Source organism: Flavobacterium sp. MFBS3-15 (assembly GCF_026107645.2).
In the GTDB taxonomy this organism is placed as follows: domain Bacteria; phylum Bacteroidota; class Bacteroidia; order Flavobacteriales; family Flavobacteriaceae; genus Flavobacterium.
The window spans coordinates 1-115343 of record NZ_JAPCHV010000010.1 but is presented as its reverse complement, the minus strand read 5'-3'; the positions used below and the strand labels follow the sequence as shown (position 1 = coordinate 115343).

Annotated in this window: 105 protein-coding genes and 4 tRNA genes (1 of these 109 running past the window's edge); 45 read left to right on the top strand and 64 right to left on the bottom strand. The window is 46.7% G+C overall.

The genetic code is table 11. The features are described from left to right. The 4 genes from OGH69_RS10590 to OGH69_RS10575 all read right to left on the bottom strand — a co-directional run. On the bottom strand, positions 1 to 657 hold the 5' portion of the coding sequence (locus tag OGH69_RS10590; RefSeq protein ID WP_265174438.1) for an energy transducer TonB. The gene continues 171 nt to the left of window position 1, outside the view; the window shows 657 of its 828 coding nt (coding positions 1-657); it begins with the start codon at positions 655 to 657; the stop codon falls past the left edge of the window. A gap of 25 nt (positions 658 to 682) precedes the next feature. Then, positions 683 to 1249, bottom strand: a complete 567-nt coding sequence (locus tag OGH69_RS10585; RefSeq protein ID WP_265174437.1) for an ExbD/TolR family protein — start codon at positions 1247 to 1249, stop codon at positions 683 to 685. Positions 1250 to 1271: 22 nt separating this feature from the next. Continuing rightward, positions 1272 to 1931, bottom strand: a complete 660-nt coding sequence (locus tag OGH69_RS10580) for an ExbD/TolR family protein (protein ID WP_265174436.1) — start codon at positions 1929 to 1931, stop codon at positions 1272 to 1274. A gap of 81 nt (positions 1932 to 2012) precedes the next feature. Then, positions 2013 to 2852, bottom strand: a complete 840-nt coding sequence (locus OGH69_RS10575) for a MotA/TolQ/ExbB proton channel family protein (RefSeq protein WP_265174435.1) — start codon at positions 2850 to 2852, stop codon at positions 2013 to 2015. Between the two features lie 432 nt (positions 2853 to 3284). Here OGH69_RS10575 and OGH69_RS10570 point away from each other — a divergent pair, with 432 nt between their 5' ends. Further along, complete coding sequence (locus tag OGH69_RS10570) at positions 3285 to 3653, top strand: DMT family protein (protein WP_265174434.1); 369 nt, start codon at positions 3285 to 3287, stop codon at positions 3651 to 3653. A 75-nt stretch (positions 3654 to 3728) separates the two neighbouring features. On the opposite strand, the gene OGH69_RS10565 is transcribed toward OGH69_RS10570, so the two are convergent. Continuing rightward, a complete protein-coding gene (locus OGH69_RS10565; RefSeq protein ID WP_265174433.1) occupies positions 3729 to 5072 on the bottom strand; it encodes an FAD-dependent oxidoreductase in 1344 nt (447 codons plus the stop codon). Positions 5073 to 5267: 195 nt separating this feature from the next. Here OGH69_RS10565 and OGH69_RS10560 point away from each other — a divergent pair, with 195 nt between their 5' ends. Beyond that, on the top strand, positions 5268 to 5426 hold the full coding sequence (locus OGH69_RS10560) for a lmo0937 family membrane protein (RefSeq protein ID WP_265174432.1): 159 nt from the start codon (positions 5268 to 5270) through the stop codon (positions 5424 to 5426). Between the two features lie 107 nt (positions 5427 to 5533). Here the strand turns inward: OGH69_RS10560 and OGH69_RS10555 are convergent, their stop codons facing one another. The 6 genes from OGH69_RS10555 to OGH69_RS10530 form a co-directional block, all read right to left on the bottom strand. Continuing rightward, positions 5534 to 6307 (bottom strand): phosphatase PAP2 family protein, encoded by a 774-nt coding sequence (locus OGH69_RS10555; protein WP_265174431.1) that lies wholly within the window; start codon positions 6305 to 6307, stop codon positions 5534 to 5536. A gap of 99 nt (positions 6308 to 6406) precedes the next feature. Beyond that, positions 6407 to 8020 carry a sensor histidine kinase gene (locus OGH69_RS10550; RefSeq protein WP_265174430.1) on the bottom strand — a complete coding sequence of 538 codons (1614 nt, stop codon included), beginning with the start codon at positions 8018 to 8020 and terminating at the stop codon, positions 6407 to 6409. Then, positions 8017 to 9030 (bottom strand): SpoIIE family protein phosphatase, encoded by a 1014-nt coding sequence (locus OGH69_RS10545; RefSeq protein WP_265174429.1) that lies wholly within the window; start codon positions 9028 to 9030, stop codon positions 8017 to 8019. The genes OGH69_RS10550 and OGH69_RS10545 overlap by 4 nt, the downstream gene beginning before the upstream one ends. Further along, positions 9023 to 9448 carry an anti-sigma regulatory factor gene (locus OGH69_RS10540; RefSeq protein ID WP_265174428.1) on the bottom strand — a complete coding sequence of 142 codons (426 nt, stop codon included), beginning with the start codon at positions 9446 to 9448 and terminating at the stop codon, positions 9023 to 9025. Before OGH69_RS10540 ends, OGH69_RS10545 begins: the two co-directional genes overlap by 8 nt. Beyond that, entirely contained in the window at positions 9417 to 9815 is a 399-nt protein-coding gene (locus OGH69_RS10535) for an STAS domain-containing protein (protein ID WP_265174427.1), read from the bottom strand. Before OGH69_RS10535 ends, OGH69_RS10540 begins: the two co-directional genes overlap by 32 nt. A gap of 4 nt (positions 9816 to 9819) precedes the next feature. After that, positions 9820 to 10647: an STAS domain-containing protein gene (locus OGH69_RS10530; protein WP_265174426.1), complete on the bottom strand. Its 828-nt coding sequence runs from the start codon at positions 10645 to 10647 to the stop codon at positions 9820 to 9822. Positions 10648 to 10997: 350 nt separating this feature from the next. Between OGH69_RS10530 and OGH69_RS10525 the strand changes: the two genes are divergently transcribed. Next, complete coding sequence (locus OGH69_RS10525) at positions 10998 to 12488, top strand: glycosyltransferase family 2 protein (protein ID WP_372339336.1); 1491 nt, start codon at positions 10998 to 11000, stop codon at positions 12486 to 12488. Between the two features lie 67 nt (positions 12489 to 12555). On the opposite strand, the gene OGH69_RS10520 is transcribed toward OGH69_RS10525, so the two are convergent. The 4 genes from OGH69_RS10520 to OGH69_RS10505 form a co-directional block, all read right to left on the bottom strand. Continuing rightward, on the bottom strand, positions 12556 to 13839 hold the full coding sequence (locus tag OGH69_RS10520; RefSeq protein WP_265174425.1) for a flavin monoamine oxidase family protein: 1284 nt from the start codon (positions 13837 to 13839) through the stop codon (positions 12556 to 12558). An 87-nt stretch (positions 13840 to 13926) separates the two neighbouring features. Then, complete coding sequence (locus OGH69_RS10515; protein ID WP_265174424.1) at positions 13927 to 15591, bottom strand: T9SS-dependent choice-of-anchor J family protein; 1665 nt, start codon at positions 15589 to 15591, stop codon at positions 13927 to 13929. Positions 15592 to 15742: 151 nt separating this feature from the next. Then, positions 15743 to 15814 (bottom strand) — tRNA-Arg (locus tag OGH69_RS10510). Positions 15815 to 15887: 73 nt separating this feature from the next. Next, positions 15888 to 16337 (bottom strand): GatB/YqeY domain-containing protein, encoded by a 450-nt coding sequence (locus OGH69_RS10505; RefSeq protein WP_265174423.1) that lies wholly within the window; start codon positions 16335 to 16337, stop codon positions 15888 to 15890. A gap of 317 nt (positions 16338 to 16654) precedes the next feature. Here OGH69_RS10505 and OGH69_RS10500 point away from each other — a divergent pair, with 317 nt between their 5' ends. Further along, complete coding sequence (locus OGH69_RS10500) at positions 16655 to 17086, top strand: hypothetical protein (protein WP_265174422.1); 432 nt, start codon at positions 16655 to 16657, stop codon at positions 17084 to 17086. 61 nt (positions 17087 to 17147) lie between these two features. Here OGH69_RS10500 and ftsZ read toward each other — a convergent pair whose 3' ends face one another. The 13 genes from ftsZ to mraZ all read right to left on the bottom strand — a co-directional run bounded on the left by ftsZ (position 17148) and on the right by mraZ (position 33480). Further along, on the bottom strand, positions 17148 to 19121 hold the full coding sequence (ftsZ, locus tag OGH69_RS10495; RefSeq protein WP_265174421.1) for a cell division protein FtsZ: 1974 nt from the start codon (positions 19119 to 19121) through the stop codon (positions 17148 to 17150). A gap of 13 nt (positions 19122 to 19134) precedes the next feature. After that, positions 19135 to 20538, bottom strand: a complete 1404-nt coding sequence (gene ftsA, locus OGH69_RS10490) for a cell division protein FtsA (protein WP_265174420.1) — start codon at positions 20536 to 20538, stop codon at positions 19135 to 19137. A gap of 3 nt (positions 20539 to 20541) precedes the next feature. Further along, positions 20542 to 21264, bottom strand: a complete 723-nt coding sequence (locus OGH69_RS10485) for a cell division protein FtsQ/DivIB (protein ID WP_265174419.1) — start codon at positions 21262 to 21264, stop codon at positions 20542 to 20544. Next, complete coding sequence (gene murC / locus OGH69_RS10480; RefSeq protein WP_265174418.1) at positions 21251 to 22600, bottom strand: UDP-N-acetylmuramate--L-alanine ligase; 1350 nt, start codon at positions 22598 to 22600, stop codon at positions 21251 to 21253. The genes OGH69_RS10485 and murC overlap by 14 nt, the downstream gene beginning before the upstream one ends. Before the next feature lie 81 nt (positions 22601 to 22681). Then, positions 22682 to 23776 (bottom strand): undecaprenyldiphospho-muramoylpentapeptide beta-N-acetylglucosaminyltransferase, encoded by a 1095-nt coding sequence (murG, locus tag OGH69_RS10475; protein ID WP_265174417.1) that lies wholly within the window; start codon positions 23774 to 23776, stop codon positions 22682 to 22684. A gap of 252 nt (positions 23777 to 24028) precedes the next feature. Beyond that, positions 24029 to 25339: an FtsW/RodA/SpoVE family cell cycle protein gene (locus OGH69_RS10470; RefSeq protein ID WP_265174416.1), complete on the bottom strand. Its 1311-nt coding sequence runs from the start codon at positions 25337 to 25339 to the stop codon at positions 24029 to 24031. A gap of 197 nt (positions 25340 to 25536) precedes the next feature. Next, positions 25537 to 26871, bottom strand: a complete 1335-nt coding sequence (gene murD, locus OGH69_RS10465; RefSeq protein WP_265174415.1) for a UDP-N-acetylmuramoyl-L-alanine--D-glutamate ligase — start codon at positions 26869 to 26871, stop codon at positions 25537 to 25539. Between the two features lies 1 nt (position 26872). Beyond that, positions 26873 to 28108 (bottom strand): phospho-N-acetylmuramoyl-pentapeptide-transferase, encoded by a 1236-nt coding sequence (gene mraY, locus OGH69_RS10460; RefSeq protein WP_265174414.1) that lies wholly within the window; start codon positions 28106 to 28108, stop codon positions 26873 to 26875. Between the two features lie 6 nt (positions 28109 to 28114). Next, positions 28115 to 29578, bottom strand: coding sequence for a UDP-N-acetylmuramoyl-L-alanyl-D-glutamate--2,6-diaminopimelate ligase (locus OGH69_RS10455; RefSeq protein WP_265174413.1), 1464 nt, complete (start codon positions 29576 to 29578; stop codon positions 28115 to 28117). Further along, positions 29575 to 31575 (bottom strand): penicillin-binding protein, encoded by a 2001-nt coding sequence (locus OGH69_RS10450; RefSeq protein ID WP_265174412.1) that lies wholly within the window; start codon positions 31573 to 31575, stop codon positions 29575 to 29577. Before OGH69_RS10450 ends, OGH69_RS10455 begins: the two co-directional genes overlap by 4 nt. After that, positions 31566 to 31919 (bottom strand): FtsL-like putative cell division protein, encoded by a 354-nt coding sequence (locus OGH69_RS10445; protein ID WP_265174411.1) that lies wholly within the window; start codon positions 31917 to 31919, stop codon positions 31566 to 31568. The genes OGH69_RS10450 and OGH69_RS10445 overlap by 10 nt, the downstream gene beginning before the upstream one ends. Before the next feature lie 204 nt (positions 31920 to 32123). After that, positions 32124 to 33032 carry a 16S rRNA (cytosine(1402)-N(4))-methyltransferase RsmH gene (rsmH, locus tag OGH69_RS10440; protein WP_265174410.1) on the bottom strand — a complete coding sequence of 303 codons (909 nt, stop codon included), beginning with the start codon at positions 33030 to 33032 and terminating at the stop codon, positions 32124 to 32126. Beyond that, positions 33007 to 33480, bottom strand: coding sequence for a division/cell wall cluster transcriptional repressor MraZ (gene mraZ, locus OGH69_RS10435; protein ID WP_265174484.1), 474 nt, complete (start codon positions 33478 to 33480; stop codon positions 33007 to 33009). Before mraZ ends, rsmH begins: the two co-directional genes overlap by 26 nt. Positions 33481 to 33585: 105 nt before the next feature. Between mraZ and OGH69_RS10430 the strand changes: the two genes are divergently transcribed. The 4 genes from OGH69_RS10430 to yihA all read left to right on the top strand — a co-directional run bounded on the left by OGH69_RS10430 (position 33586) and on the right by yihA (position 36337). Next, the gene (locus tag OGH69_RS10430) at positions 33586 to 33849 is read left to right on the top strand and encodes a hypothetical protein (RefSeq protein ID WP_265174409.1); all 264 of its coding nucleotides are present in this window, start codon (positions 33586 to 33588) and stop codon (positions 33847 to 33849) included. A gap of 88 nt (positions 33850 to 33937) precedes the next feature. Next, a complete protein-coding gene (locus OGH69_RS10425) occupies positions 33938 to 34726 on the top strand; it encodes an alpha/beta fold hydrolase (protein WP_265174408.1) in 789 nt (262 codons plus the stop codon). Between the two features lie 51 nt (positions 34727 to 34777). Next, the gene (locus OGH69_RS10420) at positions 34778 to 35443 is read left to right on the top strand and encodes a hypothetical protein (protein WP_265174407.1); all 666 of its coding nucleotides are present in this window, start codon (positions 34778 to 34780) and stop codon (positions 35441 to 35443) included. A 273-nt stretch (positions 35444 to 35716) separates the two neighbouring features. Next, positions 35717 to 36337, top strand: coding sequence for a ribosome biogenesis GTP-binding protein YihA/YsxC (yihA, locus tag OGH69_RS10415; RefSeq protein WP_265174406.1), 621 nt, complete (start codon positions 35717 to 35719; stop codon positions 36335 to 36337). Between the two features lie 49 nt (positions 36338 to 36386). On the opposite strand, the gene gldC is transcribed toward yihA, so the two are convergent. Then, the gene (gldC, locus tag OGH69_RS10410; RefSeq protein WP_265174405.1) at positions 36387 to 36725 is read right to left on the bottom strand and encodes a gliding motility protein GldC; all 339 of its coding nucleotides are present in this window, start codon (positions 36723 to 36725) and stop codon (positions 36387 to 36389) included. Next, complete coding sequence (gldB, locus tag OGH69_RS10405; RefSeq protein WP_265174404.1) at positions 36715 to 37686, bottom strand: gliding motility lipoprotein GldB; 972 nt, start codon at positions 37684 to 37686, stop codon at positions 36715 to 36717. Before gldB ends, gldC begins: the two co-directional genes overlap by 11 nt. Before the next feature lie 86 nt (positions 37687 to 37772). Here gldB and nadE point away from each other — a divergent pair, with 86 nt between their 5' ends. Further along, positions 37773 to 38579: an NAD(+) synthase gene (nadE, locus tag OGH69_RS10400; RefSeq protein WP_265174403.1), complete on the top strand. Its 807-nt coding sequence runs from the start codon at positions 37773 to 37775 to the stop codon at positions 38577 to 38579. 143 nt (positions 38580 to 38722) lie between these two features. Then, positions 38723 to 39352 carry a LuxR C-terminal-related transcriptional regulator gene (locus tag OGH69_RS10395; protein WP_265174402.1) on the top strand — a complete coding sequence of 210 codons (630 nt, stop codon included), beginning with the start codon at positions 38723 to 38725 and terminating at the stop codon, positions 39350 to 39352. A 138-nt stretch (positions 39353 to 39490) separates the two neighbouring features. On the opposite strand, the gene dnaG is transcribed toward OGH69_RS10395, so the two are convergent. The 5 genes from dnaG to OGH69_RS10370 all read right to left on the bottom strand — a co-directional run bounded on the left by dnaG (position 39491) and on the right by OGH69_RS10370 (position 44872). Then, a complete protein-coding gene (gene dnaG / locus OGH69_RS10390) occupies positions 39491 to 41473 on the bottom strand; it encodes a DNA primase (protein WP_265174401.1) in 1983 nt (660 codons plus the stop codon). A 50-nt stretch (positions 41474 to 41523) separates the two neighbouring features. Next, positions 41524 to 42432, bottom strand: a complete 909-nt coding sequence (locus OGH69_RS10385) for a cation diffusion facilitator family transporter (protein WP_265174400.1) — start codon at positions 42430 to 42432, stop codon at positions 41524 to 41526. Positions 42433 to 42549: 117 nt separating this feature from the next. Then, the gene (locus OGH69_RS10380; RefSeq protein ID WP_265174399.1) at positions 42550 to 43569 is read right to left on the bottom strand and encodes a hypothetical protein; all 1020 of its coding nucleotides are present in this window, start codon (positions 43567 to 43569) and stop codon (positions 42550 to 42552) included. A 33-nt stretch (positions 43570 to 43602) separates the two neighbouring features. Then, positions 43603 to 44325: a hypothetical protein gene (locus OGH69_RS10375; protein WP_265174398.1), complete on the bottom strand. Its 723-nt coding sequence runs from the start codon at positions 44323 to 44325 to the stop codon at positions 43603 to 43605. Continuing rightward, on the bottom strand, positions 44312 to 44872 hold the full coding sequence (locus OGH69_RS10370) for an RNA polymerase sigma factor (protein ID WP_265174397.1): 561 nt from the start codon (positions 44870 to 44872) through the stop codon (positions 44312 to 44314). Before OGH69_RS10370 ends, OGH69_RS10375 begins: the two co-directional genes overlap by 14 nt. 280 nt (positions 44873 to 45152) lie before the next feature. Between OGH69_RS10370 and OGH69_RS10365 the strand changes: the two genes are divergently transcribed. The 5 genes from OGH69_RS10365 (at position 45153) to OGH69_RS10345 (ending at position 49985) form a co-directional block, all read left to right on the top strand. Further along, complete coding sequence (locus tag OGH69_RS10365; protein WP_265174396.1) at positions 45153 to 45656, top strand: DUF6702 family protein; 504 nt, start codon at positions 45153 to 45155, stop codon at positions 45654 to 45656. 9 nt (positions 45657 to 45665) lie between these two features. Continuing rightward, positions 45666 to 47924 carry a M1 family metallopeptidase gene (locus OGH69_RS10360; protein ID WP_265174395.1) on the top strand — a complete coding sequence of 753 codons (2259 nt, stop codon included), beginning with the start codon at positions 45666 to 45668 and terminating at the stop codon, positions 47922 to 47924. Positions 47925 to 48042: 118 nt separating this feature from the next. Then, the gene (locus OGH69_RS10355) at positions 48043 to 48978 is read left to right on the top strand and encodes a T9SS type A sorting domain-containing protein (protein WP_265174394.1); all 936 of its coding nucleotides are present in this window, start codon (positions 48043 to 48045) and stop codon (positions 48976 to 48978) included. 78 nt (positions 48979 to 49056) lie between these two features. Continuing rightward, a complete protein-coding gene (locus OGH69_RS10350; protein ID WP_265174393.1) occupies positions 49057 to 49374 on the top strand; it encodes a Sec-independent protein translocase subunit TatA/TatB in 318 nt (105 codons plus the stop codon). Further along, positions 49374 to 49985, top strand: a complete 612-nt coding sequence (locus OGH69_RS10345) for a phosphatase PAP2 family protein (RefSeq protein WP_265174392.1) — start codon at positions 49374 to 49376, stop codon at positions 49983 to 49985. The genes OGH69_RS10350 and OGH69_RS10345 overlap by 1 nt, the downstream gene beginning before the upstream one ends. Here OGH69_RS10345 and OGH69_RS10340 read toward each other — a convergent pair. After that, a complete protein-coding gene (locus OGH69_RS10340) occupies positions 49944 to 50585 on the bottom strand; it encodes an O-methyltransferase (RefSeq protein ID WP_265174391.1) in 642 nt (213 codons plus the stop codon). The two genes, OGH69_RS10345 and OGH69_RS10340, sit on opposite strands and share 42 nt — an antisense overlap. 114 nt (positions 50586 to 50699) lie before the next feature. Between OGH69_RS10340 and OGH69_RS10335 the strand changes: the two genes are divergently transcribed. From OGH69_RS10335 to OGH69_RS10325, 3 genes are all read left to right on the top strand, one after another. Further along, positions 50700 to 52964: a T9SS type A sorting domain-containing protein gene (locus tag OGH69_RS10335; RefSeq protein ID WP_265174390.1), complete on the top strand. Its 2265-nt coding sequence runs from the start codon at positions 50700 to 50702 to the stop codon at positions 52962 to 52964. Between the two features lie 149 nt (positions 52965 to 53113). Then, positions 53114 to 54169, top strand: coding sequence for a dual-specificity RNA methyltransferase RlmN (gene rlmN / locus OGH69_RS10330; RefSeq protein ID WP_265174389.1), 1056 nt, complete (start codon positions 53114 to 53116; stop codon positions 54167 to 54169). Positions 54170 to 54221: 52 nt separating this feature from the next. Further along, positions 54222 to 55199 (top strand): polyprenyl synthetase family protein, encoded by a 978-nt coding sequence (locus tag OGH69_RS10325; RefSeq protein ID WP_265174388.1) that lies wholly within the window; start codon positions 54222 to 54224, stop codon positions 55197 to 55199. Positions 55200 to 55229: 30 nt separating this feature from the next. On the opposite strand, the gene OGH69_RS10320 is transcribed toward OGH69_RS10325, so the two are convergent. Next, a complete protein-coding gene (locus OGH69_RS10320; protein WP_265174387.1) occupies positions 55230 to 56171 on the bottom strand; it encodes a hypothetical protein in 942 nt (313 codons plus the stop codon). Between the two features lie 353 nt (positions 56172 to 56524). Between OGH69_RS10320 and OGH69_RS10315 the strand changes: the two genes are divergently transcribed. Both OGH69_RS10315 and OGH69_RS10310 read left to right on the top strand, forming a co-directional pair. Further along, entirely contained in the window at positions 56525 to 57376 is an 852-nt protein-coding gene (locus OGH69_RS10315; RefSeq protein WP_265174386.1) for a T9SS type A sorting domain-containing protein, read from the top strand. Positions 57377 to 57486: 110 nt separating this feature from the next. After that, positions 57487 to 58689, top strand: a complete 1203-nt coding sequence (locus OGH69_RS10310) for an aspartyl protease family protein (RefSeq protein ID WP_265174385.1) — start codon at positions 57487 to 57489, stop codon at positions 58687 to 58689. A gap of 164 nt (positions 58690 to 58853) precedes the next feature. Here the strand turns inward: OGH69_RS10310 and OGH69_RS10305 are convergent, their stop codons facing one another. Genes OGH69_RS10305 through OGH69_RS10285 form a run of 5 tightly spaced genes read right to left on the bottom strand, consistent with a single transcriptional unit; the run spans position 58854 to position 62510 of the window. After that, positions 58854 to 59603, bottom strand: coding sequence for a carboxypeptidase-like regulatory domain-containing protein (locus tag OGH69_RS10305; protein WP_265174384.1), 750 nt, complete (start codon positions 59601 to 59603; stop codon positions 58854 to 58856). Continuing rightward, a complete protein-coding gene (locus OGH69_RS10300; RefSeq protein WP_265174383.1) occupies positions 59600 to 60346 on the bottom strand; it encodes a hypothetical protein in 747 nt (248 codons plus the stop codon). The genes OGH69_RS10305 and OGH69_RS10300 overlap by 4 nt, the downstream gene beginning before the upstream one ends. Continuing rightward, positions 60343 to 61092 (bottom strand): hypothetical protein, encoded by a 750-nt coding sequence (locus OGH69_RS10295; RefSeq protein ID WP_265174382.1) that lies wholly within the window; start codon positions 61090 to 61092, stop codon positions 60343 to 60345. Before OGH69_RS10295 ends, OGH69_RS10300 begins: the two co-directional genes overlap by 4 nt. Then, the gene (locus OGH69_RS10290; protein WP_265174381.1) at positions 61082 to 61792 is read right to left on the bottom strand and encodes a hypothetical protein; all 711 of its coding nucleotides are present in this window, start codon (positions 61790 to 61792) and stop codon (positions 61082 to 61084) included. Before OGH69_RS10290 ends, OGH69_RS10295 begins: the two co-directional genes overlap by 11 nt. Continuing rightward, a complete protein-coding gene (locus OGH69_RS10285; RefSeq protein ID WP_265174380.1) occupies positions 61782 to 62510 on the bottom strand; it encodes a hypothetical protein in 729 nt (242 codons plus the stop codon). The genes OGH69_RS10290 and OGH69_RS10285 overlap by 11 nt, the downstream gene beginning before the upstream one ends. A gap of 278 nt (positions 62511 to 62788) precedes the next feature. Between OGH69_RS10285 and pepE the strand changes: the two genes are divergently transcribed. From pepE to OGH69_RS10270, 3 genes are all read left to right on the top strand, one after another. Next, on the top strand, positions 62789 to 63496 hold the full coding sequence (pepE, locus tag OGH69_RS10280) for a dipeptidase PepE (RefSeq protein WP_265174379.1): 708 nt from the start codon (positions 62789 to 62791) through the stop codon (positions 63494 to 63496). A gap of 723 nt (positions 63497 to 64219) precedes the next feature. Then, positions 64220 to 64471 carry a hypothetical protein gene (locus OGH69_RS10275; protein ID WP_265174378.1) on the top strand — a complete coding sequence of 84 codons (252 nt, stop codon included), beginning with the start codon at positions 64220 to 64222 and terminating at the stop codon, positions 64469 to 64471. Continuing rightward, complete coding sequence (locus OGH69_RS10270; RefSeq protein ID WP_265174377.1) at positions 64471 to 64746, top strand: type II toxin-antitoxin system RelE/ParE family toxin; 276 nt, start codon at positions 64471 to 64473, stop codon at positions 64744 to 64746. The genes OGH69_RS10275 and OGH69_RS10270 overlap by 1 nt, the downstream gene beginning before the upstream one ends. Positions 64747 to 64769: 23 nt before the next feature. Here the strand turns inward: OGH69_RS10270 and OGH69_RS10265 are convergent, their stop codons facing one another. Both OGH69_RS10265 and OGH69_RS10260 read right to left on the bottom strand, forming a co-directional pair. Next, positions 64770 to 65348 carry a hypothetical protein gene (locus tag OGH69_RS10265; RefSeq protein WP_265174376.1) on the bottom strand — a complete coding sequence of 193 codons (579 nt, stop codon included), beginning with the start codon at positions 65346 to 65348 and terminating at the stop codon, positions 64770 to 64772. 57 nt (positions 65349 to 65405) lie between these two features. Further along, positions 65406 to 65478, bottom strand: a tRNA-Gly gene (locus OGH69_RS10260). A gap of 270 nt (positions 65479 to 65748) precedes the next feature. Here OGH69_RS10260 and OGH69_RS10255 point away from each other — a divergent pair. Further along, entirely contained in the window at positions 65749 to 67326 is a 1578-nt protein-coding gene (locus OGH69_RS10255) for a L,D-transpeptidase family protein (RefSeq protein WP_265174375.1), read from the top strand. Here OGH69_RS10255 and OGH69_RS10250 read toward each other — a convergent pair. Beyond that, a complete protein-coding gene (locus tag OGH69_RS10250; protein WP_265174374.1) occupies positions 67309 to 68016 on the bottom strand; it encodes a murein L,D-transpeptidase catalytic domain family protein in 708 nt (235 codons plus the stop codon). The two genes, OGH69_RS10255 and OGH69_RS10250, sit on opposite strands and share 18 nt — an antisense overlap. Before the next feature lie 339 nt (positions 68017 to 68355). Here OGH69_RS10250 and gpmI point away from each other — a divergent pair, with 339 nt between their 5' ends. Further along, a complete protein-coding gene (gene gpmI, locus OGH69_RS10245; RefSeq protein ID WP_265174373.1) occupies positions 68356 to 69876 on the top strand; it encodes a 2,3-bisphosphoglycerate-independent phosphoglycerate mutase in 1521 nt (506 codons plus the stop codon). A 578-nt stretch (positions 69877 to 70454) separates the two neighbouring features. Here the strand turns inward: gpmI and OGH69_RS10240 are convergent. The 4 genes from OGH69_RS10240 to OGH69_RS10225 form a co-directional block, all read right to left on the bottom strand. Further along, a complete protein-coding gene (locus OGH69_RS10240) occupies positions 70455 to 71222 on the bottom strand; it encodes a class I SAM-dependent methyltransferase (RefSeq protein WP_265174372.1) in 768 nt (255 codons plus the stop codon). 40 nt (positions 71223 to 71262) lie between these two features. Beyond that, positions 71263 to 71670, bottom strand: coding sequence for a GxxExxY protein (locus tag OGH69_RS10235; RefSeq protein WP_265174371.1), 408 nt, complete (start codon positions 71668 to 71670; stop codon positions 71263 to 71265). A gap of 116 nt (positions 71671 to 71786) precedes the next feature. After that, complete coding sequence (gene map / locus OGH69_RS10230; RefSeq protein WP_265174370.1) at positions 71787 to 72605, bottom strand: type I methionyl aminopeptidase; 819 nt, start codon at positions 72603 to 72605, stop codon at positions 71787 to 71789. A gap of 138 nt (positions 72606 to 72743) precedes the next feature. Continuing rightward, entirely contained in the window at positions 72744 to 75551 is a 2808-nt protein-coding gene (locus OGH69_RS10225; protein WP_265174369.1) for a M16 family metallopeptidase, read from the bottom strand. Positions 75552 to 75722: 171 nt separating this feature from the next. Here OGH69_RS10225 and OGH69_RS10220 point away from each other — a divergent pair, with 171 nt between their 5' ends. From OGH69_RS10220 to pruA, 3 genes are all read left to right on the top strand, one after another. Continuing rightward, positions 75723 to 76988, top strand: coding sequence for a type IX secretion system plug protein (locus OGH69_RS10220; protein ID WP_265174368.1), 1266 nt, complete (start codon positions 75723 to 75725; stop codon positions 76986 to 76988). Between the two features lie 106 nt (positions 76989 to 77094). Next, positions 77095 to 77481: a Co2+/Mg2+ efflux protein ApaG gene (gene apaG / locus OGH69_RS10215; protein WP_265174367.1), complete on the top strand. Its 387-nt coding sequence runs from the start codon at positions 77095 to 77097 to the stop codon at positions 77479 to 77481. A 110-nt stretch (positions 77482 to 77591) separates the two neighbouring features. After that, entirely contained in the window at positions 77592 to 79217 is a 1626-nt protein-coding gene (pruA, locus tag OGH69_RS10210; protein WP_265174366.1) for an L-glutamate gamma-semialdehyde dehydrogenase, read from the top strand. 153 nt (positions 79218 to 79370) lie between these two features. On the opposite strand, the gene OGH69_RS10205 is transcribed toward pruA, so the two are convergent. After that, on the bottom strand, positions 79371 to 81068 hold the full coding sequence (locus OGH69_RS10205; protein WP_265174365.1) for a DUF6029 family protein: 1698 nt from the start codon (positions 81066 to 81068) through the stop codon (positions 79371 to 79373). Positions 81069 to 81072: 4 nt separating this feature from the next. Beyond that, positions 81073 to 81549: a TlpA family protein disulfide reductase gene (locus tag OGH69_RS10200; RefSeq protein WP_265174364.1), complete on the bottom strand. Its 477-nt coding sequence runs from the start codon at positions 81547 to 81549 to the stop codon at positions 81073 to 81075. A gap of 288 nt (positions 81550 to 81837) precedes the next feature. On the opposite strand from OGH69_RS10200, the gene OGH69_RS10195 reads away from it, so the two are divergent. The 3 genes from OGH69_RS10195 (at position 81838) to OGH69_RS10185 (ending at position 85291) form a co-directional block, all read left to right on the top strand. Further along, positions 81838 to 83376, top strand: a complete 1539-nt coding sequence (locus OGH69_RS10195) for a T9SS type A sorting domain-containing protein (RefSeq protein WP_265174363.1) — start codon at positions 81838 to 81840, stop codon at positions 83374 to 83376. A 98-nt stretch (positions 83377 to 83474) separates the two neighbouring features. Next, a complete protein-coding gene (locus OGH69_RS10190; RefSeq protein WP_265174362.1) occupies positions 83475 to 84209 on the top strand; it encodes a T9SS type A sorting domain-containing protein in 735 nt (244 codons plus the stop codon). A gap of 32 nt (positions 84210 to 84241) precedes the next feature. Beyond that, the gene (locus OGH69_RS10185) at positions 84242 to 85291 is read left to right on the top strand and encodes an Omp28-related outer membrane protein (RefSeq protein WP_265174361.1); all 1050 of its coding nucleotides are present in this window, start codon (positions 84242 to 84244) and stop codon (positions 85289 to 85291) included. 56 nt (positions 85292 to 85347) lie between these two features. Here OGH69_RS10185 and rsmG read toward each other — a convergent pair whose 3' ends face one another. Beyond that, positions 85348 to 85977, bottom strand: coding sequence for a 16S rRNA (guanine(527)-N(7))-methyltransferase RsmG (rsmG, locus tag OGH69_RS10180; protein WP_265174360.1), 630 nt, complete (start codon positions 85975 to 85977; stop codon positions 85348 to 85350). A gap of 104 nt (positions 85978 to 86081) precedes the next feature. Here rsmG and OGH69_RS10175 point away from each other — a divergent pair, with 104 nt between their 5' ends. From OGH69_RS10175 to purT, 3 genes are read left to right on the top strand one after another with little or no spacing between them, the layout of a single operon-like run. After that, the gene (locus OGH69_RS10175; RefSeq protein ID WP_265174359.1) at positions 86082 to 87176 is read left to right on the top strand and encodes a fatty acid desaturase family protein; all 1095 of its coding nucleotides are present in this window, start codon (positions 86082 to 86084) and stop codon (positions 87174 to 87176) included. A gap of 27 nt (positions 87177 to 87203) precedes the next feature. Then, a complete protein-coding gene (locus OGH69_RS10170) occupies positions 87204 to 88388 on the top strand; it encodes a pyridoxal phosphate-dependent aminotransferase (protein WP_265174358.1) in 1185 nt (394 codons plus the stop codon). A 55-nt stretch (positions 88389 to 88443) separates the two neighbouring features. Beyond that, positions 88444 to 89610 (top strand): formate-dependent phosphoribosylglycinamide formyltransferase, encoded by a 1167-nt coding sequence (gene purT, locus OGH69_RS10165; RefSeq protein WP_265174357.1) that lies wholly within the window; start codon positions 88444 to 88446, stop codon positions 89608 to 89610. Between the two features lie 63 nt (positions 89611 to 89673). Here purT and OGH69_RS10160 read toward each other — a convergent pair whose 3' ends face one another. Further along, positions 89674 to 91302 carry a hypothetical protein gene (locus OGH69_RS10160; RefSeq protein WP_265174356.1) on the bottom strand — a complete coding sequence of 543 codons (1629 nt, stop codon included), beginning with the start codon at positions 91300 to 91302 and terminating at the stop codon, positions 89674 to 89676. A gap of 91 nt (positions 91303 to 91393) precedes the next feature. Between OGH69_RS10160 and fabD the strand changes: the two genes are divergently transcribed. Continuing rightward, complete coding sequence (fabD, locus tag OGH69_RS10155) at positions 91394 to 92269, top strand: ACP S-malonyltransferase (protein ID WP_265174355.1); 876 nt, start codon at positions 91394 to 91396, stop codon at positions 92267 to 92269. 145 nt (positions 92270 to 92414) lie between these two features. Then, positions 92415 to 93389, top strand: a complete 975-nt coding sequence (locus tag OGH69_RS10150) for a hypothetical protein (protein ID WP_265174354.1) — start codon at positions 92415 to 92417, stop codon at positions 93387 to 93389. Between the two features lie 154 nt (positions 93390 to 93543). On the opposite strand, the gene galE is transcribed toward OGH69_RS10150, so the two are convergent. Together galE and OGH69_RS10140 are read right to left on the bottom strand one after the other, a co-directional pair. Then, positions 93544 to 94560, bottom strand: a complete 1017-nt coding sequence (galE, locus tag OGH69_RS10145) for a UDP-glucose 4-epimerase GalE (protein WP_265174353.1) — start codon at positions 94558 to 94560, stop codon at positions 93544 to 93546. Positions 94561 to 94627: 67 nt separating this feature from the next. Beyond that, complete coding sequence (locus OGH69_RS10140; RefSeq protein ID WP_265174352.1) at positions 94628 to 95758, bottom strand: DegT/DnrJ/EryC1/StrS family aminotransferase; 1131 nt, start codon at positions 95756 to 95758, stop codon at positions 94628 to 94630. Positions 95759 to 95849: 91 nt separating this feature from the next. Between OGH69_RS10140 and OGH69_RS10135 the strand changes: the two genes are divergently transcribed. The 3 genes from OGH69_RS10135 (at position 95850) to mutS (ending at position 100364) form a co-directional block, all read left to right on the top strand. Beyond that, positions 95850 to 97085 (top strand): 3-deoxy-D-manno-octulosonic acid transferase, encoded by a 1236-nt coding sequence (locus OGH69_RS10135; RefSeq protein WP_265174351.1) that lies wholly within the window; start codon positions 95850 to 95852, stop codon positions 97083 to 97085. Beyond that, positions 97069 to 97515, top strand: coding sequence for a GNAT family N-acetyltransferase (locus OGH69_RS10130; protein ID WP_265174350.1), 447 nt, complete (start codon positions 97069 to 97071; stop codon positions 97513 to 97515). The genes OGH69_RS10135 and OGH69_RS10130 overlap by 17 nt, the downstream gene beginning before the upstream one ends. A gap of 281 nt (positions 97516 to 97796) precedes the next feature. Continuing rightward, positions 97797 to 100364, top strand: coding sequence for a DNA mismatch repair protein MutS (mutS, locus tag OGH69_RS10125; protein ID WP_265174483.1), 2568 nt, complete (start codon positions 97797 to 97799; stop codon positions 100362 to 100364). A 55-nt stretch (positions 100365 to 100419) separates the two neighbouring features. Here the strand turns inward: mutS and OGH69_RS10120 are convergent, their stop codons facing one another. From OGH69_RS10120 to OGH69_RS10090, 7 genes are all read right to left on the bottom strand, one after another. Beyond that, positions 100420 to 100854, bottom strand: a complete 435-nt coding sequence (locus OGH69_RS10120; protein ID WP_265174349.1) for a carboxymuconolactone decarboxylase family protein — start codon at positions 100852 to 100854, stop codon at positions 100420 to 100422. Positions 100855 to 100947: 93 nt separating this feature from the next. After that, positions 100948 to 101493, bottom strand: coding sequence for a Crp/Fnr family transcriptional regulator (locus OGH69_RS10115; RefSeq protein ID WP_265174348.1), 546 nt, complete (start codon positions 101491 to 101493; stop codon positions 100948 to 100950). Between the two features lie 120 nt (positions 101494 to 101613). Next, positions 101614 to 102534: a bestrophin family protein gene (locus OGH69_RS10110; RefSeq protein ID WP_265174347.1), complete on the bottom strand. Its 921-nt coding sequence runs from the start codon at positions 102532 to 102534 to the stop codon at positions 101614 to 101616. A 49-nt stretch (positions 102535 to 102583) separates the two neighbouring features. Beyond that, positions 102584 to 103303 carry an adenine nucleotide alpha hydrolase family protein gene (locus OGH69_RS10105; protein ID WP_265174346.1) on the bottom strand — a complete coding sequence of 240 codons (720 nt, stop codon included), beginning with the start codon at positions 103301 to 103303 and terminating at the stop codon, positions 102584 to 102586. Positions 103304 to 103381: 78 nt separating this feature from the next. Beyond that, positions 103382 to 104776 (bottom strand): sensor histidine kinase, encoded by a 1395-nt coding sequence (locus OGH69_RS10100; protein ID WP_265174345.1) that lies wholly within the window; start codon positions 104774 to 104776, stop codon positions 103382 to 103384. Between the two features lies 1 nt (position 104777). After that, on the bottom strand, positions 104778 to 105452 hold the full coding sequence (locus tag OGH69_RS10095) for a response regulator transcription factor (protein ID WP_265174344.1): 675 nt from the start codon (positions 105450 to 105452) through the stop codon (positions 104778 to 104780). Positions 105453 to 105719: 267 nt separating this feature from the next. Next, positions 105720 to 106304: a hypothetical protein gene (locus OGH69_RS10090; RefSeq protein ID WP_265174343.1), complete on the bottom strand. Its 585-nt coding sequence runs from the start codon at positions 106302 to 106304 to the stop codon at positions 105720 to 105722. A gap of 211 nt (positions 106305 to 106515) precedes the next feature. Here OGH69_RS10090 and OGH69_RS10085 point away from each other — a divergent pair, with 211 nt between their 5' ends. The 3 genes from OGH69_RS10085 to OGH69_RS10075 all read left to right on the top strand — a co-directional run bounded on the left by OGH69_RS10085 (position 106516) and on the right by OGH69_RS10075 (position 109919). Then, positions 106516 to 108672, top strand: a complete 2157-nt coding sequence (locus OGH69_RS10085) for a S46 family peptidase (protein ID WP_265174342.1) — start codon at positions 106516 to 106518, stop codon at positions 108670 to 108672. A 216-nt stretch (positions 108673 to 108888) separates the two neighbouring features. Then, complete coding sequence (locus tag OGH69_RS10080) at positions 108889 to 109107, top strand: hypothetical protein (RefSeq protein WP_265174341.1); 219 nt, start codon at positions 108889 to 108891, stop codon at positions 109105 to 109107. Between the two features lie 83 nt (positions 109108 to 109190). Further along, positions 109191 to 109919, top strand: coding sequence for a toxin-antitoxin system YwqK family antitoxin (locus tag OGH69_RS10075; protein ID WP_265174340.1), 729 nt, complete (start codon positions 109191 to 109193; stop codon positions 109917 to 109919). Positions 109920 to 109967: 48 nt separating this feature from the next. Here the strand turns inward: OGH69_RS10075 and OGH69_RS10070 are convergent. Continuing rightward, positions 109968 to 110053 (bottom strand) — tRNA-Leu (locus OGH69_RS10070). Positions 110054 to 110064: 11 nt separating this feature from the next. Continuing rightward, positions 110065 to 110137, bottom strand: a tRNA-Gly gene (locus OGH69_RS10065). Between the two features lie 264 nt (positions 110138 to 110401). Here OGH69_RS10065 and OGH69_RS10060 point away from each other — a divergent pair. From OGH69_RS10060 to OGH69_RS10050, 3 genes are all read left to right on the top strand, one after another. Continuing rightward, entirely contained in the window at positions 110402 to 110857 is a 456-nt protein-coding gene (locus OGH69_RS10060) for a hypothetical protein (RefSeq protein WP_265174339.1), read from the top strand. A 135-nt stretch (positions 110858 to 110992) separates the two neighbouring features. Further along, positions 110993 to 111535 carry an RNA methyltransferase gene (locus tag OGH69_RS10055; RefSeq protein ID WP_265174338.1) on the top strand — a complete coding sequence of 181 codons (543 nt, stop codon included), beginning with the start codon at positions 110993 to 110995 and terminating at the stop codon, positions 111533 to 111535. Between the two features lie 22 nt (positions 111536 to 111557). Then, entirely contained in the window at positions 111558 to 115142 is a 3585-nt protein-coding gene (locus OGH69_RS10050) for an Ig-like domain-containing protein (protein WP_265174337.1), read from the top strand. The last annotated feature ends 201 nt before the right edge of the window (positions 115143 to 115343 follow it).

Genomic DNA, 115343 nt, shown 5'->3' with positions numbered 1-115343 from the left:
TTTCTCGATAACAAAGTATACATATACTTTAATCGTTTTCATATTCTCAATTTCAGGCACCCTGAAGTTAGCTCCCACATATTTGTAGAATGCTTCCATTCCACCAGGGTAGCTTGGCTTCACCTGGAGGCCCTGAGAGTCATAAACCCCGGTATCCTCTACAGGCTCTACACCTTTCTTAAGGTCGCCCGACGGCTTGTCGATATTGATATCACCTTCCGGGCTGGCCTCTGCGTTCCTGTCGCTAGGGTCTGCCTCCTTAAAGTCTTTGGTATCCGGAATTTCGTCCGGCACCTCTTCCTTCTTGGCAGCTTCAAGCGGCCTTAGCTTTACCTCTTCCACTATCGATTTTGGCGCCTGCTGCTGCTGCACTACCGGCGGCGGCGGCGGAAGCACCTCAACCGGCGGTTCAGGAAGCTCGGTAAGCTCTACCAGCTTGATATCTTCTTTTTCTTCTTCTTTATTCCCCATCCCACCTATAAGGCCGGGAAGGTGGTACGAAAGGATAAGCCCTACAAACAGGACGATACCGATGCCCAGGGCTATCGAGGTCGTCACAGGGCTTTCGGACCTAAGTTTGTAAGCACCGTATTTTTTGTTACGGCCCTCAAAAACGATGTCGATCCATTCCTGTTTAAATAAACCTATTTTAGACATAATTTATTGTTTTTTGGTTGCAGGACTACTCTTTGTACACTCCCGTTTGTTTCATCAGGTCAAGCTCACCCGGCGTCATGTCCCCGATAGCAAAAAGCTGCGGCTTTGTGATCGCCATTTCGTCAAGGATATCTACAAGGTTCTTGTAGCTCGACTTGTCGCTGGCCTTGATATTCACTACAAGCCCCTGTTCAGGTTTTCCTTCCCTTTTTGCAAACTCCTTACCTATCTCAACATTCTTAAGCAGGTCTTTCCTGATGCCGTTCTTACCAAAAGCAGCTTCGGTAGGCGGCACGCTTGGGGCTTCAAATTTGCCCATGTACCACAATATCTTATTATCGCTGCCTATCAGTATGGTCATCATCCTTTCTTCAGGAATCTTGGTTTTATCATTTTGCGGATCTTTTACATCCTTATCCGGCATCGGAAGCGGCATCGCCTGTGGCTTTGAAAGCGTCGTGGTAAGCATGAAGAACGTGATAAGCAGGAACGCAAGGTCCACCATCGCGGTAAGGTCTACCCCGGGATTGGATTTCTTACTTCTTACTTTTTTGCCTTTGCCACCGTCGCCGCCGGTATTTAATTCTGCCATTTTATATTATCTTTTTATAAGATTAAAAATCTTCATTTCGCAAACCTGTCACCAGGAAGAACTTGTTCTTCTTTTGGTCCTGCAGGATGTCCATTACTCGCTTGATGGTAGGGTATTCCTCATTAGCATCGCCTTTAATGGCTATCTGGAGGTCACCCTTTACCTTAAATTCCTCGGCATCGATAGCACCTTCGTCAAACTTATCACTGTAAATTTGCCTTTGGGCTTCCCTCGCCTGCTTCACCCAGTCAAATAGCTGATTGTTGATCGAGTCGTACGGAATACCTTCCTGTACGCCTTCTTTCACCCTGTCGCCCGGCTTGAGCGAAAGGAACGAACCCAGCTTATTGATTGGCACGCCAAACCCTTCGAGGTTTTCGAACTCTTTGTACTGCTCTTCCGTAAAACTTACGTTACGTATATTAGCCATACGCTCCAGCGTACCCCTCCTGATTTCCCTAGGCATAAGGAAGAACACCTGCTTGCCGCCTACGGTTATCGTAGCCACGCCCTCATCCGGGAGCTTCTCGATTACTGTAGACTCAGGTGTGTCTACCGGCTTGGGCTCAGGCTGTTTGGCCGTAGCAGTCATAATAAAGAATGACAGCAAAAGGAATGCCACGTCGCACATTGCGGTCATGTCTATCCTGGTGCTTTTCTTTGATATTTTAACTTTACCCATTTTTTTTCTGTTAGCTTAATGAAGCACCCGGATGCTGGCACATGTCAGCATCCCGGGCACTGTATGTTTTACAATAGTTGATTAAGAGTTGTTTGCACGTGCCCTGAACCTCCTGTAGGTTTGGGTAATCGCAAAACCAGCCTCATCAATAGAGTAAGTAAGCTTGTCGATTTTAGATGTAAATGCGTTGTAAGCGATGATCGCGATTGTTGAAGTCGAGATACCTGTAGCCGTGTTGATAAGTGCTTCAGAGATACCGTTTGCAAGCTGCGATGAGTCAGGCGTAGAACCGGCACCAAGAGCCGAGAACGCCTTGATCATACCTGTTACCGTGCCAAGAAGACCCATTAGGGTACCGATAGATACAAGGGTAGAGATGATTACAAGGTTCTTTTCAAGCATTGGCATCTCAAGCGATGTAGCTTCTTCTATTTCCTGCTGGATAGCCGCTTCAGCCCTTTCGCTGTCAAAGCCTTCCCTCTTCACTTCTTCATATTTCAAAAGGCCCGCTTTTACAACGTTAGCCACAGTTCCCTGCTGCTTGTCACACTCAGCCATAGCCTCGTTGATGTTGCCTGCAGAAATCTGGCCCTGCACTTTCCTTACGAAAGCTTCAACATTACCTTTACCTGCTGCTTTTCCGATAACGAACAGACGCTCGATTGAGAAAACTACCGTCATAAGCAATAGGCCCATAAGTACAGGTACTACATACCCCCCTTTGTAAACCATCGCAAGGTAGTTACCGGCGATAGGCTCGCCTTCAGGATTTCCATCCTGGAAGTTTGAAGGTGCTCCCATTATAAATTTCCACACTAGAGCGCCAACTATTAAACATAGTACTATAGTTAATGCTGCGAATACATTAGATCCTTTCGAACCTCCATTTTTTTCAACCTTCTGAATAGATGCGTTTGCCATTTCTTTTAAAAATTTAGTTTTCTGATTTTTTAATAATAGTCTTTTGTTGTTAAAATTTAGCTGTATAAGACTGGCAAATTTATATCATTACATCATAAAAAAAAACAAATTGATTTTTTTTCTCAATTCTTAACAGTAATTTATTCTTACGACAATATAAACGAAACCGTTATTTGAAATTATTTGTTATACAATATCCAATTTAAACCCTTTAAATCTATTATTTGTTAATTTTTTAATTTAATTACGCGAATTACCTACTAATAACATAATTAACGGGTATTTATTGTGCAGGCATTGTATTTTTAATTTGCCGTATTGGTTTTAATAAGTAATTTCACCTCTAAAATGTACATACTGATACTATTTTATCGTAAAAATAGTACAATTAGTCATCCTAAACCGTTTTAGCCGGAACTAAATGTATAAAATATGAAAGGATTTTTTACCATCGGCCTGCTCGTACTATCCAATATATTCATGACACTGGCATGGTACGGCCACCTGAAATTCAAGGAGTTGAAGTGGTTCGAAAACCTTGGCCTGATTGCCGTAATATTGATCAGCTGGGGATTGGCGCTGTTCGAATACTTTTTCCAGGTACCGGCCAACAAAATAGGCTACAAGGAAAACGGTGGCCCCTTTACTTTACTTCAACTGAAGGTGATACAAGAGGTAATCACCTTAGTAGTATTCACCGTTTTCATGCTCCTCTTCTTTAAGGGAGAAACCTTCCGGTGGAACCACGCTGTGGGGTTCTTGTTTTTAATACTGGCGGTTTATTTTATTTTTAAGAAGTAAACAGTCCCAGTTTTCAGTCGCAGCCACATTGATTTCAGCCACTGGAAAACTGAAAACCGTGACTGCGACTGAAAACTACTTTTGAAGCAGCTCCAATATTTTATTATCCACTTCCGGCGAATCCCACTTACCGGACAGGCCGTCAATGAGCATTACTTCGTCCATAATGGCCTTTTGGCGGTCGCCCAGGGCAAGGGCTTCGGCATATGGGCGGTGGCTGAAGGTTACACGGCTGTATAGCGGCAGCCACCTGTCGGGGTATTTTTCAGAGAAGCGTTTTTCGATCTTTTTCCGGAGAATGAAAGAAGGGTCTGCTGTATCAGAACTCATTTCCATGAAGTTACGGTAAGAGAGTTCGGCAATGGCATCGGCATTGGGCTTGCGGCTTTCCTCATATTCTTTAAATATGGTCTTCCAGTCGTCGCCAAACTGCTGCATCAACTGATTGAGTATCGTAATATCCTCGAAACCGGCATTCATCCCATGCCCATAGAACGGCACAATGGCGTGGCAGGCATCACCTATCAGTGCAACCTTGTCTTCAAAGGTCCACGGGTAGCACTTCATGGTTACCAGCGTGCTGGTTGGGTTTTTAAAGAAATCTTCCACCAGGTCGGGCATTACATCGGTAGTAGAAGGGAAATATTTTAAAAAGAATGCCTCAAGAGTTTCCCTGTCTTTTAAAGCCTCAAAAGAGTTCTCTCCGGTAAACGGCATGAACAGGGTACAGGTAAAGGTTCCATCGAGGTTGGGCATGGCAATGAGCATAAACTCGCCCCTCGGCCATATATGGAAGGAATTCTTGTCGAGCTTATGCGTCCCGTCGGCATTGGCAGGGATGTGCAGTTCCTTATATCCGGTATTAAGGAATTCCTGCGAATAATTGAACATGTTTTGGCGCTGCATCCTGTGGCGCACCCTTGAGAAAGCCCCGTCGGCACCAAATACGATGTCATAGTTCCTTTCGTCCCATGCGCCCTGTTCCGTTTCACCAGTGTGCAGTGTTGCAGTAGCCATGGTTACGTCCCAAACCCGCGTATTGAAAAAGAACTCCGCCCCCGCCTCTTCAGCCAGGGTCACCATCTTGCGATTGAGTACACCGCGCGATAAGGAATAGATGCTCTCGCCTTCTTTGCCGTAGTACAGGTAGTTGAGCGGCTGCCCGACCGTATGTATGGCCCGCTTGTCCATCGGGATGGCAATTTCCCTTATTGCGTCACCAAGGCCCATATCATCGAGCGCGCGCCAGCCACGATTGGACATGGCAAGATTAATGGAACGCCCGGTAAAATTCACATTCCTGATATCCGGGCTACGGTCATAAACATGAACGGTGTGGCCTGCCTTTTTAAGGTAGATTGCCAGTAGCGAACCCACAAGGCCCGAGCCTACTATGGCTATTTTTAAGGGAGTTTGCATGCACAATATTCTAATACAGGGCAAAAGTAGGCAATTATACCACAGGCAAAATGATTTTGCGCATTTATTTACCGCCGCTCCTACAAACACCAGTCTGTTAAGAAAACTTTAGCAGCCAAAAGATTCTTAATTAATTAACTATACTGTAATGAATGCAGTAATTTTATCCTACTAACTATTTAAAATATTACCGTCATGAGAGATTTAATTTGGTTGATCGTTGTAATCCTTATCATAGGATGGCTTGTTGGATACTTTGGCTTTCAAGAATCAGTAGGTAGCCTTATCCACATTTTATTGGTGTTGGCAATCATAGGTATCCTTTACAGGCTCGCAGTGGGCAGGAGGCCGTAACTATAACAGTCAATAACCTAGAAGCAAAAAGTACTTTACAAAATCCCTCTTCCGGAGGGATTTTTGCTTTTATGCAAACCTAACATTGCGGAAGGAAAAAGGATTCGTCAAAACCGCACCGCAATAGTCAGCCCCACCTGTTCCCCATTATAAAAAGGCATGGCAAGTGCGCTGTATTTCTTGTCCTCTCCTGCCCCAAAAAGCTGTTTCTGCATCCAGGGGTGTATCCAGTAGGCCAGCTTTGTGCTCAATATGCCTATCCCCGCCCCGGCAGCCACATCGGTAAGCCAGTGGCGGTCGTTGTATATGCGCAGCAGGCCGGTTCCTGTAGCCACCACATAGCCGGCAACACCATACCATACAGAAACATCCTTATACTCCTGCCACAGGAATTCCGCACCCGCAAAAGCAGTGGCCGTATGACCGGACGGGAAGGAGTTATCGGTACTGCCGTCAGGCCTCTTTACCCCTGCCAGCTTCTTCATCCCCATAACCGATCCGCACATGATAAGGTGCGATGTTACCAGGATTACGGTACGGTCACGGAAATTGTGCTTCCCCTCTACCCCCATCAGGTTGAGGGCATATACGGTGGCCGCGGGGGCATACCTTGTATAGTCATCAATACTTGTACGCTGGCCTCTTTCTCCGTTTACGCTCACACGGACGTTTGAGTTGATATTCCTCAATTCATCGCTGCACAATCCCATAGCGCCATATCCGACAAGGACGGTTGGCACCAGAAGCTTTTTATAAACAGATGTTTTTCCTGAAATTTTAGTGCGGTTGACAAGCGTGTCGCTGCCAATGATAATCCTTTCCTGGGCATTCAGGCACAGCATCCCCGTTACGGAAAGCCATAGTGCGAGTTTCTTCTTCATTCAGTCCTTTTCATCATCAATAGGCAATACATAACGCAAGGTCTGTGCCCAAAGTATCAGAAAGACTGATTTTTAACATGTTAAAATTAAAAAACTACACTATACGGGAAGGTAAATTATAATGCTTGTACCCACATTTGGCGTACTCTGAATCTCAATGCTGCCGCCATGATTCTCTACAATTTTTTTGCATAAGGCAAGGCCGATTCCTGTCCCTTCATATTCGTTTTGGGCATGCAGCCTCCTGAATATAGTGAACAGCTTTGAAATATGCCTTGATTCGATGCCAATGCCATTATCGGATACGGTTATCCTGTGCAAACCCCTGCCTTTAGCGGTTTTATCCCCCGATATGGATTCGTAAGCTATAGTAACAACCGGGTTTTCGGTTACAAATTTCAGGGAGTTTCCTATCAGGTTGTAGAATAACTGGTTCAGCTGTACTGAAACACCATTTACCGCCGGTAATTTGTCAACAATGATTTCGGCATTCTTTTCCTGCACCTGGAATTCAAAATCGCTTACTACATCGCTCAGTATATAATTAAGATCGACTTCTTCAAACGCGGTTTCGGCACCCGAAACACGCGAATAATTAAGCACGTCTTTTATAAGCCTTGACATTCTCTCGGCCGAATTGTTGATCTTATGAAAATACAGCTTTTCCTTTTCCGCTTCGGTAAGGTTGCGTTGTGCAAGCGATGTAAAATTCATAATCTTGCGCAGAGGCTCCTGAAGATCGTGGCTTGCAATGTATGCAAATTGCTCCAGCTCCTTATTCTTTTGCGAAAGTTCCTCATTGGATGCCTTCAGGCTTTCCTGAGCATCACGTAATTCCTTATTGTCTTTCAGGGTTTCTTCCACAAGTTTTTGCGCATGGATGTTTACCATGGTCACAATCCAATCAGAAATATTACCCTGCTCATCCTTATTGGGAACTATAGATACAAGATGCCAAAGATATTCCTCACCTATTTTCACCCTTGACTGGAAAGAGCATGCGATATTCTTTCGGCGTGCGGTTTCCCAACATTCAGAAATCCCTCCAACATCTTCGCTTTTAAACCATCGCTGAAGGGTCGTAATTGAAAAATCATTGAAGGACGAACCCAACATTTCCTTCACGTTTTTATTTGCGAGCGTTACGGCCCCGTTTTTTGAGACTGAGAAAACTATAAGCGGCAGTGCGTCTGTGAGCTGCCTGTAACTGCTTTCGCTGTCACTTAATTTCTCTGTAAGTTCTATCAGCTGCATGTTCTTCTTACGAAGCTCGTCGTATGGCGATAACGGTGCTTCCCTTGAAAAATATTCAATGAAATATTCGATACGGCTGGACGAAATTACACCGGAATATGGTATCCTAAGGTTTAGCGTTACCTCATATACGCCATTATTATGCCTCGTTTCTATATTCCTGGCCAATCTGGACGCATAAGCAAATGCCTCAGGGTTGCATTCGCTAAGGTTCACTTTATCATAAATCACGGCCGATATTTCTTTTTTACCGCCGCTTAGCGAAACTATCCCCAATACTAGCCTTGAGTTTTCTCCTGAAGATATAGAGCATCTTGCGATTTCAGAAACAGCCGTAGCAAACCTGGTTTGTGCCGACATCATCAGTCCGCAAAGGTCGGCAAGCTTCATAGCGCGTTTGTGGGCCAGGATAAGGTCCATATCGTTATCGAGGCTTAAACGTATAATTTCTTTCATCATATATTGATTTTGGCGGCAAGCACAGACATATCGTCATTAAATCGTGCATTGTCTTTATAAAGTGCAGCTGCAATCACATTCGGGTCATGCTTTAATATACCGGGGAGGTTAGCCAGATTCCATCTTGACCTCAGGCCGTCAGAATGCATTATCAGTGTTTGATACTTTTCCAGATCCAGCACTGTATCAGTGAGTGTCCTGGGGATATTCATACCCACAATCCCATTATAAGGTGTGTGTGTCTTGCCATACAATCCGGTAAACAATACGGTCGAGATATTGCCAACACCGCACATGTGCCATTTTTTTGCCGTATAATCCAAATACGCAACAGTGGCTACAAGGCCTCTGGTTTTCTTTACGTTTTCATGGATATGCCGTATTACTGCGGTAGGGCTTACCTCGCGACAGCTTTTAAAAGCTTTTATTGCTGCCAGAGCGGCCTCATGGGCATTTATGCCATGCCCCAGCCCATCGCCCATCAGGAACTGCATGCCGTTTCCTATCTTTTTTGTACTGAAACCGTCACCGCAAACCGTTTCACCGGGGCAGCACACCTGCACCACACCTGTTTCAACTGTAGTTTGCCTTCGTTCCACAGTGTCATCAATATATATCCTGCTGTGCATTACAGTGCCCCAGCCCGGAAGTGTATATATGGATGACGAATGGCTAAGCCTTTTTATCGCCCCAAGCCCCTGTCCAAGGGTATCTGAGGAAGACATGCCGTCGAGCAGCATTTTCGAAAGGTCTTTTATTCCTTTACCGTTATCAAGGCAGAAAACCTCAAGAAAATCGCCTCCGTCATCATTTCCTAACCTGTAGAGCAATTCACCTTCATCGGCAAATTTGATAAGGTTTGAAGTCAGTTCAGAAATAACGATATCTACTTCGCCAACTTTCTTAGGACTAAACCCGATACCGGTTACCAGGTTATGAATTTCCCTTTTTATGTAGGAAACATAGCTTCTGTCGTCTATTTTATAATTAACAAATACGGCATCATCCATTCTTCCATTTTATTATTGTAACCGTTGTCCCAACGCCAACAGTTGAACGTATATCAAACTCATTCACAAGCCTTTTGCTGCCGGGCAGACCCAGCCCCAGGCTTTTACCGGTACTGTAACCATCTTTGAGGGCAAGAGCTACATCGGGTATACCGGGCCCTTTATCAGAAAATATCAGCCTGATGCCATCTTCCCTCCCATTGTTCACCTGCTCTATGCAGACTGTCCCGCCGCCTCCGTATTTCAAGAGGTTCCTCACGAGTTCGCTTGCGGCAGTAATGAGCTTGGTTTGGTTCAGCATGCCCATCCCTATCTTTACTGCAGCATCTTTCACCTTATTACGAAAAGGAACAACATCCTGCTCGCGGCTTATGGTAAATTCTTCTTTAATCCGTGTTGTACTCATGGCTGTTTTCATTTCCTTCATTTATAAAAATTCTGGAACGTAACAGGTCCATGCCCTTCTCAACATTGAGCGCGGTAGAAACTCCTGTGAGGGTCAGGCCAAGTTCAACCAGCGTTATGGCAACAGCAGGCTGCATACCTACAATAACAGACTCTGCACCCATTATTTTAGTCATGACACCTATATTACCCAAAATCCGGCCCATGAAAGAGTCTATGATGGAAACAGAAGATATATCGATAAGGACTCCTTTTGAATTGTGCTTTTTTACAGAATTCACAAGGTCGGTCTCAAGATTTTCGGCAAGTTGGTCATATAAGTCCACTTGTATGGTAACAAGCAGGAAATCGCCCATCTTTAAAATCGGGATTCTTTCCATAATATTAATTATTCGGGGTTATGCCCTTTTTCTTGTTTACCTCTAACTGCAGCATGTTAAATGCCGTTTGCAGGGCATTAGCCAGTGTAGATTTTGTGATAATGTTGGATAAGTCTATACCTAAATGCACTACTATTTGGGCGATTTCCGGCCTTATGCCACTGATGATGCATTCGGCACCAAGAAGCCTGGTCGCGCTTACTGTTTTTATAAGATGCTGCGCAACCAGGGTATCCATTGCAGGAACACCCGAAATGTCCAGAATAGCGATCGTGCTGCCCGTTTCTACAATCTGCACCAAAAGGTTCTCCATAATTACCTGTGTCCTTGAGCTGTCAAGTGTACCAATGATGGGCAGTGCCACAACACCGTCCCATACACGGATTACAGGTGTAGAAATTTCGGTTATTTCATCCGTTTGCCTCGCAATTACATCCTCACGTCCCTTAATATACCCTTCAAACGTGAGTATGGTCATGTTGTCTATTATTTTGCTCACTTTAAGACTGTCGGTGTAAAGCTTTTCAGGATCACCTATTCCCTCCGCAAGGGTTTCTAAAAGCGATTCCTTAAGCGAGAAAAGGTAAACCCCTGTTTCACGTGGCGAAAATCCCCTTTTTGCCCTGGAAACCGAAATACCCATAAGTATTTCGTATACTTTATCAAACTCGCGCGCGTTCCTGTCGTCGATGTTATGGTCGTCCAGCGCAGACAGGAAAGCATCAAGCAATTCCTCAGAATCCTGCTGCTGTTCATCTGCATTAAAATAATTGTCTTCCGCCTTCTGTTTATTTATCCAACGCTCAAGAATGAGCTCTTTTTTGTCTTTCAAGATTTGTATTGTTTTATCTCCCATTATTACTAGACCTTTTCTAAATTACTTACCTGGTTATTTTTTGCAGCTTCACGTTATTTAGGGCATGCGCATTCTTAACAAATATACTCTTTTAGTTAAGGCACAGGTTATTTAAGGGGTAAAAGTTTTTATACTTTAGAACATGGAGGCAAATAGTTTCCCAATATTCTTAACAAAATCATAATTATGTGGAATTTCATCTTTTTATGTAGAAAAATCCACACATACTGAATTTCAGCAAAAAACTTAAAACTCTATATTACAATACCATAGCATTATGGCACATGTGTTGCCTCACTCTCAGCAATAACCATAAATGTTGCACTATGAAAAGCGGAATAATTACCACCAACCAACCATATTCGCTCAAAAACCATGCAGGCCCGGCTACTGGCCCCATTACTAATTTTGTTTTAACCGGTAATGTAAACATCCCGAAAAAAAACATACAGCCCAAAGCAAATCAAACCATGCCGGACCATAAACCTGTAAGGGATAGAAGCGCATTGGGAAGTGTAGTGCTTATCAGTACCTTTATATTGATGGCCCTGTCGGCATACCTGATTTATGAGTTTGAGGCCGACTTCTCGCAGTTCAATGCCGACAGGATTAATTCTTCCTGGGGCTTCCCCTTCCTGATTGCTGCATCGGCCCTTTTGCTGTTCAAGCTGGGATTTTTTATCTATAACGTAATCCTTTACTTCCGTTATAAATCAATCCCTTCGGTTTCCGACGAATTGCTGCCAACTGTTACTGTAATAGTTCCGGCATATAACGAAGGAAGGCTGGTGTATGATACGCTCATGAGCCTTGCCGCCAGCAAATACCCTGAAGAAAAAATACAGCTGCTTGCCATAGATGACGGCAGCAAGGACAACACATGGGAATGGATGCAAAAGGCGAAATCAGAGCTGGGCGACAGGGTATCCATTTTCCAACAGCCACAAAATAAAGGCAAGCGACATGCACTGTACCGTGGCTTCAACCTTGGGAACGGAGAAGTATTCGTAACGGTAGACAGCGACTCCGTAGTGAAACCCGATACATTGCGCAACCTTGTAAGCCCGTTTGTAACCAACGAAAATTGCGGGGCGGTAGCCGGAAATGTGAAAGTACTGAACAGCGGCAATGCCATATTGCCAAAAATGCTCAATGTAAGTTTTGCCCTGAGCTTTGAGTTTGTGCGTTCTGCCGAAAGCATGCTGGGCACAGTAATGTGTACACCGGGCGCACTATCTGCTTATCGAAGGGATGCCGTATTCGCTTGCCTGGAGGAGTGGATCAACCAGACATTCATGGGGCAGCCGTCGGACATCGGTGAAGACCGTGCCATGACCAACATGATACTGAAACAGGGGTTCCATGTATTGTTCCAAAGAAATGCACACGTATTGACTAACGTACCGGAGAAATACAGCGGACTGTACAAAATGTTCATCCGCTGGGACCGAAGCAATGTGCGCGAAAACATCATGATGGGAAAATTCATTTTCAAAAACTTCAGGGACGGATCTAAAACAGGTGCAAGGCTTTTGTTCCTAAACCAGTCAATGAGGCTTATCATGACTTATCCGTTCCTGCTGTTCATGCTTTTCTTTATCGCCGTACATCCTATATTATTCCTTAGCTCAACAGTATTCAGCATATTGGTGTTCTCGAGCTTTCCGGTATTCTTTTACGCCAAAAGGCACAGCATCGCCGAGTCTGTCTGGGCTTACTCATACAGCATACTATACACTTTCGCACTGTTCTGGATCACGCCATATGCCATTGCCACCGCAAATAAAAGAGGCTGGCTGACCCGCGAACTCGCTTAAAATACAGGATTATTATTTTAAAAAGGTAGTGCTTTTAGATGCCGCATCTTAATGATGCGGTTTTTTTTTATTTGGAGCTCCCTGCAAGCAGTTTCATTGCCGAATCCCTCCCGCTTGTCAATGCCGCTTCCACGGTACCCATGGCAGGGCCGTCGTACAGATATTCCCCTGCAAAATAGAGTGTACCTTCAACAGGTTGCAATAAAATTTTCCGGGCTGCAGGGCTTTCAACTTTATCATAAGCATACGACCCCCGGGTAAAAGGCTCAGCGGTCCAGTTGGCTACCTGCCAGGCCACAAGCCTGCCGTGCAATTCCTCCCGCGTCCTTCCAAATATATTGGCTAATGAACCAAGCGCCATCTGTAATACAGCTCCTGCGGAAGCATCTTTTTGCGCATATGCCGGAGGGCCGCCCAGCCAGCCGGTCAATAACGGGCTGCGTAGGGGCGACTGTGTCCAGTAGGTAGGTATTTTCTCATCGCTGAACAGGAATCCCATGGACCCTGCAGCACCTTCCCAAAAAACAGCATCAAACTCCAGCAGTATCTTTATTACCGAACCGAAGCCTATATCCCTGAAGGCTTTTTCCTGCCTTTCGATCGATGGACTGAATTGTACGGCCCCTTTGCCCTGGGTGAACTGCAACACTCCCAACGGCAGGGCGATGATAATCTTATCAGCGCTATAAATGCTACCGTCTGCAGCAATGGCCTTCACGGCATTTTTTTCCCAGGCTATTTCACTTACAACAGTATTCAAATGGATTTGATTACCGGGGTTCCGCACACCCCTGGCGAGATAATCCATTAGTGCACCATAGCCTTCATTAATGCGGTGCTGGGCATCTTCGTCTTCATGGTTCCATTCGTTGCGAAGTGCAAAGGCGCCTGCATCATTTACATCGGCAGTATCATAACCGGACACATAATCCACAATCTGCCGTCGCATCACGACGTACTCCTCACCCGAAAATTCCTTTTCAATGAAATCAAGTATAGGCATGTCTTCTTCCAGTTGGTTCAGCTTTTCCAGAAAAGCATCCCAGCCTTCCACAAACTCATCACTCTGCTCCAGCATGCCGCCATGGTATTGCCACATTTCAAAGCCCACATCTTTATAAGCAATCCCGGCTTGCTTTAGCAGTCCCAGCGTAACCGGAAGGTTGCCGTGCACAAACTCGGCACCCAACTCAACCGGCATAGAGAAACCTTTACCGGTCATGGTGTGGATGCGCCCCCCTATGCGGTTACGGGCCTCGAGAACCGTAACTGTTTTTCCGGCCTTCGCCAAAGTATACGCAGCCATCAATCCGGATGCACCGGCACCGATGATAAGAATTTCAGATTTCATTGTTATTGATTCAGATACCCGAAGTTACAAAAAAAGAAAAGGGTAAAATGATGCAGCAATTTACCCTTCCCTGTTTTTTTAAAAGATTTATTCCTTCACGAACCTGGCGCTCCTGCCATCCAGCTTCAGGATATATATGCCCGCCGGCAAAGCGCTTACATTAATAACCTCCCCTGATAGCCGGCCTGTAAATACCTGTCTCCCGGTAAGGTCATAAATAGTGGTTTGCTTATCTTCTAAAGTACCGGTGGATGTAATATTCAGCTCGTTTTTCACAGGGTTGGGATATACGGTCCAGGCGGCCTGTTGAAATTCAGGAGTGCCCAGCACTTCAAACTGGAAAACTGCAGTTATCGGAAGGTGTGTAGAAGTCGTAAAATAGTAATCAGGAATGGAATTCGGCAACAGGGCTTCCTGCATTGCGCTGCTTCCCACATAATTATCGGCCAGTTCATTAGATATGACGACATTATCAATAATAGGACGTATGCCCCAGTTAGTGTTCACATCCGTAATATCTTTCGTAATGCCATTGTAATTGCCCGCATCGTCAATAAAATTCTTATAAGGCGAAACAGTACAGTTGCATACATCGCTGGAAGTGCCTATCAGATAGTCATTAAAGTCTCCAAGAATGATAACATTCTTGCTATTATATGTCGGGCTGTCGAGTATGCCTTTAAGCCCTTCCGACCCACCTTTCCTCCGTATGTAGCTGGATTCATTGCCATCCTCAGCCTTGGCATGGATATTAACGAGAGAAACCGGTATGACAGTACTGCCTGAAAGCAGGTTAATGTTGTATAACGCCGGAAAGCGACCGCTGGTCCAGTTATAATGATAAGTATTGCCCTGTGCCGGATTCCCGTTATTCAATTCCGATGAACTTACCAGCTGTACTCGCGCCTTTTTGTATATAATGGCCTGTCTCTGATTACAGTCTCCTGTATTAGACGGTACAATGGCACCTCCCCACTGGGTGCTTCCCATTTGGGCAACCAGTGATGCTATTGTTGGCATTGAAGGGGTATTGCTGATTTCCTGCAGGCAGTACACATCGGAATCCATCAGTAGCATCGCCGATGCAACGTTGCTAAGCTGCAGGCTCTCATTTTCCGGGCCAAACTGCGTACAGCCCAGCCACTCGGCATTCCAGTTGGTTATCCTGAAGCTTACCGTTCCCTGGGGCACAGCCGTAACCTTTACATTTTTAATTTCCCATGTGGCGCTTTGAGCTGCGTTGCTGATGTAGCGGAAAGCAATACGTGAATGTGCCGACTTTGCCAAAGAAGGAATTTCAAGGTTTCCTGAAGCTATGTATTGCCAGCCGTCGGTTATGCTCTGGTTTAGTCCGCTAAGTTCTACCCAGCTTGTTGTTGAGGGGTTACCCGTATAATTGGCGGTCGCAAATGCTTTGTACCAACCTTCGGCCACACCTACACTCACCATGGCACCCGGCCCCCGGGTATGATTAAAGGTCAGCGTTACGTCGTCTATTTGCAAAAAGTTCATTTCAGGACTTATGAGCCAGTCTTCATTGGCGTTACTTTGATTGTTAAAATATCCGCTGCACACCGCGCCATATTGCGGACTGAAGCTCCACTCCTGGGCACCGGAAACACTGACGCGCGTAAAGGTATTGAAGCTCTCCTGCGTGAGCAGCGTCTCGTTGAGGACCGTGGTCTGGGCGTTAAGCCACATACCGAAACCTGCTAAGGCGATAACAAGGAAATGGTGCGTAATTTTTTGCATAGGAACAGTTACAATCTTTGATTTATGGGCAAAGCTATGAATTAAGATGTTGCGGTAATATTAAATTTGATTTCCGGATACAGTACCCTGTAGCAACGTTATCGGTACAGCACCAATACAAACAAAAAACCCCAGTGTGAACTGGGGATTGTGACTCCATCGGGATTCGAACCCAAATCTTCAGAACCGGAATCTGAAATTCTATCCATTGAACTATGGAGCCAGTTTTATTACAGATTTCGGGTTTATGATTTCAAACTGTCCAACCTGAAACTTTAAACCTGATACCTTAAAAATTAAGCGAGTGCCTTTTTCACCGCGTTGGATATTGTCTTGCCATCCGCCTGGCCCGCAAGCTCTTTAGAGGCAATGCCCATCACCTTGCCCATATCGGCCATACCCGAGAATCCGTTATCAGCTATGATTTTCTTAACCAATGCCTCTACTTCGGCCTCACCCAATTGCGCGGGAAGGAACTTTTCAATTACGGCAACCTGTGCCAGTTCCGGGTCGGCAAGATCCTGGCGGCCCTGCTCTATGTATATGTTTGCACTGTCCTTACGCTGTTTAACCAGCCTTTGCAACAGCTTTATCTCTTCTTCCTGCGACAGCTCTTCCTTCGCGCCGCTTTCGGTCTGGGCCAGCAATATGGCGCTTTTTATCGCGCGCAGCGACTCAAGGGCCACCGTATCTTTCGCTTTCATGGCAGTTTTCATCTCGTCCATGATCTGTGTCTGTAAACTCATAGTACAGGGTTTTAAAATGTGCCTGCGAAGATAAAAAAATAACCCGAAAATTCTAAGATATTTTAAGGTAAGAACACTTGCTACCTTTATTATCTTATTGCCATGATCTGCACAGATACCCCAAAAGAGGTATGGGCAAAATCATCTTTAAGGGCGATTTAACAAGCCCGCAACTTTCCAAACTTTGTAAAGTAAATACAACAGCTGGTATCCGCTAAGGCATGCATCTGTAATAAAATCTGTTCCGGTTCAGCATTTTTAACCGGAGGTGGAATCTGAAAAACCAAAAGAGTAGGACAACCAAACAACTAAACATCATGAGTACATTAGCAGGAACAACATGGACATTTTCCACACAAGGAGACATGGAAGGAACCATTGAATTCATCCAAAACGGGCCTTCACAAAATGCAGGAGTAGCAAATATAACTGCTACTAATCCGCCAATGGGCTGCACGCCCGGAACCTTTCAGGCAGCCTGGGCAGAAGTTGCCGACGGTAATTATTTCGCGGTACAATTCAGCGACTTCATGCCTACACTTTATCCGGATTCGTCCAATGGCCCGGATTCATACTTACCCCCACCGCTGGGAATACCTACCATTAATGCCGGTCAGTACAATGCGCAGCCTGTTACTCTGTTCGGACAGCATACCGATGGGGTCGCAAGCATGTTTGGCACCAACTTTCAAACCGAAATCCCGGCAAACAACCACGTTATGATGGCTTTCACCATGACAAAGCAATAGGCCAAAAAATAACCCGAAAATAGTAAGATATTTTCGGGTTAAGGTTCACATTTGGGTTAGTTTAATCCACATTGTCATGCAGGAACGAATTGTTTGAACGCAACTGTAAGTCGTCGTTACTATCCATCCCCAATGATAAACGGGACTTGCTATTATCAGTACGGGAATCGTTCAGGTCTATGCCCATCCTTTTGTAGGCCGGTTCCCGCTCATATTCATCTACTTTCGAAGCGCTGTTGTGGAACTTATAGTTAAACTCCTTCATCTTTTTCCTGCGCTCTTCTGCCCTCAGGCGAAGCGTCTCCTCAATAGTCATCTCTACCGGAGAAATGCCATCCTGCGGATTGAACCTTGCAGGCTCGGACTGCTCACTCCTCTTTACGGTCAGGTTAAGTTCAGGCGCAATTGGCTCCTCCACCTTTGCAACAGGTTTTGAGTTAACCAGTTCCGCTTCCTTCTCCAGGTAATCATCCAGCGAATAGCGTATCACGCCAGATTCGTTCACTTCCGTCACCGGAACAACCTGTACAGGCTCGTTCACTTTTATTGCACGGGTCTCTTCTGTCAGGCTGAAAAGCAACGGCTCTTCTTTTTTCTGGTTGTCGATGGAAAGGTCGAATGAAAAAGCAAATTGCTCCTGTTCTTTCTCCACGATCACAAATTCTGCATCGATCACCTCAATTTCCCTTACATCTTTAATCTGGAATTGCTGCACAGGTTCAGGCGCTCTTTCAGGCGTTACAATCTCAAAGAAAACGTCAAGGTTATTGATGTATTCTGAAGATGGGAACGCAGGCACTTCGGCAACTGGCGCTTCAACAACTTCAGCTATCGGCTTTTTTTCCTCAATGACTTCCTCCTCAAGCGCAAATACAATTTTCTCCTCAACAACAGGCTCAGCCTTGATTTCACGCTTCGGCTCTTCAGCTACGGGAGCCGAAAGGTCGAATGATGGCACAATTGGCCTTTGCGTCAGGTCACGCACCAGTCTTTGGTCCTCCTCCAGCGCGTGGATTATCTTCTTGGGCTCCGTGTTCACGATCTCAGCCTGCTGCTCTACATTAAAGCCTGTCGCGATGATGGTTACCGCAATAGAATCACCCAGCGACTCATCCTCGCCCACACCCATGATGATGTTGGCATTGTAACCTGCTTCCGACTGGATGTGGTCGTTTATTTCGCCTATCTCATCGATGGTGATTTCGCTAGTACCCGAAACGATCAGCAACAGCACGTTTTTAGCACCTGTAATTTTGTTATCGTTCAATAACGGCGAATCCAAAGCGTCAACAATGGCATCCTTGGCACGGTTATCGCCCAAAGCCACAGCCGACCCCATTATGGCAGTACCACTGTTGCTCAAAACAGTCTTGGCATCCTTAAGGTCGATGTTTTGCGTGTAGTGGTGCGTAATTACCTCGGCAATGCCCCTTGAGGCCGTTGCCAAAACTTCGTCCGCTTTTGAAAACCCCGCCTTAAAGCCCAGGTTGCCGTATACTTCGCGCAGCTTGTTATTGTTTATCACGATAAGCGAGTCCACCTGCTTGCGCAGCCTTTCCACACCGGCAAGGGCCTGCTCGCTCCTTACCTTTCCTTCAAACTGGAACGGTATGGTCACGATGCCCACGGTAAGGATATCCCTCTCTTTAGCCAGCTGTGCAATAACGGGAGCTGCACCGGTACCGGTACCACCGCCCATACCCGCTGTTATGAATATCATTTTTGTATTGGTGTCCAGCATTTTCTCAATGTCGTCGATGCTTTCCAGCGCCGACTGCTGGCCTACCTCCGGATTTGCACCCGCACCAAGCCCTTCGGTAAGGCCTACCCCAAGCTGTATCTTGTTTGGGACAGGGCTATTCTGCAATGCCTGTGAATCTGTATTGCAGACAATAAAATCAACACCTTTGATCCCCTGCTTAAACATGTGGTTGATCGCGTTGCTACCGCCTCCGCCAACACCAATTACCTTGATCACGTTCGATTGATTTTTTGGTAAATCAAACGAAATGCTTCCAAATTCTGTGTTCATCATATCCATCGGGTTTTTATTCTGCGTTATCTAAAAAATCTTTGATCTTGTCTATATACTTGTCGAAAAACGACCTCTTTACCTTCTTCTCGGTGCTTTCATTCTGGCTTTTAGGCGCTTGGGCAGCTACGGCAACCGGTTCGGGTTCCTCTTCCATCACTGGTTCGGGCGCCACTACGGTATTTACGATCGGCTGATGCCTTGCTACCGGCGGCGCTGCAGGCTTTTGCAATTCTACCAGCGGCGTTGCGCTGTACGTATTATTGCGCATGCTGTTCATTACAAGCCCTACTGCCGTGGCATATAACGGGCTTGATATCTCCTCGTCGCTGTCGCCGGCCAGGTGCTCGTTAGGATAGCCTATGCGGGTATCCATGCCGGTAATGTATTCCACCAATTGCTTGATGTGGTTCAGCTGCGAACCGCCTCCTGTAAGTACGATGCCTGCAATCAGCTTTTTGCGCGGGTCTTCATGTCCGTATGCTTTTATCTCGGCAAATACCTGTTCAATGATTTCCACCACACGGGCATGGATGATCTTTGAGAGGTTTTTCAATGATATTTCTTTCGGCTCGCGTCCGCGAAGGCCAGGGATCGAAACGATCTCGTTGTCCTTATTCTCACCCGGCCATGCCGAACCGAACTTGGTCTTCAGCAACTCTGCCTGCTTTTCAATGATCGAGCATCCTTCCTTGATGTCGTCGGTAATCACGTTGCCGCCAAATGGTATCACTGCCGTATGGCGAATGATCCCGTCCTTGAAAATAGCAAGGTCGGTAGTGCCGCCGCCTATGTCGATAAGCGCCACACCCGCCTCTTTTTCTTCCTGGCTCAGTACTGCATCGGCAGAAGCCAGCGGCTCCAGCGTAAGGCCCGAAAGGTCAAGCCCGGAGCTCTTGATGCATCGGCCCACGTTACGGATGGATGATGCTTGGCCTACCACCACGTGGAAGCTGCTTTCCAGCCTGCCGCCATACATGCCTATAGGTTCCTTTATTTCGCTTTGGCCGTCAATCTTGAATTCCTGCGGCAGTACATGGATGATCTCCTCACCCGGAAGCATCGCCAGCTTATGCACCTGGTTGATCAGCATGTCGATGTCGGCATCGCCTATCACTTCCTCCGGATTGTTCCTGGAAATGTAGTCGCTGTGCTGGATGCTGCGTATGTGCTGCCCCGCAATGCCTACCACCACATCGTTGATCTTGTATCCTGAATCCGACTCAGCCTCCTGAATGGCCTGCTGTATCGACTGGATGGTTTGCGTTATGTTATTAACAACCCCTCTGGCAACACCCAGGCTCTTGGACTTACCCACACCCAGGATCTCCAGTTTCCCATACTCATTTTTTCTGCCTATCATCGCCACGATCTTTGTCGTCCCGATGTCTAAACCTACTGCAATGTTGTCTTTTTCCATACTCTATTTTTTGGTGCACACTACCTGTTGCGTAAACTTCAGGTTAATTGTTTTGTACTGTTCAATCAATGTATCCCTAACGGCTTCCTGCAGGAACGCCTTATAATTATTAAACTTCTTCTCAATGTTTATCGGCCTGCCAAACAGGATGTCATAATCATATCCCCTGCTCTTCATCCTCATGCCGCCCGTGGCGTAAACTTCCACACCAATGATATTCTTTTTCAGGAACCCATCGTTGTTGATATAGCAAAGCAGCCCGCGTAGCTTGTCCTTGTCCACACTGTCAATTTCGCCTGTTACAATAGGCACCCTGGCAGTATAGTTATCAGATAGCGGCATGGCCTGCCCTTTGCTGTCAATGTAATACGAATCCGCCCCCCTGTATATCCTGGCTACCGGCTGGCGCTGCTTTACAACCGCCTCAAGCCTGCCGTCTATCGTGGTAAAAACCTCTGCCTTATCAATCATCGGATCCGCATCGAGTGTTTTTTCCACGTTATTCAAATCTAATTTATCTTTCCTGATGCCCGTAACACTGCCATAATTTTGTATCAACAACTTATTAACTTTATCACGTGTTATAAAAGCCTCATTATCAGAAAATATTACATCCACCTTCTTCAGCATCCTGCTTTCATTGCGCTTTGATGAGAAAGCAAACAGGAAGATCACGGCGCCAAGCATCAGCACCAGCCGCACGTCATTCCAATTAATTTTTTTCATCTAAAACTTTTTTAATTTCAGGTACCATTTCCCCGATGTCCCCGGCACCTATCGTGATGATCACTTCGGCATCTGTCATTTTCAGCAAGGGCAGCAAATCGGCTTTGCTAACCAGCTTTTTATTGGGGTTATCCATCTTTTCCAAAAGCCATTTCGAGGTGATCCCCTCCATGGGCAGCTCCCTTGCCGGATAAATATCCAGCAATACGACATTCTCAAACGCAGACAGGCTTTTGGCAAACCCGTCGGCAAAATCCCTTGTGCGGCTGAACAGGTGCGGCTGGAACACTGCAAGGACTTTTTTGCCCGGATACAGCTCGCTTACCGCCTGGTGCACCGCATTTATCTCCGTAGGGTGGTGCGCATAGTCGTCTATGTATACCAATCCCGTTTTTTTTATCTGGTAGGAAAACCTCCGCTTTACGCCTTTAAAGGTTTCCAGCGCCTTTGCAATGTCTCCCGATGCCACACCATAGGTACTCGCCATGGCCAGCGCCAACAGCGCATTGGTCAGGTTGTGGTGCCCCGGAAGGCCGAACTTAATGTCCTTTATGTTTCCGGTTGGCGTCATTACGTCAAATACATACCAACCGTCTTCAATCCTTATGTTTTCCGCAGAAAAATCCCCACCGTTTACGCCCACTGTTACCCCTTCCAGTGGGAGTCCTTTGGTCACAAACAAGTGCTTTTTATCCTCCACTTTGTCGGCAAACTCCCTGAATGTTGCTACTATCGCAGCCTCATCGCCATATATGTCCAAATGGTCGGCATCCATCGATGTGATGCAGGCCATGTCCGGGTGCAGGTGCAGGAACGAGCGGTCAAACTCATCCGCCTCTACCACCGTTACCGTCTTGCCGCTGCCTATCAGGTTGCTGTTGTAGTTCTCAACGATACCGCCCAAAAATGCCGTCACGTCCACGCCGCTTTCATACAGTACATGGCCCAGTATGCTCGACGTTGTTGTCTTGCCATGCGTTCCCGCAACTGCAAAGCAATAGGTGTCTTTGGTAATGATGCCCAGCACCTCGGCGCGCTTCTTCACCACGAAGCCATTGTCCAGGAAATACCTCCATTGCATGTGGTGTTTTGGCACGGCAGGGGTTACCACTACCAGTGTATTTTCTTTTTTAAGAAACGGAAGCCCTATCAGCTCCAGCCTGTCTTCAAAATGGATGTGTATACCCTCCGCCTTCAGCTCATCCGTAAGGTGGGTAGGCGTACGGTCATACCCGGCTACATTTTTGCCTATGAATTTGAAATAGCGGGCCAGGGCACTCATGCCGATGCCCCCGATCCCTACAAAATAGACGTTATGTATGTTTGCAAGCTCCATAGGTCCTTAGTTGCTTAGTGCCTTAGGTTCTTAGGTTTTAGCTTCCGGGGTCCTTCTCTGGCACCTCAGAAACTAAGCCACTCAGTCCCTCAGCAACTTTATTATCTCCTCAACAATATCATTTGTGGCATTTACCTTTGCCAGTTTCTTTATGTTCTCACCCAGCCTGCGCTGCTTGTCTTCATTATGCAGCAAATCCTCAAACACGGGCTGGAATTGTGTGTCCAGCTGTACTTCCTTAAGCATCAGCGCGCCGTCTTTGTCTACAATGCTTTGCGCATTTTTCGTTTGGTGGTCTTCGGCTACATTGGGCGAGGGTATGAAAATCACCGGCTTGCCCACGATGCACAGTTCCGATACCGATGAAGCTCCCGACCTTGACAGTACCACATCGGCCGCGGCATATGCCAGGTCCATCCTGTCGATGAACGACAGCACCTGCACATTATCAGTATCGCCGTGGTGCCTGTACTGTTCAAAATAGAACTTGCCGCACTGCCATATCACCTGCACGTTTTGCGCCAGCAGCCACGTAAGCTCTTTTGCTATCAGCTGGTTGATGCGCATCGAGCCAAGGCTCCCGCCCAGTACCAGCAGGGTCTTTTTTTGCGGGTCAAGGCCATACTTCTGTAACGCGGCTGCCCTGTTATCTTCGGTATGTATCAAATCCTGGCGTACCGGGTTGCCTGTAAAAACTATTTTTGACGCCGGGAAAAAACGTTCCAGGTTATCATACGCCACGCATATCTTGTCCGCCTGCTTCGAAAGCCACTTGTTCGTGATACCCGGATAGGAATTCTGTTCCTGTATCACTGTCGGAATCCCCATTGAGGAGGCCGCCTTCAGCAATGGCCCGCTGGCAAATCCGCCCGTGCCTATCACTACATCCGGCTTAAAGCTTTTAATGATGCCCCTGGCCTTAATCAGGCTGCTCACCAGCTTCAGCGGGAACATCGCATTGTCGAGTGTCAGCTTCCTCTGTATGCCGGCAATCCACAGCCCTTTGATGCTGTAGCCCGCCTGCGGCACCTTCTGCATTTCCATCTTATCCTTAGCGCCTACAAACAGTATCTCACTTTCCGGAAAACGGCGCTTCAATTCATCTGCAATGGCAATGGCAGGGTAGATGTGCCCCCCTGTGCCGCCGCCGCTTAGTATGAATTTTTTATTGGCCATTTTTAATTGTTTATTTTTTATTGTTTATTAGCTTACCCCGGGCTGTTTGTCCTCCCCCCGGCCCCTCCGAAGGAGGGGGAGACGGGACGGCTAATCAGTACGTTTGTTTTTAGCCTCACCCCCAGCCCCTCTCCAAAAGAGAGGGGAGCCAGGGACGTTACAATCTGTATGTCTATTATCTTTTATCTATTATCTCGTGTTCAATCTTCATCCCCCAGAAGCAATCTGAAATCTGAAATCTACGATCTGAAATTATTTCCCTAAAACCGCGTTCATAGGGTTCGATGCATCTTCTATCGAGTAGGCTGCCGGTTGCGTTAGCCCTGCCGCTTCAGCTTCCTCCCTTTGCTTTTCACGAAGGATGTGCTCATCTATCATGCGCTGCATTACCTGTTCCCTCAGCTCCTTCTCTTCCATTTCCTGCGCTATCTCTTCTTCTTTCTTGGTTACGCTGATGATTATGCCTATCGAAATACATGTCATCCATATCGAGCTTCCCCCACTGCTTATCAGCGGCAGTGTCTGGCCCGTTACCGGGAGCAGCTCCACCGCAACCCCCATGTTGATGAGTGCCTGGAAGATGATCGGGAAGCCGAGGCCGACGATCAGCAGCTTGCCGAACGTCGTCTGCGACTTGTGCGCCGTGACGAGGAACCTGAAAAACAACACGAGGTACAGCGCCAGTACGCTCAGTCCGCCAATCAGCCCATATTCCTCCACGATGATCGCGAAAATGAAGTCGGACGACGATTGCGGCAGGAAGTTCTTCTGTACGCTCTTGCCGGGACCCAGCCCGTATACGCCGCCGGTCGCTATCGCTATCTTGGCTTTCTCAATCTGATAGTCATCCTCATCCGGCGCATCGGTCCAAAAGCGCTCCACACGGCTTATCCAGGTATCCACCCTGTTGGGTATCACATCCGGGAATGCCTTCGCGAACAGTACAAAAAGCGCCAGCATGGCAACCCCCATCCCTATGATGGTCCCGAGGTAGCGCATGGGGTACTTGCCTATGAACACCAGCATGCACACCATCGAAAAGATGAGCGCCGCGGTAGAAAAGTTGGCCGGTAATATGAGCGCCAGTATGATGAATACAGGAACCCACAACTCAAAGAACGACTGTTTGAAGGTTATTTCCTTACCATCCATTTTGGCCAGGTAGCGCGCCACATATACCATGAGCACTATCGAGGCCAGCGCCGATGTCTGGAAGGTAACACCTATGAACGGCACCTGTATCCAGCGGCTGGCATTGGCACCGTCTATCACCGTTCCCTGAAAGAACGTGTAGACCAGCAACAGCGCCACAATGGGCAGGGCGATCTGCGAAAGCCCCCTGTAGTAATGATAGGGCACCTTGTGCACCAGGTAGATTAGCCCGAAGCCGATGCAGATGTGTGCGAAATGCTTGATCAGGTAACCAATGGTCGAGCCCTTGCCGATGACGTACACCAGGTTGGTACTGGCGCTGAAAACCGGCATGAATGAGATAAGCGCCAGCAGGACCACGAATGACCAGATGACTTTGTCTCCCTTCAGGTTATTGATTAGCTCTTTCATTTTTATTGTTCTTCTTTGCCCTTCATCCGTCCTGTCATTGCGAGGAGGAACGACGAAGCAATCTTTATTTTTTTCTTTATGTGAGACGTTGCATGCAACGTCTCTACATTATCGTTTTGCTCAGACGCGAACGTCTCAATATTTTAACCACCCCGCCCGCCGTGGCGGGCACCCCTCCAAGGGAGGGGAAGGTGGAACTATAAATTCTGCACGGCGTTCTTGAACTGCTTGCCGCGCTCTTCGTAATTTTCAAACAGGTCAAAGCTCGCACAGGCCGGTGACAGCAATACCGTATCGCCTTTTTCGGCCAGCTTTTGGGCTATTTTCACAGCCTCTGTCATGCTGGTAGTTTCCACCATTACATCCACAACATTGCCAAATGCGTTCACGATCTTCTGGTTGTCTACGCCAAGCACCACGATAGCCTTTACCTTTTCGCGCACCAACGGCATCAGCTCGTCATAGTCGTTACCCTTGTCTACACCGCCCACGATCCAAACCGTAGGGGTAGCCATGCTGTCCAGCGCATAGTAGGTCGAGTTGATGTTGGTTGCCTTACTGTCATTAATGTATTGCACGTTCTGTATCTTCAGTACTTTCTCCAAACGGTGCTCCACACCCTGGAAGTTGGAAAGGCTCTCCCTTATGGTCTCTTTCCTTATGCGCATCAGCTGTGCTACCGATGTAGCCGCCATGGCATTCTTCACATTGTGCTTCCCTTCTAATGATAGTTCGTTTATTGGCATGGTAAATGGTTCGTTAGTTATATTGCTTATAATCGTGTCGTTCTCTGCATATATCCCTCCTTCAACTTTCTTTGTCAGCGAAAAGGGAATCTTTTTTGCTTTAATCTCGTGCTCACTGAGCCACTTTGTTATTATCTCATCATCGGCGTCATAGATCAGGTAATCGTTCTCTGTCTGGTTCATCGTTATCCTGAACTTGGCCGCGATGTAATTCTCATACTTGTAATCGTAGCGGTCGAGGTGGTCAGGGCTGATGTTGGTTATCACCGCTATGTGCGGTCGATATTCCCTTATCCCGTCCAGTTGAAAGCTGCTTAATTCCAGCACATAGCCCTCGTGCTTGTTTTCCGCTGCCTGCCAGGCAAAGCTCTTGCCTATGTTGCCCGCCAGCCCAAAGTTTACCGAACCCTGCTTGAGCAGGTGGTGGGTAAGCATTGTAGTGGTGGTCTTGCCGTTGCTTCCGGTTATGCCAATGGTTTCGACTTCAATGAACTGTTGTGCAAACTCTATTTCCGATATGACAGGGATGCCTTTTTCGTTCAGCTTCTTCACTATCGGCGACTTGTCCGGTATGCCCGGGCTTTTCATCACCACGTCGGCATTCAGTATCAAATCTTCAGTATGCTTTTCCTCTTCCCAGGCCAGGCCATTCAGGGCCAGCACCTCTTTATAATTTTCCTTTATCTTCCCAAAATCGGAAATGAACACGTCATACCCTTTTTTCTTTCCGAGAATCGCGGTACCTACACCGCTCTCTCCCCCGCCAAGTATTACCAGTCGCTTCATCTTACCTCAGTTTTAATGAAACCAGTGAAAAAATACCCAGCAATATCGCCACGATCCAGAAGCGGGTCACGATCTTGCTTTCGTGGTAGCCTTTTTTCTGGTAGTGGTGGTGCAGCGGCGACATCAGGAAAATCCTGCGGCCCTCGCCATATTTCTTCTTTGTGTACTTAAAGTAGCTCACCTGCATTACCACCGAAAGGTTCTCGGCCAGGAAGATACCGCACAGTACCGGTATAAGCAGCTCTTTGCGTACCGCGATAGCCAGCACCGCGATGATGCCCCCAATGGTAAGGCTGCCCGTATCGCCCATGAAAACGCTTGCCGGATAGGTGTTGTACCACAGGAAGCCTATAAGCGACCCCACAAATGCGGCAATATAGACCGTCATTTCGCCCGAATTGGGGATGTACATGATGTTCAGGTAATTCGAGAAAATGATGTTACCCGAAACGAACGCAAATATCCCCAGCGTGAGCACCGCTATGGCCGAGGTTCCCGCCGCGAGCCCGTCGATGCCATCGGTAAGGTTGGCGCCGTTGGAGACCGCCGTGATGATGAAGATCACGATTGGGATGAATATCAGCCATGCCCAGTCTTTATAGCCATCGCCCATGAAGGACAATACTTCGGCATAGTCAAACTCATTATTTTTAAAGAACGGAATGGTTGTCGCTGTCGACTTTTCTTCTTTCGGCATTGGCGATATGGTCGTCTGCTCTGTTGTGCTTACAGTGCTGTAGGTATTCCCGGCAGTGTCGGTGCGTACCGTTACCGCAGGGTGAAAATAAAGCACATACCCCACAATCAGCCCCAGTCCTACCTGACCAACTACCTTGAACTTTCCTTTAAGGCCTTCCTTATCCTTCTTGAATATCTTGATGTAATCGTCGATGAAGCCTATCGTACCCATCCACAATGTTGTCACAATGAGCAGCATCACATAAATGTTGTGCAGCTTTGCCAGCAACAATACGGGTATCAGCGTCGACATGATGATGATAAGCCCGCCCATGGTTGGCGTACCTGCCTTTTGCGTCTGTCCCTCAAGGCCCAGCTCCCTCACCGTTTCACCAATCTGCTGCCTGCGCAGGAAGTTGATGATCTTTTTACCGAACACGGTGGAGATGAACAGCGACAATATCACTGCCAGCCCCGAGCGGAAGGTTATGTACTGGAACACTCCTGTGCCCGGCACATCCAGCTGCTTGTCAAGATATTCGAATAAGTAGTATAGCATATACGCCTATTTGTTTAATTGCCCTAAAATTTGCTTCACCGTTGCCATGTCATCAAAGTCATACTTCACTCCCTTTATTTCCTGGTACGTCTCATGGCCCTTGCCGGCTATGAGTATAATGTCATTCGGCTGTGCCAGCTGGCAAGCCAGCTTTATCGCTGCCTGCCTGTCAACCATTGCCACCGTTTTTTTATAGTTCTGCGGCTCTACGCCCTTTTCCATGTCCTCAATGATGTCCACCGGATCCTCACTCCTCGGATTGTCCGAGGTGAATATCGCCCTGTCGCTCATGGTCGACGCGATGTTTGCCATCACGGGGCGCTTGGTCTTGTCCCTGTCGCCTCCGCAGCCCACCACGGTTATCAGCTGCTCGTTGCGGGTACGGATGTTCTCTATCGTCTTCAGCACGTTCTCCAACGCATCAGGTGTATGGGCATAATCCACTATTGCGGTTATGCCCGTATCGGACACGATGAACTGGAACCTGCCCGATACGCTTTCCAGCTCGCTCATCAGCCTCAGCACCTCCTGCCCTTCAAGTCCAAGGTTTACCGCTGCCGCATATATGGCCAGCAGGTTGTAGGCGTTGAACCTTCCAATCAGCTTAACCCAAACCTCCTGCTCGTTTATCTTCAGCAGCAGGCCGGAAAGCTGGTTTTCCAGTATCTGGGCTTTGTAGTCGGCATAGGTCTTCAGCGCATACGTCAGCTTTTTCGCCATTGTGTTCTGCAGCATCACCAGGCCGTTCTTATCGTCTACGTTTACCAATGCAAAGGCATTTTTCGGCAACTCGTCAAAGAACCTCTTCTTCACATCGCGGTATTCCGCGAAGCTGTTGTGGTAGTCCAGGTGGTCGTGGCTCAGGTTGGTAAAAATCCCCCCCGCAAATTCCAGCCCCGTTGTCCTGTGCTGGTGTATGCCGTGCGAGCTCACCTCCATAAAGCAGTAGTCCACCCCTTCGTTCACCATTTCCGCCAGGTACCTGTTGATGGCCAGCGAATCCGGTGTGGTATGCGTTGCCGGATACTCTGCATCAGCCACCATAACCTTTACGGTCGACAGCAATCCTGTTTTGTAACCTGCATTCTTAAACAGCTGGTACAGCAGTGTCGCAATCGTGGTTTTGCCATTAGTGCCCGTAATGCCTACCAGTTTCAGGCTGCGCGACGGATTATCGTAATAGTTGGCCGCCATGGTTGCCAGCGCCGCCGCCGAATGCTTTACCAGGATATAGGTCACGCTTTCGTGAAGCGTTGCAGGCATTTCCTCGCACACCACAGCCACAGCGCCAAGGCCAATAGCCTTTTCAATGTAGGCATGGCCGTCGCTCTGCGTGCCTTTTATGGCAATGAACGCATCGCCCGGCTGCACTGCGCGCGAGTCGAACTCCATCTTGCTGATGGCTATATCGGTCGGGCCTTTCACAGCCTCGATAGATGTCTTGTATAGAATATCCCTTAAAACCATCACGATAATTCCAATATTATGGTTTGATCCTTCACTATTGCCTGTCCCGGTGCCAGCGACTGTTTTTTTACTTTGCCCATGCCTATCACCTGCACCTTCAGCCCCATGTTGCCCAGCAGTGCCACGGCATCCATGCCGCTCATGCCTATCGTGTTCGGTACGGCATCCTTCAGCTTATTCTGCTTGTCGTAATAGGAGGCATACAGCGACTCCTGTTTCTTTATTGCCTTGTCCAGCTTTTTCACCTCGTTGGTGCTTGGCACATCGGTATATATTTTTTGCGCGATCCTCTTGAATACCGGCCCCGATACGTCAGCTCCGTAATACCCTTTGCCCACATGCGGCTTATGGATGATCACGATGCACGAATACTCCGGATTGTCAGCCGGGAAATACCCCGCAAACGACGAGGAATAGTACATATCATCGCCCTTGCCCCCACCGTAGTTCACCTGCGCAGTCCCTGTTTTGCCCGCCATCGAGAAGTTGGGCGAATACAGCTTGGAACCCGTTCCTTTTTTTACCACATTCGCCATGATGGCCTTCACCTGGTTGATGGTTTCCTGCGAACATACCTTTGGGTTGATCACTTCTTTCCCAAATTTCTTTATCAGCCTGTCGCGCTCCCTTATCTCCTGTACAAACAGCGGCCTTACCATTTCGCCATTGTTGGCAATCGCGTTATAGAAAGTCAGCGTTTGCAGCGGCGTAAGGCTAAGCCCGTAGCCAAAGCCCATCCACGGCAGTGAAATCCTCGACCACGTTGGGTCTTCCGGCTGCGGTATCCTTGGCGACGCTTCGCCCTTTATCGTTACCCCAAGCTTTCGGTTGAGCCCAAAATCATTAATGTGCTGCACAAATTGCTTAGGGTTGTCCTTATAACCTTCATATACAGCTTGCACAAGCACCGTATTGGATGACAATTCAAAGCCTCTTGCCAGCGATATTTTACCGTACCCGCCTTTTTTCGAATCGCGCACGTGGCGTCCAAAATAAGTGATGTCCCCACCATGGGTATCATACACCTTGCTGGTATCTACTTTCTTGTCCTCAAGTAACGCTACAAGCGCAGGCAGCTTGAATGTCGATCCCGGCTCCTGCGATTCCCATACCGCATAGTTCACGGTTTCGGAATAGGTACCGTCGGTATTCCTGCCCAAGTTCGATATCGCCCTTACGTACCCCGTTTTCGTTTCCATGACCACTACGCAGCCGTGGTCGGCCTCATAGTACTCCAGTTGCTTTACCAGCGCGTGGTGGGCAATGTCCTGGATGTACACATCGATGGTCGACACAATGTCCAGGCCATCCACCGGCTCCACCTCATCCACGTCGCTTATCGGCTTCCACTGGTTCTTGGCGATCTTCTGCATCATGCGGCGGCCGTCTTTCCCGTTAAGGTATTTGGCAAAGGCACCTTCAATGCCCACCTCAAGGTTTTCGCCCGAATGGCCTATCCTCTCGTATCCAATGGTCCTTTCGGCAATGCGGCCGATAGGGTGTTCACGTACTATCTTCTGCTCCGTGATCACGCCGCCCTTGAAAGCCCCAAGGCTAAACAGCGGGAAACTTTTCACGCGCAGGTATTCGGTATAGCTAAGGCCTTTGGCAATCAGCAAATACCTGTTCTTCGTGTTGCGCGCCTTGCGCAGCTCGTTGTGGTAATATTCCGCAGGCTGCCCAAACATCACGTTTAGCGAATCGGCCAGGCCTTCGGCATACTTGTCAAAATTCTCTTTGGTAGGCGCCATGGCGTCAAAGCGCACAGTGTAATGCGGTATCGACGTAGCCAAAAGGCTTCCGTCTGACGAGTACACGTTGCCGCGGTTGGCCTTGAGCGGGAAGTTTTTTACCGTTCCCTTTTGCGCCAGCTCACGGTAGTGGTCGCCCTGCACGAGCTGGATATTCATCAGCTTTACAGAGACAAGGATAGCCATCACGAAAATCATGAAGGCTACCAGGTAAATCCTGTACGATGTTTTTTTATCCTCTACTCCCATACCTTTAGCTTATCCCAAAAGTCCTTTTCTTTTTCAGCAACTACCTTTATCTTTTTTGGCGGCACCGATGAGGGGAATATTTCCCGCTCCTCCATTTTGCGCGACACGGTCGACTCCATCTTCAGCTCCATAAGCTCCGAGCGCCTGTCTACAAACTCCGACCTCAGTATCTTCACTTCGTTTTCCAGCTCCCCAATGCGGTACAGCTTCTGCTCGTAGTCGTGGGTGTTGGCGATCATCAGCATGGCTACGATAACCAGGAACACTATAAAGCGCCAGTTCTTCACAGACCCCTGGTCTACCAGATATTTTGCTTTTAAGAGATTGATTACCCCGCCTTTCATAGTTTTGACTTTATTTCCCGACCCCTTGAGCCGGGACGCTTATTTGTCCTCCCCCCGACCCCCTAAGGTTGCTTCGTCGTCCCTCCTCGCAATGACAGGGGAGACGGGACGTCCAATCAGTACGTTTATTTTGACCTCACCCCCGGCCCCTCTCCAAAGGAGAGGGGAGTGTGGAGCGGAAATTCATTATGTTTTAACCTTATTCTATTTCTTTTCGGCGACCCTTAGCTTTGCGCTGCGGGCCCTGTTGTTTTGCGCTATTTCCCCGTCCGTCGGGATGATCAGCTTTTCGATGCTTTTGAACGGCACCTCGAAATTCCCGAAGAAGTCGCGTTCGGGTTCTCCTTCAAACATCCCGTTGCGCATGTACCTTTTTACCAGCCTGTCTTCGAGCGAGTGGTACGATATCACGCTCAGCCTGCCCCCGGGTTTCAGCAGCTCGAGCGACTGCTCCAAAAACTCCTTCAGCACATCCATCTCCTGGTTCACCTCTATGCGTATCGCCTGGTATATCTGCGCCAGTATCTTATTGCTTTTATGCCCCGGCAAAAACCTCCCCAGCACCTGCTTCAGCTCGCTGCTGTTCTTTATCGGGCGCTCCTTCCTGGCATTGACAATGACCGATGCCATTGCCCCGCCATTCTTCAGCTCACCATATTCCACAAACACCCTTTTCAGGTCGGCCTCATCATAATCATTCACCACCTTAAAGGCATTCAGCTCGTTCTTTTTGCTCATCCTCATGTCCAGCTCTGCCTCAAAACGTGTCGAAAAACCACGCTCTGCCACATCAAACTGGTGCGACGACACCCCAAGGTCAGCCAGTATGCCGTCCACTTCCTTCACGCCATGAAACCTCAGGTACCTTTTTATGAACCTGAAATTCTCCGGAATCAGGGTAAACCTGGCATCATCAATCACATTGGCCTGCGCATCCTCATCCTGGTCAAAGCCAAAAAGCCTTCCGTCCGGCCCCAGCCTCTTCATTATTTCACGGGAATGCCCACCCCCGCCAAAGGTCACATCCACATACACGCCACCAGGCTTAATATTAAGCCCGTCAACGGTTTCCTTCAGCAATACAGGGTTATGATATTCCATCCTCATCGTCATTTAAGCCACCCATTACGTCTTCCGCAAGGTCAGCAAAGTCTATATCTGAGCCGTCAATCGACTGTTCATACTTATCTTTGTCCCAAATCTCGACAATGTTCACTGCCGACGACAGCACCACATTACCCTCAATACCCGAAAACACCAGCAGGTCTTTTGCAATCAGCATCCTTCCCGCCGCATCAATCTCCACCTCTTTCACCCCGGCTGTAAACCTGCGGATGAAGTCATTGTTCTTTTTCACGAAACGGTTCAGCTTATTGATCTTTGCCATCATCTTGTTCCATTCCGCCATCGGGTACAGTTCAAGGCACGGCTGGAAAACAGAACGCTTCAGGATAAAGCCCTCCTCGAGGCTTCCTGCCAGCTGCTTCTTCAAAGGCGCCGGAATCGCTATCCTGCCCTTCGCATCAGCCTTACACTCGTATGTTCCTGTTATGACTTTCAATGAGTTACCTTTCGGGTTGATTTTGAGCAAATATATGGAATATATCTCCACTTTTTCCCACTTTCCCCTACTTTGTTAATAAGTTTTGGTTTCAAAACCCACTTTGTGAGAAATTCCAACTACTCCCTGAATATCCAAAAGGATGCAGAAATTTTAGTGTTTAAAAAAAATGCTTTGAAAGTCTGTAATTTTTTAAGGGGAGTTAACAATCTTATTGAAAAATCCAAAAAATTCGTCGCAAGTGGGAGACCGTGGGAGTTTAATAGTATTTTAACGCCTGAAACTGCCTTCATATCATTACCCGATTGTAAATCCCCCCTGTTTGCCGTAAGCTCATTTCTTTCACTACAAATCAATATGCATGCATAATGCTTTATTAAATATTATGCCCCGCATTTCTTTATAAGCCATAAAGTCCTATATTTGTCCTGATACTCGATTTTTGTACACAACCAACATGCAAGACAAGATAAAAGACGGCAAATACACTTATTTTGAAGCCGGAGAAGGCACCCCGATAATTATCCTACACGGCCTTATGGGCGGGCTTAGTAATTTTGGAGGGGTAGCGGAATACTTTCCGAAGCACGGCTATAAAGTGGTTATTCCCGAATTGCCCATTTACACACAAAGCATACTGAAAACCAACGTAAAGGCTTTTGCCAAATGGGTAAAGGACTTTATTACGTATAAAGGATTTGACCGCGTTATCCTTTTAGGCAATTCCCTTGGCGGACATATTGCGCTTTACCATACCAAGATGTACCCGGAGAAGATGCTGGGGCTTATCATTACCGGAAGCTCGGGGCTGTACGAGAGCGCCATGGGCGACAGCTACCCGCGCCGCGGCGACCGCGACTACATCAGGAAAAAGGCGCAGGATGTGTTTTACGACCCCGCGGTAGCCACCGATGAGATTATTGAAGAGGTGTATACCATGGCCAATGACCGCATGAAGCTCATCAAGACCCTTACTATAGCTAAGAGCGCTATACGCCACAATATGGCCAAGGACCTGCCGAAAATGCATGTGCCCACCTGCATCATCTGGGGAAAGAACGACACCGTGACACCGCCGGATGTGGCGGAGGAATTCCACAAGCTGCTGCCTAACTCTACCCTGTCATGGATAGACAAGTGCGGGCATGCCGCCATGATGGAGCACCCCAATGAATTCAACAGGCTGATGCATGAATGGCTGAAGAAGCTGGACACCGCCCATAATTTGCTGACACAGGATTTATAGGATACCAACCGCGATAACTTTTATCGTGGTTTTTTATTTTAAGAACTGACCATGAACGAATTGAAGATAAGAGGGGGCGCCTACATAGGCCGCAGCAAAGCAACATGGCCACTCGTTACCCTTACTTTGCAGAATGGGGTATTGGAACTCAATGCCGGCCTCCTGGGCAAATTCGTTTTTCTCGCTGAAGACGTTACCTCACTTGACTCGTACAGCCTATCCGCCATAAGTGGCGATGGCCTGCGAATCTGCCACAACGTGCCAAGCTATAATGACAAAATCATTTTCATGCCCTTTAAGGGAACTGCGTACCGGCTGAGGCAGCAAATCGAGGCAGCAGGCTTTGACAACAAAGCAAACGGCCGTTCACCCAACACTTCACAAAGAGAAAAAGAAATCCGCCAACTACAGGCCTCGGGCGGTTTCCCTGTCAAAAAACCCTTCGCAATAGCCTTTATAGTACTATGGAACCTGCTGTTCATCGGTACTGTGCTTTTTAATATGCAAAGCACCACTCCTGAAAAAGCGTTTCCGTTTTCACCACTGCCGGCCCTTGCCTGTATGGCAATCGTTGCCCTACTCCTGCTGGTGTCGCCCGCATTTGCCCGCCTCGTGCTCAAAGAAGGGAGAAGCATAAAAGACATAAGGGGTTTCCTGCTTTTCATTTTGCTGATTTCAATAGTTATGTTTGGTGCATTCTCAACCTTTGCTATATAAAAACAGGCTGTGAACGTGTCCCGGATCGGAATACTGCGCACGATTTTGCCAATTATTTGTATTTAAAGAAAATTCGTATATTTTAATACCGGCTTCAAAAATGAAACAATTTGAAAGCCGTGATTTTTCGTGCGTGGCTAACTCTTTCCTCCGCCAAAAATAAGCTATCCCTTTTTTTCCTCCGGTACATACCCTAAAATCATCTTGTCCTGACCCAAATACACCCTTGGCTATCACCTTATAATACCCTACCTTTGCCCAAAATTCACCATAATGAAGATCAATACCGCCGAGTTCATAATCAGCAATTCAGATGTCAGCAAATGCCCTAATGAGCCGCTTCCGGAATATGCCTTCATTGGCCGAAGTAATGTGGGGAAATCTTCCCTGATCAATATGCTTACGGGACGCAACAGCCTGGCCAAAACATCAGGAAAACCCGGTAAGACACAGCTAATCAACCACTTCAAAATCAATGGCAACTGGTACCTTGTCGACCTTCCGGGGTACGGTTATGCCCGTGTTTCGAAGTCCACCAAGGAAACCTTCCAAAAGTTCATTACCGACTATTTTGAGCGCCGTGAGCAGCTGGTTTGCGCGTTCGTCCTGATCGACATACGCCTTGAGGCCCAGAAGATTGACCTGGAATTTATTACCTATTTAGGAGAGTCGGGCGTACCGTTCTGCATCATTTTCACCAAAACTGACAAGATAAGCCGCGGCAAGGTAGACCAGCACGTAGCCGCCTATCGCAAGCAGCTCCTGGCCAACAACTGGGAGGAAATGCCGCAATACTTCGTTACCTCATCTACCGAAGGTACCGGGCGCGAAAAGGTACTGGAATTCATCGACGGGGTGAATGACGGGATTTTTAAGAATCAGGGATTTATATAAACAAAAACGCAACCGATTTGGTTGCGTTTTTTGTTTTGAATGGCTATCGTTACTGCTTCTTCAGCTCCAGCTTCTCGGCGAAGTAATCGCAGAAGTCCTTCATGGTATCGGCCATTTTCTTGTCGTTGGTGGCGCGTTCAAAGGTATCGGACATAGATACCAGCGTTTGGTGGAAGAACGTTTTCATTTCATCAACCGGCATGTCCTTTGTCCACAGGTCAATGCGCATGCTCTCCTGTGCCCTGCTGTCCCACACCGAAAGCATCACGGCCTTGGATGGCTCATTTACCACACCGCCGTCCCTGGCAGTCCAGCTCAGCTTCTCGGGAACGCGGTTTTCGTCAAGTTCTACAACTATGTTTATTTCAGATTTCAGGTTATTCGGCATCGCTCTTGGGTTTGTATTTGGATTTATCAAAAAGTGCTTTGGCATCCATTGCCAGCAGCTGCTGCAAAGGTACGTTTTTATTGTTTTCGGCATACGACCTCACAATTTGCCAGCCTATCCATTGCCCCAGCCTCCCGGGTGACTCATTATCAAGCTCGAGATAAAACTTCGAGAACGGAGCCGGCTTTATGAAACGGTCCAACAGCTTGTGGTCTGTTGCAAAGAGCAGCTTTCGGTCGACAAAATAACGCCATATTTCAGCTTCATTGACTTTAGACCAAGCCTGTTGCTCCTTCGTGTAGCCTATTTTGTGTTCATCGGCCATCTCAGGAATCAATAGATCTTTAAGGTAAAGCTCCTTACCATAGTAAATCATTTCACTGAGCAAGGTATTGTCTTTCGGAGCCGGAATGCGCCCCATAGAGAACGCCGTAACAACATTAGGCAGTATCTGTGATGGCTCATACTCCTGCACCTGGTATTTCGGGAGGCCTTCATACAAATAATTGTCTTTCCCCAAATAAAGGCTTAATGGTACGATAACCAAATCTCCCTGGTATACTGCAGTGATATCATTATTATCGTCTATTATGGTTATTACACGAGGTGACTTAAAATTAGGGTAATAATATTTGATATGCCTGAAAAGGTTCTCAAAGTCGGTGTCCAATGATTGCAGATTGGGGAATTTTTTCTGCACCTCATCATATAGTTTTCGAAGAAAAGGATCATTCATACGCGCCTGCCATACAGCATCGCTGTTCCCTTCCGGAAAAAGGAACGGGAACTGCTGCTTTAGTTTAGGCAAGTCTTCGGGCTTGCTCTCAAAAAAGAGCTTGTCGAAACGCTCGATAGTTACTTTTTCAACCTTTACTTCGGCCACTTTCTCTTCAGTTTCATTTTCTTCTTTACAGGAAAAAAACAACAATGAAAAAGCCGCTAAAATGATGTATTTCTTCATTTTGTGTTTTTATTAGGAAATTCCTTATCGGAATTGTTTAATTTTACCCCCGCAAATATACGCACTCATATATTAATAGTAAAACAATGCCAATGAATGCTACTTTTCAGGCACAGGCCATCAACGACCATATAGTAAAATGGCTGAAGGACTATGCCTTTAACGCAAGAGTAAAGGGTTTTGTTGTAGGGATTTCTGGCGGGATCGACTCGGCACTTACCTCTACACTCTGTGCGCAAACAGGACTACCCACCCTTTGCATAGAAATGCCCATCCACCAGCCTCCTTCCCACGTAAGCCGTGCACAGGAGCACATCGGCAATTTAAAAGACATGTTTGACAATGTATCCTCTGCGCTCGCAGACCTTACTCCCGTATTTGAAACTTTCAGGCAACAGGTTCCGCAAACTGACGACGAGCATTTACTACATCTTTCTCTAGCCAATAGCCGTGCAAGACTGCGAATGACCACATTGTATTATTTTGCGGGAATCAACAGTGCCCTTGTAGCAGGAACAGGCAATAAAGTAGAAGATTTTGGCGTAGGGTTCTTTACGAAATATGGTGACGGCGGAGTGGACATCAGCCCGATAGCCGACCTGACCAAGACTGAGGTACGGTTATTAGCAAGACATCTGGGAGTGACAGAAAGCATACTCACAGCAAAACCTGCCGACGGCCTTTTCCACGACGACCGCAGTGATGAGGACCAGCTGGGAGCCAGCTACGAAGAACTCGAGTGGGCCATGGAACAGATGGCAAATGGGAAATCAGCGGTTGATTTTGAAAAACGTGACAGGGAAGTATTTGATATATACCATAGGTTGAACACAATAAACAGGCATAAGATGATTCCAATACCGGTTTGTGAAATACCCTTCAGCCTAAAGTAAATTATCTCATTCACAATCCTTTAAGATAAAATGCAGAAAAAGGATTATAAACCCTTAAAATTGAAATAAAATTCTTTCATTCACAATACTTTAAGATATTAATCCCTAACTTTACTTACAAGAAACCCAAAAAAACGGATATTATGATTAAACTATGCCTCGCGGACAACCACCCGGTAGTGCACTATGGGATGAAGTCGTACTTTAACGATAATCCGCAAATTAGTTTTGCAGGTGTGGTTAATAACCTCGACAGCCTGCTCGATACATTGGGAAAAAAGACAGTAGATGCTGCGGTCATTGACTTGGAATTAGATGGCCTTACCAGCATCAGCTCAGTTAAGTCATTGGTAAAAGAATTCCCTGAAACCAAAATCATCATCTTTACCAATCTTGCAGAGCAAATCTACGCTCCAAATGCCTTAAAAGCAGGTGTATCGGCCTACATACACAAGAGTGCACGTATGGAAGAGCTTGAAAACGCCATCAAGAGAGTTAACGAAGGTGAAGTTGTATTCAGTGATACTGTGAAGAAAAACCTTGCTCTCCTCAATAAAGGAAAGAAGTCAGAGAGACTCTACAGGAAACTTTCCTCACGGGAAATCGAAGTACTCCGCTATCTTAGCGAAGGCAAAAAAAATAAGGAAATTGCCAAATTGCTTGAGCTGAATGAAAAAACCATTAGTACCTACAAACTAAGGCTGCTTACCAAGTTGCACGTTACCAATCTGGTTGACCTTGTGAATAAAGCAAAAACGCTTGACATCGTTTAATCTTCAAACTCCAAAAAAAGGACAATAAAAATACGCAGCGGCTTTTCTCACTTTACTAAAAATACAGGCGCCTCCTTTTGAGAGGCGTTCTTGTTTTTGGATATTGGATTCTCTGATTATGTCCCCTGATTGCTTATACTAAAAAAACTGGCTCCGCAGTCTGCTTATTTTTCGTGAAAGGTAATTCACAAGTGTATTATAGTCATTTACCGCCATCAGGATTTCCATGTTATCAGCTTCCGGGCTTACCTGCATCTTGAGGTCCTGGATGAGCTTACCCAACAGCAGCCAGCGCAAGTCGATAATATGCTCATTAGCATAAGCCGAAACTGACAGGGATTTATCTTTTACAGGGATTTGCTTTTTCTCCTCCCATTCGTGGAGCACATATTTTTCATCCTGCATGAAAATATCAGTGGCCACGTACTGCAGTTCAGGATGCAAGGTATTGAGAAAGGTCTCTATGTTTAGCTCCTGGTGCGTGAGATAATGGTCGATTATGGCCTTATAGAGATCCCTGAATACCGGATTAGTAAACTGTATCTCGTCTTCCTGGAGGTTCAGGTAAATGCGCTCGTAAACTTTGTAGGTTTTCTGTTCGGTATACTCATATTCCTTGCCAAATTCGTCATACTTTATATACACATCCTCAAAGTCCTGCTCGGTGCTCCCATACAGCAACAATATTTCAATGATCCTTCTTTCCAGCCGGTCAAGTATGTCAACACGTTCCTGCTGCGGTACAAAATCATCCGTAACAGGCTTCATGGCATTCGCCCTCTGCTGTTCTTTTAGCTGCTTACCCGCATCGGCAACTTCCTTAGACACGATTTGTGACAAAGTACTTACCAGGACCTGTTCCGAAATATCCATGATACGGGCTACTTCCTGTATATATATCTCCCGCTGTATGCGGTCGGGAATTTTGCCAATGCTCACTACCATATCGCGTATCAGCCCGGCTTTTTTTACAGGGTCGTTCTTGGCTTCATCCATCAACAGGCCGGCTTTGAACTGTATGAAGTCTTTCGCATTATCGTTAAGGTAGGCGATCAACTCATCGTGCGGTGTTTTCTTCGCAAAGCTATCGGGGTCATCGCCATCCGGGAAGGTACACACTTTAACATTCATGCCTTCTTCCAGAATGAGGTCGATGCCGCGCACCGAAGCCCGAAGCCCCGCAGCATCGCCATCAAATAGTACTGTAATATTCCTGGTTAACCTGCTAATGAGACGTATCTGGTCGGGTGTAAGTGCCGTACCCGATGAGGCCACAACGTTCTCGATGCCCGCCTGGTGCAACTGGATTACATCGGTATAGCCTTCAACTAAATAACAATTATCCAGTTTTGCAATGGCCTGCTTGGCGTAGAAAATGCCGTATAGCACCTTGCTCTTGTGGTAAATGTCGCTCTCGGGGGAATTGAGATATTTGGCAACTTTTTTGTCATTACCTAAAATGCGACCCCCAAAGCCCAGCACACGGCCGGACATACTTTGTATCGGGAACATTACTCGGCCACGGAAACGGTCGACAGTGCGGCCATCTTCGCGCACAATGGTCAGCCCTGTCTTATCAAGGTAGTCCAGCTTATATCCTTTGCCCAGCGCTTCCTTGCTGAATGCATCCCATTCTTCAGGTGAATAGCCCAAGCCGAATTTCTTTATAGTGTCGCCGGTAAACCCACGCTCCTTGAAATAGGAATACCCAATAGCCTGCCCTTCATCAGTATTCATCATAGTGTTATGGAAATACTTCTGCGCAAATTCCGACACGAGGTACATGCTCTCTTTTTCATTGGCCTGTTCCCTGTCTTCATCAGTTTGTTCAGTCTCCTCTATCTCGATGTTATATTTTTTGGCTAAGTAACGAATGGCTTCCGGATAAGTAAAATGCTCGTGTTCCATAAGGAAGGCAACGGCATTCCCGCCTTTGCCCGAACTGAAATCCTTCCATATCTGCTTTACGGGCGATACCATGAAAGATGGCGATTTCTCATTACTAAAAGGACTCAGCCCCTTGAGGTTGCTCCCTGCCCGCTTTAATACCACGAAATCACCGATCACCTCCTCAACACGGGCGGTTTCATATACGGTATCTATGGTGCTTTTGGATATCAATTGTCGTGAGTGGCAAAGTTACAAAGGCTCAAAGTTACAAAGTTTTTATGCTATTGCAATCCTTTCCCCATTGCAAGCTCGCAGCTTTCATTTTGCATCTCCACTTCAATGGTGTAATGGGAGAAAGGGTATTTTTTTAAAACTTCTTTTACTCTCCGTTTTACTTCGAGCATTTCAGGAAATCCTGCTATTGCATCGAGCTTTATGTGTGTAGTAAAAACATGGTGCTCTCCCTCCAGCGACCAGATGTTCATATGATGCAGAGAGACAACATGCGGTACCAGGAGTATTTCCTGTTTTATCTTTTCGGGGTCGATGTCTTCAGGGGTGCCTTGCAATAATATAACCAGCGTTTCCCTGAGCCTCTTTACCACGTTATATACTATGAAAATGGTAATACCCAATGAAAGCACCGGATCGAGCCATGGAGCATCGGTGAACATCATCACTACCGAAACGATGAGCACTGCAGCCCAGCCCAATACATCTTCAACCAAATGCCAGCTTACTACCCGTTCATTGAGCGACTTGCCATGACTGAGCCTGAATGCGGCATAACCATTTACTGCTACGCCAATGATTGCAAAGATGAACATGCCTTTTGCATCTGACGGTTCCGGGTGGATGAGGCGCTTAACCGCTTCGTATATTACAAAACACGATCCACCTAAAAGTATGATACTGTTAACCAACGCGCCGAGTATAGAAAAACGGCTGTAGCCGAAGGTAAATTTGCTGTCGGCTTCCCTCTTCGAGCGGTTGTGCAGGCACCACGAGATGCCCAGCGAAAGGCTATCACCCAAATCATGCAGCGCATCGGACAGAATGGAAACACTGTTCACGAAAAAACCGCCTACAATCTCGAGTATAGTGAAACCGAAATTAAGAAAAAAGGCCACCTTAATGTTCTTGGCAGAGTTGTGGTGCGAATGTATGTGATGGGAATGGTCGTGCGGCATTACTTATTTTTAAGCTTAAAAATAAGAAAATTAGTATGCCTAAAAGCCAATAAAAACAAAAAAGGCGCCACCTCATCGGAAACGCCCTTTTCAAAGTACAAAACTAACCCTTAACTATTAATTGAAATCAAATCTTATGCCAAGAGACAAATTATTTGAGTCAACATCATTATTTGCAAATACCGGCTGCAGGTCGTACTTAGCATACAGGCTCACTTCGCCATAGCCTACATAAGCACTCACACCGTACACGAAGTCACTCACGTTAAAGTCGCCTTTCTGTTTTGTTTTAATATCGTGGCCGTCCTCGCTGTATTTCAGTATTTGTTTTTCTTTCACATTAAACCCTGTGTAACCTCCCACTCCCAAACGGAAGCTTTTGTGCGTAGGGAAATATGTTTTGTCGCCGTTTACCTGCTTTTTGGTAAAGTCGAACTCAAGGTGAACCGGCACTACAAGGTTTACATACCTAAGGCGCGCTACATCCAGGTCAAGGCCTGAATCAACCAGTACGGTCTTGCCGCCTTCGGTTGCGAACATCATATCATTGTCAGGACGGAGGTTGTTGTATTGAAGTGATAATCCATATTTGGCATGCAACAGGTTGTTGTTCCTGAAAACCCTTGTATTGAAGGCAACACCCCATTCATAGAAGTCAGAACGCCATTTAAAATTGTCGTTGTCAATCTTGTCATCTGTCACCAGTCGGTTCACACCAAGTGCAAATACCAGCTGCGAAGTCGTCCTTTTATAGCTAAGTTCTTTAGTAATCGTGGTGTCTTTACTAGATCCATTGAATACAATGCGGAATTTATCTTTCTTCACTTTGCCATCCACTTTGTCCCTTACAAGCTGAGCCAGCTTTTCTTCCTGCACCGCCACCCTTGTTTCAATATTCCTGGCACGTTGCTCAGCGAATTGTTGTTTTTTGGCATCTGCCTCTTCCTTAGTAATAGCTTTGTTCTCCAGTTGGATGTTCACAGTTTCCACTTCAGCTTTAAGAGAGTCCTTTTCCTCCTTGGTAATCCTTTCGATGTCGCGGGCAATAACGCCTGCCCTTTCTTCAAATGTTTGTGCTTTTGCGCTGGTAGCGATAAGGCATAGCAATCCCGCTACATAAAAAATCATTGTTTTCATGTTCTTGTTATTTACTGTTCTGTTATTGATGATTTATTGATAGTTCCTGTTCACTACGGCAGTTTTTACCGCATTAAAGTTTTTGATTGCGCCCTGCAACGCCTTGTCGCGGAAGCTTTCGTCAAGCTCGCCTTCTACCGATGAGAGCAGCGAACCTGCATCTACTTTTACGGTAGACTTCTTTTTGGGAGCCGGATGATTGGCCGCTAATAGTTTCTCAGCTTCAAATTCTTTTTGTGCCTCAGGCTTTAAATTTTCCGGGACTACCGCTACACTTTGGCTATCTTGCTGTGGAACAACGTCATATTCCTTAACTGCCTGGCTTACACTTTGTGCTTTTACCGGCACAATTTTTTGTGAGGCACCTGGTGTTTGGGCCGCCATCGCTTCTTGCTTTATCGGGACAGAAATGTTATCCGTTGCTCCTGTACCTGATGGCTGTACTGTATCATTGTGTCCTTCCGTTTCAACAGGCTTTTCTGTATTTACAACCGATCTCCCTGTACCTTCCGGGGTGCTGCCGTTATATGATTCGCGGGTCAGAAAAAATGTGCCGATGGTCGCGAACAATACAAAGCTTGCTACCATGTACATCCAGCCCCTGTTGGGCTTTTTGATGGGTACTGCTTTTTGCACTTCTTTCTCCTCATTTACCGAAAGCATCGCATCGAGCCTGTCCCACGCCATTTTAGACGGCTGTATGGTGCGTTGCTCCAGCTTGTCCCTAAATTGTTCTTCTAATCTATTCGGTTCCATTTACGTAATTCTTTTGCTTGTTAATTTGATCCTGCAGCATCTTCCTGGCATGCGACAGTTGCGATTTTGATGTCCCTTCGCTTATCCCCAGCATCTTCCCTATTTCCTGGTGCTTAAAGCCCTCTATCGCATAAAGGTTGAACACCATCTTGTACCCATCCGGCAGGCTATCTATCAAGGTTTGTATGTCCTCCACCGAAAAATGGCTCTCTATATTATTGAACGTATCCTCAACATAAAATTCATCTTCCAGAAACCCCACCTTCTTCTGCACTCTCAGGTAGGATATGCACTCGTTTACCATGATGCGCCGTATCCATCCTTCAAAACTGCCTTTGTGCTCAAAATTCTTCAGGTTGGTAAAGACTTTCATAAAGGCGGTTATCATTATGTCTTCGGCCTGGTGCAGGTCCTTTATGTACTGCCTGCAAATGCTGAGCATCTTGGGCGAGTACTTCGAGTAGATCTTCTGCTGGGCATGCCGGTTGTTCTCCGCCGCCTGGCTGATGATGTCCCTTTCTTCCTGATGTAAGGCAATTACTTTCAAAATCTCGTTTTATTGGTTGGTCTTTGCGGATGCCGTTTTTCATTTCTCAATTACTAACCGACTTCTATTAGCATAGACGGATAGCATTGCAAAAGGGTTGCACGACCCGTAAAATTATTTTTGCAAAAATATGTAATTCATTAATTTTCAGTAAAATAAAATTTAAAATATTTTACATTATATTAAAAATCTTGAGCAGACAGCCATATCCTATAAGAACTGAACCTCCCAAAGTCTTAAAAAATCATGTCCAAACCATTAAGTTTACTATTTTTGGAAAATGAAGCATTTCCGCCGTTACCTGTTTTTAATCATTTTAGCCTTTGCGCTGGCCAGTGCCGGTATACATAAATATTATGTATCGGTATTCCAAATTGAGCATGTACAAAAAAAGAAAGTACTGCAAATGACCGCCCGCATCTTTATCGACGACATGGAACTGGGCCTCCAAAAAAAATACGGCAAGAAATTCTACCTTACTGAAGAGCGGGAACTGCCCGATACGGAGGAACATCTTAGCAAATATTTTTCTGAGAAAGTAACGATAAAGGTCAACGGTAAGCTGAAACCCGTCAAATACCTGGCCAAAGAAATGGAAAACGATGTACTGGTATGCTACTTTACCATAGAGGCCGGGACAAAGGTAAATTCGGTGGAAATGAAAAACACCACCTTACTAGATGTTTACCCTAAGCAACAAAATATCATTAATGTAAAAATAAACAGTAACAAAAAGAGCCTGTTGCTGACCAATGATGAACCGGAAGGTTTGTTGGAGTTTTAAACCATAATTATGAGAAAAGCATTTTACGCACTATTGATGGCAGCGGCAGTAACGGTTTCCGCTCAGGAAAAACCGACACAAAAACGTGAGCCCGGCCATAAAGACAGCAACAAGATGAGCCAGATGTATGACCTGATGGCAACCCCCAATATGTTCCGTACCGCATCGGGAGCGCCGGGACCTGCCTACTACCAACAACAGGCTGACTATAAAATGGATATCGAACTGGACGATAAGAATACGAAGCTTTTTGGTAAGGAAACCATTACCTACCATAACAACTCGCCCGAAAGCCTGGAATATCTTTGGGTTCAGCTCGACCAGAACATCAATACAAAAGACTCTAAATCAAAACTTATCGAAAGCCAGAAAATGGACCCTGCCTATAAAGCTGATGCTTTTTCGCGTCGCTATATGGAGGATGCTTTTGATGGCGGATTTAAAATTGATTATGTACAGGACACCAATGGCAAGCCGATGAAGTACACCATCAACCAGACCATGATGCGCATCGATCTGCCTACCCCTTTAAAGAAAGGCGAAAAAATATCCTTCTCGATCAAATGGTGGTATAACATCAATAACTACCGTGTGATTGGCGGGCGTTCGGGTTACGAGCATTTCGATAAGGACAACAACAACCTGTATGTGATTGCACAGTTTTACCCGCGCATGGCCGTATACAATGACGTAGAGGGCTGGCAGAACATGCAGTTTTGGGGAGCGGGTGAGTTCGCCCTGACCTTTGGCAACTACGAAGTGAACATTACCGTGCCGGCCGACCATATCATCGACGGTACCGGCGACCTGACCAACCGCGCTGAAGTTTTTACATCAGAACAGTTGAAACGCTACGAACAGGCCACAAAATCGTTCGACAAGCCAGTTGTGATCGTTACTCAGGATGAGGCCGAAAAGGCAGAAAATGGTTTTAGTACCAAAAAGAAAACGTGGAAATTCAATGCAAAGAACGTGAGGGACTTTGGGTTCTCATCATCGCGCAAATTCATATACGACGGCATGGCCGTGCAGCTGGGCGGCAAAACAGTAATGGCGCATTCGCTTTATCCTAAAGAAGCCAATCCGATGTGGGGCGAAACCTCAACACGTGTTGTGGCACATACATTAAAAACCTATTCAAAATATACCTTTGACTACCCATACCCAAAAGCCATTTCGGTTTCTGCTGAGGACCAGGGCATGGAATACCCTATGATTTGCTGGAACTATGGCCGCCCCGACGAAAAGGGTTATGTGTCTGACAGGATAAAATACGGCAACATGAGCGTGATCATTCACGAGGTGGGGCACAACTTTTTCCCAATGATCGTTAACTCCGATGAAAGGCAGTGGACATGGATGGACGAAGGCCTTAATACCTTCCTTCAATACCTTACCGAAAAAGAGTGGGATGCCAACTACCCATCCAACCGTGGGCCAGCCGCCAACATTGTACCGTACATGAGTGGCGACCAGAAATTCCTTGAACCGATAATGACCAACTCGGAGGCAATACACCAGTTTGGCTCCAATGCGTATGGCAAGCCGGCAACAGGCCTGAACATGCTGCGCGAGGTGGTTATGGGGCATGAGCTGTTTGACCACGCTTTTAAAACCTACGCCAACCGTTGGAAATTTAAGCATCCCACGCCGGAAGATTTCTTCAGGACGATGGAAGATGCCTCGGCGGTAGACCTGGACTGGTTCTGGAGGGGATGGTTTTACACGACAGATTATGTAGACATGGGCATTATGGACGTAAAGCAATATTACGTAACAGAAACCCAGCCGGAGAACATGAAAGACCACAAAGTAAAACGCGGCAGGTTTAATGAAGATGACGGGCCATTCGTATATATGGTTGCCGATGGGCCGGATACAGAAAAAGTACAGAAAAAGGCTTTGAACACCAAGGACGTAAAACTCCTGAATGCCTATTTGAGCGAAAAATTCACTTCAGAAGAAAGGTTGGAACTTAAAACACCAAAGTACTTTTATGAAGTAACCTTTGACAAGCCCGGCGATATGCTGATGCCTATATTGGTAGAGCTTAGTTTTGAGGATGGAACAAGCGAAAGCCACATCTTCCCCGTACAAATATGGAGGAAGAACAACCAAACGGCATCGCGCGTATTTGCCACCGAAAAACCGGTGAAGAAAATAACTCTCGATCCTAAGTTGCTGACCGCAGACATTGACACAAGCAATAACACATGGCCAAAAGAAGAGTTAAAAGACAAGTTCGATACCTTCGAAAAGAAAAAGTAGGCTGTTTTAGAGGGGGTTGGCATAAATTCTTATCTTTAAAAAAAACCAACCTATGAAAAAAACACTACTATCCATTTCAGTTTTATTTTCTTTTGTTGCATTTGCATAGGAGCCGATTATGACGTTTTACAATTCAACCGGATTTTTTGGCGAAGTGCAGACTAACGAGTATGTTCTGGTCACTTCGGCATCAGGACTTAACCAAACAGAGGCGGGGGCCAATATGGCTTGGAATTTTAATGACCTGTCTGAAATTACCGGGACGTTTACAACTACGGTTCCTGCAACTACAAACGACATTGCCAACTTCCCCGGTAGTAGCTGGGTAGTACAGACCACTACTGAAGGCGGCAATCCGTCGAATTACTTTCTTGCCCTGGGTGAAGGCACCTACCTTACCGGCCTTGAAACCTCACAAATGACCATCAAGTACAATGACTTTGCGCTGGTCGGATATTTCCCTATGAACTACCAGGCTACCGCGAGCAGCAATGTTTCAGGTACCTTCGAAGGGCAGGGCGTGACAGGTACATTTACCGGAACGACAAGCTCTGTTGCCGATGCCTATGGTACACTTACAGTAAATGAAGGATTTCAGGGTACAATGAACGTCACACGACTTAAAACCCAGCAAAACCTCGCCCTTTTTTATCTTGGATTCCAGGTCGGAACGCTGGATCAGACGACATACAGCTATTATAACGCGGACTTAATCACCGGGCCGGTTTTCAGGAGTATCACCACGCACATTGTAGTTTCGGGGATAGGGCTTGACCAAACGCAAAGTACAATAGAATCGTATTTGCAGACTACCAACAGCCGCGGCGATTTTAACATGGCCCAAACCGCCATAGCGCCTAACCCTGTGCAGGACGTACTGCACATTTCGGGTATTGCTGAGATCGGCAACGTAACCATAACCGATGCGATGGGCAGGACAGTACTGCAATCACAAGGGAATGATATAGCCATAAGCCACCTTCCGGCAGGTGTGTACCATGTTGCCCTTACCACTGAAGGCAAGAACACTACCCTTAAAATGGTTAAGCAATAAAGGTTAGGTTAAAATGTCATTTAATGCAATCCCTTTCGTCCAACTTTGCGTAACTTTGCTGTATAAATACGTATAATTATGTTTGGAATTGGCGGAGGGGAGTTTTTCCTTATCATTATCGTGGTGCTCATGCTTTTCGGGTCAGATAAGATCCCTGAAATTGCCCGAACATTGGGGAGAGGCATGCAACAATTGAAAAATGCCACCAACGACATAAAAAGCGAAATACACAAAAGTGCAGAAATAGACGACATCAAGAAAACCTTTACTGACATAGGCAATGATGTTGCCGGCAACCTGAACGCCAACAATACGGCGAATGAGATTACCGGGGAGATAAATAAGGTGAAAGAAAACCTTGAAGACATGCAGGGGCCAATTAAACGTATGCGATAATGCTTGAAAAACTGCAGCAGCTCGACAGGGAAGTATTCATTTACCTTAACTCTTTAGGGACTGAAACCTGGGATCCTTTTTGGGAATTCATTACTAAGCAGGTAAGCTGGATACCTGTTTTTGCTATCATACTTTACCTCGCGTTTAAAAGGCTTGGATGGCGCCATGCTCTTTTAGTCGTAGGAATGGTGGCTGTACTTTTACTGCTTACCGACCAAACAACAAACCTCATCAAAAATGGCGTACAACGCCTTCGTCCGGGCAGCAATCCCGAACTTGAAGGCCTGATACGCGCTATACAAAAGCGAAGGTCATTCAGTTTTATATCAGGCCATGCCTCCAACTCTATGGCTGTGGCATTTTTCCTGTATAGGGTCCTGCACCCCTATCTTAAATATATGGGATTTTTCTTCCTTTGGCCGCTTATATTTGCCTACAGCCGCATATACCTGGGACTGCATTATCCCGGTGACATATTGATGGGATACCTTTATGGGCTGTTTACCGGCTGGCTGGTACTGAAACTGTATATTTATCTGCGCGACCGTTACTTTCCGCAACATGAAAGGCTAGACAACCCTACTAACAGTGAGCCCGTCACGAATGGGTAGCAGTACCGTTTCCACGCGGGGGTCGTCTTTTAGCAGCCTGTTATACTCCAATAATATCTTGGTGCTTTTGTCATTGGGCTTAACCGGCTCCAGTATCTTACCGCTCCAAAGCACATTATCTGAAAGGATAACACCCCCTTTATTCATCATCGGCACGATCATCTCGAAATAGTTAATGTAATTCTCCTTGTCGGCATCGATGAAAACAAGGTCGAATTTTTTATCGAGTCCCGGAATAATTTCCAGGGCATTGCCCAAGTGCTGGCGAATGCTGTCTTTCCATTCCGATTTATCGAAATACTTTCTTTGGAAATCGTATAGTTCCTCATTATTGTCCAGCGTATCAAGCGTACCGCCGCTTTGCAATCCTTCGGCAAGGCAAAGTGTGGCATAGCCGGTATAGGTTCCTATTTCCAGAATATTCTTAGGGTTTACAAGCTTCGATATCATGCTAAGCACCCTTCCCTGAAAATGCCCACTGAGCATCCTGGGCTGTAATATTTTCTGGTGGGTTTCCCTGTTAAGGGCAGCTAATAGTTCCGGTTCGTTTTCGCTGTGGATTGCCGCGTAGTCCTCGAGTTCTTCGGATATGAAATGCATAAAAAAAATTTTCACGAAGGTACAAAAGCTGTTAGTTAAATATTTGGAATAATTATAAATAGTAATATTTTTTATTACAAAATGATTTATTTTTACCGGCCTAAACCTAAACGAATGAAATTTAAATTTACTTTTTTGCTGATGCTTTTTATGAGCATTGGCTACAGCCAGGTGACAAATCAGGGTGAGCCCGCAAGCTGGAAGGCTCAGAATCTGACACAAATTGCACCGGTAACAATGCCGAAATTTGACCTTGATGCCCTAGTGGCTGAAGATGAAGCCAACAAAAACAGGAAAGATATCCCGTGGCGTTTCGGAACCGAGTTCCTTGTAGACCATAACCTGCAAAACAGTGGGCAATGGCACACCCTGCCTAACGGCGACAGGATATGGAGGATGCGTTATGTATCAAAAGGCGCTAAAACAATGAATTTCCTTTTTAGTGATTTCTATATGCCGAAAGGCGCCAAAGTATATCTTTACAACAATGACCGTACTGACTTATTGGGTGCGTATGATGAAGCCCAGAATAACGACGAAAGGGTGCTGGGGACCTGGCTTGTAAAAGGAGAGGACATATGGATTGAGTACTACGAGCCGCTTGCAGCCGCAGGCCAGGGAAAGCTGGAGATATTCAAGGTGGTCCATGGCTATCGTACCTCAGACAAAATGAATAAAGCTGTTGATGATGACCTGAATGGGTCGGGCAATTGCAATTATGATGTAGAATGCTATATGGGCGAAATTGATGGCCTGAAAGACATCAACAAAAAAGCCATCGCACTGTTAATTACCAACAATAACAGCTTCTGCTCCGGGGCACTTGTAAATAATACAAGCAACAACGGGACACCTTACCTGCTTACCGCTAACCACTGCTATTCCAACCCGGCGCAGTGGGCATTCCGCTTCAACTGGATAAGCCCTGACCCAGTATGTGCAGGAACTGCGCCAAGTACAACAAACGCACCGGATTTTTATCAAACGGCAAGTGGCGCCCAGCTTCGTGCCAGGAATGCAGGCAGTGATTTTTGCCTTGTACAGATAACAGCCAACTTGCCTTCAGTATGGGATTTGGTTTGGGCGGGCTGGGATCGCAGCGATGCCATTCCTTCTTCAACATTTGGCATTCACCACCCCGCAGGCGATATCATGAAGGCCTGTGTTGACCTGGATGCCCCTACTTATGCCACCGGGCAAAATGCTCAATTATGGATGATCGGCAGCTGGAACCTCGGTGTTACAGAAGGAGGCTCTTCGGGGTCTCCGCTATTTAACAATAACGGACGTATCATCGGGCAACTATATTTTGGACTTGCCGATTGCAACGGTACAGAAAACAATGGGGAATATGACGCATATGGTCGTTTTGCAGTTTCATGGGATGCCGGCAACAATGCCGCATCAAGGCTTAAAGAATGGCTTGACCCTACTAACACCGGAGCCATGACAGTAGATGCCTATCCTGCACAGGAAGTTTTGGCCCTTAATGCCCGCATCAGCATACTTGACCTTGGTGTTGAAACATGCGGCATTTCGGCGGCACCGGTACTCAGGCTTATAAATAAAGGTTCGCAGGTACTAACATCTGCAGTGATCAGTTATACGCTTAATGATGGTACACCTGCAGTATACAACTGGTCAGGAAATCTTGCTAACAGCCAGGCAACAGACATAGAGCTTCCCGTAATCAATGGCACAACAGGAGAGAACATCCTTAATGTTACATTGTCATTGCCTAACGGTGGTGCCGACGGTGACACCATCGACAATGAAGCTACTGCAAACTATGTAGCCAACGTGTTCGACATTACCAATGTAAACCTTGCTGTTCGCACCGATTTCTATGCATCGGAAACAACATGGGAACTGCGCAATGAAAATGGTAACCTGCTGTACAACGGTGGCGGCAACTATACTAACAACACCCTGTACAATCATACCTTTAACCTTTCGAACGAAGGTTGCTATACGTTTACCATCTTTGATGAAGAAGGTGATGGCATCTGCTGCTCGTATGGGCAGGGGTATTATACCCTTACTACCGAAGACGGAACCCAAATATCCACAGGCGGTTCCTTTGGGGACTCAGAATCAATAAGCTTCAGGCTACAGGATACGGCAGGTACAGGCGAAACATCGCTAAAAGCTGCTGTCACGGTATTCCCTAACCCGTCTACAGGCGTTTTCAATGTGAACGGCTCCGGAGCAGTACTTACATACGAACTTTACAATGTATTGGGGCAGCAGGTAAAAGCCGGCGAGCTGGCTTCAGGTACCGGTACTATAGATATTTCTTCTTCGGCAAGCGGTGTTTACATCCTTAAGCTGGCAGACAGCAAAGGCAAGACGGCCAATTATAAGCTTTCAAAGAAATAAGATCCGGATCCATTTAATCTAAGGCCTGCGGAATTATCGGCAGGCTTTTTCATTTTTTACCATTCCGTGAAAATCAGCCGTATCCGTGTCATTCACGTACCGTTTCCCATCTAATTTCAATATTCGCAAATAGTTACTACCTTTGCGCCATGCAAACGGAAAAGAAAGACATAAGGGCGCTTACGAAAGAACAGCTTCGCGATTTTTTTGTAGCAAATGGGGATAAGGCATTCCGGGGCAACCAGGTATACGAATGGCTGTGGAGCAAACGTGCGCACAGCTTTGACGACATGACCAATGTTGCCAAGCCCACACGCCAGATGTTGGAGGAAAACTTTGTCATCAACCATATCCATGTGGATGAGATGCAGCAAAGCAGCGACGGCACGGTAAAAAATGCTGTACGCCTGCATGATGGCCTGGTTGTCGAATCGGTGCTGATACCTACAGAAACCCGCACAACCGCCTGCGTATCGAGCCAGGTGGGATGCAGCCTTGACTGCAACTTTTGCGCCACGGCACGCCTCAAGCGCATGCGCAACCTAAACCCTGACGAGATATACGACCAGGTAGCCGCCATAGACAGCGAAAGCCGCCTGTATCATAACCGACCGCTTTCCAACATCGTATTCATGGGGATGGGAGAGCCGCTGATGAACTACAACAATGTGCTGAAAGCCATAGAAAAGATCACTTCGCCGGAAGGCCTGGGCATGTCGGCCAAGCGCATTACCGTTTCTACATCAGGCATACCCAAAATGATAAAGAAAATGGCCGATGACGGGGTAAAGTTCAAGCTTGCCGTATCATTGCACTCCGCCATTGATGAAGTGCGCTCGCAGATCATGCCGTTCAGCAGGAACTTCCCGTTGAAAGACCTGCGTGAGTCGCTGGAGTACTGGTACAAAATGACCAAAAGCCGTGTTACATACGAATATGTGGTATGGAAGGGCATAAACGACCGGAGGCAGGACATTGATGCGCTGGTAAAATTCTGCCGCCATGTACCCTGCAAAGTCAACCTCATTGAGTATAACCCCATTGACGATGGCGAATTCCAACAAGCCGACCCCGAATCTATTGACGCCTACATAAAAGCGTTGGAAAACGACGGCGTAGTGGCAAAAGTGCGCCGCAGCCGAGGCAAGGACATCGACGCCGCCTGTGGGCAGCTGGCCAACAAGAATGAGTCGGCAAATGCTTAAACTTTTATAAATCGCCTTACCTTTCGAAGGCTTTTTCCTATCTTTGAGGGCGATGAAAATCACAGAACAAATCAAGCAGCCCATAGCGCAGGAAATGGAACTTTTCGAGACAAAGTTCCGCGATTCCATGTCGTCTAAAGTGTCGCTGCTTAACCGTATCACCTACTACATTGTAAACCGCAAGGGCAAGCAAATGCGCCCTATGTTCGTATTCCTTACCGCAAAAATGGTAAGCGGCGGCACGGTAAACGAGCGCACCTACAGGGGCGCTGCGGTTATTGAGCTTATACACACGGCTACCCTGGTACACGACGATGTTGTTGACGACAGCAACCGCCGCCGTGGCTTCTTCTCGATAAACGCATTGTGGAAAAACAAGATTGCCGTGCTGGTGGGCGACTACCTGCTTTCCAAAGGACTGCTGCTCTCTATTGACAATGGCGATTTCGACCTGCTCCGGATCATATCGGTTGCCGTGCGCGAAATGAGCGAAGGTGAGCTGCTGCAGATTGAGAAGGCCCGCAGGCTGGACATTACCGAAGACATTTACTACGAGATCATCCGCCAAAAGACGGCAACACTCATAGCAGCCTGTTGTTCACTGGGTGCATGTTCGGTAGCACCGGATAGCGAGGATACCGAAAAGATGCGGAAATTCGGCGAGCTGATAGGGATGGCTTTCCAGATCAAGGACGACCTTTTTGATTATACTGATGATGCCATTGGCAAGCCTACCGGCATCGACATCAAGGAACAAAAAATGACGCTACCGCTCATCTATACGCTGAACAATTGCAGTAAAGACGAGAAAAGATGGCTGATCAATTCGGTTAAAAACCACAATAAGGATAAAAAGCGCGTTAAGGAAGTCATCGCTTTCGTAAAGCAGAAAGGCGGCCTGGAATATGCTGAAAAACGTATGGCACAATACCGTGAAGAGGCATTGCTTCTGCTTGCCGACTATCCTTCATCGGTATACAAAGATGCTTTGGTGCTCATGGTGAACTATGTTATCGAAAGGAAGATATAAACAAAACGGGCGCCCTCAGGGCGCCCGTTCTTATTTCTTTATGATCTTGCTCAGTTCCTTAAAGTCCTTGGACTTTACAAAAAAGCTCATTATAGTATAATCCTTGTAAATGATATCCCCGGTTTTGGCATTCACTATGGTCATCATCTTGTTGCCAATTTCACGGGTGTACACTAAATAATAGAATTCCTCCCCGCTTTTGTTCTTGAGTATTTTGGTGTTTAGTGCATCATCATCAATATATTCAACCTTGAACTCATAGTCATTGAAAAGAAGGCTGGCGTCTTCATTCCCGCTCCTGCGCCCGTCCCAAACGGCATTCATTTTTACGTATTCCGGAACATACAGCGTTGCTGTTTTGAGTGCTTTCATCTTGGTTTTGTCAAATTCCGTTTCATACACCCAGGTGCTGGTATTGTTGAGCAGGTGGTTATTTATGTTCTGGAAATAGTTCTTCAGGTACCCAGGCTGGTAGTTGTACATTTGCTCCTGGATGTCGCCAAATTTACCTGTTTTAATGATTTCGCTTATGCCTTCAAGACTCCCAGAAAGGAAAATGGCAGCAACCTCATTTTTGTCATATTTGAGTTTGCCATTATTATTTTTAATGTTTGACGGATAGTAATACTGCATTACAAGATAGGTTGCAGTCGCAATGTCGCTGCTTTTAACTTGTCCCACCACTTCAAAAATGGCATTGCTGTCAGTAATGTAAGTAACTTTATTTTCGGTAAACTCTTCGCGGCTTACAACTTCAAAAGGGTTTACTTTCCATACTTCTGTCAAAACCGGCCTCATGTCTTCAATATCGATGCCATCCATAACAAATATTGTTTTTTTTGTTTTAATCAGGTCGAAATCCTTTTTGGCAAGTTCCTTGAATTTTCCCTGGCTTTGTTTACTTACAGATACCTGGGCATTGGAAATTCCTACTGTTGCAATCAACAATAGAGATAAAATCTTAATTTTCATGATTATTGGTTTATGTAGGCGCAAAAATAATAAAACATTGTTGTCTTAAGATTTTCTTAATAAAAAAATACTTACAGCGGAATGTTATGCCGGATCACATTAAAATTATAAACTGCACATTAGTATCTAAAATAAGATTTCCACCTATACATCACCTCAACAACATCGTTATAGGTTCCATTTTAACAAGCCTCGCAACACCTTATTTCATTGGATAATTAACAATCATATTTTAAAATAAATACATATTTCACAACGTATAGTATTTATAATGTAGATATGCATATTTTCAGGGAATTTCTCAGTACGTTTATCCTAACAAAAACAATAATTCCCAAAACAACTTTACAACAATGAAACAAATTTACTTCTCTGCATTACTCTTGTGTGCCTTTGCTTCGGCCAGCGCACAGAATGATATGAGCTTCGAACCAGGCGGATATGGTGCTAATTATGCGTGGAACGTGTTCGAAAATGATGATAACCCACCATTGGAGTTTGTGGCCAATCCTGACCAGACAGGCATCAACCCGTCAGCTACGGTGGCTAAATTCCAGGTTCGGGGCGCAGGCCAGCCCTGGGCAGGATGCGAAACGCAGCAACCCGGCACACAGCCGTGGGAAGGCGGCCCGGGCATGGGGAACTGGGTACTGACTCCCGAAAGCGCCATCATTAAAATAATGGTGTATAAAAAAACCATCAGCGATGTGGGCATAAAGCTGGTGATGCCTAATGACGATGCACGCCCTGAAAAAAAGGTTTCCAATACAATGATCAGCCAGTGGGAAGAACTCACCTTTGACTTTACCGATATCATTGACCACCCGGCCATGCCGCCAGGAAACGTATATAACCAGATTGTGATTTTCATGGATTTTGCCGAAAGGGAAGACGACGGCGTTATGTTTTTTGACAATATAATATTCGGGGATAATGACATTGACGACGAAACGAATGGCATTAAAGACAATGCGGCAATTGTAATAAATATGTTCCCCAACCCGGTAAAAGATGTGCTTACATTAAACTGCACGGGCAGCATTGACAGCATGAACGTTTATAATATGCTGGGGCAGCAGGTAGCGGCTACGGCACCGGGTACCAACAAAGCCGAACTTAACGTTGCTCACCTGCAAAAAGGCGTTTACATGGTAAACCTTGTGGTTGACGGCGCTGCGGTATCACAGAAATTTATCAAAGAATAGTTTTTTATTTGTTTAGTTAGCGGGCTGCCTTTATTAGGGCAGCCTTTTTTTTGTGTGCGGCATACACTTTCGGGCATACCGTTCGTTATAATAGCATCAACCGCCTTATTATGAAACATGCTTTCTACACAGCATGCCTGTGCTGCCTTGCTTTTGTCACTGCTTATGGGCAATTGCAGGATGCCGAAGAAATCCGCAAGCTGGTGAACGATGTGCATGCAGGCGATTCAGGCTTTTATGTAGAGGTTCCTTTTGAATATAACGGCGAAATCATAATCAGGGCCGAAGTGGCCGGAGAGGCCTACAACTTTCTGTTTGACACCGGCGGCTACACCATGATTGATGCGGCAGTACAGCAAAAGAACAATTTTACGGTTTTGGGGAAACAGCTTCTTAACAGCACCAACGGGCTTTCCAAAGAAACCGACATACTGTATGCCGGAACTTTCGACATAGGCGGATTGCTGTTTGACCACGTAAAAGCCTACTGCATCGAACTGGATAATTCGCCCAAGCTGCAATGCATGGTAAACGGTGGCATTATCGGTTCGGCAATCATACATAACCATATCTGGCAGATTGACTATCCCAACCGCAAAATCATCATAACCGACAGCCTAGAAAAGCTCCCCGGCATGGAAAGTGCCGTGAGGATACCGGTTTACCTCAACCCCAACCTGCAGCCTTACTTCATGTCGAAGGTCAACGGCCGATCCCAATGGCTGATGTTCGATACCGGCTGTGCCTCCCCGCTGTGGATGGGTGATAAGGACGCCCAAAAGGTCATTGGAGATGCAAAGAAAACCCGCATTATTGGAGCATCTGTGGAAACCCACCACGGCAGGGTATCCGACACCCTGAATGCCTTTAGCGCTGACTGCGAGATCAATGGCCTTACCTTTAAGGAAATCCCCGCATATTACCGCGATGGCTCAGGGCTGACGCTGTTTGGCAATCCGGTTATCAAAGACTACATCGTGACCCTCAATTTTGGGGAAGGCGAAATGTATTTTAAGCCTATAGAAGCCCAATCTGCACCGATAGGCTGGGAAAGCTTTGGTTTTACCCTTGAATACGAGGGAGGTAACTGCAAAATAGCCACTGTAATTGAAGGTACAGAAGCCCAAAAATCGGGGTTGCGCCCAGGTGATGTTGTAACCGCCATCAACGGGAAGAAAATAACCTGCACCGATTTTTGCAGCTGCTTTGCTACTTTTTACGAATTACAGGAAAAATCTTATGACATAACACTCTCTGTTTTAAAAAACGATAAGCCGAAACAGGTAAAATTGAAGAAAACGAGGGTATTTTAAAGTCGTCCCGGATGATTTTAAGGCAAATTCATGATGATTTTAGGGTATACGACAGGGGAATTTTGATGACGTAGGAGGGGAAAAATGATACTCCTTAATCCAAATCGCATCCTGACAAAATCGTTATCAAAAATTATAAGTATTTTCTTACACTTAAATGCGATTTACCTCGCATCGGGATTCAGTTTTAAAAATTCGGCACTTTTGGTCTTGAGGTATTCCAGCAATTGGGGTTCGTTCTGTTTTATCTGGAGGTACTGTTTGGCATCGCCATCACAAAAATTGAGGAATGCCCCAATGAACCGCACCGGGATGGTAAGCGTTTCGGTAAAAAAGCTATCGGGGTAGGCTGCCCTCACCACCTCTGAGAACTGTGACTTCTCAACATAATCTGCCGGTGGCTTGTAGGCCGTTGCCCTTTTGGGCTGTTTCTTCTTCTTAAACAGCTGCACTGCCCCCGCTATCCAGTTGGCTCCGCCAATGCCGGTTTGCACCACCACATCCTTATTAATCTCCACCGGGTCGAACAGGGTGTTCACCTGCATGGTCTTAATGCTTTTGCTGTCGGCGGCAAGGTTGCCCGTAAGGCTGCTTACCACCACCTCTTCCAGCATGGTAGCCACCGGCTCAAGCTTTACTACAAAAACCGCTTCGGCAAAGTCTTGCTGCCGCAGCACCACGGCCAGCGGCCTGAACTGTTCGCTTGTAAAGCGTAGGGTATCCCCTTTTTGGGCCGCTATCGAAAAATCGCCTTCGCTTCCCGTTACGGCATTGGCTCCCGTGGCTGCATTGGTCACGCCCACGCCATCCACATTGCCGATATCGGTAATGGCCTTGCCTTTAAGCTGCTGCCTTTCCTGTGCCATGAGGGCAACCGGAAGCAACGCTAAAAGCCATGTGGTGAGTTTACTCATTCCCTGATGATTTCGAGGTATTTTGCGGCAAGGCCTGCCATAAGGAACTTCACGCGGTCAGTATTACCGGCATTCAGGGCAGCGGCCAGGTCGGCATCTTCAACAATGTGGAACACAAAGCCGTTGACATACTCTTTCGGTATGGAAAACCCGGTTGCTATCTCCTCTTCAGTGTACAGGCCGTATATCTTTTCTATCAACAGTTCCTTACGCTCCGTGGCCAGTGCCTTCTTCAGCATTTTGGTCCTGCCCGTAATGGCGTTGATAATGGGATCTACCGGCATGCCGCCCGCAATGAGGCCCAAAAGCATGACAGGCTTAAACTCTCCTGCCGTTTTCAGTTTCCTTTCGGCGGGCGTGTCTTTTTTTGAACCCTTGCGTACCAGCCCCAATGACTCAGAATTGACGTTCTTATATTTATCGATCTCCACCCCTTCCAGCTCATAAGCCTTATAATTGACGCTCATCACATAAGGGTTTTCCTTAAATGAATTTGCGGTAATGTCAAATTCCCTTACATCGGTCCGGTCGCTGTAAACCGCCAGTGCATCACCTTCTTTAGCCAAAAGGCTGAAAGTGCCGTCATTGCCTGTTTTGGTTTCGGTTCCCGTTTTGTTATTGATTACAAACAGCGCTGCTCCCGGATCATCTCCTATGAGTACTTTACCATGGAGCAGCTGCCGGTCCTGCGCTACGGCAGCCGCTGCAAAAAACAGCATAGGGTACAGCAGCCTGCGCGTCATTTTTTGCTCTTGATGTTATCGATGAATTCCAGCACCAGGTCGGGCATCAGCTCTTCTGCCTTTGGCTTATCGTTGGCTTCAATGGCTTTTGCCATATCCTTATTTTCTATGCAGTAGTATATAAAGCCGTCGATGTTCTCCTTTGGTATGCCAAATTCCTCGTTGAGCACTACTTCGTCATACATCCCCTTAAAGGAGGTAATGAGCTTTTCGCGGCGCTCCATTTCCAGCGCGCGCTTAATGGCTTTCCTTTTTCCTGTAAACAGGTTAATGATGCCGTCGCCGTTGATGGCGGCACCCTGTACCGTAGGGTCATTGAACCTTGGGCCAATCCTCGCCCCGGCCACAGCCTTGCGTTCCTGCGGCGTGTGCTTTGCCAGCCTCCCCTGTTGGCCCTGTGCATAAGGATCTTTCTTCTCATCTTCCACCACTACTTCCTCCAGTTCGGTGGCTTTGTAGTCTACCGACACGGTAAACGGCGTATACCGGAAGCTGTCTTCGGTAACCGAAAAATCGCGTGTCTCGATCTGCTCTCCATACACCGCCATCCTGTCGCCCGCTTTGGCGGCAATGTTGAAATTACCCTGGCTGTCGGTTTTGGTCTCGTCGCCGGTTTGCCTGTTAATGACAAATACGTTGGGAACGCCCACACCACCGGAGTTGACCGTGCCGCGAAGGGCTTTGCGCCCCTGTGCGGAGGCTAGGCTGCACAGCAGCAGCAGGATAATGGTTATCTTACTTTTCATCGGCTATGATTTTGAGGTATTTTGTTGCAAGGCCCGTCATCAGGAAGCGTGCCATCGTATCGTTGCCCTGCCTTACGGCGTTGGCAAATTCCTTATCTTCTACAATGTAGTACACAAATCCCTGTACATATTCTTCGGGTATCTTGTATTCGGTCTTAATTTCATCTTCGGTACACACATACCCTATCTTTTCCATCAGCATTTCCTTCTTCTCCGTTTCCACGGCCCGCTTCAGCATTTTGGTGCGCCCGCTAAGGGCATTCAGTATCACGTCGATGCCAAAGCCGCTTGTCGCGCCATACAGCTTGCGCTCAGCCGGTGTGTACTGTTTCTGCCCTTCGGGCACCAGCCCCAGCGATTCGGAGGTTACTTTTTTCTCTACCACCACTTCCTCAAGCTCGTAGGCCTGGGTATTGACGCTGATGATGTACGGGTTTTCCTGAAACGACGTCTCGCTGATGGAAAAATCGCGTACCTCGGTTTTGCTGCTGTAGGCCGTAATCACGTCGCCATCCTTAGCCTCAATGGTAAAGTTGCCCTGCGCATCCGATTTCTTTTCGGTGCCCGTGCTTTTATTGATGATGAAAATGCCGCCAATGCCCACGCCGTCAGCCACCACGCGGCCGTTAAGGGTTTTGCGCTCCTGTGCTAAGGCCAGCAGCGGAAGGCACACCAGCAGGTATAAAAAGCTATTTCTCATCAGCAATGTTTTCAAGATATTTTACGGCCAGCCCGGTCATCATGAATTTTATCCGTTCTTCGTTCTCCTCTTTCACCGCCTTTACAAAATAATTGTTCTCTACGATAAAAAACAGGAAACCAGACACATATTCCTGCGGTATTTTGAACAGGGCCATAATATCATCATCACTATAAAGATAGCGCATCTTTTCGATTAATGCTTCCTTCTTTTCAGTTTCTTTAGCTTTTTGGAGCATGGCCGTACGCCCCGAAAACATATTGATGAGGGGGTCCAGTCCCAATGGATTCATTTTCCATTTCGATGCCGTGGCCAGCTTTCTTTCGGCAGGGGTATAGCGCACCTGCCCCTTAGGCACAAGGCCAAGCGACTCCGCATTCAGGTGGCGGTAGTCATTCACCACCACTTCGTCAAGTTCGCGGGTATGCACCGTAAGCGGCACAAAAAGCAGGTTCTCGCCAAAATCCTCATCGGCCACCACGATGTCGCGGGCCTCAAACTGCAATGCCGAAAAAACAAGGGTATCGTTGGGCTGCGCGCTGATGGTAAAATAGCCGCCACGGGTGGTAGCCACGGTGGCTTCGGTAGCGCGGTTGATGACATAGATCCCTTCAAGGTCGTCGAAATCAGAAACGACCTTGCCTTTCAGCGGCTGGCGCCCCTGGGCAACAGATGCCGCCGAAAACATCAGGAAGGCAAGTAATACGGAGTTTTTCAAAGTTCAGGTATAGGTGATTGATTGATGATAAAGGCAAAGCAAGCAACTATCAAAAAGCTTCATTTAACCACATAGCAACATAGGTTTTACAGGCAACACACTAACGCAAGAGGAGACATAATCACACCCAGTGAAGCGAAGCTTCAGGCTCTGTGTTCTTTAATCCTGCTAACAGACGTCATTTAAAGCTATGTACCTATGTGGTTAAAAATAATCTTCATAAAAATAGAGACAGTTACTAAATCTGTAACTTTACCTTTTCTAAGATAATTTAACGGATGAAGAAACTAATTATTGCAAGCACCTCCACGCTTCACGGCGGAAATTACCTCGAATACCTCAAGCCTGCATTGGCGGAACACTTTAAAAATTGCAGTTCGCTGCTGTTCATCCCCTATGCCAGGCCGGGCGGCATCAGCCATGACGAGTATACCCAAAGGGTGGCCGGTTTCTTTGCACAGCTCAATATAACCGTAAAAGGCGCGCACGAATTTGAGGATTCTGCCGAAGCCGTGGCCAATGCCGAAGCGCTGTTTACCGGGGGCGGAAACACTTTTTTGCTTGTAACGCAACTCTACAAAACCGGCGTGATGACCGCACTGAAAGATGCCATTGACAAGGGGACGCCTTACCTGGGCAGCAGTGCGGGCAGCAACATTTGCGGGCTGACGATGCAGACGACCAACGACATGCCCATCATCTACCCTCCGAGCTTTAAGACGCTTGGCGCCATCAATTTTAACCTGAACCCGCACTACCTCGACCCACAGCCGGGATCGACCCACATGGGCGAAACGCGCGAAACGAGGATAAAGGAGTTCCACCAGTTCAACACACAGCCGGTGCTGGGCCTGCGCGAAGGCAGCTGGCTGGAGGTAAAGGGCAACACAGTAGTGCTGAAAGGCGACTTGCCGGCACGGTTGTTCCGTCAGGGCAAGGAACCGGAGGAACTGGAAACGGGGAGTGATTTATCGGGGTTGAGGTAATGTCCTCTCCCCAACCCTCTCCAAAGGAGAAGGGCCGGGACGTGCGGACAGAACGCTGTAATTACAGGAAAATACATATATGTTACGCCACAGCCCCTGCCCCGCCCGTGCCAGCGGGAGACCTATTGGGGTTGAGGCAGTTTCCATTTCGAACGAAGTTTACGTAGTGAGAAATCTCAAAATACCGATTTGGATTTTTCCTTGTGTTGAGGTAATGTCCTCTCCCCAACCCTCTCCAAAGGAGAGGGGGCCGGGACGTGCCGACAGAACGCTGTAATTACAGGAAATACATATATGTTACACCACAGCCCCTGCCCCGCCCGCGCCAGCAGGGGACTATAGGGGTTGAGGCAGTTTCCATTTCGAACGAAGTTTACGTAGTGAGAAATCTCAAAATACCGATTTGGATTTCTCCTGGTGTTGAGGTAATGTCCTCTCCCCAACCCTCTCCAAAGGAGCGGGGGCCGGGACGTGCCGACAGAACGCTGTAATTACAGGAAAATACATATATGTTTACACACCACAGCCACAGCCCTTCCCGCGCCAGCAGGGGACCTATAGGGGTTGAGGCAGTTTCCATTTCGAACGAAGTTTACGTAGTGAGAAATCTCAAAATACCGATTTGGATTTCATTTGGTGTCGAAATGGAAGAGCGGTCATTATTATAACGTTACAGGTTAAAATTCGTATTTTATACGTATATTAGCCGTAAAACATAAGGTCATGATACAGCAAAAAAACCGGAAAGAAATAGCTCTTGACGACCAAACCATCGCCTTGCTTCAAATCCAGGCAGAGCGTGAGGGAAGGAAACTCAAGAATTATATGGAGCAGGTACTAAAAGAGAAAGCTAACAGCTTTCAACTTTCAGACGAGTACAAGGCAATGATGGATACAATGCTTGATCGTCATGAAAAAGGGCAGGTGAATTACACGCCATGGGATGAGGTAAAATCGAAACTCTTTAAAAAATAGTGTATCCTATTGTCATATCCGATGAAGCACAGTTGGACATTAGTGAGTCTTCCGAATATTATCTTGAAATTTCTGAAGACTTACAGGAACGTTTCCTGTCAGAAATCATTGCTGCTATAGATGAAGTCCAAACCAATCCGACATTACATCAAATCAGGTATCGCAATATCAGAATTGCTTTTACACAGGTATTCCCTTTCGGTATCCACTTTTTCATAGATAGCAATACAATATTCATAAACAGGATACTGCATACCAAAAGATTTTTTAAGTAACTCTACGCATTTACTTGTCCACATCATCTATTAGCCACATCATTTTCGGCAATATAGTCGGTAGAGATATATACATAGTTTATCTGCTTACCCTCTTCTTTAATATGCCCCGTCACATAGTTCACCGTAGCATTTAATATTCGCCCGAAGTTGCTGTCTACCACAAACACAACCGTAGGATTAGCTGTATTTAAATCCAACGGCTCGCCTTTATAATTGGTAATATTCAAATCGCCCAGATCAAGCGGCCGGTAGGTGGCCTTCGATTTATCGTAGTTCAATACAAACTTGTCCACAACCCCTATGCACCTTTTATCACCGGCCGCGCTGTCATCAACCCTCACAGAATCGTTTATCATCAATGCATAATACGGAAGATAAGCTCCGTGCTCATCATTTACCAAAAAATCAACCCTGTCTTTTTCTTTGGTAAAGAAGAATATCTTTTCCTTTTCCAGGTTGTTCTTTTTGTGAAAGTGAGTCGCTGCGGCATCTTTAGAACTGAAAAAGACGTGCTTATTTACACCATAAAGAGTTTCCATAACAGTGTTGCATGAAAAACAAACCGAAACCATAGCCGTTAGGAGGATAATTTTCTTCATATCACGAAGATAGCAAAATAAAAAAAGCCCGAACATTTCTGTTCAGGCTTTTAGCAGAGCGGAAGACGAGGCTCGAACTCGCGACAACCAGCTTGGAAGGCTGGAGCTCTACCAACTGAGCTACTTCCGCTTTTGTGGGTGCAAATATAAGGAATAACTTTTCTTCAATGCAAGTTTTTTGGTGAAAAAATCTAACCATATCTCATTTCAGGCTGTTATCCTTTTGTACAGAAAACAGTTAGCCTTAAATAATTTTATCTGAAAGCAATTTTAGCAGTGAGGTAAACTTTTGTTATAAAAAACTATGCAGGCATAATTATTTAACAAAATAATTAACCCCTAACCCACTCATTTCCAGCAAACGTTTTCGTAACTTTATTACAAGCAAACGCAAACACAAATGCTGAGAGCTGTTTCCATAGCGCTGTTGGTACTTTTCCTCTTCCCTGCCTGTAAAAATGCAAGGAAGGAAAACTTTCCTGTAAAGGCGGCAAGCACAGCCTACCTTAAAAACACCCCCATTGCCATTGATGCCGGCCTGTTGGAAAAATCTTCCGAAGCCGTAAAGGAATTTTACGCGTCCCACGAGCTGAAAACCATCTGGACCACGCCCGACAACCGAAAAAAACTCATCACCGCGATAAAGGATACCGCATCGGACGGGCTGCAGCCTGAAGATTACAGCCTCAACACCCTTGAGCAATTTGAAGCGCTGGACATCATCAGCAAGGAAGACTGCATGCGCTATGACATCCTGCTTACGGAATCATTCAGCAAGCTGGCTACCCATCTCTTTAAAGGGAAGCTGCTGCCCGGCACCGTATACCACGACTGGGCACTGGCCCCAAAAACACTTGACACCAACACCCTGCTGGCGGAAGTTTTGGAGAAAGGCAATATGAGTGAAGTCATGGGCCGCTGCCGCCCGAAACACGCCGTATATGGCGGGCTGCGCAAAAGCCTGGCTTACCTGGACAGCCTTCCCGATGACGCTAAACTGGAAAAGATTGAAGCAGGAACGACATTAAAAGTAAACGACTCGAGTGCTGTTGTCGCGATAGTAAAAAAACGCCTGGCCTATTGGGGCGACCTCAAAGAGGCCACTGGCGGGGTATATGATAAAGCGACTGCCAAAGCCGTAAAGAAATTCCAGCAGCGCCACGGGCTGGCCGCCACCGGCATCGTAGACCCCAAAACAGCCGAAGCCCTGAACATTACCCGTAACGACAGGAGGAACCAGGTCATTGCCAACCTGGAGCGCTGGCGGTGGTTCCCGTATGATTTCGGCAAGCGCGCCATCATCGTGAACATACCCACCTACCAACTGGCTGTCGTAGAAAATAACAGGGACACCATCGACACCTACAAAGTGATCGTCGGGAAGCCCGACAGGAGGTCGCCTGTGCTCTATTCGGCCATCAACCAGCTCACCATCAACCCTACGTGGACCATCCCTCCCACCTACCTCAAAAAAGACCTTGTGCCGGCCGCACGCAAGGATACGGCACACTTTGCCCACCTCAACCTGAAGATATTCTACAAAAATGAGGAGATACCGGTATCGGAATGGGATTCGCTGAAAGCCGACCATTATGTATATGTGCAGAGTCCCGGCAGCCACAACTCGCTGGGGCGGATAAAGTTCAATTTCAGGAACGGGTTTTATGTGTACCTGCACGATACCAACCACCGGGAGTATTTCAGCAAAGGCTACCGGGCGCTGAGCTCAGGCTGCATCCGCGTGGAAGACCCCTTCAGGCTTGCAGGGTATGTACTGGAAGATGATAAGGCCACTGACCGAAAAAAGCTGGATGAAATGGTAGAGGAAGGCGAAACCCAATATGTAGCCCTAAAAAAAACCACCCCTATCCACCAGCTGTACTGGACCGCCTGGATGGATCGGGATGGATTGCAGTTTCGCAATGATATTTATAACCTTGACAAAGTGCTTTACGACAAATTACGAAAGAAGTCGTGATGCCGCAGCATAGCTTTGCGACGGGTGGTAGATGAACAGGCACGACTTGCCTTTTATCAGGTTTATTATTTCTTTATTCAGGCCGTTAGGAAGCGCGGGGCAGCCAAGGCTCCTGCCTATCCTGTGGTGCTGCTTTGCAAATCCTTCGTTTACATAGTCGGCGGCATGCATTACAACTGCCCTGCTTCGGGCATTGTTATTGATGCCCTTTTCAAGGCCGTCAAGCCTTAGCGATTCGCCATGCTTGCCCATGTATATTTCGCCTGTGGCATAAAAGCCAAGGCTGCTGCAGTTGGAGTTGGCCGCGTTGGAAAAGTTGGTCGCAAATTCATCGCCGCTGTTCCTGCCGTGTGCCACAAGGGTATTGTACACCACGGTTTGCGTAGCCATGTCGATGATCCAAAGCCTTTTTGCTGTAGAAGATAGACTGAAGTCGATAACGGTAAGGAGATTTTTCTTAATCTTACCCTCTTCCTTAAGCTTATTGAAGCCGTTAAGAGCTGTTGAGAAGCAATCATAAGCCGGCACAGAAGCAGAATGTAATTTGATGCTGTTGTACAACATTTCTGCTGCCGAAATGGTACTTACTTCGTTTGAAGCCAGTAAATCCGGAGTTTTTTCGTGTTTTGGCGTTGTTGCTGTAATTGTAAAGAACAAAAAGAAAACGGACGTAAAAAAGTTGTAAACCATTGTAATTTTAGTAGTTGTGTGTTTTTAACAGGCCGCTAAAATAAGTTAAAGAAATTTAAACAAAAAATAGCAACGGTGTTAAAATCAATTATTTAACATTTTCATTCGGCAGGTACGCTACAACATACTGTGCCTTTCACTTTCATGGATAATCCTACACTATAACGGGTGCGCTTTGGCTCATATTGCCCGACTACAAAAATTTTTATAATTTTTTCTGCAAACGGTATAAAGCTGGACCCTTGATGTCAAACGTGCCTAAATATGTAGTAAATTTATGCCGCGTTTACGGACATCTATTATTCCAAAACCGTGCCAAAAACATCTAATCGTTTGAAAATGAACAAAAAAGTTATCTTAATGATACTCGATGGCTGGGGCAAATCGCCCGACCCGAAAGTATCAGCCATCGACAATGCCAACACCCCATTCATTGACAGCCTTTACAAAAATTATCCTAATGCCTCCCTCCGCACCGACGGCCTGAACGTTGGCCTTCCGGAAGGACAGATGGGCAACAGCGAGGTGGGGCACATGAACCTGGGCGCCGGCCGCATCGTATACCAGGACCTTGTGAAAATCAACCTGGCAGTGCAAAACAACACCCTGGCACAGGAGCAGCCGCTCGTGGATGCCTTCAACTATGCAAAGGAGCACAACAAGAAAGTACACCTGCTGGGCCTTGTGTCCAATGGCGGGGTGCACTCGCATATCGACCACCTGAAAGGACTGGTGGATGCCACGCAGCAGGCCGGGGTTGAGAATGTATTCGTGCATGCGTTTACCGATGGCAGGGACGTTGACCCGAAATCGGGTGTGTTCTTCATTTCCGACCTTGAGAACCACCTCAAAAATACAAAGGCAAAACTGGCCTCGATAGTTGGCCGCTACTACGCGATGGACCGCGACAAGCGCTGGGAGCGCGTAAAGCTGGCGTACGACCTGCTGGTAAATGGCGTAGGCCATCCGTCAACCAATGCGGTAGACAGTATACATGAGAGCTACAATGAGGGCATTACCGATGAGTTCATCAAGCCTATCGTGATGACCGATGATGCCGGCAACCCATTGGCTACAATCCGGGAGGACGACGTGGTGATCTTCTTTAACTTCCGTACCGACCGCGGCAGGCAGCTTACAGAGGTGCTTTCGCAATACGACATCCACGAGCAGAACATGCACAAGCTGAAGCTGTATTATGTGACCATGACCAACTACGATGACAACTTTAAAGGCATCCATGTAGTATACGATAAAGACAACCTGACCGAAACCCTGGGCGAAGTGGTAGCGCGCAACGGCAAAAAGCAGATACGCATTGCCGAGACCGAGAAGTACCCGCACGTGACGTTCTTCTTCTCCGGTGGCCGCGAAGAGCCTTTTGATGGCGAAAAGCGCCTGCTGTGCCCATCGCCAAAGGTAGCTACCTATGACCTGCAGCCGGAAATGAGCGCCTTCGACCTGAAGGATGCCCTGGTACCCGAACTGAAAAAAGGCGAGGTGGATTTTGTATGCCTTAATTTTGCCAACGGCGACATGGTGGGCCACACCGGTGTCATGGAAGCCGCCATCAAGGCTTGTGAAGCGGTTGATGCCTGCGCTAAGGAAGTTATAGAGACGGCCCTTGAAAACGGCTACACCACCATAGTGATCGCCGACCACGGCAACTGCGAAACGATGATCAACCCGGACGGCAGCCCGAACACGGCGCACACCACCAACCCGGTGCCGATCATTTTAGTAGATAAAGAGCTGAAGCACGTGAAGGACGGCATACTGGGCGACATTGCCCCTACCATCCTCGACCTTATGGGATTGCAGCAGCCCGAAGCCATGACGAGGCATTCGTTGGTTTCGTAACGAGGTGCTGAGGTGCTTAGATAAAGAAAGAGGCTATCCGTTCATCCGGGAATAGCCTCTTTTATTTTGTTGTGAGATTTCTCCTAACGTCGAAACCTAACGAAGTGGTTCAGCGAAGCTAAATGGAAGAGCGTGTTTTCCATTTCGAACGGAGCTTGCGGAGTGAGAAATCTCTAACCAATTGCCTTTTACCAGACAGTCTCTTTTATTTCTCGTAAAGTGTGTTTTATTTGAGATTTCTCCTAACGTCGAAATGGAAAACACGCTCTTCCATTTCGAACGCAGTGCAACGAAGAGAGAAATCTCTAACCAATTGCCTTTCTACCAGACAGTCTCTTATTTCTCGTAAAGTGCTATATTTGAGATTTCTCCTGCCGTCGAAATGGAAAAAACGCCCTTCCATTTCGAACGCAGTGCAACGAAGAGAGAAATCTCTAACGAATTGCCTTTCTACCAGACAGTCTCTTATTTCTCGTAAAAATGTTTTATTTGAGATTTCTCTTAAGGTCGAAATGGAACAGTGTGCTTCCATTTCGAACGGAGCTTGCGGAGAGAGAAATCTTTAAATCCTACCCTTTCTAATCCTTATAACAAACCGGGATGATCTCGCCTTTGGCAAGGCAGTAGCGCTCTACATCTTCCGGTGATAGCTTTTTGGTATAATCCTCCTCCACTACCCTGAAGCCGATGCTGCGCAGCTTGTCAAAATAATCGCGCCCATACACCCTTACGTGGTCGTACTGCCCGAATATCCTGGCGCGCTCCTTTGGGTCGGTAATCAAGTCGTCCTCAAACGTCGTTTCCCTGCTTAAATCCTGCGGTATCTGGAAGATGCCCATCCCGCCGGGCTTCATCACGCGGTACAGTTCCTGCATGGCTTTGGTATCGTCCGGGATATGCTCCAGCACGTGGTTGCACAAAATCAGGTCATAGGCATTGTCCTCAAACGGCAGGTTGCAGATGTCGGCCTTCACATCGGCCAGCGGCGAATAGAGGTCGGTTGTGGTATAATCCAGGTTCTTTTGGCCACGGAACAGCTTGTAAAAGGCCTGTTCGGGGGCAAAATGGAGTACTTTTTTGGGTGCAGTAAAAAAATCCGTCTCGTTGTTCAGGTACAGCCACAGCAGGCGGTGCCTTTCCAAAGACAGAGTACTGGGCGACAGGACATTATTACGCTGGTGGCCGTAACCGTAAGGCAGGAAGTTTTTAAAGCTCTTCCCGTCAATGGGGTCGGTGTACCTGCTTCCCTTTAAGGCTAATGCCAATACCGGCCTGACCACATAGCTAAGGCGTATGAGCACCGGGCGGGGTATGGTGTTAAGTATGAATTTGAATATTTTTTTCATTTTATATTTGGGCTATATACCGCAGAGATTCGCGGAGTTTTTAGTTTACCATCCCTGGATGGGAGTCCTCTGAGACGCTGTTAACATATCGCTTCAAGCCATTCTTTAATATTTTACTGTGAAAATTAATCAATAAACCAATAGGATAATTTCCTAGCTTAAGATATGTTATAAGTTGTGCCTGGTGTATGTCTGTGAGTTCTTCAACTGTTTTGAGTTCTAACACAAGTTTATTCTCCACAACTAAGTCAATCCTATAGCCGTGGTCAATAGTGATGCCTTTATATTTTATTGGAAGTATTTTCTCTCTTTCAACAAATAGTCCGCTATTTTTTATTTCATAGGACAAGCATTCACAATAGGCTGATTCCAAAAGGCCCGGACCTAAAGTTCTGTGAACCTCAATTGCAAGCCCAATTACTTTATGCGTCAATTCATTTATTTCCATGCCTATTATTATCGTTTAAGCACAACCTCTCTGTGACGTCACAATCTTTAGATTGTTAATCTATAATTCTTTGTGAATCTCTGTGCTCACTCTGCGAATCTCTGTGGTACAACTCCTTATATTACCAAAGGTGCCTTCCTGAACTCCTCTTCCTCATTACTCTCAATACCCAATGCTTTATAAATATAAGCGTAGGTTGAAAGCAGCTCAGGCTTGCCGTCTACAAGGGCTACATTGTGCTCAAAGTGGGCGCTTGGCTTGCCATCGCGGGTCACGATCGTCCAGCCGTCTTTCAGGGTACGAACGTTTTTAGTCCCCATATTGATCATCGGCTCAATGGCTACCACCATGCCTTCGACGAAGAGCTTGCCGCGGCCGCGTTTGCCATAGTTGGGCATTTCGGGCGCTTCGTGCATTTTCCTGCCCAGGCCGTGGCCTACCAGCTCGCGCACCACGCCATAACCTTCGGCCTCAGTATAGCGCTGTATGGCGTTGCCCACATCCTCAACGCGGTTGCCCGCCCTGAATTCGCGTATGCCTACATATAATGATTCCTTGGTGATCCTGAGCAGCTTACGGGTAGCCTCGGCTACTTCGCCAATCTCAAACGTATAGGCATGGTCGCCATAGAATTCGTTCATGATGGCGCCGCAGTCTACCGACACCACATCGCCTTCCTGTATCGGGCGGTTATCCGGAAGGCCGTGCACCACCTGCTCATTCACACTGGTAAGCAATGTCGACGGGCATCCGTACAAGCCTTTAAAACCCGGTATGGCACCATTGTCACGGATGAATTCTTCCGCCATGGTGTCAAGCTGCAATGTGGTTACGCCGGGCTTTATTTCAGAGGCGATCATGCCCAGTGTTTTCGATACCATAAGCGCGCTCTGGCGCATCAGCTCAATCTCTTCCCTTGTCTTTTGGATAATCATTGTCAAAAATTTACGGCTACAAAAGTACGATTTTTATACAGATTACCTATCCCATCAAGAACCATCCCGCATCGTAAACAAAAGCACAAAAAAAGCCCCTGCAAAATTGCAGGGGCCTTTCCAATTTAAATCCAAAAATTAATGCTGTTCCGGCATCAGCATACCGATAACCTTGTCTTTGGTCAGGTATTTTTTTGCCACATCCTGCACCTCTTTGGCAGTAAGCGCGTTGATTTTTTCTTCTACCTTAAAGATCTCTTCAGCACTGGTGCCATTAGTGTACGCCCTGGTAAAGTAGCTTAGCCAGTAGTTGTTCTCCTTGATATCTTTTTTATAGTCAAGCAGCTCGCCTTCCTTATATTTGGCAAGGTCTTTTGCTTCAGGCCCATTGTCGATGATCTTTTGCAGTTCCCTCAGGGCAGATTCGGTAAGCTTTTCAGCATTGTCCGGCCCGCACGGGAATGAGATGTTGAAATTATAAGAGCCATTCGGCACTTTGCCCATACTGCCTCGTGCGTTCACGCCATATACGCCGCTTTCGTTCTCCCTCAGCTCTTCAATAAGCTTGATGGTAAGTATCTCACCCAACGCCTGCATAGCAAGGGCTTCTTTTGGAGAGTAGGTCGCATCGCCATAATACATGATGGTCACGTTGCTCTTAGGGTCGGTTCCTTTGTTAACCACTTTTTTGTGTTCGCCCTTCAGCATGCGGTAACCAAGGTCGGTCGCCTTTTCCTTCACGCCTGTCGACGGAAGCGAGGCCAGGTATTTTGCAGAATATTCCTCGATAGCCTTATCATCTATGTTTCCAACAAAGTAGAACTCAAAGTCGCCCGCATTGGCAAAACGCTCTTTGTATTTGTTGTACGCCAGTTGGTAATCGGTTTCGGCCCATGTCTTTTCTGTCGGGATAAAGCCGTTGAAACGCGGGTTATCCTTGTACAGGTAGCCGTAGAATTCCTGCTGGAAATAGTAGGAAGGTTCCGAAGCCATGTTGGCATAAAATGCCGATTGCTTTTGCTTAAAGCCTTCGTAAGCCTCTTTATCAAGGTTCAGGTCGGTAAAATACGCATGCACCATCTGGAACATGTACTCCATGTCCTTCGGCGTAGCGCTTCCGCGGAAACCCTCAGTTACACTGCCAATATATGGCCTTGCGCTGGCCAGCTTGCCGGTCATGAATTTGTTGATATCGTTCAGCTTAAGGCCCGAGAAACCGGCTTCGGCAAGCGCGCCCTGGGCAAACTGCACCTTTTTTATATCGTCATTGCTATACAGGTTGCTCCCGCCAAAGCTAATGCCTTCCATGATTACCTCATCGTTCTTGAAGTCGGTTTTCTTGTAGGTCACTTTTACACCATTGCTCAGGGTAAGCGTAGTAGTGCCCAACTTGTCGTTCTTTTCCTTTTTGGTGATGTTGCCCGCCTTAATGTCTTTCCTCAAAAGGCTGCTGGCTACGGCTACATCTTCATACGCCGTTATGTTCTCACCGCCTTTGTTCAGTACGGCAAGCACTTCGCTTTCAGTTGGTTTTTTCAGGCCGTCTTTTTCAGGCCCGGTAAAGATCACCACCCTGTTGTCATTCTTGATATAATCCTTCACAAGCCCGTTAACATCTGCTAACGATACCTGTGGAAGCATTTTCTGCATGGCGTTGAAGGTCCATTCGATACCCGGTGTAGGTTCTTTAGTAAGGAAGTGGCCCTGGTACTCGCTCACAAAGCGCTCCGACTCTGTTTTATCACGGTCGTTATACGCATTTTCCATCCCTGCAAGCCATTCGGTTTTTGCCCTTTCAAGCTCGCCTTCGGTAAATCCGAATTTCTTCACGCGCTCGTTTTCTTCCACCAAAACCTTAAGCGCATCCAGCTGCTTGTTTTCCTGTGTCATGGCAAACGACTGGTAGGCTTCCTTCGTCCTGGCCCATGTTTCGCCATGGTAGGTGTACCCAAAAGTAAATGGCGGATTGGCCGAGTGCGTAAGCTCCTGCAGCCTGTTGTTGAGCATGGTCGAGAAAAGGCCTTTGGCAATGTACTGCTTAAAGTCGTTGATGGTTACCAGTGTCTTCGGCATGGTGTAGTCCTTATATAGCAGCTGCACCTGTGCGTACGATGCTTCCTTATCGCTTTCTACCGAAACAAAAGTTTCCTTATGGTTAGGCACATCGTATATTTTACGCGGCTTTTCTTTCTTAGGATTTTGGTAAGACCCAAAGTGGTCCTTGATTTTCTTTTCCATTTCGGCTACGTCGATGTCGCCTACCACAATAACCGCCATCAGGTCCGGACGGTACCAGTCCTTATAGAATTTGATTAATTTGTCGTACTTGAAGTTCTCCAGTATTTCTTTTTGCCCAATAGGAAGGCGGTTGGCATAGTGCGACTGGTACATCATCTTCGGCATGAAGCGCTTGGTCATCCTGTCGTCGGCGCCAAGGCCCAGGCGGTACTCTTCCAGCACTACACCGCGCTCCTTGTCAATCTCTTCCGGCGTAAGCACCGCGTTGAAAGCCCAGTCTTCCAATATCTGGAAGCCTTTCTCTACCTTTTCGGGGCTGTCGCTCGGGATTGGGAGGAAGTATACGGTTTCATCAAAGCTGGTATAGGCATTAAGGTGCTGCCCGAATTTTACGCCTATGCTTTGCAGGTAATCCACCAGCGCATTTTTAGGGAAGCGCTTGGTACCGTTAAAGCACATGTGTTCCATAAAGTGGGCGAGCCCCTGCTGGTCGTCCTCTTCAAGAATGGACCCGGCATTGATCACAAGCCTCAGGTCTACCTTGTTTTCCGGTTTGGCATTTTTCCTGATGTAATAGGTAAGGCCGTTCTTTAGTTTCCCTGTCTTTACGGCAGGGTCAAACGGAATGGGGGCGTCTCCCTTTAAATCCTGTGCAAAGCCCGAAAGCGGCACGGCCACGAGAAACATCCATAGTCTGAAATTCTTCATGCGATTGTTGTTTATAAATTGGTAAGGCTTAAAACTACGAAAAAGGGTTTTTATTGTATGTTTTTTAACACACATTCCGACAGAGTGCTTTTTCTGCCGACAAAATCACACCACGGAAGCTTTTATAATATATTTAGTATATTTACGTTCACGAATAAACAAATTTTCACAATGATAAATGCACTTACCCGGTTCTTCGGAGCGGCAGCATTATTTTTTTCACTTACGGTTTTTGCACAGGTACAGCAGGAAATAGCCCCGCCATACAATATAAAAACAGTATCATTTGTACAAAACACCGAGAATGTATTCCCATACTTCAGGCTGGGCGAATCCTTTTCACTTGTATTTGACGACCTGTTCGGGAACGAGGCCAACTATTATTACTCTATCCAGCACTGCAATTACGACTGGACACCGTCGTCGCAGCTTACGGTGAACGACTACCTCCAGGGCTTCGATTCACAACGCATCCAGAATTATGAAAATTCCTTCAACACGCTGCAGATCTATTCGCGCTATACCTTATCCTTCCCAAACAAGTTCACTACCATAAAGCTAAGCGGCAACTACATCATCAGGATACTTAACGAAGACCGCGAGGTGGTATTTTCAAGGCGTGTGATCATTTATGAAGACCAGGTAGCAGTGCCGGTGCAGGTTAAGCGGGCACGTGGCATGGATGCCATCAGCGAAAAGCACAACCTGGATTTCTCGATAAAGACCAATGCATTCGTATTCCAGAGCCCGTTGCAGAATGTGAAGGTAGCGCTGTTCCAGAACGGGCGTTTCGACAATGCCATTTACAACGTGAAGCCACAATATACCATAGCCAACGACCTGATATACAAATACGACAAGGAAACCCAGTTTTGGGCGGGCAATGAGTACCTGTATTTTGAAAATAAGGACATCCGCAATGCCGTGAACAATGTGCTGCGCATTTCGGCGGGTGAAATTTACAGCACCATACTGTATGTAAACGGGGCGAGGGGCAATAACGCGTATACTTTTTATCCCGACATCAACGGCAATTTTGTAACCCGCAACATCAATAACGGCATCACCAACATGTTCCTGGAATCCGACTACACCTGGGTGTTTTTTTCGCTGGATGCCCCGGCATATTTTGGCAAAGACAATATTTACGTAAACGGGATGTTCAATAATTACGCGAAGACCGATGAGTACAAACTGGAGTACAACGAGAAGACCAGGATGTATGAAAAGGCGATCATGATGAAACAGGGCTTCAATAACTACATGTATGTGCTGGCCGACAAGTCGGGAAAAGTAAACGGGAAAGATGCCATAGACGGCAACTTTTACCAGACCGAGAACGTGTACAACATATTTGTATACTACCGTCAGAACAATGAGAGGTACGACAGGGTTATCGGGCGCGGGTCGGCCAATTCTGAAGATATAATTAATTAAGATGCAAATCGTTAAATATTACTCAACTATAATTTAACACCGCCACATTTACAGGCAGGACAATAATTTTTGTAATTTTACAACGCAAGCAGCAAATTCCGGAAGGATGGTATCACAAATAACCAGAGGCATAAAAATATCAGTTAAAACCAGTTTTGAAGGCACCTACTTCAAAAACTACCGCATACAGTTTGCCTTTTCCTACGAAATCACCATTGAGAACCACAGCAAGGATTCCGTACAGCTCAATACGCGCCACTGGGAAATATTCGACTCGCTTAACGACATCGAATTTGTAGACGGCGAGGGTGTAATCGGCAAAAAGCCGGTACTCAAGCCCGGCGAAAAGCACACCTACAGCTCCGGCTGCCTGCTGGCATCGCCATTCGGAGCCATGAGGGGCTATTTCAGCATGGTCAACTTTACCACTACCCGCACCTTTAAGGTTATCGTGCCTACCTTCAGGCTGAGCGCACCGTTTGCTCTAAACTAATCGCTTTTTAAGGAATTCGCACTTTTCATTGCCTTTTTAGCAAATTGGCTATGGATAATTTCTTGTATATTTGCAATACTTAAATTTAATCCTTTAAACTACATACCATTATGCCAAAAGGAATATACAATGTACCGAAGGCCGTAAACGAGCCTGTGAAGTCCTACGCTCCGGGAACCAAAGAGCGCGAGCAGGTACTTGCCACTTTTAAAGAAATGTACAATTCCAATATGGATGTCCCGCTTTACATTGGCAGCGAGCAGATCCGTACGGGTAAGACAAAATCCATAAACCCACCGTTTGACCACCAGAAAACAGTAGGCCAATACCACGAAGCAGAAAAGCACCATATTGAGCAGGCCATTGCCGCCGCGCTTGCCGCGAAGAAAAAATGGGCTGCCATGGCATGGGAACACAGGGCCTCGATATTCCTGAAAGCTGCCGAGCTGCTTGCCGGGCCATACAGGGCAAAAATAAACGCCGCTACCATGATTGCACAGGCCAAGACCGTACACCAGGCGGAGATTGATTCGGCTTGCGAGTTCATCGACTTCCTGCGCTTCAACGTGGAGTTCATGACACAGATTTATGCTGAACAGCCGGTATCGTCTGAAGGCATTTGGAACCGCATGGAGCACCGCCCTCTGGAAGGGTTTGTGTATGCCATCACACCGTTCAACTTTACCGCAATTGCCGGAAACCTTCCTGCCTCACCGGCCCTTATGGGTAACGTTGTGGTTTGGAAACCCAGCGCCGCACAGGTATACAGCGCAAACGTGATCATGGAAGTATTCAAGCTTGCCGGACTTCCGGACGGGGTCATCAACATGGTACACGGCAGCGCTTCGATGATAAGCGATGTGCTTATCTCCAGCCCTGATTTTGCAGGGGTGCACTTTACAGGCTCTACAGGCGTATTCAACGACATTTGGACAAACATCGGTAAAAACATAAGCAAGTATAAAACTTATCCAAGGATCGTGGGCGAAACGGGAGGCAAGGACTTTGTACTGGCGCACCCATCATCCATCCCTGCCGAAGTGGCCACTGCGCTTTCGCGTGGTGCATTCGAATACCAGGGACAAAAATGTTCGGCAGCATCCAGGGCTTATATCCCGCAGTCGATATGGCCTGCGGTTAAGGAGCATTTGTTGAAAGACATGGCGTCCTTTAAAATGGGATCACCGGAAGACCCGTCCAACTTCGTATCGGCCGTAATCCACGAAGCGTCGTTCGACAAACTGGCAAAATACATCGATGAGGCCAAAGCTGCTTCCGATGCCGAGGTTATAGCCGGTGGCGGTTACGACAAGTCGAAAGGCTGGTTCATTGAGCCAACCGTTATCGTGACAACCAATAAAAAATATGAGACTCTTTGTACCGAACTCTTCGGGCCTGTACTGACCATATATGTGTATGAAGACAGCCAGTGGGAAGAAACCCTGAAGCTGGTTGATGAAACCTCTCCATACGCACTTACAGGGGCTATTTTCAGCCAGGACCGCTATGCCATTGAGGAAGCTACCAAAGCACTGGAGAACAGCGCGGGCAACTTCTACATCAACGACAAGCCTACGGGCGCCGTTGTAGGCCAGCAGCCATTTGGTGGCGCAAGGGCATCGGGTACCAACGACAAGGCCGGATCGGTACTGAACCTGCTGCGTTGGGTTTCGCCAAGGACCATCAAGGAAACCTTCGTTCCGCCAACAGATTACAGGTATCCGTTCTTAGGATAATCAGCATTTTATATAAACGAAAAGTTCCCGCCAAAACGGGAACTTTTTTGTTGTTATGGATGTAGGGACGCAGTGCCTGCGCCTGGCATGATATTTAAATTTCCCAGATGCAGGCACTGCATCTCTACATATGGTTTAAGAAAGAAAATTCAATTAGAACGCCGTACTCAACTGCAACGATAACCCTGTACTTTCCGGCACGAAGCGGCATACACCGCCCACACACACAAGGCCGCCTCGCTGACGCCCATAGTTGAGCGCCACACGGGTTGCCCCTATACGGTAAGCCCCGCCTACATTATAGTAATGTATGCGCCTGTTTTCGTCATCATTGCCATAATTCATGATGTCCCATACGTAAAATGAGTATTTATCATTCAGGTTGAGTTCCACAGTACCGCCGGCCCAGTTTTTAAAATCGGCATCGGCCCACATATGCTCTCCTTCCACGCGAATGGATTTGGAAGGCGTAAAATTGTAGGTCGCCTCAGCAATAAGAATGTTGGTATTCACCTCCTCGCCGCCCTGCAGCCATTCTTTGTTGTAGTATTGTTTGATGTAGCTGAATGCCGTATGCCAGCTTTCAGACAGTTGTTTTTTCACTTCGATGTTATAATCGGAAAAATACTTTTGGCCTACGCCAAAGAAATTGTCATCGTATTGCGCAGGATTGAACCTGTATGACCCGGGAAGGTTATACCAGCTGGACAGGTTTACGGCCAGCTTGGTTCCGTATTTCCCGCCAAGCGCAGTCTCTTTTGCAAAATCATAAAAGATGTCGATCTGTCCGCCGGTCTCCCCTGCCATCATGATAGTGGGGTCTACAAAGCTTACCCTGCTCTGCGCCTGGTACACATAAATATTGGCCAGGTTGGAGTGGTGTTGCTTGGTAAGTGCAGGAGTATAGTTAAGCACCTTATCATTAAAGTTAAGGCTGGTTGAAATGCCGTCTCCGGCGCTGGTAGGTGTCCTTTCCGAAAGGAAGCCCATATTTTCCATGCGGCGCAGGGTCGCATCGATGCCCAGGCCTTCTTTGGAATAGCCAAAGTTGAGCAGCACCGCATTGCCCGGCTTTACAAAGTCATAATTCAGTGTATTGAGTGCATTCAGCAGGACATCCTCCTGCTTGTAGTTATATTCGCCGGATATGTAGAATGAATCATGAATGAAGTTGAACCTTCCGGCAAAAGCATTGGTAAGCTCATCTACAGGCGGATTGGGCATATCTATCTTTTCGTACCGCCCTACATAGCTGGCGCCAATGGAAAGGTCCGACATTTCAAACCCGAACAATGAGCTGACATTAAAGTCCGAATCAAACCCATACACATCGCCATGTGCCACATCAAAGCCGGAACGCTGGCGGCCGTACAGCGCCGTAAGCCTTACATTATCCGAAGGGCGGAACAGTATCCTTCCCCCGCGAAGGGCCGTATTGATGCCAAGCGCCCTGTCTTCCCATGCACGCAAAAGCAAGCCACTGCCAAATTGCTCGTAGAAATAACCGGCAGTAGCCTCGAACTTGTTGGTCTTATAACTGGCATAATAGGTAGCAATATCGGTTCCTTTAAAACCCGGATTGTAGTTGAGCAATGCATTAGGCTCATACGACTCTACCTGAACCCCGGCAGTAAACTTGCCAATCTGGTAATTGACCAACAGGTAATTATTGGAACGGATGGGGTCTTCCGGATGGGCAATGCCACGCTCCTTATCATTAAGATACCATTGAGCATTCGACTCGAACCCGCCGAATATCTTTCCGTAGTCCTTTTTTTGAATGGAATCGGTTTCCTGGGCAAACAGACTCCCAACCGACAGGGAAAACAACAGTAGGGATACTTTTTTCATCAAATTACAGCTGCTTCAGTTTGTTATACAGCTCTTTTTCGGCGCCCTGGCTATAACCATTGTGTACATACACCACTTTCTTGTTCTTTACAACCACTGTATAAGGCACATTGGCAATTGCCAAAGCCCTTTTCAGGTCCTGGTTGGTATCAAGCAATATGGTGTAAGGCCATTTTTTGCCATTGAGCAATGGCTTGACACGTTTTTGGGTACGCGTATCGTCTATAGAAACTGCCACAACCTCCATGTTAAGCTCTTTTGACCACTGCGCATAATGCTCATTGATGGCATCAAGCTCATTCAGGCACGGAACGCACCATGTGGCCCAAAAAGTAAAAACATACAGCTTATCCTTTTCGGCAAAGTCATTTTTTACATTAAAGCTTTTATTCTTATCCGATTTCAGCGTTACGTTAGGCATCTCTTTTTGCGCATAAACAGAGGCTGACAGAAACAGAAATAATACCAGTATTTTTTTCATGGGTGTGTAGTTAAATTGTCTTAAAAATAGTTGCGTGGCAATATTATAAAAATTTTAACTTGTGAAGACTAATTTTAAGGAAAATTATAAGCCTATAGGGGTAGTAGAATTATAAAAATCACAAAGTTAACCCCTAAAACATAGTTTTTATAACACATTTCGTACTCAAACATTAATTATCATCTCTTTTTTAAACATTTTATTGTATTTTTTTTTGCATAACAATTTTTTTACATAATTTTCGGCTCTGTTACAACGGGATAACTAAAACTATTAAACTTGAATTACATGAAAAAAACTCTACTTTTAAGCATGCTTTTAGCAGGAGGCCTTGCTGCTTCCGCTCAGGTTGCAGGGGATGACCAGCCTTTGGCAAACGGCACAGTAGTTCCGGACTTTACTGCTCCTGACCTTAATAACAATATGCATTCGCTATACGCAAATTACCTTAATGCCGGTAAAAGTGTTGTTATCGATTTTTCTGCTACATGGTGCTCTCCTTGCTGGCAGTACCACAAGAGCCATGCCCTTGCCGATTTTTATGAAGCATATGGGCCGGCAGGTTCTAATGAAGCAATGGTGATTTTTGTTGAGGGCGACGTTCCAAACACTACTACTGCCAACCTTTACGGTGAAAATGGCCCAATTGCCCCAAGCCAGGGAGACTGGGTTACAGGAACACCTTACCCAATAATAGAAGACACACAGGCGCTTGGACTTGGTAACGCCAATAAATTTGACGTGGAATACTTCCCTACCATGTACATCATTTGCCAGGGCACAAAGACGTCAATCAGCGCAGACCAGATGACACCAGCCCAAATAAGGAATGCTATGGGCAACTGCCAGACACTTACAGGTATTCCTAACCACGGAAGGATAGACCAGTCAACCGCTGCACTGAAATTCTGCGAAAGCGGACAGTCTGCCCTGCTTCAGGCCAAGCTTAAAAACTTCGGAAACAATGTTATTACCAATGCTGTTGTAGTGCTGAAAAAAGACGGTGAGGTTATAGACACAAAGACTTTTACTAATTCACTGGCACAGTTTGGAACAGCTGCCAACATCAACTTCCCTAACACTGTGTTCACTGCAGGATCAAATTATACGCTTGAGCTTGTGTCAATCAACGGTGTTGCGCAAACCAACCCGGAACTTACAACGGTTCCAGTACAGTTTACGATTGCTGCTGAAACAGAAAACACAGTTGAAGTAAGGGTTTATACCGACTTTTACCCAGCAGAGAACGGCTGGGAACTTAAGGACGCTGCCGGCAACGTACTTGCTTCAGGCGGACCTTACCAGGCCGGTAACGAAGACCAGTGGGGCGGTGGCGGCGAAGATGCCAATACCATTAAGTCGCACATGGTTACACTTACAAATACAAATCCTGAATGTGTGACTGTAGTACTTAACGACGTTGGCACTTTTGATGACGGGTGGGGAGCTGTGCCCGCAGGTGCGGAAGCCCCCGGTATCGAGATCTATTCTAACGGCCAGCTTATATTCCAGCGCAGGAACGTAGGGAATTTTGGCGATCAACTGTCTACAACTAAAGCGTTCAGGGCAATGGGCACACTTGGCAATGAAGAAATCGCAAACAATACTTTTGCAATGTACCCTAACCCTACAACAGGCATCCTTAACTTTTCAACTCAGGAGCCTGTAGATGTTACCGTAGTTGACCTTACAGGCAAAACCGTATTTACTGCAAAAGGCATCGAGAACGGAGGCAATGTTAACCTTGGTTCACTGCAAAGCGGCATGTATGTAGCTAAAATAAAAGGGCTTACTACTGAAAAGATCGAGAAAATTGTAATTGAGTAATCACTCAAATGCTTAATAAAAACAAATGCTATCGGGGATAAGAAATTATACCCGGTAGCTTTTTACTTAAAAACTACTACTCTTTTAACAAAAAAATCATGAAGAAAATTATTTTAATGGCCGGGTTATTTTTATGCGGGATTGTACAGGCACAAATAAGCGTTACGGGAAATAACAATCAACCGATTACAAACGGTTATGTATATACAACCAACACGCTTGCACAGCAGGGAAAACTCAACCTGCACGTAACCAATACTTCCGAGAACCCTATTAATTTGAAGCTCAGGGTCGAATCAATGTCCGGTACCGATGGGCAGGATGTGCAGTTTTGCTTTGGCAGCCAGTGTTTTTTCACTATCAGCAACGGAAAAGTAGTGCCTACGAACCAGGGACCTGACGGAATGACTATCCAACCCGGAGAGTCGAATGGCAATGACGACCATTTTTGGAATTTTAACCCGGGTACAGGCGGCAATATAGAAGTTGTGCTCGCTTTTGTACAGTTTGATGATGCCGGAGTCCAAATAGGCGAGCCATTAGTGAGCTTTACCTTTATTTACAGCGCAACAGCAGGCACATCTGACTTCAACGCGCTTCAAAACATGGGCATCACAGTCGGCAATACAATCGTAAACAATACGTTAGAACTTACAGCCACCCAAAGCGCGAAAATGGAAGTATACAACATGGCCGGCCAGCTTGTAAAAACTGCGGCTGTTAAAGAAGGAACTTTCTCGGCAGACCTTTCTTCGCTTAGCGCTGCGGTTTACATCGCAAGGTTTACCAATGAAGAAAACAAGACATCCCAGATAAGGATCGTTAAAAACTAAAACACTTTTACCTTTAAGGTAATGAAATGAGAATGAAAAAGAATTTTATCCTGCTTTTGCTTACCGTAGTAGCCCTTTCAGGCTGCAGTACCGATTATGAACTGCTGAAATCCATTGACGGCGTCATCCTTACCGCCGACAGTTCCATAAAAGCTTTAGGGGAAACCGTGACTTTTACCGTTAAGGACAACACCGGTGCCGACCTGACCGGGGAGGCTGCCATATATGTGGATGGCGAGCAGATTGAAGGCAACACCCTGACATCGGATCAGGTGGGCAGCTTTGAAGTTACAGCCGAGTACATAGGGGTAGAATCGCTGCCGCTGGAAGTACGTTTCCACGATGGTTCAGAAACCAACTTTGTGAAGCGTGTACTCATTGAAGACTATACCGGCACATGGTGTGGCTACTGCCCGCGTGTGGCGTTCGGCATTGAGCAGGCTAAATCGCAAAGCGACAAGATTGTAGCGGTGGCCATACACAGGCCAAGCTCTAATCCTTCGAGCCCCGTGTATGACCCCTATAACTATGACACTACCGAACTTGAAAATACCCTCGGCGCAGAAGGCTATCCTAAAGGCTTCCTGAACAGGAAAACACAATGGAATTTCCCTGAGCCTGAAAACCTTGCGCAGGTAATTGGCCTTACGCAGGGTAACAATCCTAAAATGGGGCTTGCCATGAATACTGCAGTTAATGGCAATACCATAAACCTGGATGTTAATGTAAAATTTGCAGGCGATTTCAGCAACCTTAAGCTGGTTGTTTATGTATTGGAAAACGGGCTTGTTTATGAGCAGCACAACTATACCACATATTATGATGGCGTAGATGTCCTTGAAGACTTTGACCACAACCATGTTCTCAGGGCGGTGCTTACACCGCTTTTGGGCGAAGCCATCAGCAGCAACGAAACGGTACTGAACAATGTTTTCACACGTTCATTCAGCGTGCCGGTACCCGCGAATGTTGCCAATGCAGCCAACATTGAATTTGTGGCTTTTGTTGTTGACGCGCAGGGCAATGCCATCAACGTAAGGCAGGCCGGGCTGAACGCAACACAGGAGTTTGAGGAGATGTAAAAGATTCGTTCTATAGAAAAAAACTGAAGCCCTGCAACTATGCGGGGCTTCTGCTTTTATCCTTTATACTTCAGCGGGAGGTGTACCACTTTTTTCGTTTCGAAAAATTCATCTTTAAAATAATCGGACAGGTTGTAGAGTGTTGCCTTTGGAAAATCCCGGAGCTCTTCGGACAGGTCGCCGCCCTTCAGGTAGAGGATGCCATTGGCCAGCTCGTGATCCTGCTTCTTTTTCACTTTAAGCTTCACCCATTTTACAAAGTCGGGCATATTGGTCACAGCACGGCTCACAATAAAATCGAATTCCTCCTTTACATTTTCAGCGCGCATTTGCTCTGCCCTTACATTCTGCAGGGCTAACGCATTGGCCACTTCCTGCACCACCTTTATCTTTTTGGCAATGACATCAATGAGGTAAAATTTTGTTTCCGGAAATAAAATGGCAAGCGGTATGCCCGGAAATCCCCCGCCGGTACCCACGTCAAGCACAGTGGCGCCGGGACGAAATTCCATTACCCTGGCAATGCCCAGCGAATGCAAAACATGCCTTGTATATAGCTCTTCAATATCTTTCCTCGAAATTACATTGATCTTTGCATTCCACTCTTCATACAGCGCTGAAAGTTTTTCAAATTGCTGCACCTGTAATTCAGTAAGATTCGGGAATTGCCTGATAATTTCCTCCATTATTTTAATTTTCGCAAAAGTAATCAATTGCTGTGATATTTATCACTTAGTTTGGTTTGAGCATTGATTATGACTACCTTTGAAACCTAAGATAAATCATTTTCATGAACATTACCCCTCCCGTTTTTTCTAAAAACGACTCAATAAAATTTTTCCGTACGCTCAACAAACGCGTTAACGACTACTTTAAGGACAACAACATAAAGAAGACAGGCAACTGGCAGCTGCACCTCAAGGCCGGTATAATGTTCTCGCTTTTCTTTGCGCCATACTTCCTCATCCTGACACTGGACATACCTGTGTGGGCACAGCTGCTGCTCACGATCGTGATGGGCATAGGCATGGCCGGGATTGGCATGAACGTAATGCACGATGGCAACCACGGTTCCTATTCCTCAAAATCCTGGTTAAACAAGATAATGGGCGGCAGCCTTTACATACTTGCCGGCAATGTGAACAACTGGCAGATACAGCACAACGTGCTGCACCATACCTACACCAACATCCATGGGCATGACGAAGACCTGGATGCAGGGCGCGTGATACGCTTTACACAGACCGCAAAATGGAGAAGGTTCCACAAGTTCCAGCACTATTATTCGGTGTTCCTGTATGGATTATTAACGTTCAACTGGGCGATTACTACCGATATCAAACAAATGAGGCGCTACATTAAAAGGGGATTATCATACGGCAAATTCCAAAGCCCTATCCAGCAATGGACCATTTTGGTTGTAACCAAAATGATCTATGCCACAGTTTGGCTTGTAGTCCCAATGCTTTTGGGCATTACATGGTGGAAAGTGCTCATCGGCTTTTTCGTGATGCACTATGTAGCCGGGCTTATATTGAGCATCGTTTTCCAGCTGGCTCACGTTGTAGAGGAGACGGACAATCCGCTGCCTGATGAAAACGGCGAAATGGAAAACACATGGGCCATACACCAGCTATACACAACAGCTAATTTTGCCCCAAAGAACAAGATCATCAACTGGTTTACCGGTGGCCTTAACCACCAGATAGAACACCACATTTTCCCGAACATCAGCCATATCCATTACGGCAAGATTGCTGAAATAGTGAAGACTACGGCCAAAGAACACAACCTGCCCTATCATGAGTTCAGGACCATGAGGGAAGCGGTAGCCGCACACTTCAGGCACTTAAAAGAGCTGGGCATGAAACCGGCCATGAATTAATACTAACCCGATCATTAAACAACACACATGAACGCGCTTTCAGACAGGATCAACAACCTATCCACTTCGCAAACCCTTGCCATGGCTGCCAAGGCCAGGGAACTAAAAGCCCAGGGAAAAGACATTATCAGCCTTAGCCTTGGCGAACCGGATTTCAATACGCCCGATTTCATTAAAGAAGCCGCCATACAGGCCATTCATGACAATTACAGCACCTATTCGCCAGTAGAAGGCTATGCTGAACTGAAAGAGGCGATTTGCAGGAAATTCAAACGCGACAACAATCTTGACTACAAGCCTTCGCAAATAGTAGTATCTACAGGAGCGAAGCAATCATTATATAACATTGCCCAGGTAATGCTGAACGATGGTGACGAAGTGATACTGCCTGCACCCTATTGGGTAAGCTATTTCGAGATCATCAAACTTTCAGGTGGTGTGCCGGTAGAAGTGCCGACATCTGTTGACAACGATTTCAAGATAACACCCGGGCAGCTGGAAGCCGCCATTACCCCAAAAACAAAAATGATGTGGTTCAGCTCGCCTTGCAACCCAAGCGGATCGGTTTACAGCCGGGAGGAGCTTACCACACTGGGCAAGGTACTCGACAAGCATCCAAATATTTATATTGTATCCGATGAGATCTACGAACACATCAATTTTTCGGGGACATTTTGCAGCATCGGGTCGATTCCCGGCCTTTTTGAGAGGACCATTACCGTAAATGGCGTAGCGAAAGCCTTTGCCATGACCGGCTGGAGAATAGGTTACATAGGCGCACCGGAATTCATTGCCAAAGCCTGTACCAAAATGCAGGGGCAGATAACCAGCGGTGCCAATAGCATTGCGCAGCGCGCTACCATAACTGCCGTAGATGCCGACCCATCGGTACTAAAGGATATGGTGGCCGCCTTCCACAGCAGGAGGGACCTGGTAGTAGGCTTGCTGAAAGAAATACCGGGTGTAAAGATCAACGTGCCGGAAGGAGCTTTCTACGTGTTCCCTGACGTATCTTCCTTCTTCGGGAAAACACTGAAAGGTGTAACCATAAACAATGCCGACGACCTGAGCATGTACCTGTTGGAACATGCCAACGTAGCCACGGTAACAGGCGATGCCTTCGGGAACCCCAATTGCATCCGTTTCTCTTACGCCACATCCGAGGCACTGCTCACTGAAGCTCTGAAAAGAATAAAAGAAGCGCTTGCTTAACTCATACTGCCCCAAAATTTTGGGGCTTTTTTTATATATACCAAACAACAACACAATGCAAAAAAAGATTTTACTCCTCGGCAGCGGGGAACTGGGAAAGGAATTCGTGATTGCGGCACAGCGCATCGGGCAAAAGGTTATTGCCGTTGACAGCTATGAAGGCGCGCCTGCCATGCAGGTAGCACACGGATTTGAAGTCATAAATATGCTTGACGGCGCTGCGCTGGATGCCGTTGTTGCCAAACATCGTCCCGACTTCATAGTCCCCGAAATTGAGGCCATACGCACCGAGCGTTTTTACGATTATGAAAAGCAGGGCATTACCGTTGTACCATCGGCAAAGGCGGCCAACTATACCATGAACCGCAAGGCAATCCGCGACCTGGCCGCTAAAGACCTTGGCCTGCGTACCGCCAACTACCGCTATGCCACCTCGGCCGAAGAGCTGCAAAAGGCAGTCGCCGAAGTAGGCATTCCCTGCGTGGTAAAGCCGTTGATGTCTTCATCAGGCAAAGGGCAAAGCACTATTAAGGCCGAAGCCGACATCGAAAAGGCCTGGAATTATGCCGTTGAAGGTTCGCGTGGCGATGTTGTGGAGGTGATTGTAGAGGCCTTTGTAAAATTCAACTCAGAAATCACACTGCTTACCGTGACACAAAACAATGCCCCTACTCTCTTCTGCGCGCCGATAGGCCACAGGCAGGAACGCGGCGACTACCAGGAAAGCTGGCAGCCTGCATACGTATCTGACAAGGACATTGCCGAGGCACAGGACATGGCGCGGAAGGTAACCGAAGCGCTGGGCGGTGCCGGATTGTTTGGCGTGGAATTCTTCCTGGCTGATGAAGGCGTGTATTTCTCCGAGCTGTCGCCACGTCCGCACGATACCGGCATGGTGACATTGGCCGGAACGCAGAACTTTAATGAGTTTGAGCTGCACCTGCGTGCGGTACTAAGCCTTCCCATAGCCGAAATCACTTTGGAAAAAGCCGGGGCAAGCGCGGTGATACTGGCATCGGAAAACAGCGACAGCCCTACCTTTTCAGGCATTGAAAAAATAGCCGCACTGCCGCAAACCGACTTCAGGCTGTTTGGCAAACCCACATCGCGCCCCTACCGACGGATGGGCGTGGCATTGGTAAATGCCCCACTTGATTCCAATATCGAAGAAGTTGTTGAGAAAGCCAAAGCGGCAGCAGCATTGGTTACTGTGAACAAGTAACATCTATACAAACTAAAGAAAAATGCCCGGAAAAAACCGGGCATTTACTGTATACAGAAGCTATTACTTTTTGTTTCCTATCGCAAGGTTATCAAACGTAGACACGTCAATCACCTCTTCATTGTCGGTATCAAAAGAGATACGAATGCTGTCTCCCGCCGCAGTAACCGGCAGCTCATTAGAGAGCTGCGATGAACCGATGAAGATCTTTGGAGAGCTGTCTACCGTAAAATAATAGAAGCTGTTGCCGTTCTTGATGTCGCTATGGATGCGCTGTACCACCGTGTTTAATGTCTTTCGGTTGTCGGCAGCATCAGGGTTAATCCTGTTCCCGGCCATATTAAACACGTTCTTGTAGGACATCAGCGTTTCGCGCATCGTGTTGCCAACACCTACAATGGTATAGTCGCCAATGGCTACCATGGCATACATCTTCACGAGGCCTCCGCCATCTTTCAGTGTCATTACATAGGTTGGGATCCCGTTGATGTTATAGGGAACGGGCAACGAAGCACGATAACCTTTCTCCTGCACTTTCCCTTCGGCTGAGCGCTGTGCGGCATATTCGGTAGCACCGCTCTGATTGTACATCGTGGCCTCTTTTGTACGTGTATCGACCAAAACAAAGCCCACTGCCGATTCTTCCTTACCTACCGACGATACGCCCGTGTACCAGTACGACCTGCCGTCATCGCCATATACAAGCGTGAGGTCTTCGGTAATCATGAGCTTATTTTCGTTCGAGAAGTTCCAGTAGCCGTGCACGTATTCGCCCCAGTCGGAAAGCTGGTCAATCACGAACGATATCGGTTGGATACGCTCCACCCATTTGGGTGCATCGGCAATGGAATATTCCTTAATGTCACCGGTTTGAGCATCAAGAAGTACTACGCCTGTAGCATCGTTTCCGCCAAAACCAACCTTTTTGGAGTATTTTGTGACTACCCAATAAGGTTTGCCGGTATCGTCTATCTCGAAACTGTAATCGTCGAGGGGTGTGGTGGCATATCCTCCGAAATAAAGTTTGCGTTTGGTATAGCTGCCAAAGAAGGCGCCCGGCTGGTATTTTATTTTAAGGTCTTTGCCGTTAAGCTGTTGTACCAGTTTCACGTCGCGCTCGTTGGTCGCCGAAACCATCACATACCCTTCCGTGCCTTCCGAATTATTAAGCCACTTGAAGAAGCCCGAATGCAGCAGCGGTGCAACCCAATACAGGTCGTTGCCCACTTTTTGGATGAAGAACTCTCCCAACTCCGACTTACTTCCCAGCGCGGGATCGGAACCTAAAATTTTCTCGCCCAGAAGGTGTGCCAGTTCCTCATCTACCACCCTTGCCTTGTTGATAGATATAGGTGCAATATGGTTGGCTATTTCTTTGCCTGTATGCACCTTGCCTATCATCTCACGATATGCCCGGGCATGGAACATCGGCGCGCTTACAATCAGCGGCAGCAAAGTGATATAAAAAATCAAAAGGCCACCAATGGCAAACAGGGCTTTGTGCAGGCCGGTGAAATTCGTAACCAGTTTTTTTCCAGAAGCGGCAAAGCCTGTAAGAATGATGTAAAAAATAATCAGGGCGATCAGGATAAGGGCAAAGCCCGTAAATCCGTAACTGATCACCGGCAGCCCAAGGTAAAAGAACAGTAAGCCGATAATCGCGATAATAAGAGCAGCAGCAAATTTATTCATGATGTTTTTGTGTTTAGGGTATTAGTCGTGTGGTTGAGGGTAAAGTTACGATAATAGTATTATTTTTGTCAAAACAACTAACGTACACCATATGAAAGCATACGTATTTCCGGGCCAGGGCGCCCAGTTTACCGGAATGGGCAAAGACCTTTACGAAAGCTCAGCCGAAGCAAAAGAACTATTTAACAAAGCCAATGAGATACTTGGCTTCCGCATAACCGACATCATGTTTGAAGGCACTGCCGACGAACTGAAGGAAACCAAGGTAACGCAGCCTGCGGTATTCCTGCACTCGGTAATAAAGGCCAAAACACTTGGTACCGATTTCAAGCCGGAAATGGTAGCCGGGCACTCGCTTGGCGAATTCTCAGCGCTTGTAGCTGCGGGTGCACTGACCTTTGAGGACGGCCTGAAACTGGTTTCGCAACGCGCGCTTGCCATGCAGAAAGCCTGCGAGATCAAGCCATCGACCATGGCGGCCGTATTGGGTCTTGAGGATAAAGTGGTGGAAGATGTTTGCGCGGGTGTTGACGGCATCGTGGTTCCCGCCAACTACAACTGCCCGGGCCAGCTGGTTATTTCCGGCGAGACCTCAGCGGTAGAGAGGGCCTGCGAAGCCATGAAGGAAGCCGGAGCCAAAAGGGCACTGATACTGCCTGTGGGCGGGGCGTTCCACTCCCCGATGATGGAGCCTGCCCGCGAAGAGCTTGCGGCGGCCATAGAGAATACAACGTTCTCAAAACCGGTATGCCCGGTGTACCAAAACGTGCCTGCAACGGCGGTAACCGACCCTGAAGAGATTAAGGCCAACCTGATCATCCAGCTTACAGCACCTGTAAAATGGACACAAAGCGTACAGAACATGGTTGCCGATGGCGCTACCTTGTTTACCGAAGTTGGGCCGGGAACTGTACTGCAGGGATTAGTAAAAAAGATCAATAAAGACGTAGAGGCAACGGGAGCATAATACACCCTCCAAACCCCAAAACGGTGGAATTGCCTACAATATGAGATCCCCTTGCTGAAAAGTTATGGGGATTTTTCATTAATATAACATTACTGCAAGCAACCATTAACGGGTTTCCTTATCTTGTAAGAAACCGACTATTGCCATGATAAAGAAATTATTTGCATTCGCCGCTGTGCTGTGCCTTACCTCCTGCGCCACCATTTTTAACGGTAAGGAATACAAGATGAAGGTATTTTCCTATGATGCTAACATGAAGGCCGAAATCAACGACAGTGTTTACAGCCTTCCTGCCTATGTAAAGGTAAAACGCTCCAAAGAAGACCTGAAGGTTACACTAATCACTGATTCCATACGGAAAGACTTTACTGTAAAGGCATCGCCTAACCGCGAACTGATCTACGGTAATTTCCTGTTCTCAATAGGCTATCCGGGTGCTTTTGCCATTGACATGACCAGCCCAAAGCGTTTTTATTACGGCAGGAAACTACGCCTTGACAAAGATGCCACAGACAGTATCATCGAACCACCAATCCTAAGATCCTGGAACGATTTTTTAGAAAAAAAATATACCATCCCGAAAGGCACATGGGCGTTGACGGTTTCTGTACCGTATGCCAACCATTTTCATCAACAACCACGGAATGAAGGCAAAAAGAACAGGGTCGGCTTTTTTGGCATAGCCTTGGGATTGGAATATTACTATAAAAACGATCGCTTTGTAAAAATCAGCGCTGCCGCACCCATTGATTTTGACCTGCCCTTTCCTGCGCCGCTCGACAAATTCGATTCGTATGAAACAATGCGTGCATCCAGCTTTTCGCTTACCAACAACCATAAGTTCAACCGGCTGTCTTTTGGCTATGGCCTAAACTACACCATACACACCTGGCAGGTCGTGAACAGCGACTGGGAATTCCCATCCAACGACGAAGAGCCGCGCAAAAAGCAGAGCCATTCGTTTGGATTGACGACCAACACGTATCTACAGTTTTCCGACCATTGGTCTGTAGGATTGGTTTACAGCCCAACTTTTTACAATACCTTCCCAAAAAGCGGCTTTTCCTACCAGCATGTCATCAGCCTGGATGTACTGTACAGGCTCCCGTTTGGGTTTTGACTTTTTAGGATAAGAAAGGAACCCGGATGACGCGGATCGGGCGGATTTTCACGGATACAATAAACAGTAGAGCCGTTGCAATGCAACGGCTCTATATCGTTAAGATCATATTATATCCCTTGGCAATATTGATAACTGTAACTGCGACTGAAAACTATTTCCCTCTCACCTTCTGCTCCCACTTCCAGGCAGAAGCCAGGGCATCTTCCAGGCTAAGTTCGGCTTTCCAGCCCAGCACATCGTTGGCTTTGGTGGTATCGGCGTATGCCTCTGTTACATCGCCCGGCCTTTTGGGTACTATCTTATAATTGAGTTTTTGGCCGGTTGCCTTTTCAAAGGCATGTATCACTTCGAGCACACTGCTGCCTTTACCCGTGCCAAGGTTGAATACCTCTACTTTTTCGGCATTGGCTTTATTGATGAGGCGCTTTAGTGCGGTAACGTGCGCTTTTGCCAGATCGACTACATGGATGTAATCGCGGATGCAGGTTCCATCGGGCGTATTGTAATCATCCCCAAATACCGAAAGCTGTTCTCTTAAACCAATGGCGGTTTGCGTGATGAAAGGCACCAGGTTTTGCGGAACGCCAAGCGGCAGTTCGCCTATATTGGCCGAGGGATGCGACCCAACCGGGTTGAAATAGCGCAGCAAAACCGCAGATATACCGCTAACGTTAGCAACATCCCTTATTATTTCCTCACCTATCTGTTTGGTATTACCATAGGGTGACATTGCCGGCTGTACGGGTGTATCTTCAGAGATTGGCATTTTTTCTGCCTGCCCATACACAGTACACGACGAACTGAAGATGAAATGCGCTTCATCCTTTTTCTGCAATTCCTGCAACAGGTACACCAGAGAACCAAGGTTATTTTCGTAGTACAGCAATGGGTTTTCTACGCTCTCCCCTACAGCCTTTGAAGCCGCAAAGTGGATAACGCCGGATATATCCGTATACTTTCGGAAAAACTGCTGTACGGAAACTTTATCACGCAGGTCGATCTTTTCAAATTCGGGTTGTTTTCCTGTTATGGCAGCAATACGGTCTGCAACGCCGGCTTCGGCATTGGAAAGGTCGTCGATTACCACTACGTCAAAGCCTTCATTTTGCAGTTCGACCACGGTGTGCGAGCCTATGAACCCGAGGCCGCCGGTTACGAGTATTTTCATTTGTTGTTTTAGTTGTTGGTTGTCAGTTCTCGGAAGCTGCCATCAACCGGCAACTGTAAACTGTCAACTATTTTAAAAATTCAAGTACACTATCGGTTATGAACTGTATCTGTTCATCGTCCAGTTCCGTATGCATCGGCAGCGAAAGGACTTCTTTTACCAGTTGGTTGGTTACCGGAAAATCGGCTTCGTTATAGCGCTCATCGGCATAGGCCTTTTGCTTGTGAAGGGCTATCGGGTAATAGATCGCACACGGAATACCTTTGTCAAGCAGGTGCTGCATGAGGGCATCGCGGTCGGCATCAATGATCCTCAGCGTATACTGATGGAATACGTGACTGTCCCTGTCTCCTTTCACAACCGGAGTAATGATATTCTGGTGGTTGGCAAAGGCTTCGCTGTATTTTTCAGCTGCGGTTTGCCTTGCATCGTTATAACTGTCGAGCAATGGCAGTTTTGCATTAAGTACTGCTGCCTGTACACTATCCAGCCTTGAGTTAACACCTACCACATCATGATGGTAACGCAAATACATACCGTGGTTCACAATGCCGCGAAGCGTATGGGCAAGGGCATCGTCATTCGTGAATATCGCACCACCGTCGCCATAGCAGCCCAGGTTCTTCGACGGAAAGAATGACGTCGAAGCCACATGGCCAATTACGCCTACTTTCGTTTTCGAACCATCAGCATATTTATAGTTGGCTCCAATGGCCTGTGCATTGTCTTCAATAACATATAGGTTATGTTCTTTGGCCAGTGCCATGATCGCCTCCATATCGGCCGCCTGGCCAAACAGGTGTACGGGAACGATTGCCTTTGTTTTTGGCGTAATGGCTTTCCTGATTGCGTCTATGGAAATATTGAACGTATCCGGCTCCACATCCACCAACACCGGAGTAAGCTGTAGCAATGCTATAACCTCAACGGTAGCAGCAAAAGTAAAGTCGGCGGTAATCACCTCGTCACCCGGCTGCAGGCCAAGGCCCATCATGGCAATTTGTAGCGCATCGGTACCATTGGCACATGGGATAACGTGCCCGGCACCAAGGTAATCTTCCAGATTTTTCTGGAAACTGTGTACCTGCGGGCCGTTGATGTAAGCAGTTGTATCAAGCACTTCCTGAATGGAAGCGTTTACAGTATCTTTTATACGGTCATACTGGCCTTTCAGGTCGACCATCTGTATTTTTTTCATGTTGTAATGAAGTATTAAGTCACGCAAAACTACTAATTAAATGACTGCCTGCCAATGAAAATATGTAATTTAGCGCATCAATAGTACAACCATGCTTTTTATATATAACCTGCTCACCCTAATCGCCTCAGGCATCGTAAAGATCGCCGCTATTTTTAGCACGAAAATGAAACTTTTTGTTGAGGGGCGCAAGACGGTTTTTAATACGCTTTCACAAAAAATACAGCCGGGCGACAGGACTATATGGTTTCACTCTGCGTCATTGGGCGAATACGAGCAGGGACTCCCTGTGATGGAAAAGGTGCGCGAACTCTACCCTAACCACAAGATCGTGCTAACGTTCTTTTCACCATCCGGTTACGAAATCAGGAAAAATACAAAAGCTGCCGATGTAGTGGTGTACCTGCCAATGGACACATTGATGAATGCCAAAAAATTCATGCACGCGGTAAAGCCCGAAATGGTGTTCTTTATCAAGTATGAGTTTTGGCCCAATTACCTTAATGAGGTCAGGAAAGCAGGGATACCTGCCTACCTTATTTCCGGATTGTTCCGGGAAAAGCAGGTGTTCTTCAAATGGTATGGCGGCTTTTACAGGGAGGCGCTAAAAGCATTCAGCCATTTCTTCGTGCAGTACGAAAGTTCTAAGAAACTGCTGCAGGATATCGCGTTTACCAATGTGACCATTAGCGGCGACACGCGTTATGACCGCGTGAGCGAAATACTCGAACGCGACAACAGCCTTCCATTCGTTGAAGAATTCATCAACGGGAAAACAACAGTGGTTTTCGGGAGCTCGTGGCCCAAGGATGAGGCTATGTTTGTTGATTTCATCAATTCCTCCCTTGATACAAAATTCATCATCGCGCCGCACACCTTCGGGCATGTGCCGGCCTTAAAAGAAAGCATCACCAAGAAGACTATTTTATTCACAGAAAAGGAAGGCAAAAACCTTGCTGAATACGATGTTATTATAATCAACACCATTGGCCTTTTGAGTAAAATATACAGTTATGCCGATGTGGCGTATGTTGGCGGTGGCTTCGGAACATCAGGGCTGCACAACATACTTGAACCGTCGGCTTTTGGCGTACCGGTCATTATTGGCCCCAACCACCAAAAATTCCCTGAGGCAGTGGCATTGGTACAAATGGGCGGCTGCGTTGCTGTTGCCAGCAAGCAGGAAACCGAAGATGCGCTTTCATCACTGGTACATAATGACGACTACCGTTGGGAGAAAGGCCATATAGCAGGGACATTTGTTTCGATGAACCGGGGAGCCGTAAACATCATCCTAAACCATATTGCAAATGACACCCGTATTTAAACCCTTCGAACCTGCCGATGCACATGCCGTCATTTCCATGATGAAGAACTTTTATGCCATCGATAATTACCCCATAGATGCGGCAGTATCGAGGGATTTGTTTATGGAATTTATTGAAAATAAAAGCCTCGGCCGCGGATGGATTATTTTACACGACGGAAAGCCTTCTGGATATGTAATCCTCACCCTTGTATTTTCATTTGAGTACAAAGGGCGCATCGCATTTTTGGACGAGCTGTTCATTTCGCCCGATGCGAGAGGGTTGGGATTAGGGAAGCTAGCCCTGGATTTCATAAATGAACAGGCAAAACTGTTATCCGTAAAAATAATTTACCTTGAAATCGAGGGGCATAATTCCGTCGCGCAGAAATTGTATTTGTCCAAAGGGTATAAAATCCACAATAGGGGCTTGATGAGATTGGTGGTGTGAGTTTTTGGTATTGATGTTTCACCCTTCATGGCTATGCGGGCCATACGTCGTAATAACCGGAGGTTTGGCATAACCAAAAAAAAAATGATACATCGACTGCTTAGACTTAAGGGGAGCTCAATCTGAAATCTACATTCTGAAATCTGAAATGGAGAAGTTATCCACCATTTACAAACATCCTGCGCTCCTTTTTGGGAATTTGAGTAAATTCGCCTCTTAATCAAACCATACCCTTTACATTGGCAGCCGCAAAAGAAAAACCCGCAAAGGAAACCCCGTTGATGAAGCAGTACAATGCTATTAAAGCCAAGTACCCCGATGCCTGTTTGCTGTTCCGTGTGGGTGACTTTTATGAGACCTTTGGTGAGGATGCCGTACGTGCTGCCCGAATTTTGGGCATCACATTAACCAAGCGCGGTAACGGCAGTGAGACCGAAACAGCGCTCGCAGGTTTTCCGCACCACTCTTTGAATACTTATCTTCCGAAGCTGGTAAAAGCCGGGCTTCGCGTAGCGATATGCGACCAGCTGGAAGACCCGAAAATGACCAAGACCATCGTAAAGCGGGGTGTAACCGAACTGGTGACTCCAGGTGTTTCGATGAACGACGAGGTGCTGCATTCCAAATCGAATAACTTCCTGGCGTCGGTATATTTTGGGCGAAAAAGCATGGGAGTCTCATTCCTGGATGTGTCTACCGGCGAATTTCTTACGGCGCAGGGCAATGAGGAATATATTGACAAGCTGCTGCAAAATTTCAGCCCCAGCGAGGTGCTGGTTCCGAAAAATGAAAAGACCAACTTCCGCGATACTTTTGGCGACGATTACCATACGTTTTATCTTGAGGACTGGGTGTACAAAGAAGATTATGCCTTTGAAAGCCTGACCACACATTTTGGCACCAATTCGCTGAAAGGCTTTGGTGTGGAGGAATTGCAGGAAGGTATCATAGCCTCGGGCGCAGTGCTGTTTTACCTTTCCGAAACACAGCATAACAGAGTGCAGCACATTACGAACATACAACGCATTGCTGAAGATGCCTATGTATGGATGGACCGCTTTACTATTCGCAACCTCGAACTGTACCAAAGCCCGAACGTGAATGCCGTCACCCTGCTCGACGTGATCGACAAAACCCTTTCTCCCATGGGAAGCCGCCTGCTGAAACGCTGGTTGGCACTCCCGCTGAAGGACGCCAACAAGATACGTGCACGCCATGAAGTGGTCGCCTACCTTAAAGAAAACAAAAATACACTCCAAAAAATACAGCAGCAGGTCAGGCAGATCTCCGACCTGGAAAGGCTGATATCAAAAATAGCAACAGGAAAAGTATCGCCGCGTGAGGTGGTCTACCTGAAAGACTCACTGGATGCCATCGTGCCGGTAAAAACCCTGGCACTGGAAAGCAACAATGAGGCGCTGAAAGCCATTGGCGACAGCCTGCATGCCTGCGAATTGCTGCGCGAAAAAATAAAAATCACACTGCACCCCGAAGCACCGGTTGCCATAAGCAAAGGCAACGCAATAGCCAAAGGCGTACACCCTGAACTCGACGAACTGCGGGCCATTGCCTATTCAGGAAAAGAATTCCTGGAAGGAATTGAAAAACGAGAGTCGGAACTCACAGGGATATCATCGCTAAAAATTTCCTTCAACAATGTTTTTGGGTATTACATTGAGGTACGCAATACCCACAAAGACAAAGTGCCAGCTGAATGGATTCGCAAACAGACACTGGTGAATGCCGAGCGCTACATTACCGAAGAGCTGAAAGAGTATGAAACCAAGATACTTGGCGCTGAGGAAAAGATACACCAGCTTGAATCGCAATTGTTCGAACAGTTGGTAGTGTGGATCGCGACCTACATCAAGCCCGTACAGCTCAATGCCAGCCTGATCGCGCAGGTGGACTGCCTGGCTTCGTTCGCGCAGCTTGCCATCGACAACAAATATGTTTGCCCGGAAATTGAAGACAGCTTTGAGCTTGACATTAAAGAAGGCCGCCACCCGGTCATCGAAAAGCAGCTGCCGGTAGGCACACCGTACATTACCAACGATGTATTCCTCGACAGGGCACAGCAGCAGATTATCATGATCACGGGACCTAACATGTCGGGTAAGTCGGCTATATTACGTCAAACGGCACTAATTGTCCTGCTGGCGCAAATGGGCAGTTTTGTACCCGCCGAAAGCGTGCGCATGGGCGTGGTGGACAAGATATTCACCCGTGTGGGCGCATCGGACAACATCTCGATGGGCGAATCGACCTTCATGGTAGAGATGAACGAGACGGCAAGCATCCTTAACAACATTTCCGACCGCAGCCTGATATTGCTCGACGAGATAGGGCGTGGCACAAGCACTTACGATGGCATTTCCATTGCGTGGGCCATTGCTGAATTCCTGCACGAGCACCCGGCACAGCCCAAAACGCTTTTTGCGACGCACTACCACGAGCTTAACGAGATGCAGGATATTTTTGACAGGATACAGAATTACAATGTATCGGTAAAGGAACTGAAGGATACGGTGCTGTTTATCCGTAAGCTGGTAAAAGGCGGTTCGGCACACAGTTTTGGTATCCACGTGGCAAAAATGGCCGGAATGCCGCAAACGGTAATACAAAAAGCCCAGAAGATGCTCAAAAAACTGGAGAAAAACCATTCCGGCGAAGCCCTGGGCAACGTTAAGGCGGCAGCCAAAGATGAACTGCAGCTGAGCTTCTTTAACCTTGACGACCCATTACTGGAAGAGATCAAGGAAGAGATCATGAATATCGACATCAATACGCTTACCCCGGTTGAGGCATTAATGAAGCTGAATGAAATAAAGAGGATGTTGGTAAAATAATTACCCGCTCATGTCCTAAAACCGAAGCGGGTAATCACTCTGTTTAAATAATTTGTTAAGCGGGCTGCATTCCTGTAGTTATCGCAATTCTGTTCCAGGAGTTAATGGCAAGTATTGCTACAATCACTTCGGCTACATATTTCTCACCTAAAACTGCAACCGCACGGTTGTAAGTGCTGTCGGAAACGTGGTTTGAAATTTGGGTCACTTCTTCGGTAAGGGCCAGGATGACCTGCTCCTCTTCAGTAAAAAAAGGTGTATCCCTCCAGGCACTCAGTGTATAGATGCGCTGCTCGGTTTCGCCATTCTTGCGGGCATCCTTAGTATGCATGTCAAGGCAGAAAGCACAGCCGTTTATTTGCGATGCGCGTATCTTTATCAGTTCCTTGTGGGTTTTGGCTACTGATGTTGCGGTAACATATTTTTCAAACTCCAGCATCATTTTATAGCCGTCGGGTACTACTGCGAAAAGGTTCATTCTTTTGTCCATGATTATGTTGATTTATAATTACAGGACAAAGTTCCGCCATAGCAATGGCAAAAAACTTAAAGTAGTTTAAGAAAGTAAATTAGCTGGGAGATGTTATTTTTTCGCCCGCAGCATGCTCAAAAACTCCGGTGTAATCCCTAAAAACGAGGCCAGCATGTATTGCGGAACCCTTTGTACAAATTCAGGATACTTATCTACCATCATACGGTATTGTTCTTCGCCTGTAAGATTGAATATGTAGTGAATACGCATCAGCTGTGCAGAGTAGGCCTTTTCCAAAACCAGGCGAAAGTATTTTTCGAGTTGTGGCAGCTTTTTAAAAAGCTCTTCCTGCACATTGCGGTCGAGTGCCACTACCGTGGCACTCTCTATAGCCTGTAGGTAAAAGCCCGAAGGAAGCCCGCTCTTGTAGCTGTGGTATTCTGTTATCCACCAGTTTTCGATGCCAAACTGTATCACCTGCTCAGCCCCTTTGGAGGTAATGAGGTACAGCCGGAAACAGCCTTCCAATATGAAATAATTTTCACGGCACACTTCTCCCTGCCTCAGTAAATGCTCCTTTTTTTTAACCTGCTTTACCGTCAGGTATGACACCAGCAATTCCTCTTCAGCTTCAGTAAGGCTGATGAATTTTTTCATATGGCATATAATCCCGGCAAACATAGGCTATAGAATTAATGGCGTGAATATACCAATTTTACCATAAAAAAGAAGAGCCCCGCCATTACAGCAGGGCCCTATCGGGGTAATAAAACAAAGCTACAAAACAAAGTAGGCATTCTTCACAGGCTCTATATGGCGTGTTATCTGTGGCATTGCCTCGTCATCAAACTCATCCCGGTATTCGTATACCATCTGCATGAGGTTCTTTTCAATATTCGTCGATATGGTTATCATCGGCGTATCGGTTGGCCTGCTTTCAAATGGATCCTGCAGGTGTATTGCCATTTTCTCGATAAGGAAGCACGCTGCACCAATGGTAGCAATTACAGGTATCTGCATCCAGCCAAGGTAATCGGTAAGCCCGAAAGGAAGCAGGAGTACAAACAAGCAAAGCGTAAAGCGGATATACATGCTGTATGTTGTTGGGAATATGGTGTTTTTTATACGCTCACACTTACCCATATGATCGCACAGCCTGGTCAGCGTATTGTCTATCTCCACCTGTTGGTAGGTATTCATTTTCCCTTCCTCCTTCGCCTTTTTAAGTTCTTTAGCGTGAAGTATCAATAGGGCATTGGGTACATGCCTGTGGTTCTTTACGAATCGCATTTCTTTATCGTTGAGAAGTCCTGACAATGGCTTGTACGGATCCTTGCCCCGAAGGGACTGTGCCAGCGCATAACACCAGGCCGACTGCCTTTTGGCAAAACGTTCCTTAAAGTCGTGCGCTTCGGTCGAAAAATCGGGATCCTTGTAAAATGCAATTACCTGGCGCAGCAATGTGCGGGAATCGTTTACTATGCCGCCCCATACGATCCTGGCCTCCCACCAGCGGTCATACGCCTGGTTAGACTTGAATGCCAGCAAAAGTGATATGATAGTACCCAAAATGGTAGGTACCGCAATAGGTATGTTTATAGAGACAGCATGGTAAAAGTGATGTATCACTTCAAATAATATGGTATAGGCTACCACAAGTGAGAGCTCAATGCGTATCTTGCCCAAAACGTATTTCATCGGTATTCTTTTCTTCAACAGCATAATCGTTTCATTTTATTATTAGATATTATACCCGTGCCGCTTCCTCGTGTATGGACAGCACAGGCAGCCCGTAGCCATCACTTACCAATGGCGCGCGCTGGACAGCTTTTGGCTTGCGGGTCTCGATAAGCAGGTCTATGCCATTTTTAGCTATAGCTTCGTTAACAAGAGGGGCAAAGCCTTCGGGATTTTGCTCTTCGGCAACGCTTGCCTGGCTTACAATCCTGAAATCAAACTGTACATTGACTAACTGTTGCAGTTCCTGTAGCCCTATTCGGGTATTGTTACGCTCTATGTAAAGCGCTTTATTGAATTCGGGACAGGCATTCTCACTCCCCAGGTGCAGGATAGGTTTTTTGCAGGTGCTTATCAGCTTACAGAAGTAAGAATTAATTTTTTTCTTATCGGCCTTATACGATTGGGAAAGGATAACCATATCGGTTGCTAAAAAGTCCAGCAGGTTGCGCAGCAATGATGCTGTAATTCCGTATTGATTGCGTACTTCGAGTGTGCAGTTGGCCGACGCCGCTACCCTGAGGCTGCATTCTTCCAATAGTTCCGACTGTGCTGCAGTAAGTGGTTTTCTCGTTTTCCTTAAAAACTCAGCAGCAGATAAGGCATCCGGCGTTTCAGTAAGTGTGAGCAGTACAATGCTGGCGCTTTTCCCCCTGGCATGGCTAATTGCTGTTTCTATGGCCTGCAGCGTGTCATTTTCCAGTACGGTAGGTATAAGGATGCTTTTCATAGTATAAAGCTTTTTAAGTTTATACAGCAAAGCAACAACCCCAAAATTAGCAGGGATTTAAAATAACATTAGAAAATACTAAGATTTTGCATTAGGATTTTTAATGTTGGATACATTGAAGGTTATGGTCACAACAGTGCCTTTGTCGGGTTGCGACTGTACCTGGAGGTCTCCGTTATGCATTCGTATGATTTTCATGGCCAATGGGAGGCCCAGTCCGTAGCCGGTATAGCGGGATGCTTTCTTCCCACGGAAAAAAGGCTCATATAAATAAGGTATATCTTCCGGGGGGATTCCTATCCCTATATCGGTAATGGATACTTTTATGGTTTTGGATTCAATCGTAAGGGCCACGAATACCTCGCTGTTATCCGAATATTTCACACCGTTGGCTATGATATTGCCAATGGCAAGTTCCAGCAAAGGCTTATTGCACGGCAGTATCAGCAGCGACTCGTCTTCCGGCATTGCACCCAGGATAATGCTGATCCTGTTATTGGGATACAGCCTGTCGAGATCGCATTTCACATCCATCAGGAGTTCGTCTATGCGCGCCACATCCTGCACTTGCTTCTGGCCGTCATATCCGGTTTGGGTTAGCTTGAGCAGGCTTTCGGTAAGGCTGGAAAGGCGTGCGGCCTGCCTGCCAATGCTTTCCAACGATGCGCTGTACTCTTCAGGCGTACGCTCCTTAAGCAGCGCTATCTCACTCTCGGCCATAATGGTGGCTATTGGCGTCTTGAGTTCATGCGAGGCATTATTAATAAAGTTAGCCTGTATTTCGAATGATGTTTCCAGCCTGTCGAGCATATCGTTGAAGGTACGGGTAAGATCAGCTATTTCATCAGAATCTTCAATATTTGTAAGCGGCAGGCGGTTGTGCAGGTTTGATGCGCTTATATGGTTTACTTCGCGGGTAATCCTTGCAACAGGATTGATAACCCTTTTTGCCAATATCCGCCCCAAAAAGTAAGCCAGTATAACGAATGCCAGCCCGCCAAAGACCATAATCCGGATAAGGTAAAGGCTTGATGTATTGCCCCGCCTGTCGCGTGCGGTGACAATAACCATATATTGGTTGCGTCCCTCGTTGAATATCTGGGCGTAATAGTATTGCTGCCCGTCCTGCTCCCATCCTGAGCCATCCCGCATCACTGCTTTGTAAAAATCGGGGGAAAGGTGCAGGTCTGTATTATATTCAAACGATGTGGAACCGTTGACGCGCAGTACATAATCCTTTTCATTAATCATTTCCTCCAGCCCGTTGGCTTTGAACTCGCGAAAATACTCTGCCTTTACAGGATCATGCTGATAGTGTATGGAGGCTACGACCCTGGCACGGTCCTGCAGCCTTTTCAGGAAATAGTAGCTATTGTTCTGGCGGAAAAGAAAAAACATCACGATGCACAGCAGGAGCGTGCTGAAGACCGATAAGGCAACATAGGTTATAGTAATCTTTTTCCGTATCTGCATACTATGGCTTTAGGGTATAGCCCAACCCTTTTAGGGTATGGATGAGTTTTTGGGCATACGGCTTGTCTATCTTTTTACGAAGGTAATTGATATAAACATCTACTACATTGGTATTCATATCGAAATTGATGTTCCATACATTATCGAGTATCTTTTCGCGCGAAAGGATGATACCTGAATTCTTTGCAAGATAGTACAAGAGCAGGAATTCTTTAGCGGTAAGCTGTATGGCATCACCCGCACGCGTCACTTTTTTTGTACTCAGGTCAATTTCAAGGTCTTCTACCTTTATGCGCTCGGCCGGCTTTTGCGATTGTCCTGCCCTCCTGGCGAGCGCATTTATACGGGCCTCCAGTTCGGTAAATTTAAAAGGCTTTGCCATATAATCATCCGCACCCGAATTGAGCCCCGATACTATGTTTTCGCTGCTGTCAAGCGCCGTGAGCATCAGTATTGGCACAAAATTACCTGCAGCACGCAGGCGGCGGCATATTTCGATACCGTTAATGTCAGGCAGCATCACGTCCAGCACCACCACGTCAAACCTGTTATCCTGCAAAAGCTGCAGTGCAGTAGACCCGTCGAGCGCGGCGCTCACGTCGTGGTTCTGCTCAGAAAGGCCTTTACGGATAAGGGAGAGTAATTGCGGCTCGTCTTCTACTATAAGAAGTTTCATGGTGTTGAAAAAAGGTTTAACTACAAAAATATAAATTCAAATGTTAATGGTTTCTAAATTAATTCTGGCAGGCAGCGAATTGCGATATTCTAAAAAACTTTATGCAAAACATAAAGAATATCCTTTGTCAGATGTGTATTTGACCGATTGATTGTTTATTATTATCCTTTATTGACGTGAACAGGCATTTGTGATTGATATAAAGCATTTATATAAATAACAAAAGCAGCCCGAAAGCTGCTTCTAAGTCAAAACCTGTAACTTAAATTATTTTGCTTTTAGCGTTTTTGCGGCCTCCAGCATCAGTTTAACATCGTCGTTACTGTAGTCGGTAAACTGGTCCGGCGACTGGTCGTGCGGCATACCCTCCTGCACAAGGATACTGCTTTCATCACCCGTAGTAATTGCATAGATAAATGAAAGAGTACCATCTGTACTGGCTTTAAGATAATAGGCCGGCTGATCTTCTACAAGTTTATCGAAACTTGGGTTCAGGTCTTTATCTGCCTGCAATTCTTTCATGGTAGCTACCGTGCTTTCGGCAGTACCCGACATTTGCTTCACAGAAAGCTTGAATCTTTTCCCGCCATATACGTACACTTCCCCTTCTATGGAACCCTTAATGACCTTGGCATCTTTTGGGGCTTTAATGGTTACCGGCATTCCCTCAGGGCTTAGGTCAAGCTCTGTAAATTCAGCAAACACCAAAGGTTTCTCTTCCGGTGCGGCAGTTTCGGTTTCGGCAGTTTCAGTCCCAGCTCCTTCCGTAGGGATTTTATCGCCTTTACAACTGTACAATGATAGGGTTAGCATGGCAAGTGTACTTACTAAAAATATTTTTTTGTTTTTCATAGTCTTAATAATTTGTAAGATGTAATAAATATGGGTTAATTCAGAAAACCGGGTCAAAGATAATGCGACGAAATGTAAGATTTTTACCGCATGATAATTCGTCGATAGAAAAAAAACATACGGCAGCAATGGGGTAATATTCGTTTTTGCAACGGGCTTTGGAATGGTTGTCGGCAATAATTATTAACTTGCGGCACAAACGAAACAGACTATGAAACTATTACGCTTACTGGTACTCCTGCTAGTCCTTCCTGCTTATGCGCAGCAAGGCGGCATGTGGATACCTTCCCTGCTGAAAGGGATGAACGAAAAGGAAATGAAGAGCCTGGGCATGAAAATGACGGCTGAAGACATTTATTCAGTAAACCATTCCAGCCTCAAGGATGCTGTGCCGCACTTTAATGGCGGGTGTACCTCGGAGGTCATTTCATCGAAGGGCCTGCTGCTTACCAACCACCACTGTGGCTTTGGTGAGATACAGGCACACTCCACCATCGACCACGATTACCTGACCGATGGTTTTTGGGCGATGACGCTGGAAGAGGAACTGCCAAATCCAGACATGGAAGCTACCTTTATCATCCGTATTGAGGATGTAACCAATAAGGTGCTGGAAGGCACACAGTCTATCACTTCTGAAAAAGAAAGGCAGAAAAAGATACAGGACAACATTGCATCGCTTACCAGATCGCTGCCCAAAGAATCGTGGCAGGAAAACAGCATCCGTACGTTTTACGAAGGCAACCAGTACATGCTTTTTGTAACCGAAACCTATAAAGATGTGCGACTTGTGGGCGCCCCGCCGTCATCTATCGGTAAATTCGGGTCGGATACTGACAACTGGGTATGGCCAAGGCATACCGGTGATTTTTCGCTGTTCCGCATTTATGCAAGCAAAGACAACAAGCCTGCGGAATACTCCAAAGATAATATACCCTACACGCCAAAACACTTCTTCCCTGTGTCGATAGGCGGGATTAGGGAGAACGATTTTACCATGGTATTCGGCTATCCGGGCCGTACTACCGAATACCTGCCTGCAGTAGCGGTAGAACAGATCGTGAACGTTCTTAACCCTGCCAAAATTGAGGTAAGGGATGCTGCGCTGAAGGTTGCCGACGGCTTCATGCGCAAGGATAACGCTATTAAAATACAGTATGCGGCAAAGTATGCCAGCATTGCCAACTACTGGAAAAAATGGATCGGCGAATCACAGGGGCTTAAGAAATCGAACGCGGTTGCCATTAAGAAGAAGTTTGAAAAAGATTTTCTGGCAAAAGCAGCCAAAGCCGGAAAACAGGGCGAATACGGAAATTTATTCACTGAATTTGAAAAGAACTACAAGGAAATAGAACCCTACTCCCTTGCGCGCGACTATTTTATGGAAGTGGCCCTGCGCAACACCGAACTTTTGACCACCGGCTACCGCCTCTATCAACTGGAGCAGGTGTATAATGCGCGCGGTGAGCAGTCATTCACCGACAGGAAAGCCAATACTATTGCCGCACTGGAAGGTGTATTCAAGGACTTTAATAAGGATGTGGATGAAAAAGTGTTTGAGCAGCTGATCGCGCTGTATGGCACCAAATCGCCAAAACAATTCCTGCCGCAGGAGGTTATCGGGGCCGATTATAAGGCGCTTACGGCTTCGGTTTACAGTACTTCTAAGCTTACCTCGCTCAATGGTGTGAAGGAATTACTTGAAGGCGATGCCAAAACGGTTATCGCCAAGCTTAATGCCGACAGAGGTTATCAACTCATAAAGGCCATGGCCGATGCATACTCCACAAAGGTTGCCCCGAAATACGATGAGATCAACCTAAAGATAGCGTCGCTGCAACGTACCTACATGAAAGGCATACTTGAACTGAGCCCGAAAGATGCGAGGATTTTTCCTGATGCCAACAGTACCCTGCGCGTGACCTACGGCAAAGTCAATGGCTATGAGCCAAGGGATGCTACTTATTACGAGCCGGTAACCTACCTGGACGGTGTTATAGAAAAATACATTCCGGGCGATTATGAGTTTGACGTGCCTGCAAAGCTTATTGACCTGTATAATAAAAAAGACTACGGCCCGTATGGAGAGAATGGCAAGATGCCTGTATGTTTCATCGGTACAAACCACACTACAGGAGGCAACTCAGGCAGCCCTGCCATAGATGCCAGAGGTAACCTGATAGGGCTTAACTTTGACCGCGTATGGGAAGGCACCATGAGCGACATTTACTACGACCCGTCTATATGCAGGAACATCATGGTAGACATGCGCTATGTACTGTTCATCATCGACAAATATGCAGGATGTAAACGCCTTATCGACGAAATGAAGATTGTGGACGGAAAAAAGAATAAACGAAAAAAATAAAACAGTGCCGGATATGCTATTTCATTTCGGGAGCATGTCAGGGATTTCCTGACGGGGTATGTCTTAAAAAGGGGTAAGAATCTTAAAATAACAACCACAACACCCTTGCTTACAGCGCATTACACCCTTATAAAAATTTTTATCGAAATATATTGCGATATTAAAAAATTCATATCTTTGCTCCGAATTAATAATTAACCTTTATAATTTAGTAAGATGAAAAAAATCGTATTGAGCGCTGCTCTAGTTGCTATGATGTCTCTTGTTTCTTGCAAAGAAACTAAAACTGAAGAAACTGCAACAGAAACTGAAACTACAACTGAAACTACAACTCCTGCTGAAACTCCAGCTGAGACTCCTGCAGATTCAACTACAGTTAAAGATTCAACTACTACAACTACAACTACTGAGACTGCTGCTCCAGCTGCTCACTAAGATCTGTAAGATTATAGTATCAGGAAGCCTCCGCATTGCGGGGGCTTTTTTATGTTCATTTTTAGGGAAATTATACTGCAATAATGAAAGAACCGGTTATTCAATTCAATGAAAAGGATTTTGAAGAGAACATCTATGATCCTTACATTTATTTGCTTTATAAAGGCGTACTGTTTACAGGGACTCTGCTTGATGAAGACGGAATATGCTATACAGAATTTGAGAAGGGCAATGCGCACGGTAGATCGATATCTTACTATAAATGCGGGCCGCTACAAAGCGACGGCTTTTTTGATAACGGCAATTATGTAAGCGGAACGGAATGGTATAAAAACGGCCAGCTAAAGTCTGACGGTACGTATTTATATAACGAAGATGGCTCCCTGATCTGCGATCGCGGATCCTGGTTGTATCCTAATGGCGCAAAGCGAAACGGGAAGGACGGCGAAGATTATCTTGAATTTTCGCCAAATGGGCAATTAGCAATCAGGACCATTATCAATATGACCGGCACATATAAAAATACAGTTATTTATTATGATAAAATATTATCCGGCTGTTATCATGAATTACTGATTAATCGCGATGCAGAGCATGATTCACTTTTTTATAACCTTGAGCATAAAGTATGGGGATGGATAATGCTTAAATACAAGCGTAATCCCTCTGTGGGATTCGAAATTCTAAACAACCTCTACAGTCACCCAAATAGCAATATAGCAGATAGTGCCAAATTCTTCCTTGAACAGTTGAAGAAAAGTGTAGTAGATATTGACCGTTATGTTGACGAAGTCCACATGATTTTGGCTTAGAAAAATCATAAAAAAAGCCCCAACATTTTGTTGGAGCCTTGTACTGAGTACTCAAGGTGGGACTTGAACCCACACGGGCATTGCTGCCCACTGGATTTTAAGTCCAGCGTGTCTACCGATTCCACCACTCGAGCTTAAAAAATTGAGCGAAAAACGGGATTCGAACCCGCGACCTCCACCTTGGCAAGGTGGCGCTCTACCAACTGAGCTATTTTCGCATTATTTCAAACGCTTTGATTACTTCATCATTGCGGATGCAAAGGTAGCACATAAATCCAATTTCGCAAGCCTTTGATGAAAAAAAATTACATTAAAAATATAATATTCTGATAACGTTTGGCTTAAAATCCAAAAAAAAATCTGCTTTATATGCCTTGCAGCTACTTTGGGCAAAAACAGCCGCTTTAATGTGAATGCATTTTTTATATTTGGAGTAACCAACTAATAGAACCCTTATGAAAATAAAATGTACACTTTGGATTATGTCCATGTTCTTTGTATCAACAATATTATTGTCCTGCTCTGAAGATGATCAGGCTGAAGCCTGCCGGGATACCGAAATATCGATGAAAATAAACGGAGAGTTGCATACCTACCACAATTCCGGCACAGGAATCGACATGATTTGGGGCACCGGTGGACACGAACTTACTTTATGGTTTGACCGTGACGGGTCGGCAAGTGAGAACATGATCCTTAAAATGCGCTACAAAAAAACCGGGCACAATGTAATTGATGCTTTGATGCTTGACCGTTTTGATGCAAACCACACAGGCGGGTACAATCTTATAAATGATAATCTCGAGACGTATGTAAAGATCAATCGACCCACTTGTTTTTATGCCACTTTTTCCGGTAAATTTATAGCTGATGGCGAAGAAATGACGGTAACAGATGGTATCATTAGTGTAACGTATGACGAACCGTTTAGTGAGTAATTGGGGCACTTAAGACACTTGGTTTGCAAGAACAAATGATATTGCCGTGAATTCGTTTTTGGGTTTCATTAAACGTTAAAGTTTACCCAAATCCCTTATTTATGTTACTTTTGCTTTTATCTATTCTAAAATAACATGAGAAAACTGGCCAATAATGAGCTGGGGCGCATGAGCATTGCCGATTTTAAGGCTGCCGAAAAAACACCCCTCATACTTGTGCTGGACGATATCCGCAGTCTCCACAATATCGGGTCGGTATTCCGCACAGCCGATGCCTTCCTGGTGGAGAAGATATACCTTTGCGGTATTACGGCCACACCACCCAATAAGGAGATACATAAGACAGCCCTGGGCGCAACTGAAACCGTTGCCTGGGAATACCAGAAAAATGTGCTGGATGTAATTGCATCACTACGATCAGATGGTGTTGATGTATGGGCGGTCGAGCAGGTGGAAGGCGCCGTTTACCTCAACGATTTTGAACCTGAAGAAGGCCGGAAATATGCCCTTATTTTTGGCAATGAAGTGAAGGGCGTGTCACAGGAAGCGATACAACAATGCACAGGATCGATAGAAATTCCGCAACTGGGAACTAAACATTCCCTCAACATTTCGGTAAGCGCAGGTGTTGTAGTATGGGATATATTTCAAAAAAACTATACAAACCACACACGGTAGCATATTTACCTATTTTTACAAAATGAAGAATTTATACCCCATACCGAATACATACGCCTTCTTATCGAAATCGTTTTCACTTATGCTGGTTTTTTTTGCAGCAACAACGATTCAGGCACAGGATCAGCCGCCAGTGGTTACTGCAGCCGGCGAACAGATATATTGTCCAGGTTCGCAAATGCCGATCGTCACGGCCTTCAACATTACCGATCCGGATGACACCACGACCGACGCCATTTATATCCAGATATCCTCAGGTTATGTAAATGGCCAGGATTTGCTTGTATTGACCCCCCCGGTACCCAATGTGGTAACTACATGGAATGCCACATCTGCCAAGCTTGTATTGCGTGGCGTAGGGGGCATAGAACTTCCTTACACCACATTTATACAGGCGGTACAAAATGTGAAATACAGCAGTACAGCGGGTAGCCCTACAGGTTCCCGTTCCTTTTCGATTACTGTGGGAGAGGCTAATTACCTTCCCTCCACGGGACATTACTACCGTTTCATATCGCAGCCCGGGATCAGCTGGACTTCCGCACGTACAGCCGCGCAGGCGAGCAATTATTATGGCTTGCAGGGCTATCTTGCCACACTGCTTTCTGCCGAAGAAGCGCAGCTTTGCGGTGAGCAGGCCACAGGTACCGGATGGATTGGCGGCAGCGACTCGCAAACCGAGGGCGTATGGCGCTGGATGACAGGCCCCGAAGCAGGCACCATTTTTTGGAATGGCGGAATAAACGGCTCCACTCCTAACTTTGCCTTTTGGAACAATGGCGAGCCCAACAACTCCGGTGAAGAGGATTATGCCCACATTACCGCTCCGGGTGTTGGTATCCCGGGATCCTGGAACGACCTGCCTAACGTGGGCAGTACCGGACAGTATGCACCAATGGGGTATATAGCGGAATATGGCGGAATGCCGGGCGACCCCGTTTTGCAGATATCGGGCAGTACGGTCATCAATATGCCACAAATAGTCGGGACAGGCTCAGATTTACGCTGTGGCCCGGGGACCTTAACACTTTCTGCCAGCGCGAGCTACAATGCCGAAGTGCACTGGTACACCACCGCGACCGGACCCACAGAGATAGCTACTGGCAGTACCTTTACAACACCCTATCTGACCGGTACAACTGAATTCTACGCCTCTCCCTATGACAGTAGCTGCACTACAGTCGGGCGCGTAGCTGTTCAGGCCCAGGTATTACCTGCGGTAACAATAAGTGCAGTATCGCCTGTAAATGTTTGTTACGGGAATACCGTAACATTACAGGCTACTTCATCTTCAGGCATGGTCAGATGGTATACCTCCCCAACGGGAGGAACACAAATCGGTTCCGAAACAAGCTTTACAACACCTCCAATTACTGCTAGCACCTCATATTATGCTGAGGGAGTAGCCAATGGCGGCTGTACGTCCGACACACGGGTTGAAGTGGTCGTTACTCCTACCCCGCTGCCCACAGTTTCAGTGACAACGCCTTCGGCTTTATGCGGATCGGGTGTTGCGACCCTACAAGCGTCGGCATCAGCGGGAAATATAAACTGGTATACGGCCGCAACCGGGGGAACGGCCATTGCTACAGGCAACAGCTATACCACACCCAACCTCACAACGACCACAACCTACTATGCCGAAGCTGAAGATAATTCATGCGTTTCTGCTGCAAGGCAGCCTGTAACAGTTACCGTAAATCCGGCACCTGTAATCAATTCGGGCGTATCTGCAACAGTTTGTACCGGACAGGCGGCAACACTGTCAGTAAACATCGCAACGCCGGCAACCATCAATTGGTATGATGCGGCTAACGGCGGCAATCTGGTAGGTTCAGGAAACGGATACACTACCCCAACCCTGACAGCTACCACAACCTACTATGCCGAGGCTGTAAGCACCGACGGCTGCATTTCTGCAACGCGTACAGCTGTTGAAGCTACGGTAACACCACTGCCTACCCTTACAGCCATTACACCGGTAACCACCTGCAGTGGCAGCACTGCCACATTGCAGGCGACACCATCGGCAGGGGCATCGGTCAACTGGTATACTACAGCAACGGGAGGTACTGCTGCAGGCACAGGCGATACATTTACCACACCTGCCATTACAGCCAACACTACTTATTATGCGGAAGCTGTCAGCGGAAGTTGCGTTTCGGCTACGCGAACGGCAGTAACCATTACGGTAAGTGCCCTGCCTACGCTCACGGTGACTGTACCTCCTGCCATTTGCGGGCAAGGGACCGTTACACTGCAGGCCAGTCCGTCGGCAGGTACAATAAACTGGTATACCGACGCAACAGGAGGCACAGCCATTGGCACAGGCAACAGCTTTACAAGCCCGCTCGTTACCGCAACTACAACTTTTTATGCCGAAGCGGTAAACGCAGGGTGCAGCTCTGCTGTAAGGCAGCCTGTTACCGTAACCGTAAATCCGCTCCCTGCCATTACATCAACGACTGATGGCATTATATGTGCACAGGGTACTGCAACAATCGGTGCAGTATCGGACACAGGCAATGTTAACTGGTATGCCTCGGCAACCGGGGGGTCGATACTTGCATCAGGAGATACCTTTACAACGCCCGTGCTAAGCAATACCACTATCTATTATGCCGAAGCGGTGAACCCCGAAGGTTGTGCCTCAAACGGACGTACGGCTGTAGAGGCTTTGGTACTGCCGTTGCCAACACTTACCGTTACGCCAACAGCGGATGCCTGCGGCCCGGTTGCAGTAACCCTGGCGGGAACACCGTCTGCCGGAACCATTGAATGGTATGATGCTCCGGTGGGTGGCAACCTCATAGGCACAGGAAACAGCATCCAAAGCCCTGTAATTACATCTGACATTACTTTTTATGCACAAGCGGTTGACAATGGCTGCGCTTCTCCTGCACGTGAGGCTGTAATTGTTTCGTACCACGATATTCCTGTGGTTGGGCCGGATGAGGATGTTGTATTTTGCGAGAATGGCGATACCGACCTGGATGCGGACATTACAGGTGTTACCTACCTATGGTCTACAGGGGAAACTACAAAAATCATTAACGTTGATGAGCCGGGTTTGTATACCGTGACGGTAACCAGCCCGTTTGGATGTACCGCCGAAAGGACGTTCACCGCAACGACCATAGATGCACCGAACATCCGGATCGTGGCTGTAAATACGGACGTTGCCATAATAATTATGGAAAACGACGATCCTGAAAACTATGAGTTCTCTATGGATGGCGGGGCGCTCCAGGATTCTAACCAGTTTAACGGCATGACCAGCGGATACCACACAGCTTCGGCAAAGTCACGAAACGGCTGTGGTGAGGATTTTTATAATTTCGCAGTCTACCTGATCCCTAAATTCTTTACCCCTAATGGTGATAACATCAATGATGTGTTTACCCTGGCCGGGATGTATACGTTCCCGAATGCATCGGTGGATATTTTTGACCGTTACGGCAAGCTGATCACACAGCTTAACAGGAGGAACCGCAGCTGGGATGGCACTTTTAACGGGGCGCCAATGCCTGCAACTGATTACTGGTATGTGGTAAAGATTGACGATGCAACACCGGAGATAAAAGGGCACTTTTCGCTGATGCGATAAGTTTCAGTCTGAATTATTCACACAAAGGGGCTGTCTCAAAAGTGAGGCAGCTCTAATTTTTTAAACAAATAAGGGAGCCCTCGGGCTCCCTATATTCTGCAAGTTTGTTAACTTGCGGTGTGTATAATAAATCAAAAGTAATCTTTAAAGATTACAATCCCAAGCAAAATTTTCTACTTCCTCCAAGTTTAGAGGAGCTGA

Bases quoted from the DNA above. Each gene is read 5' to 3' on its own strand.
- nadE (WP_265174403.1), top strand. From the start codon at position 37,773: ATGCCAATGAATGCTACTTTTCAGGCACAGGCCATCAACGACCATATA.
- OGH69_RS10240 (WP_265174372.1), bottom strand. From the start codon at position 71,222: ATGAAAAAAATATTCAAATTCATACTTAACACCATACCCCGCCCGGTG.
- OGH69_RS10195 (WP_265174363.1), top strand. From the start codon at position 81,838: ATGAAAAAAACTCTACTTTTAAGCATGCTTTTAGCAGGAGGCCTTGCT.
- OGH69_RS10380 (WP_265174399.1), bottom strand. From the start codon at position 43,569: ATGAAAACAATGATTTTTTATGTAGCGGGATTGCTATGCCTTATCGCT.
- OGH69_RS10535 (WP_265174427.1), bottom strand. From the start codon at position 9,815: ATGGAAAGAATCCCGATTTTAAAGATGGGCGATTTCCTGCTTGTTACC.
- OGH69_RS10250 (WP_265174374.1), bottom strand. From the start codon at position 68,016: ATGGTTTACAACTTTTTTACGTCCGTTTTCTTTTTGTTCTTTACAATT.
- OGH69_RS10310 (WP_265174385.1), top strand. From the start codon at position 57,487: ATGAAACATGCTTTCTACACAGCATGCCTGTGCTGCCTTGCTTTTGTC.
- OGH69_RS10395 (WP_265174402.1), top strand. From the start codon at position 38,723: ATGATTAAACTATGCCTCGCGGACAACCACCCGGTAGTGCACTATGGG.
- OGH69_RS10290 (WP_265174381.1), bottom strand. From the start codon at position 61,792: ATGAGAAATAGCTTTTTATACCTGCTGGTGTGCCTTCCGCTGCTGGCC.
- OGH69_RS10345 (WP_265174392.1), top strand. From the start codon at position 49,374: ATGCTTGAAAAACTGCAGCAGCTCGACAGGGAAGTATTCATTTACCTT.
- OGH69_RS10200 (WP_265174364.1), bottom strand. From the start codon at position 81,549: ATGAAAAAAATACTGGTATTATTTCTGTTTCTGTCAGCCTCTGTTTAT.
- OGH69_RS10325 (WP_265174388.1), top strand. From the start codon at position 54,222: ATGAAAATCACAGAACAAATCAAGCAGCCCATAGCGCAGGAAATGGAA.
- OGH69_RS10425 (WP_265174408.1), top strand. From the start codon at position 33,938: ATGCAAGACAAGATAAAAGACGGCAAATACACTTATTTTGAAGCCGGA.
- OGH69_RS10235 (WP_265174371.1), bottom strand. From the start codon at position 71,670: ATGGAAATAAATGAATTGACGCATAAAGTAATTGGGCTTGCAATTGAG.
- OGH69_RS10500 (WP_265174422.1), top strand. From the start codon at position 16,655: ATGAGTACATTAGCAGGAACAACATGGACATTTTCCACACAAGGAGAC.
- OGH69_RS10170 (WP_265174358.1), top strand. From the start codon at position 87,204: ATGAACGCGCTTTCAGACAGGATCAACAACCTATCCACTTCGCAAACC.
- OGH69_RS10175 (WP_265174359.1), top strand. From the start codon at position 86,082: ATGAACATTACCCCTCCCGTTTTTTCTAAAAACGACTCAATAAAATTT.
- OGH69_RS10365 (WP_265174396.1), top strand. From the start codon at position 45,153: ATGAAGCATTTCCGCCGTTACCTGTTTTTAATCATTTTAGCCTTTGCG.
- rsmG (WP_265174360.1), bottom strand. From the start codon at position 85,977: ATGGAGGAAATTATCAGGCAATTCCCGAATCTTACTGAATTACAGGTG.
- OGH69_RS10080 (WP_265174341.1), top strand. From the start codon at position 108,889: ATGAAAAAAATCGTATTGAGCGCTGCTCTAGTTGCTATGATGTCTCTT.
- OGH69_RS10470 (WP_265174416.1), bottom strand. From the start codon at position 25,339: ATGAAAGAGCTAATCAATAACCTGAAGGGAGACAAAGTCATCTGGTCA.
- yihA (WP_265174406.1), top strand. From the start codon at position 35,717: ATGAAGATCAATACCGCCGAGTTCATAATCAGCAATTCAGATGTCAGC.
- OGH69_RS10140 (WP_265174352.1), bottom strand. From the start codon at position 95,758: ATGAAAAAAATACAGATGGTCGACCTGAAAGGCCAGTATGACCGTATA.
- OGH69_RS10185 (WP_265174361.1), top strand. From the start codon at position 84,242: ATGAAAAAGAATTTTATCCTGCTTTTGCTTACCGTAGTAGCCCTTTCA.
- OGH69_RS10550 (WP_265174430.1), bottom strand. From the start codon at position 8,020: ATGATGAAAGAAATTATACGTTTAAGCCTCGATAACGATATGGACCTT.
- OGH69_RS10275 (WP_265174378.1), top strand. From the start codon at position 64,220: ATGATACAGCAAAAAAACCGGAAAGAAATAGCTCTTGACGACCAAACC.
- OGH69_RS10515 (WP_265174424.1), bottom strand. From the start codon at position 15,591: ATGCAAAAAATTACGCACCATTTCCTTGTTATCGCCTTAGCAGGTTTC.
- gldB (WP_265174404.1), bottom strand. From the start codon at position 37,686: ATGAAGAAATACATCATTTTAGCGGCTTTTTCATTGTTGTTTTTTTCC.
- pruA (WP_265174366.1), top strand. From the start codon at position 77,592: ATGCCAAAAGGAATATACAATGTACCGAAGGCCGTAAACGAGCCTGTG.
- OGH69_RS10485 (WP_265174419.1), bottom strand. From the start codon at position 21,264: ATGAAAAAAATTAATTGGAATGACGTGCGGCTGGTGCTGATGCTTGGC.
- OGH69_RS10255 (WP_265174375.1), top strand. From the start codon at position 65,749: ATGCTGAGAGCTGTTTCCATAGCGCTGTTGGTACTTTTCCTCTTCCCT.
- OGH69_RS10300 (WP_265174383.1), bottom strand. From the start codon at position 60,346: ATGACGCGCAGGCTGCTGTACCCTATGCTGTTTTTTGCAGCGGCTGCC.
- OGH69_RS10150 (WP_265174354.1), top strand. From the start codon at position 92,415: ATGATAAAGAAATTATTTGCATTCGCCGCTGTGCTGTGCCTTACCTCC.
- ftsZ (WP_265174421.1), bottom strand. From the start codon at position 19,121: ATGATGAACACAGAATTTGGAAGCATTTCGTTTGATTTACCAAAAAAT.
- OGH69_RS10075 (WP_265174340.1), top strand. From the start codon at position 109,191: ATGAAAGAACCGGTTATTCAATTCAATGAAAAGGATTTTGAAGAGAAC.
- OGH69_RS10120 (WP_265174349.1), bottom strand. From the start codon at position 100,854: ATGGACAAAAGAATGAACCTTTTCGCAGTAGTACCCGACGGCTATAAA.
- OGH69_RS10385 (WP_265174400.1), bottom strand. From the start codon at position 42,432: ATGCCGCACGACCATTCCCATCACATACATTCGCACCACAACTCTGCC.
- OGH69_RS10315 (WP_265174386.1), top strand. From the start codon at position 56,525: ATGAAACAAATTTACTTCTCTGCATTACTCTTGTGTGCCTTTGCTTCG.
- OGH69_RS10295 (WP_265174382.1), bottom strand. From the start codon at position 61,092: ATGAAAAGTAAGATAACCATTATCCTGCTGCTGCTGTGCAGCCTAGCC.
- apaG (WP_265174367.1), top strand. From the start codon at position 77,095: ATGGTATCACAAATAACCAGAGGCATAAAAATATCAGTTAAAACCAGT.
- OGH69_RS10265 (WP_265174376.1), bottom strand. From the start codon at position 65,348: ATGAAGAAAATTATCCTCCTAACGGCTATGGTTTCGGTTTGTTTTTCA.
- OGH69_RS10420 (WP_265174407.1), top strand. From the start codon at position 34,778: ATGAACGAATTGAAGATAAGAGGGGGCGCCTACATAGGCCGCAGCAAA.
- purT (WP_265174357.1), top strand. From the start codon at position 88,444: ATGCAAAAAAAGATTTTACTCCTCGGCAGCGGGGAACTGGGAAAGGAA.
- OGH69_RS10585 (WP_265174437.1), bottom strand. From the start codon at position 1,249: ATGGCAGAATTAAATACCGGCGGCGACGGTGGCAAAGGCAAAAAAGTA.
- OGH69_RS10555 (WP_265174431.1), bottom strand. From the start codon at position 6,307: ATGAAGAAGAAACTCGCACTATGGCTTTCCGTAACGGGGATGCTGTGC.
- gpmI (WP_265174373.1), top strand. From the start codon at position 68,356: ATGAACAAAAAAGTTATCTTAATGATACTCGATGGCTGGGGCAAATCG.
- OGH69_RS10350 (WP_265174393.1), top strand. From the start codon at position 49,057: ATGTTTGGAATTGGCGGAGGGGAGTTTTTCCTTATCATTATCGTGGTG.
- OGH69_RS10135 (WP_265174351.1), top strand. From the start codon at position 95,850: ATGCTTTTTATATATAACCTGCTCACCCTAATCGCCTCAGGCATCGTA.
- OGH69_RS10340 (WP_265174391.1), bottom strand. From the start codon at position 50,585: ATGCATTTCATATCCGAAGAACTCGAGGACTACGCGGCAATCCACAGC.
- OGH69_RS10560 (WP_265174432.1), top strand. From the start codon at position 5,268: ATGAGAGATTTAATTTGGTTGATCGTTGTAATCCTTATCATAGGATGG.
- OGH69_RS10130 (WP_265174350.1), top strand. From the start codon at position 97,069: ATGACACCCGTATTTAAACCCTTCGAACCTGCCGATGCACATGCCGTC.
- OGH69_RS10115 (WP_265174348.1), bottom strand. From the start codon at position 101,493: ATGAAAAAATTCATCAGCCTTACTGAAGCTGAAGAGGAATTGCTGGTG.
- rlmN (WP_265174389.1), top strand. From the start codon at position 53,114: ATGCAAACGGAAAAGAAAGACATAAGGGCGCTTACGAAAGAACAGCTT.
- OGH69_RS10355 (WP_265174394.1), top strand. From the start codon at position 48,043: ATGACGTTTTACAATTCAACCGGATTTTTTGGCGAAGTGCAGACTAAC.
- map (WP_265174370.1), bottom strand. From the start codon at position 72,605: ATGATTATCCAAAAGACAAGGGAAGAGATTGAGCTGATGCGCCAGAGC.
- OGH69_RS10545 (WP_265174429.1), bottom strand. From the start codon at position 9,030: ATGGATGATGCCGTATTTGTTAATTATAAAATAGACGACAGAAGCTAT.
- OGH69_RS10450 (WP_265174412.1), bottom strand. From the start codon at position 31,575: ATGGGAGTAGAGGATAAAAAAACATCGTACAGGATTTACCTGGTAGCC.
- OGH69_RS10100 (WP_265174345.1), bottom strand. From the start codon at position 104,776: ATGCAGATACGGAAAAAGATTACTATAACCTATGTTGCCTTATCGGTC.
- OGH69_RS10360 (WP_265174395.1), top strand. From the start codon at position 45,666: ATGAGAAAAGCATTTTACGCACTATTGATGGCAGCGGCAGTAACGGTT.
- rsmH (WP_265174410.1), bottom strand. From the start codon at position 33,032: ATGACGATGAGGATGGAATATCATAACCCTGTATTGCTGAAGGAAACC.
- fabD (WP_265174355.1), top strand. From the start codon at position 91,394: ATGAAAGCATACGTATTTCCGGGCCAGGGCGCCCAGTTTACCGGAATG.
- OGH69_RS10090 (WP_265174343.1), bottom strand. From the start codon at position 106,304: ATGAAAAACAAAAAAATATTTTTAGTAAGTACACTTGCCATGCTAACC.
- OGH69_RS10205 (WP_265174365.1), bottom strand. From the start codon at position 81,068: ATGAAAAAAGTATCCCTACTGTTGTTTTCCCTGTCGGTTGGGAGTCTG.
- murG (WP_265174417.1), bottom strand. From the start codon at position 23,776: ATGGCCAATAAAAAATTCATACTAAGCGGCGGCGGCACAGGGGGGCAC.
- gldC (WP_265174405.1), bottom strand. From the start codon at position 36,725: ATGCCGAATAACCTGAAATCTGAAATAAACATAGTTGTAGAACTTGAC.
- OGH69_RS10160 (WP_265174356.1), bottom strand. From the start codon at position 91,302: ATGAATAAATTTGCTGCTGCTCTTATTATCGCGATTATCGGCTTACTG.
- OGH69_RS10060 (WP_265174339.1), top strand. From the start codon at position 110,402: ATGTCCATGTTCTTTGTATCAACAATATTATTGTCCTGCTCTGAAGAT.
- OGH69_RS10220 (WP_265174368.1), top strand. From the start codon at position 75,723: ATGATAAATGCACTTACCCGGTTCTTCGGAGCGGCAGCATTATTTTTT.
- OGH69_RS10105 (WP_265174346.1), bottom strand. From the start codon at position 103,303: ATGAAAAGCATCCTTATACCTACCGTACTGGAAAATGACACGCTGCAG.
- mraY (WP_265174414.1), bottom strand. From the start codon at position 28,108: ATGCTATACTACTTATTCGAATATCTTGACAAGCAGCTGGATGTGCCG.
- pepE (WP_265174379.1), top strand. From the start codon at position 62,789: ATGAAGAAACTAATTATTGCAAGCACCTCCACGCTTCACGGCGGAAAT.
- OGH69_RS10575 (WP_265174435.1), bottom strand. From the start codon at position 2,852: ATGGCAAACGCATCTATTCAGAAGGTTGAAAAAAATGGAGGTTCGAAA.
- galE (WP_265174353.1), bottom strand. From the start codon at position 94,560: ATGAAAATACTCGTAACCGGCGGCCTCGGGTTCATAGGCTCGCACACC.
- OGH69_RS10525 (WP_372339336.1), top strand. From the start codon at position 10,998: ATGAAAAGCGGAATAATTACCACCAACCAACCATATTCGCTCAAAAAC.
- ftsA (WP_265174420.1), bottom strand. From the start codon at position 20,538: ATGGAAAAAGACAACATTGCAGTAGGTTTAGACATCGGGACGACAAAG.
- OGH69_RS10540 (WP_265174428.1), bottom strand. From the start codon at position 9,448: ATGAAAACAGCCATGAGTACAACACGGATTAAAGAAGAATTTACCATA.
- OGH69_RS10565 (WP_265174433.1), bottom strand. From the start codon at position 5,072: ATGCAAACTCCCTTAAAAATAGCCATAGTAGGCTCGGGCCTTGTGGGT.
- OGH69_RS10305 (WP_265174384.1), bottom strand. From the start codon at position 59,603: ATGAGTAAACTCACCACATGGCTTTTAGCGTTGCTTCCGGTTGCCCTC.
- OGH69_RS10375 (WP_265174398.1), bottom strand. From the start codon at position 44,325: ATGGAACCGAATAGATTAGAAGAACAATTTAGGGACAAGCTGGAGCAA.
- OGH69_RS10335 (WP_265174390.1), top strand. From the start codon at position 50,700: ATGAAATTTAAATTTACTTTTTTGCTGATGCTTTTTATGAGCATTGGC.
- OGH69_RS10095 (WP_265174344.1), bottom strand. From the start codon at position 105,452: ATGAAACTTCTTATAGTAGAAGACGAGCCGCAATTACTCTCCCTTATC.
- murD (WP_265174415.1), bottom strand. From the start codon at position 26,871: ATGAAGCGACTGGTAATACTTGGCGGGGGAGAGAGCGGTGTAGGTACC.
- OGH69_RS10320 (WP_265174387.1), bottom strand. From the start codon at position 56,171: ATGAAAATTAAGATTTTATCTCTATTGTTGATTGCAACAGTAGGAATT.
- OGH69_RS10085 (WP_265174342.1), top strand. From the start codon at position 106,516: ATGAAACTATTACGCTTACTGGTACTCCTGCTAGTCCTTCCTGCTTAT.
- OGH69_RS10110 (WP_265174347.1), bottom strand. From the start codon at position 102,534: ATGAAATACGTTTTGGGCAAGATACGCATTGAGCTCTCACTTGTGGTA.
- OGH69_RS10055 (WP_265174338.1), top strand. From the start codon at position 110,993: ATGAGAAAACTGGCCAATAATGAGCTGGGGCGCATGAGCATTGCCGAT.
- OGH69_RS10570 (WP_265174434.1), top strand. From the start codon at position 3,285: ATGAAAGGATTTTTTACCATCGGCCTGCTCGTACTATCCAATATATTC.
- OGH69_RS10505 (WP_265174423.1), bottom strand. From the start codon at position 16,337: ATGAGTTTACAGACACAGATCATGGACGAGATGAAAACTGCCATGAAA.
- murC (WP_265174418.1), bottom strand. From the start codon at position 22,600: ATGGAGCTTGCAAACATACATAACGTCTATTTTGTAGGGATCGGGGGC.
- OGH69_RS10050 (WP_265174337.1), top strand. From the start codon at position 111,558: ATGAAGAATTTATACCCCATACCGAATACATACGCCTTCTTATCGAAA.
- OGH69_RS10190 (WP_265174362.1), top strand. From the start codon at position 83,475: ATGAAGAAAATTATTTTAATGGCCGGGTTATTTTTATGCGGGATTGTA.
- OGH69_RS10225 (WP_265174369.1), bottom strand. From the start codon at position 75,551: ATGAAGAATTTCAGACTATGGATGTTTCTCGTGGCCGTGCCGCTTTCG.
- OGH69_RS10445 (WP_265174411.1), bottom strand. From the start codon at position 31,919: ATGAAAGGCGGGGTAATCAATCTCTTAAAAGCAAAATATCTGGTAGAC.
- OGH69_RS10580 (WP_265174436.1), bottom strand. From the start codon at position 1,931: ATGGGTAAAGTTAAAATATCAAAGAAAAGCACCAGGATAGACATGACC.
- mutS (WP_265174483.1), top strand. From the start codon at position 97,797: ATGAAGCAGTACAATGCTATTAAAGCCAAGTACCCCGATGCCTGTTTG.
- OGH69_RS10520 (WP_265174425.1), bottom strand. From the start codon at position 13,839: ATGAAATCTGAAATTCTTATCATCGGTGCCGGTGCATCCGGATTGATG.